The following is an 81,918-nucleotide window of genomic DNA, read 5'->3' on the forward strand; positions in this document are numbered from 1 at the left end:
CATGTCCTGCGTGTCGTCCACCCCGGACGCCGAGCCTTACTGGCGCGATGTGGGTACCATCGACGCCTTTTGGGAAGCCAACCTCGACCTCGCCTCAGTCACTCCCGAGCTGGATATTTACGACACCAACTGGCCCATCTGGACCAGCCAGCGCCAGTTGCCACCTGCCAAGTTTGTGCAGGATGCCGATGGCAAGCATGGCCAGACCATCAACACCATGGTGTCGGGCGGCTGCATTGTGTCGGGCTCCATCGTCAGCAACTCGGTGTTGTTCAGCAGCGTGCGCATCCATTCGTTCTGCGTCATTGACCAGGCAGTGCTCTTGCCCGAGGTCACCATCGGCCGTGGCTGTCGTCTTAGCCGTGTGGTCATTGACCGTGGCGTGGTGGTGCCCGACGGGCTGGTCATCGGTGAAGACCCGGTGGCGGATGCGGCACGCTTTGAGCGCACCGGCAATGGCGTGGTGCTGGTGACCAAAGACATGATCAAGAAGTTAAGCACCCCCTGAGTCTCTGCGCGTCTCCCCATTTGCAAAAGAAAGAACCTATGCGCATCCTGCAAGTCAGTGCCGAAATTTTCCCTCTGCTTAAAACCGGAGGGCTGGCTGACATTGCCGGTGCGCTGCCGGCGGCTCTGCATCAAGCCGGCTGCGATGTGCGGGTGCTGCTGCCGGGTTTTCCGGCCATCGTGGCGGGCTTGCGCAACCCCAGCCCGGTGGGCGCTTTTGTGATGCCGTGGGGCGAAATGGTGGAAGTCGTCTATGGCGACTTGCCGGCACTCGCCCGCGGCGACATGCAGCAGGGCGCTTATGTGCTGATGGCACCAGGTCTGTATGAGCGACCGGGCAACCCGTATGAAGACGCTAACAAGCAGCCCTATGGCGACAACCACCGCCGTTTTGCAGCACTCGGCCAAGCGGCAGCACATCTGGCGCATGGCATGGACAGCCTGTGGCGCGCCCAACTGGTACACAGCCACGACTGGCACGCAGGTTTGGCCAGTGCTTATCTCAAGCTCTGGGCCGACCGTGGCGCTACGCGGGTACCCTCGGTGTTTACCGTGCATAACCTGGCGTATCAGGGCGTGTTTGGCCCCCAATACTTTGGCGACCTCGGTCTGCCGGGCGAAGCTTTTCATGTGCACGGCATGGAGTTCCATGGCCAGCTCTCTTTCATGAAAGCCGGCTTGTTTTACGCCAGCCACATCACCACGGTAAGCCCGACCTATGCCCGCGAGATTCAAACGCCGGAGCAGGGCTGCGGGCTGGACGGCTTGCTGATGGCCAGGCGGGATGCCCTGAGCGGCATCCTGAACGCCGTGGACGACACGGTGTGGAACCCTGCCAGCGACGCCTTGCTGGAGCAAAATTTTGACGCCCGCCACATGGCAGGTAAAGCGATCAACAAGGCCATGCTGCAAGGCGCCATGGGCCTTGCTATTGAGCCGGATGCGCCCCTCTTCGCCGTGGTGAGCCGCCTCACCGAACAAAAAGGCCTGCCGCTGGTGCTGGCCGGGCTGGACGAAATTGTGTCCCGCGGTGGCCAACTGCTGGTGCTGGGCAGTGGCGACCATTGGCTCGAGCAAGCCTTTGCCGAGCGCGCCAAAACCCACGCCGGCCGCGTGGCGGTGAAGTTGGGCTACGACGAATCCTTTGCCCACCGGGTATTCGCCGGCAGTGACGTGACCCTGGTGCCCTCGCGCTTTGAGCCCTGCGGCCTGACCCAGATGTATGGCCTCAAATACGGCAGCTTGCCTTTGGTGCGCCGCGTAGGTGGCTTGGCCGACACCGTGGTGGACAGCGACCTGGAAACCCTGGAAGACCGCAGCGCCACCGGCTTCGTATTTGATGCGTTTGACGAAACCGCCTACCGCAAAGCGGTACGTCGCGCCTTTGCCCTGTACCACCGCAAGGCGGAATGGAACCGCGTGCGCCAAACCGGCATGAAGCTTGCCTTCGACTGGGCTACCGCCGCCGGGCACTACACCCACCTTTACCAAAGGTTGATTCAAGAATGACCACTACCACCTCTCACACCATGAGCACTCCTGTGGAATTTGAATTCGATGCGCCCGGGCGCGACCTCGAATCCCTGAAACGCTCCATCGCCAACAAACTCATGTTTGTGGTGGGCAAAGACCCCGAAGCTGCCCGCCCTGAAGACTGGCTGCACGCCGCCGCCTATGCCGTGCGCGACCAGCTGGTCGAGCGCTGGATGACCACCACCCGCGCCCAGTACGCCCAGGACGCCAAGCGGGTGTACTACCTCAGCATGGAATTTTTGATCGGCCGCACCTTCAGCAACGCCATGCTGGCCGTGGGTCTGCGCGAGCGGGTCAAACAAGCCTTGGCGGACTTCGGGGTGGATATCGACGCGGTCACCGAGCTGGAGCCTGACGCTGCCTTGGGCAACGGGGGCTTGGGCCGCTTGGCCGCTTGCTTTCTGGACTCCATGGCCACGCTGAATATTCCCGGCTTTGGTTATGGCATCCGGTACGACTACGGCATGTTCAAGCAAACCATTGTGGACGGCCGCCAGGTCGAGGTGCCCGACTACTGGCTCACCCACGGTAACCCGTGGGAGTTTACGCGTCCCGAGGTGAACTACCGCGTGCAGTTCGGCGGCCATGTGGTGAAAGAAGGTGACGCCTACAAATGGGTGGACAGTCACGACGTGCAGGCTATGGCCTATGACACCATCATCCCCGGCTACGCCACCCGCGCCACCAACACGCTGCGCTTGTGGTCCGCCAAGGCTACCCAAGAGATTGATTTGGGGGCATTTAACCGCGGCAACTACATGGCGGCGGTGGAAACTAAAAACCATTCCGAGAACGTGTCCCGCGTGCTCTACCCGGACGACTCCACGCCCTCCGGCCGCGAGCTGCGCTTGCACCAGGAATACTTTTTCTGCAGCGCCAGCGTGCAAGACTTGCTGCGCCGCTACCTGCGCACCCACGACAATTTTGAAAACCTGCCCAACAAGGTCAGCATCCACCTCAACGACACCCACCCGGTGTTGGCCATCCCCGAGCTGATGCGCTTGCTGCTCGACGAGCACCATCTCTCGTGGGCGGACGCTTGGCGCCTGTGCCAGGGCGTGTTCAGCTACACCAATCACACCCTCATGCACGAGGCGCTGGAGACTTGGCCGGTGGAGATGATGGGCCGCATCCTGCCGCGCCACCTGCAAATCATTTACGACATCAACGCCCAGTTTTTGCACCAGATTTCATTGAGCGGCGGCAGCCCCGAGCTGTTGCGCAAGGTGAGCTTGGTGGACGAGGCCGGGGAGCGCCGTGTGCGCATGGCCTACTTGGCTGTCATTACCAGCCACTCGGTCAACGGCGTATCAGCGTTGCACTCGGAGCTCATGAAGGAAAGCATCTTCTTCGACTTTGCCAATTTGTGGCCCGAGCGCTTTAACAACAAAACGAACGGCATCACCCCGCGCCGATGGCTGGCGCAGGCCAACCCCGCTTTGTCGGCGGTGTTGGATAAGCAGGTTGGCACCGGTTGGCGCCGTGACCTGACCCAGCTCAGCGGCCTGAACGCGGTGTTAACGCAGCCCAAGGTGATCGACGCTTTCCAGGGTGCCAAGCTCGCCAACAAGCAGCGCCTGGCTGCCTGGGTGCAGGCCCACATGGGCCTGACCATCCCCACCGATGCGCTGTACGACGTGCAAGTCAAGCGCATTCATGAATACAAGCGCCAGCTGCTCAATGTGTTGCACGTGGTCACCCGCTACCTGCGCATCATCAACAACCCCGGCTCGGTGACGGTGCCTCGCGTGGTGGTGTTTGCCGGCAAGGCGGCCTCGGCCTACCACATGGCCAAGCAGATCATTCACCTCATCAACAACGTGGCCAGCGTGATCAACAACGACCCGCGCGTTGGCAACCTGCTCAAGGTGGTGTTCATCCCCAACTACAGCGTGAGCCTGGCCGAGCGCATCATCCCGGCGGCTGACTTGTCGGAGCAAATCTCTACCGCGGGTACCGAAGCATCCGGCACCGGCAACATGAAGTTCGCCCTCAACGGCGCGCTCACTATCGGCACGCTGGATGGCGCCAACGTCGAAATTCTGGAGAACGTGGGTGCCGACAACATCTTCATTTTCGGCCTGACCACGCCGCAGGTGGCCGCCACCCGCGCGGCCGGCTACCAGCCACGCGCGATCGCTGAGGGCAACCCCGAGCTGAATGCTGTGCTGGAAGCCATCCGCGATGGCGCCTTCAGCCCCGACGAGCCCGGCCGCTTCCAGAGCATCTACGACCTGCTGGTGAACTGGGGCGACCACTACCTGCTGCTGGCCGATTACGCTGCCTACATCGCCGCGCAAGAGCAGGTGGACATTGCCTACCAGAACAAGGAAGCGTGGTCCGTCATGGCCCTGCGCAACGTAGCCGCCATGGGTCCGTTCTCTGCGGACCGCACGATCGGCGAATATGCCGACAAGATCTGGAAGAGCAAGCCGCTGGAGCTGGCTTCCTGATAGGTGTGCAGAGGCAGATTTGAGTCAAATCTGCCTCTAGCCGTCGTGGAATTTGGGCGAGTGAAAGACTCATCCGACTGAACCGACCCTTTCGAGGGTGGTAACACAATAGAACAAATTCACCGGCCAGTGCATCGCTTGTCCTGGGAAAACGTCTCCTATGATTCGACGCAAAACGTTAATTGCGGGAGGTATCTAATGCGAACTAAGTTTGGCTTGGCGGTATTAAAAAAACCGGAAGGCAGTTCCAGCCCTCTATACCTAGCGAGGACTTTGTTTGTATTTTGCTTACTCCCATCTGGCGCGCTAGCCGCGACTTGTAATGCTCTTGAGGGAGCGCTAAATGCTCAAGGTAAAGCGAGGTACGAATCACACGAGGTCGAAGTTAGAAGGTGCCTGTCGCTATTTCCTGATGGATACCTCTGCGGCTCTAACGCTACATATGAGGTTGAGCGGCGGGTAAGCGATGGCCAAGAGCAACGCCGCAATAAGTACTTTTACACCAACCCCCCCTCCCTTGGCGGCGCTACATTGATCTCTTTTGGCGATTGGCAGACTTGTTCAGTTGACCTGTCGAATGTGGAAGTTGAATCGACAAGCAGTCCTCAAGCCGGGATGTGCACCGCCAAACCCATCATCCCCGCCACCGGCGAAAAGCTCTACACCCACAGCGACTACACCGACACCGGCCCGCACCCCTTAAGCCTCACCCGCACCTACCGCAGCCGCTGGTCCGTCAGTGGTGCTGCAGGGTTTGCCGCCAACCCCGGCCTGGGCCAAGCTTGGGCCCACAACCACAGCAGCAGCCTGAGCGTGCAAACCAACGCTGGTGCAGCGGGCGGGAACGCCTTGCTCGCAGTCACCTCCATCCGCCTGACAGAAGGCAACGGTTCCATCCGGCTCTTCGAACCGGTGAGCGGCACCAACCAATTCAAAGACAGCACAGGCTCCAGCACCATTACCGCCACCACCACCCTGGGTGGCTCAAGCCTGCCCAGCAGCTACACCCTCAATCTCACTGACGACGACAGCACCTGGCAGTTCGACGCATCAGGCAAGCTCCAGAGCAAGACCGAACGCAACGGCTGGACCACCAGCTACAGCTACATCAATGCAGGCGTTGGCGCCGGGCAGTTGGGCAGCATCACCAACGCCTTTGGCCGCAGCATCCAACTCAGCTACAACGCTGCAGGCCAGCTGGAGACTGCCACTTTGCCCGACGGGCAAACCGTGCGCTACACATTCGATAGCAGCTCGCGCATAGTTGGCGTTGGCTACCCCGGCAATGTGTCTAAAACCTACCTCTACGAAGACACCCGCTGGCCCCAAAGTGTGACCGGCATCATCGACGAGCGCGGTACGCGCTTGGCCACCGTGGTCTACGACGCACAGGGCAGGGCAGTCGAGAGTGGCTACGCAGGCGGAGCCGACTACTACAAGGTCAGCTACCCCGCCACCAGCAACTGGAGCAGCGCCCAAATCACCGACCCCCTGGGCACCACCCGCACCTACCAGTACGGCACCACCTTGGGCAAACTCACGGTGACCGGTGCCGACAAACCCAGTGGCTCGGGTGGTAGTGACGCCGCCAGCCGCGTGCAAAACGCCAGCGGCCTGATCGACAGCGAGACCGACTTCGCCGGCGTGCTCACCCTGTACACCTGGGACAACACACGCCGCCTGCCCCTGTCCATCACCCAGGCCGCAGGCAAACCTGAGGCCCTGACCACCAGCACCCAGTGGCACCCCACGCTGCGCCTGCCCGTTAAAGTGACCGTGCCAGGCAAAACCACCGACACCAGCTATGACGCCCGTGGCAACGTGTTGAGCCAAACCGAGACAGACACCACCGGCGGCCCCAGTAACGGACAGACCCGCACCTGGGCCTGGACCTACACCCCCAGCAACCTGGTTGCCACCCACACCGACCCCTTGGGCCAAGTCTGGAGCTACGCCACCAACGCCCAAGGCCAGCGCACCAGCGCCACCGACCCCCTGGGCCAAACCACCAGCTACACCTATGACACCGCAGGCCGCCTGAGCAGCCAGACCGAACCTGGCGGCCTGGTCACCAGCTACGCCTATGATCAGCGCGGCCGCATCACCAGCGTCAGCGCGGCAGGGGAAACCACCCGCTACACCTACACGCCCGATGGCCAACTGGAGAGCGCTACCCTGCCCAATGGCTACAGCGTGAGCTACCAATACGACGCCGCCCAACGCTTGATTGCCGCCAGCGACAACCGCGGCAACCGCATCAGCTACACCCTGGACGGCATGGGCAACCGAATCCGCGAAGAACTCAAAGACCCCGGCGGCACCATCGCCTACGCCACCAGCCGCACCATCAACAGCCTGAACCGGGTAAGCAGCATCACCAGCGGGCAGGGCGCCAGCCAAGGCACCACCCAATACGGCTTTGATGCCAACGGCGAAGCCACCAGCCAAACCAACGCGCTGAACCACACCACCAGCCAAACCCTGGATGGCCTGCGCCGCCCCACGGCCACCACCCTGCCCGACAACAGCAGCACCCAAACAGCCTGGAGCGCCCTGGGCGACATCACCAGCGCCAAAGACCCCAAAGGCATCACCACCACCTACCAAAGAAACGCCTGGGGCGAAGTCTTGAGTGAAACCAGCCCGGACAGCGGCACCCAAAGCTTCGTCCGAGACGCAGCCGGCAACATCACCAGCAAAACCGACGCCTTAGGCAAAACCACCACCTACACCCGCAACGCCCTGGGCCAAGTCACCGGCATCACTCTGCAGGACGGCACCACCCAAACCCTGGCCTACAACACAGCAGGCCACCTGGTGCAAATGACAGACGCCAGCGGCAGCACCAGCTACACCCGCGACGCCTTGGGCCGCATCCTGCAAAAAACCCAAACCGTCAACGACAACCCGGCCAACCCCAGCACGTACACCACCGCGTACACCTACCACCCCGGCGGGCAAGTAGCCAGCATCCGCTACCCCAGCGGGCTCACCGTCAACTACCGCCAGGGTACCGGAGCCCAAGTGGGGCAGATCACGCAAGTGGACGTGCAAGAACCGGGCAAGAACCAACCGGTGCTGCCTTGGGTAACCAACCTGACGTACACCGCCCTGAACCAGCCCAAGAGCTGGAACTGGAACTGCCTGACCGGCAACGGTAAAACCGCCGCCAGCACCGCCAACTGCGACACAGCCAGCCGCAGCTTCGACAGTAACGGCCGCATGACGGGCAATGAGTTTGCGACCTACAGCTACGACCCCGCAGGCCGCATCACCGGTATCACCCAAAACCTCTGGGCCCTGCAAGCTGCGGTGCCGGAAGTGCCAGCTACCGCCACCACACCAGCAGTACCGGCAGTACCCGCCAGCTATTACCCCGTCCCCTTAAGCTGGACCGCTGGCTACGACAACCGCGACCGTTTAACCAGCTTCACCCGCCCCGGCAGCAGCATCAGCTACACCTATGACAAAAACAGCAACCGCTTAAGCGGCACTGAGGCCACCACCAGCGACACCGATTTGGATGGGGACTTTGATGCAGCAGACCTGCAAAGAACGACCGCCCAAACCCAAACCATCGCCAACGACAGCAACCGCCTCTTGGGCTGGAGCCAGACCAACACCACCAAGAGGCTCAACGCCAAAGGCCAACCGGTCACCAGCAGCACCAGCACCCAAGTCAACTACGGCCTGGACGCAGCCGGTAACCTGACCAGTGACGGGCTGAGAACATTCAGCTATGACGCAAGCAACCGCCTCACTCAAGTGCAAGTGGGCGATGCAGACGAAGCCAGCAAAGTCACCTACCTGCACAACGCAGCAGGCCAACGCGTCTTCAAGAGCGAACCGCAGGTAGCGCAAACCGCACCCAGCGAACAAGAACTAGGCACAGACTTCATCACCTGGCTCAAAAAGAACTTTGGCTGGCTCTTCGCCCAAGCCCAACAAAACGCCACACTGGGGCAAAGCTATGTGTACGGCGATGGACCCATCAACAGCTACCACCTGCTGGGTGAATACGGCAACGGCGGCACCACAAGCACCGGGAGACTGGAATACATCTACCTGCCCACCGAGACAGGAACAGCGCAACTCATCGGGCTCTACAAAAACAACCGCTTCTACGCAGTCCACACCGACCACCTGGGCACGCCAAGAAGCATCACCGACGACACCAACAAGGTGGTGTGGCAATGGGCCTACTCCGCATTCGGGGACAACAAGCCCACCGGCATCCTGAAAGCCACAACCAACCCCAAAGCCGCCCTCACCAACCAGCCCACACTCCTGCAAGCCACCAGCCCGAGCTTCCCCGTCAATCTGAGGTTCCCGGGGCAGTACTGGGATGATGAGGCTAAGCTGAGTTACAACTACTTCCGCAACTACCAACCGAACCAAGGGCGGTATACACAGCCGGACCCGATTGGGTTGGAGGGGGGATGGTCGCGGTTTGGGTATGTAGTTGGGAATGCGCTTTGGGCGATTGATCCTGAGGGGCTCGCAGGAGTAACTCCAAAGAATTTCGGTAAAAATAAATCGCTGCCCCCTCCTGGCCAACTTCCGAAGGACACACAAGAAAGAACTAAGCAACAACAAGAGCAACAAGAGGCTGGCGCAGAAACAACTAAAAATATGCTTTGCTATCTTGGTCTGAGAAATTGCGAGGCTGAAGATAATTTAAAAAAAGCAAGGATTTGCTTGCTGTCTCAATGCACAACATGCGACGGTCAAACGTTTACCGCTGGACCAAACGCAAATCAAAGTAGCGCTTTCGATCCAAAGACCACAACTTGCAAGTGCATTCAGTACGGTTTCGATCCGTCATATCAAGGTGGACCACCTCCTGGCCTAACCCCTCCTGGACGATAGTTATGAAAAAAATCGCAATCTTTATTTGTTTTGTAGTGATTGTTTTCTTGGCTTTTGTTGTAGGTCGGAAATCGGGATTTCAAGAAGCGATTCGAATCGGTGATTTAAAAGCTCAATCTATAAATGCCCTAAATGCTATGGGTTCTTATGATGTCCATGCCGATATAGCCAAAGCCGTTGAAGCTGGAAATGGTGCAAAAGCGCTGTGCTCAGTACAGATTTATGCAAGTGCTAACGTGATGCAGGTTAGGCAGTGCTTGGAAGATCCCAGTTGCAAATCATTAATCGAATCAGAAGTTCAAAAGGTTGCACCTGAACTACTTGGAAATGGTGCACTAAAGCTGAAATTTTTCAAACTAGGTGAAAAATGTGTCCCCTGATAAAAGGGCTGTCGAGCTGTCCCGAATCTTGTGTGCAGCGTGACCGAATCCATGTGCATGCATGGTCTCCAAAATATTCTTCATAAAAGAATTTTTTATCAAATTGGCCGATAGCCCCCATCAACGTTGCGCAAGCAGCTACGAATTCAGTAGCAGGCGTACTCGCTTAGTCAACAACACCATCGCCTGGGCCACCAGCCGCACCTTCAACAGCCTGAACCGGGTCAGCGCCATCACCAGCGGGCAGCGCTGGCTATTCTTGGAAAGTAATCTCAGGAGTAAAGAGATGATGCGTTCCTTCTTTCGCTGGTTTCTTCTTGTTCCCTTAATTTCGTTAGTTGTCGCTTGCGCCGACAGCGTTTCCCAGCGTATGCCAGCAATCAAGCAAGATTTGGCTCAGTTCCAGACTTCGCTATTTGTACCCGTGCGCCCAGCCACGAGTGAGTTAGCTAAAGATTCGGCTTTTTCATTAGCGATAGATTTTGAAGGAATTGATGCCGGGAAGATAGCTGGTCAGGCGGAGGAGGCCCTTCGGAAGTTGCGCTATGTACGTAAAGAAAATCGACTTGATGGAATTCAAGAAACTATTTTGTATTGCCACGAGGAAGAAGCTGGTAGGAGTGCAACTATCGTGAATAGCGGGCCACAACTACGAATCGCGTTTCGAGTTTCCGGCTGGTCGGAAGATAAGCAAAAGTGTCCAGGTAAGAATGTATCGAAGTAATTTAAGTCAAATCTGCCTCTGGCCCCCGTGAAATATGCGCGAGTAGCTATGAATTCAGGAGCGGTTTGATTCGGTCCCACAACACGTAGGCGCCCAGTCCAGCGAGGTGCACCCACACCGTCAGCCAGTACATCGCCTGAAAACCGGGCTTGACGGTTTTGTGTCGTAACACCTGCTGCGCCAGTCGCGCAGCGGGCCAGCCACCGACCAAGGCCAGCAAATGCAGAGTTTTTTCTTGAATGCGCCAATGGCGGGCGCGGGCAGCGCGCTTGTCCAACCAGTAAGCGCCAAAGGTAGCCGCGTTTAGCGCAAGGGCGAGCCCCAAAACCAAAGGCGGCAGGCGGTGTTGGTAGATGCCCCAACCCAGCCCTGCCGCCCAGAGTGCCGCCAGGGTGGCGGCAGTTAGCTGCTTCAACCCGCCAGCGCCACGTAGACGTTTTGCACGTCGTCGTTGCCGTCGATGGCGGCCAGGAAGGCTTCCACTTCTTCCAGCGCTTCGGCGCTCAGGCTGGTGGGGTCGACAGGGTTTTTGGCTTTGTAGCCCAGCTTCATCGACAGCACGTTGAAGCCGAAGTTGGGCAGGGCGCGGGCCACCAGGTCCAAGTCAGCCGGGTCGGTGTAGAACACGGTGTTGCCTTCTTCATCACCGGCTTCAAAGTCTTGCGCACCGGCCTCAATCGCAGCCACTTCGGCATCCGAGTCGGCGGCGGTAGGGGCCGCTTCGATCATGCCCAGGTGGTTGAAGTCCCATGCCACCGAGCCGCTGGTGCCCAGCTGGCCTTTGCGGAACAACACGCGCATTTCAGGGGCGGTGCGTTTCACGTTGTCGGTCAGGCACTCCACCATCACCGCTACCTGATGCGGGGCAAAGCCTTCGTAGATAACGTGTTCATAGTTGATGACCTCGCCTGTCAGGCCGGCACCTTTCTTGATGGCGCGCTCCAGCGTGTCTTTGGGCATGGAAACTTTGCGGGCCTGCTCCACCACCAGGCGCAACTTGGCGTTGGCAGCCGGGTCCGCGCCGCCGCGGGCGGCTACCGTAATTTCTTTCACCAGCTTGGTAAACAGCCGGCCTTTGGCATCGGCCACCAGGGCCTTGCCCTTTGCTTTCCATTGCGCGCCCATAGCGAGTCTTTCTAGATGTTGAAGGGGTAGATTTTACTTGGCGCTCTGAGGCGCTACGCCGCTGCCAGGCGCACTGCGCCAGAGGGCGATGCGTTGTTCCACCTGGGTATGAAACAAATGGCTGGTACCCAGCGCCACCAACCAGCTGGCGGCCATGAACAAGAGGGCTGCATCACCATCGTCGGAGCCGATTTCAGCCCAAGCGGCATTGGCCAGCAAGAGCACGCCGTAGTGGACCAAAAAGAGTGCATACGACGTGCGGCTGAGCAGGCTCACTGCCGCGTCGAGCCAGCGCGGCAGGCGCAGTTGCCAGGTGCCGAAGCTGGCCAGCAAGGCCGACACACTGATGGCGAGGGCAATACGCTCGCGAAAATTGATGGCCAGTGACGCCAACCCGACGCTGAGGGCCGTGGCGTACAGCGCCACCGCATACCAGCCGTGCCGTGCGCGCAAACCTGCCCACCAGGCCAAGGCGCCCAAGCCGTAGGCCCCGAAAAAGTACACCGACCAGATGTCCCAATCCGCATCGGCATTGAACCAAGTGAGGGATGCGGCACACAGCAACGCCACCAGCGCAAGGCTCAGCCAGCGCTTGCCACCGCCCAGCCACAGCACCAGGGCCAGGGTGGCGTAGAGCTGAAAGTCGATGGCCACATACCAGACACCGGCAGACAGAGACTCGACATCCAACACGCTGTGCAACAGGCTGGCATGGGCGAGCAACTGGGGCAGGGTAGGCGCAGCCGGCACCACCTCGGCCGACAGGTAAGGCCGGGCGATGGCCGCGCACACCACCGTGAGCAGCAAGGCCGCGACAAAGGGAAGGGCGAGACGCTGGTAACGCTGCCAGACCGCGCTGAACACGCTACTGGCCGGCCGCCTCGTGAGGGCGAAGCTGCGGGCTGCCAGATAGCCGGCAACCACCAGAAACACTTGCACCGCGATGCGGGCGTTGTCGTACAGCCACTCAAATACCTCGGGCAAAGCACTCGAGGCTGCTTCTGACAGCGGGCCATAGGCCGAAAAGTGGTGCAGCACGATGCATTGGGCAGCAATCACTTTCAAAATATCAATCAGCCGGAACGAGGTAAGAGCGGGTAGGCGGGCAACAGTCATCAGGTCTGGCAAAGTGGGCTGCGCCGGCCCGAGAGGCTCAAGCCAGCGTGAACAGCGGTATATCTTGGGTGTGTGCAAGCAGGTCTAGCTGCTCGCGGGTCTGGCCGGCCACAAAGGCGGCCACAGTGGCGTGGGCCTCTGGGGTCATCATCGCCAAGGGGTGCGATTGTCGCAGACCGGCCGCCGCGCCCAAGCGGCTCGAAAAATGGGGCTCCAAAGCCGCCATGGCGACTCTTCCGTCTTTGCAGGGGTAGACCCGGTATCCGGCATGGCCACCACCCACGGCGGCACCTGTTTGGGTCAGGCCCCAGCTGCGCGGCAGCGCGAGGTAGCCCGCAGCATCAGACAGCGCGATTTCAAGGAAAACCCCTTTCCCTTTGGCTTGGCTGAGGATGCGGGTTTGTAGCACCGCTTCGCTGGTCATCAGCGAGCCGCCCATGTCCGCATACAGGGTGGGGGGCATTTCCAGGCCGGTGACGAGGTCGTTTTCCGCCAGGTAGGTGAGGTCGTGCCCGGGCTCTTCTGCGCGGGCGCCCGGCGCCCCGACGATGGCGACCATCGACAGCCCGGGGTATTGTTTGCGCAGGGCTTTCCACTCCAGCCCCAGTTTTTTGAGGGCACTGGGGCGGAAGGAGGTAAGCAGCACATCCGCCTTGGTCAGCTCTTTGTGCAGGGCGCGCTGACCGGCTTCGGTCTTCAAGTCCGCGGCAACCACCCGCATGCCCTGGTGCATGACGTCGTAAGCCGTGCGGTTGTAAAGCCCCATCGGATCGCCCGAAGCGCCTGCCCGTGAGCCTGCCGGTGCGGGTGGCTCCAGCTTGATGCAGGTCGCCCCCATGTCGCGACAGCGCATCAGCGCCGCAGGGCCGGGCAGATTGAGCGCAAGGCTCAGGATGCGGGTGCCCTTGAGAGGGCGCAGGCGCTGTGCAGGGGGTGCGGCTTGAAGGGGCATGGTTTGCTATCAAAAAAGAAGCTAGAGGCGCTTATTCTGCCAGCGTTAGCAGCATATATGTTACTTAAGTGTCGCCCACTCGACCGCCCAGCCCTGGAGCCAGGCCACGGCATCGTCTTCTGGGGTCATGGTTTCCATGGCGTCTAGCACACAGGTGTCGCCCATTTTGCGGGCACCCAGGTCTTGCAACTTGGTGTCGAATTGTTTGCCGCCGCCCAAAAAGCTGTCGCCATAGCTGCTATCGCCCAGCGCAACCAGGCCATAGCGCACGTGCCCGAGGTATTTGGCTTGTGCATCTAGGCTGTTGAGCAAGCCCACTGCATTGCCCGGCACGTCACCGGCGCCCGTGGTGGAGGTGCAGATGATGAAGGTGCCGGGTGTGTCGAATACGGTGATGTCGAGGCCGTCCATCGGCAGGACATCGATGGTGGCGCCGATATCGTCGGCACAAAACTGGAGCGCCTCGGCCACGCTTTGGGCGTTGCCATTGACGGTGCCGACAAGAATAGTGATTTGCATAGCGAGATTCAGAGGGACTTCAAGAGGGTGCGGGGGATGATAGGGGCAATAATGTCGGCCTCTCCCGGCAACGGGATTCCCGTTTTTCTCAGGCGCACCGTGACCCAAGCTTTTAACCCCCAACTCGGCTTCGCTTTTTTGGCTGATCTGCCCACGTTGGACCTCGATCCACCCAAACGCGCCAGCCGCAGCCCCAAGGCTTCGGCCGCAAAAACGCCCAAAGCAGTGCCCGCCACCCAGGCCCCCTTGATGGACGCCGAGGCCATGGCCCGCGCCCTCGAGGCTCATGCCGATTACAAGGTGCAGCGCCGTCTCAAGCCTTGTCTGCAGTGGCCCGGCGAGGCGCACAGCGGCGTGAAAACCATCCTGGTGCTGGATACAGAAACCACCGGGCTGGACCAGACCAAAGAAAAAATTATCGAACTCGCGCTGCTGCGGGTTTCGGTCGATACCGAAACCGGGCTGCCGGTCGGGCCGGTGCAGGTGTATGACGGCTTGGAAGACCCGGGCAAGCCGATTCCCCCTGAGATAGTTGCCATTACCGGCATTGAGGATGCCCAGGTGCAAGGCCAGGCACTAGACGAGGCCCGCATTGCCGAGCTGATGCAGGGTGTGGATGTGGTGATCGCCCATAACGCAGGATTTGACCGCCCGTTTGTCGAGGCGCGGCTACCCGCTTTTGCCGGACTGGCGTGGGCATGCTCCTTTGCCGACATCGATTGGAAAGCCCAAGGGCGCGGTTCCGCCAAGCTGGAGAGCCTTGCAGCGGAGCTGGGCCTGTTTTACGACGCCCACCGGGCCGAGATGGATTGCCATGCGCTGTTGGCAGTGCTGGCTGCCCCGTTGCCAAAGGCCGGTGCTGACGCCACCCAGACGGGCCTTGCACACCTGCTCTATGCCGCCGGTAACCCTAGCTATCGATTGAGCGCAACCAACGCCCCTTTTGAGGCGAAAGACCTGCTCAAGGCCCGCGGCTATCGCTGGAACGGAGACCAACGTGTGTGGGCCACCCGCCTGAACGACGATGCCGCGCTGCACACCGAGTTCGACTGGCTCCGCCAGCAGGTGTATGCCGGCCGGCATGCGGCGGTGCAGGTGGAGCAAATGGACGCCAAAACCAAGTACTCCAGCCGCAGCGGCCACACGGTTTACCAACAACTCTAAAGGGCCCAGTCATGTCGCGACAGCTGCTCAGTGTTCAGGTGGGCCTCGCCCGCAAGGTGCAGATCCAGGGCCGCAGCATCCTGACGGCGATCCACAAAACCCCGGTTGACGGGCCCACCCCGGTGACGCCGCTAGGCTTGTTGGGAGATGAGCAGGCGGACCCCTCAGTGCACGGCGGGCTGGACAAGGCGGTGTATGCCTACCCCTCGGAGCACTACGGTTTTTGGCAAGAAGCGCGCCGGGCGGCTGGCGCCAGCGGTTTCGATGACAGCTTGCCCTTTGGCTCCATGGGCGAGAACCTGACGCTGGCAGGCCTCATGGAAAACGAGGTGTGGGTGGGCGATGTGCTGCGCTTTGCCGATTGCGCGCTGCGGGTGGTGCAGCCGCGGGAACCCTGTTTCAAGTTCAATGCGGCGATGGGTTTTGCAGGCGCTGTCAAAGCCATGGCGATGAGTGGTCACTGTGGCTTTTATCTGGCGGTTGATGAGCCCGGGCAGCTGCGTGCCGGTGAGCCGTTTGAGTTGGTGCCCGGCTCACGGCAGACCTCGATCGCCGAGCTGTTCAAGGCCCGGCTTTACAAGCACTTGCGCTAGCCCCTGCAGCGGTTGCGGCCCTGAAATCAGCCCCGGCTCAGCGTTGTGCTGATGGCGTCGGCCAGCTCGTGGGGCTCAAACTTGGCGACATAGGCGTCAGCGCCCACGCCAGTGGCATGGCCCTCGCTGGCGCTGCCGGTCAGGGATGAATACACGATGACTGGAATGCCCGCGAACCGGTTGTCGTTTTTAATGCTGCGGGTCAGGGTAAAGCCGTCCATTTCGGGCATTTCCAGATCGGTCAGCACCAACGCGACTTTATCGCTGGCCCGCTTGCCGTGGGCGACCGCATCGCTGTGAATCTGGGCCAGACGATCCCACGCTTCTTTGCCGTTTTTGAAGGCCACGTAAGAAACCCCCATGGACTTGAGGCTTTCCTCCACCAGCATGCGGGCGATGGCGGAGTCGTCGGCAAACAGGATGGTGGAGCCTTCGGGCAGCTTGATTTTCTGGATGTTGCTAGAGGACTCTGTTTGGCTGTTGGGGAACACGTTGCGGATGATTTGCTCCACATCGAGCACCTGTGCCAAGCGGGAGTCTGTGGCATCGCCATCGATTCGGGCAACGCCTGAGAGCAAGCCGGAGCTGTTGTTGTCAGAGGCGATCAGGTGCTTCCAGTCGAGCTGGATGATTTCGACCACTTCGTCCACCAGAAACGCCTGGGTTGTGCGGGCAAACTCGGTCACCAGCACGATTTTGGAATCGGTTTTCGGCACACAGCCTGCGAGTGCAGGCAGGTTGATCACCGGAATCAATTGCCCGCGCACATTGGCCAGTCCGAGGGCGTGTTGGGGGGCATTCACGATGCTGGTGATTTCAGGCGCCACCACGATTTCGCGCACCTTGAACACATTGATGCCGAATAGCTCGCTACGCTCGCTGCCGGTCGAGTCCCCGAGTCGGAACAGCAGGAGCTGGAATTTGCTCTCAGCTGCCTGGCTGCTGTGGGGCGGTGTTTTGGTGTTCATAGGAGCGCTCATGGTGGGGCCTCTCGAAGCAATTGGTGTTCACCTTCACTTTACCCTTTTCCGTGCGAATTGCTTTGGCTAAAAGACAAGGTTTTCGCTGCATCTCTCAGGAACTGGCGTACTTGGTCTATATCCGCTCCGATATGTCGGTCAATACGGCGGATGTAAGGGCAGGCGAAGGGCTTCGATATTGCAGTAGTTGCATACGATTGCATCCACACTTGATTGGCTTTACCGCAGCCTCTTTTTCGCATGGTGCATAGGGGATTCACCCAGCGGACGTGCCGCACCGACACCTCGGTTACGCTAAATGCTATTCAATGCAAAGGAATGACCGTGAAATTAGTTCGCTATGGATTGCCGGGCCAGGAAAAGCCCGGTGTGTTGGATGCCCAAGGCGGGGTGCGCGACCTCTCTGCGCACATCGCGAATGTGGGCGGTGCTGCCTTGTTGCCGGACAGTCTGGCCCGATTGCGTGGGATTGCGGTGGACAGTCTGCCCTTGGTGGCCGGCGTGCCCCAACAAGATTTGCGTCTTGGTGCTTGTGTCGGCAATGTCGGCAAATTCATTTGCATCGGTTTGAACTACTCTGACCACGCGGCGGAGAGCGGCATGCAAGTGCCGCCGGAGCCAGTGGTATTCAACAAATGGACCAGCGCGATCGTCGGGCCTGACGATGCCGTGGAGATTCCCCGTGGTTCGCTCAAGACGGACTGGGAAGTAGAGTTGGGCGTAGTCATCGGCAAAGGTGGCCGCTACATCGACGAAGCAGACGCCATGTCCCACGTCGCCGGCTATTGTGTGGTGAACGATGTGTCTGAGCGCGAATACCAGCTCGAACGCAGTGGCACATGGGACAAGGGCAAGGGCTGCGACACCTTCGGCCCTATAGGCCCTTGGCTGGTGACGGCGGATGAAGTACCGGATCCGCAGGCCTTGTCCATGTGGCTCGATGTGGATGGCAAGCGCTATCAAAACGGAAGCACCTCCACCATGGTTTACGGAGTGAAGTTTCTGGTAGCGTACCTGAGCCGCTTCATGAGCCTGCAACCCGGTGATGTGATCTCCACCGGTACCCCGCCCGGCGTCGGCATGGGTCAGAAACCTCCGGTTTATCTACGCGCCGGCCAGACCATGCACTTGGGCATCGAGGGCTTGGGAACCCAAACACAAGTGACCAAACAGGCCTGATATGACCCCAGCCGACGACGTGCGCTTTGTGGACGCGCTCTTTTAAATACGGCCTGGCCTCTACGATCAGCTGCGGTGCTAGCCAGCACCGCAGGCGGGATGCCTTTGCCAGCTCCCATGAATGCAACCTGATCCACTCTCAGGGGATGGCGCTCTTTGGTGTGCCCTGGCCTTGGATTAGCGGCTGATATTGCACTCGCGGCGCAACAAGGCCACCGCATCGTTGAAGGTGTAGTCGTGGTCACTCGCCAGGGTGGCGCTCGACTCTTCGATAAAGTTGTTCCACAGGCTTGCGTAGTCTTCCAGGTGTTCGGCAGGCGCGTTGGCTTCGATGAACTGCAAGGGCAGGGTGGGCTGCAATCCAGATTTCCGGATCTTCTTTACCAAGGTCGAGGCTGCCTTTTCAGTGAGCACCGTCTTGGCAGGGCTACCAGCGGCCATGCACAAGAACAGGGTGAGCAAGGAGCTTTCGTCATCATTGCCACCGGTGGCTTTGGCCCAAGCCTTGGAAACATTCTTGTCGAATTGATCCACCTCTAGGATGGCGTCCTCGAGCCAAAAATACCGGCCCATGAATGCGGGTGTCTGGTCAAACAGCTTGCGCACCGACAGGTCGGATTCCAGCCATTTGACGGAGTCTGCCCAGACCGAGTCGCGTATGGACTCCACCAGTTCTGTCCACTCGCTAGGTAGATCTGCCGGGACAATCAACGGCAACTTGCCGGGTTTGGCCAGATAGCGCTTGCGCAAGGCCAGAATCATCTTTTCGAAAGTAACCCAGTCGGGCAGGCTGCTGCGCTTGCAGGCGCGGGCCAACAAGGCAGTGCGGATGACGGCTTCTGCATCTTTGCCAGCCTCTTCGAGCTCTTCGACGTCCATGCCCATTTGCCCAGCCATCCAGATGGCCGCATCCACCACCGCGGCAGCCCGGCTCCGGCTTGCCAACTCCATCTGGTATTCGGTCAGGGTTTTAAGGCTCCATTTGGCCAGCAGGGGAATGTGCTCATCGCGAAAGCCGCTGCGCTCGTTCATCCCGAAGTGTGTCGTCTGCGGCATGGTGATCAGCGCTTTGAGCATGTCTGAGCCCGCTTTGGAGCGAGAGAGAAAGCTGTGGTCCCGCAACAGCTCGGCTGCACGGTGGAGGTCGCCCTCCGTGCTGTGGGCCAGATGCAGGCTGACCAGGTTGACGATGCGGTCTCTGGCAAGCTCCAATTCGGGCCGCAAGTACTCGGTCCCGAAATAGCGCGCGATCTGCACCATGCCCTTGGGCGCATCGGCCCGGATGGCATCGAGTTTGTCTTGCCCGATCAGGCCGTGTTCTATGCCGTGCGTGAGCGCCTTTTCAAAGAAAGGACGGCTATCAAACAGGGAAACGGAATGGGGTGCAACGGGCATGGCGCTGGAGCAATTGGATTTAAATGGCGGACTCTTCGTCGTCTTCGCGGGCAGCAGGTGTGGCTTTGCCGCGGTCGGTGTCACCGGTTTCGACTTTGCCGTCGTCTTCCTCTTCGGCCACTTCTTCTTCATCAAGGCCCAGGTCAAACGCACGGGCCTTGGCTCGCAACACAATCAACATTTCGATGAAAAGGTCGGGGAGCTCATGGCGCAGCAGCCAGGCCATTTGCATCCAGTCCTGGTCCGCCACCTCATCCAGATCGACGCGTGGGCGCACGTAGGCGGATTGGTACAGCGCCTGCTCCGACAAGATTTCGCCGTCATCTTCGACGGTGTCAAACGTGCCACTGCGGGCAAACGCCTCTACTCGGCTCCACTTTTCGGTGAAGTAATCGGCCAGCGCTTCGCTGCCACCTTCCAGATCACCAATGGCCGTCAAAAACTCAATCGCATCCACCGCGTCATCCCGGAAGATCACCGAGTTCATCATGCCGCGCAAATGGGTTCGCGTCAGGTCTTTGTATTGCTTTTCGATCACCACCGCATGCGCAAACTGCTGCGGTGTGATCAGCAAATTCACGATGGATTCTTTGGAGTCGTCGTACTCGCGGATCACCGCCAGAATGTCTTTGGCAGGCAGCTGCTCCAGCACCACCATCAGGGCGCCGTCGCCCTCAGAGTCGGCAAGCTCCGTCAACACGGACTCAGCCCCCACGATATCGCCGGCAGCGATCAGGGCTTGGGTTTTTTCAATCAGGGCTAATTGGCTCACAGGGGCGTCCTCTTGATGCGGGCTCGGGATTTATTCTTTGTGGTCGAAGCCTTGCTCGACCATCCAGGCGGCGCCTTCTTCTTCGTTCACACGGCTTTGGCGTTCGTCTTCGTCCATGCCTTCGGGGTCACGCTCGATGTCGTCGCGGTCATCCTCTTCATCATCTGATTCGTCCGCTGCAGCGAATCGGGCATCCGGCTTGTTCAGCAGGTATTCCAGTGCGGCAGCCACGCTCATAAACCAGGGGCCTGCCGGTTGTTGCAGCACCTGCTGGGCCAAGGTGTGGGCCCATGGGGCGAGCTCGACCGCGTCAGCTAGCGAGTCCCATTCCGGCAGGTCTTCCGACTCCTGGCGCACCAGTTCTTCCATCACTGCAGGGCGCTTGAAACGGAAGCCCTGATGGAACACAACTGCCACCATCTCAGGGCTCAACTCCAGCATGCTCAGCAAAAACTTCAGTTCTTTGCGGCGCTCTGCCAGTTTTTTTGCCAGGATGTTGCTGCCTTCGGAGTCCGAGGTCAGGTCGTCCAGTTCGGCTTGGTAGGCGCTGCGCAGGTGATGAAAGAAAGGGGAGAGGCTCATGCTATTTGCCTTTTCAAAGAATGCGGGAGAAATACGTGGACCAGATGTCGCGTGCGGTGTCCAAGGGGTTGTCGAGCAAGCCTCGCCGGCGATTGTCGTCATAGGCCTGACGCTTGTCTGTGTCCGAGAGCACATCGTAGGCTTCTTGGACTTCACGGAAATAAGCGCCCGCGTTGGGATCTGGATTGCGGTCGGGGTGATACTGCGCAGCCTTTTGACGGAAGGCTTTTTTGATGTCAGCCAGTGTGGCTGCACTGTTCAATCCGAGACTGGCGTAATGGTCTTTCATGCAGCACGTTTCCTGCCGGAAAAGAAAAAACCCCACTGCAATCGCAGCGGGGTTTTTAAAGACCCTTGCGGGTTAATTTGGCTCCTCAACCTGGGCTCGAACCAGGGACCTACGGATTAACAGTCCGGCGCTCTACCAACTGAGCTATTGAGGAATGAAGCCTCAAATTATAGCGTGTTTTTTGAGTGATTTTAGAAACACGCTAAATTTTTAGATTCTGTCGCTAACTTTTTTCTTGGGTTCCAACACCGAGGAGCTGATGCAATCGCGTGCTCGTGGTGGTGTACTGCAAGAGCACTTTTTTCTCTGGAGAAATAAATGCCATCGCTGCGAAGGACGCTAGTGTAGCCTCATGAAAGCCACTCAAAATCAATTTTCGCTTTCCTGGATAAAAATTTATATCGCCGACCGCAAAAATTCCTGGAATTTCGCTCTGGAAGGTCTCTGTGCTCACCGGCACCTGCTTGCGTTCAAGGGTCCAACCCCAGTCGGCAATCGGTCCCATCTTTGGTGATACTCCCAAGCGCACCAGCACATGATCAGCGGCCACAGATATCTCGGTGCCTTCCGCCGTCAATACGTGCAATGAATTCAAGCGCGAACCATCAGTCCCGCATCCGGTGACCTGCGCTGGCAATACCCGGATGGTGCCGCTCTCGCGAGCGGCATCGAGTTGCTGCAGTGTGGCGGGCTCACCCGTGAAAACATCGCGCCTGTGGATCAAGGTCACACTGGCAGGACGATGGGCATCCACTGGCGCATATGCCGCTTGCAAAGCTGCAGTAACGGCCGATTCATCCCCACCCAGCACCACGACGTGGGCACCCTGCAAACTGCCTTCCGTCAGGGCGGCGTCGTGGGGGTAATGCACCTGGAGGTTCTCGAAAGGCTCAAGCTCCGGAACAGCCGGTTTGCGCGGGACAAAAGCACCGACACCAGCGGCTACAAACAAGGCCTTGGCGATGAATGTGGTACCAGCGTCGGTAATTAGGTGCAAACGACCATCCTCCAAACGGGTGACCGATTCGACCAACTGGGAGAAATGCATCTGCGCCTGAAAAGGCGCTATCTGCTGCAGCAGACTTTGCGTGAGGCCGCGGCCGGTGGTGACCGGTGTGCCGGGGATGTCGTAGATCGGCTTGTCGGCATAAAGCTCCATGCACTGGCCGCCAGCGTAAGGCAGGGCATCAATGACATGGGCCTGCACTTCGTGCAGGCCCAGTTGGAACACTTGGAACAGGCCTACCGGGCCTGCTCCGATGACGACGGCATCGGCTTCAATCACAGGGGCAGCCATGCCGAATTTGTGATCAGCGGATCAGCTGCGACAGCTTGCCGGTCTTGTCTTTCCAGTCGTCCGCATCTGCCAATGGTGCCTTGCGCTTGGTAATGCTCTTCCAGCCGGGCAGGCGGGCGAGCTCTGCGTTCAGGGCAATCATGTGCTGCTGGTCCTTGGGTGCGTCTTCTTCCGCGTAGATCGCGTTGGCTGGGCACTCGGGAATGCAGACGGCGCAGTCGATGCATTCATCGGGGTCGATCGTCAGGAAATTGGGGCCTTCGCGGAAGCAATCCACGGGGCACACGTCCACGCAGTCGGTGTATTTGCACTTGATACAGGCTTCGGTGACGATGTGTGTCATGTTGTTTGAGAGCAGTAAATAAGAGGGCGGGCACATAAATGCCAAGCCCTTGATTTTATTGGGTTTTGCAGACGCCCCTTGTCACGGGGGCATCTCCTTTGCGTTGTATCAACTCAGCAGCAGGGCGCCGGAGGTCTTGTGCGAGGCGGTGTCCACCAGAATCAGCGAGCCCAGCACACGGCTTTGCGCGTACGGAACGGCGGTAATTGCCTCTTGCAAAGCGAGCTCGATATGGCCGATGGCGTTGGGCGCAATCTCGGTTGCATCGTGCTCTTGCAAGGTGTTGATATCCAGGCTGTGGACGATGCGCTTGACCTTGGCCTTGATCCAGCGGTGGCCATGCAGGGCCAGGTACACACGGCCGGCAACCAGAGGCTCATCGTCCATCCAGGCCACCGTGGCCTTGATTTCGCGGGTAGCTTCGGCAAAAGCGCGGGGCTTGGGGGTATCCGCGAATTCGTCGTCCGGATCTGCGGCGGGCGTGACTTGGGCCAGCAACCAGTCCCCGCGGGACACATCCACTTCGCGGTCCAGCGTGATGCCGGCGCCATGGCCTGCGGCAATGCTGCCAGGCACGCGGGCGTGGTTCACCACCTGGGCCACCACGGCGGTCTGGCCGCTGGGGTGGATGCTCACGGTGTCGCCCACATGCACGGTGCCGGTGGCCACACGGCCCCAGAACACGCGGCGGCCCTGCGAGGTGTCGGCAGAGTTATGGAACTTTTCGACCCATTGCACCGGGAAGGCGAAGGGCACATCAGTCTCAGCGGCGGTAACGGGCAGTGTCTCCAGCAGGGCCAGCAGGCTCGGGCCTTGGTAGCCGCACCAGCCGGGCGTGGATTCCACCACGTTGTGGCCCTTGAGGGCAGACATGGGGATGGTGGCCGTCACGTTAATGCCAGCTTGCTTGGCAAAGGCCTGCAGTGCTTCGCTGATCTTGGCAAACGCGGCGGTGGCGTCGTCGCCCAAGGCGTCAAGCTTGTTCACCGCAAAGATGATGCCGGGCACGCGCAACAGGTTGACCAGCAGGCTGTGGCGGCGGGTCTGGGGCAGCAGGTCTACCATGCCGTCCACATTCCACTTGAGCTTGGTGGCATCCACCAGTACCACGGCGGCATGGGCGCTGCTGGCGGCGGTGACCATGTTGCGGGTGTACTGCTCGTGGCCGGGCGCGTCACCAATGATGAACTTGCGCGTGGGCGTAGCGAAGTAGCGGTAGGCCACGTCGATGGTGATGCCTTGCTCGCGCTCGGCGCTCAAACCGTCGGTGAACAGCGCCAAGTCGGCTTCGCCGCTCTTGGAAACGTTGGCCAACTGGTCTTGCAGCACTGATCGGCTGTCTACCAACAGGCGGCCGATCAGGGTGCTCTTGCCGTCGTCCACGCTGCCGCAGGTGATGAAGCGCAGGGCGGATGAAGTGTCATTTTGGCTGCTAGTGCCCGTGGAATGTGCGGGAGTAGCTATAGAAATAGTAGCGGTCATCAGAAGTACCCGTCTTTCTTACGTTTTTCCATCGAGGCTTCGGACGTCTTGTCGTCCATGCGGGTGGCGCCGCGCTCGCTCACGTCGGCAGCCAGCGTTTCGATCACGATGTCGGCAGCGGTCGCGGCCAGGCTTTCCACCGGGCAGGTGCAGGTGATGTCGCCCACGGTGCGGAAACGTACGTCACGGCTCTCGATGGTTTCGCCTTCCTTGGGAGGCGTCAGCTCCGTCACCGGAACCAGCAGGCCTTTGCGCTCGACCACATCGCGTTTGTGCGTGTAATACAGCGATGGCAGCGCGATCTTTTCGCGTTCGATGTACTGCCACACGTCCAGCTCGGTCCAGTTGCTGATGGGGAACACGCGGAAGTGTTCGCCGGGCTGCAGGCGGGTGTTGAACAGGGTCCACAACTCGGGGCGCTGGGCCTTGGGCTGCCACTGGCCGAAGCTGTCACGATGGGAAAAAATACGCTCTTTGGCGCGGGCTTTTTCCTCATCGCGGCGTGCGCCACCGATCAGGGCGTCAAAACGGAATTCGTCGATGGCTTCGAGCAGCGTGACCGACTGGTGCACATTGCGGCTCTCGCCGGGGTGGGCCAGGCGTACGGTACCGCGGGCCATGGAGTCTTCGACGCTGCGCACGATCAGCTCGGCACCCAGTTCCTTGGCGCGGAAGTCGCGGAAGTCGGTCACTTCATGGAAGTTGTGGCCGGTGTCGATCATCAGCAGGGGGTAAGGTATGCGGCCGACGCCAAACGCCTTTTCAGCGCACTTGAGCATCACCAACGAGTCTTTGCCGCCCGAGAACAGCAGGGCGGGGCGCTCAAACGCAGCTGCCACCTCGCGCAGGATGAAGATGGTTTCTTCTTCCAGCGCATCCAGGTGCTGGTTGGAGAGGCGGTCGAAATGGGTGGGTTCAGTCATGGCGTTCATGCTTTGGCTTCTTCATGTTTCACGTGCAGGCCGCATTCTTTGGCGGCTTCGTCTTCCCACCACCAGCGGCCGGAGCGGAAGTCTTCACCCAGGCTGATGGCGCGGGTGCAAGGCTCGCAGCCAATACTCGGGAAGAACTGGTCGTGCAGGGGGTTGTAGTCCAGCTTGTTGGTTTGGATGTAATGCCACACATCACCCCAAGTCCAGTTGGCCAGGGGGTTGATCTTGATGCGGGGCTCAGAGCTGTCCACCAAAGGCACATCGGCGCGGGCGCCAGATTGCTCGCGGCGCAGGCCGGTGATCCAGGCCTCTTTGCCTTTGAGCGCGCGCTCCAGCGGTTCCATCTTGCGGATGCCGCAGCAGGCTTTGCGCAGGGCGATGCTCTTGTACATCGCGTCCTTGCCTTCGCGGTCCACAAACTGCACCACCGATTCATTCACCGGCTGGTACACCGTGACCGCAGCGCGGCTGGAAGCTTTGAAGCGCTCCAGCAGGTCCAGGGTTTCTTGGTGCAGGGCGCCGGTTTCCAGCACAAAGATGCCGATGTCCAGCTTTAGGCTGTTGATCAGGTGGCTGATGACCACGTCCTCAGCGCCCAGGCTGCAGGCTTGGGTGACGGTGGCAGCCCCACCATCTACACCCGCGTATTGGGCTGCGGCTTGGGCGAGCACGCCTTGAGCTTCGGCCAGCTTGATGATGTATTCGCCGCTGGCTTCAGCGTTGCGGGCCATGGCGCTGCCGGCGGGCTGCACTTGCACCGCAAAACGGTTGCCTAAAGAGGAAGTTTCGGCGCTCATGCCGCTTCGCCTTCACGGGCAAAGTGGGGCTTTACTGTGACCGCATCGCCTTGGTAGAAGCCGCGATATCGGTCGAACTGGCGTTGTGCAAAGTCGATGTTCTGGTCAGCGCGCAGCACGGCTACGTCGAAGCCGGTGCGCTCCATTTGCACCAGTTGGTCGATCAGCACGTCGCCGGTAGCGCGCAGCTCGCCGGTAAAGCCCATGCGGCGGCGCAGCAAAAAGGCCTGGCTGTACGCGCGGCCGTCGGTGAACTTGGGAAAGTTCAGGTCGATGCGGGTGACGCCCGCAAGGTCCAGCGCACGGGGGTCTTCGGTGTTTGCCAGTTTAATAACGTTCTGGCCTTCAGCGCCCGTGGAGTGTGCGGAAGCAGCTATCAATTTCATAGTGTTTTCTTTCTTTCGGCGTCCGGGGCTTCAGGCTTCTTAAGCGTCTTTGGCGTAGCCATCTTTTTTGGGCAGGGCGTGCAGGTCTTCGTGCTTGTCAGCCAAGCGGGCGCTGTTAGCAGCCGCCTTGAAGGGGTCCATGCCTACGCGTTTGAAACAGTCGATAAAGGTCTCGCTGCCCGCGCGGTGTTGGCGGAAGGTGTCGAGCACGGCCTCAATCACACCGGGCACTTCGAGCGCGCCGAATGAGGGGCCCACCACCTTGCCGGGGACGGCTTCGCCGCTCAGTGCCGAGCCGTCGGAGCCGCCCAGGGACACCTGGTACCACTCCTTGCCGTCCTTATCCACGCCCAGAATGCCGATGTGGCCGCTGTGGTGGTGGCCGCAGGAGTTGATGCAACCGCTGATGTGCAGGTCGATCTCGCCCAGGTCGTGCAGTTCGTCCATGTCTTGGTAGCGCTCGGTGATTTGGGCGGCAATCGGGATGGAACGGGCATTGGCCAGCGCGCAGAAATCGCCGCCGGGGCAGGCAATCATGTCGGTCAGCAGGCGCACATTGCTGCGGGCCAAACCGGCGTGGCTGGCAGCCACCCACAGGGCGGGCAGGTCTTCGGCGCGCACCCAGGGCAAGAGCAGGTTCTGGTCGTGCGTCACGCGCACTTCACCGGCGCTGAATTCATCGGCCAAAGCGGCAGCGGTATCTAGCTGGTCGGCATCCGCATCGCCGGGGGCTTGACCCAGACGCTTGTACGACAGGGTGACTGCGCGCAGTGCAGGGTTCTTGTGCGGGGCCACGTTTTGCTGCAACCAGCGCTCGTAGTCCTTCTGGCGCTCAGGTGGAATTGCTACAGTTTTAGTAGCTGCTGGCGCACGCTCTGTAAGGGCTGGAGGCACAAAACTTGCTGTAACGCGGTCCAGCTCGGCTTGGCTGATGGTGTGGGGCGCACCGTCGCGGGTGATGATTTGCTCGTACTCGGCTTCCACCTCGTCGATGTAGCGCTGGCCTTCGGCCTTGACCAAAATCTTTATACGGGCCTTGTACAGGTTGTCGCGGCGGCCCCAGCGGTTGTACACGCGCACCACCGCCTCCAGGTAATTCATGATCTGGTTCCAGGGCAGGAAGGCGCGGATCTCGGTGCTGATAACCGGGGTGCGGCCCATGCCGCCGCCCACAAACACGCGGAAGCCCAGTTCGCCCGCATCGTTCTTGATCAGGTGCAGGCCCACGTCGTGCCAGCGCACGGCGGCGCGGTCTTCGGTGGCGCCGGTGATGGCGATCTTGAACTTGCGGGGCAGGAAGGCGAACTCAGGGTGCAGCGTGCTCCATTGGCGCATGATTTCGGCAAACGGGCGGGGGTCGGCAATCTCATCCACCGCCACACCGGCCAGCTCGTCGCTGGTGATGTTGCGGATGCAGTTGCCGCTGGTCTGGATGCCGTGCATGTTCACGGTGGCCAGCAGGTCCATCACGTCGGCGCTCTTGGCCAGCGGAATCCAGTTGAACTGCACGTTCTGGCGGGTGGTGAAGTGGCCGTAGCCCACGGGCAGGTGGGTGGTGCCCCAGGTGGCCTGGGTGCCGATGGCCTTGTCAAACACCTCTTTGCTCGGGTGGTCGTATTCGCGGGCAATGCGGGCCAGCACGCGCAACTGCGCGCTGGAGAGCTCGCCGTAGGGCACGGCTACGCGCAGCATGGGCGCGTAGCGCTGGATGTACCAGCCGTTTTGCAAGCGCAGGGGGCGGAACTCTTCGTCGCTCAAGGTGCCGGCTTGGTTGCGTTCCAGTTGGTCGCGGTGCTGGGCCGCGCGGGCGCGGATGAACTGGCGGTCAAATTCGGTGTATTGGTACATAGACGTGGTGCAGCAAAGATCAGAGAGCGATGAGTTTCAAACCGGCATAAGCCAGCAGCAGGGACAACAGAGAGCGGATCACCCGCTCCGGGGTTTTGAACATCAGGTGCGAGCCCACCCAGATACCTGGGAGCGAGCCTGCCAGCAACTTGGCCAACAGAGGCCAATCCACTGAGCCGAGGGACGCGTGGCCCATGCCGGCCACCAAGGTCAGAGGCACTGCATAGGCAATGTCCGCCGCCACAATGCGGGGCAGGGGCAACAAGGGGTACAACAGCATCAACACCGTGACGCCGATGGCTCCCGCGCCGACGGAGGTGAGTGTAACCAGCGTGCCAATGAGGGCGCCGAACAACAGCGGCAGACTCCAATGGCGCGGGCGAGCAGCAGCCGCTTCATGGCCAGCTGCAATGGACTTGGGGCCTGACTTGCCGCGCACGGCCTTAAAGAGGGTGGCTGCGGCAGTCAGCAACAGGGCCACGCCCAAGGTGCTGGTCATGATCTTTTGTACTTCTCCGCTGGTGGCGCCCAGTTGGTGCAGCACGTAAAGCGTTGCCAGTGCCGCAGGGATGCTGCCGGCCGACAAATTGAGAACTACCGGCCAGTCGATATGGCCGGAGCGTGCCAGTTTGACGGTGCCGCCCATTTTGGTGAAAGCGGCAAACAGCAGGTCGGTACCGACCGCCATGTAAGGCTTGACCCCAAAGAAGAAAATCAGGATGGGCGTCATCAACGAGCCGCCGCCCACACCCGTCAGGCCCACGATCGTGCCCACAAAAAAGCCCGCCAGTACAAACGCCAAATCATGCATGGCGGCGACTGTAGGCGGGCCGGCTTAGATTGAAAACTACTTTTTAGCTATGGGGGTATGAGGTCTGGTTATATGGAGGCCGCAGGGATCGATGGGAAACGGATTCAGCAATGCTAGCTTTCGACCCAAAACGGAAATCAGTCGGTTCATACTGATTGCTTGATAGCAGTCATTCTCCTCCGGCCCATTATGGTGGATCGATTGACGGCCGGTATGGGGCGGAATTGGTAGCAGAACAAGTTGACTCTGGGCTCTCTTGGACTTCTCTTATGCGCCTGGTCCGAAGACTGCCCAGACAGCGGTATCTGACGTGTGGTTCACGAAGCAGTGTGACTCACCCTTGGCGGCAAATAGCAGATCACCAGTCGAAAACCCAACACGCACCGTCCCGCGCACGAACTCACCTTGTCCGGTCACGACAACATAGACCTCGTCGCGATCATGCGGGGATTGTGGATCCGGATTCGGTGGACGGTACCAACGCGCTTCAAGACCAGAGGTGTTCAGCACCTGTTTGCTCAATCGGCCATCTGGCACCGGAAGCGCGTCGCCCTGAGCAGTGGTCACGCGAGTGGGAATAGGCGGAGTGTTCATACTAGCTTTCGGTATTGGACAAAGCCGCTCTTGTCGGCGATCTTGTCGTAGAGGTGCATGGCATCGGTGTTGGTCTCGTGCGTAAGCCAATGCACGCGACTCGCTCCTTTCACCCTGGCTGCGGCATAAACATAATCAATCAGAGCCCGTCCCACGCCCTTACCACGCAGTTCTGGCGAAGCAAACAGGTCTTGTAGGTATACGTAATCTCCCGCTGTCCAGCAACTACGGTGAAAGATGTAATGGACCATGCCGACCAGCACACCGTCTTGCTCGGCCACGGCGCAGTGCATGGGCTCTGCGGGATCGAGGAAACGGGCCCAAGTTGTCTGAGTCACAGCCTCAGTGAGGCTCGTCTTGTAAAAGGTTTGGTAACCCTGCCACAAGGGTAGCCACTGCGCATAGTCTTTTTCTGTTGCAATACGGATGTTCATGGCTTTTTGCTCAGATTAGGTCTAGTGGACTTACTGCCGTGCTGTCGGAAGGCCAGTGGGAATGCGAGATACCAGCCTCTGGCGGATGTCTACCAATGACATGCATTGCGTGCCATCCGGCTCAAAATTGTCTTCCGAGAGCCAGGTTTCCAATGCGGCTTTGATGACGGGCCACTCACTATCAATGATGGAGAACCACGCCGTGTCGCGTGAACGGCTCTTGTAGATCACTGCTTGACGGAAGATTCCCTCAAACGTGAAACCGAGACGCAGTGCTGCGCTGCGCGAAGGTGCGTTGAAGCTGTCGCACTTCCACTCAAATCGGCGGTAGCCGAGTGTCTCGAACACATGCTTCATCAACATGTATTGCACTTCAGTGGCGGCTGGAGTCCGTTGCAACAGGGGCGAGTAATAGACGTTGCCAACTTCCACCACGCCAGAGTTTGGATCGACACGCATCAAGGTGAGGTAACCCACGGCAGTCTGGGTCTTACTGTCAACGATGGCAAAGAACAGAGGGTCTCGGCTTGTTTGTATGGATTCCAGATATGCCATTAGAGCCCCCATTGTGGCGAAGGGCTCACTGAAGAGGTACGTCCAGTCGCGATCATCAGGAGCGGTCGAGAGGGCGGCAAACAGATCGGGACCATGGCGTTTGGCGTTGATAGGCTCAAGGCGGCAGAACTGCCCTTGCAGTGTGGTGGGTGTTGGTGCCTGACGGGGCGTCCATTGGAGTATTGGATCACCGATCGACTGGTTGAATTCATTGAGGCGTGGCATGCTTTGGAAACTCTTGCGGAAGTGAGAAGAGCACACTGTAGGCACATCATGGTCTGATATAAAGTGCCAGTAGCAATGATTCTTATAGTGCCACGAACCATGAACTCTCAGCCTTCGCTGTTGGAAGCGCCGCTCGACAAAAGCAGCACAGATCCTTTGCAGCGACAACTATGTGCTCGCATCAAGAGTGCCATTGTGGACGGGCGCCTACCTGCGGGTGTGCGCTTGCCGGCCACGCGGGTCCTCGCACAAACTCTAGCCATATCTCGCAATACTGTCAGCATTGCATATGAACAGTTACTGGCTGAAGGCTATGTGTTGTCCGATCGCCAAGGCACGGTAGTTGCTACGCTACGCCCTTCTGTGTTCCCACACGCGCGTCGTCATCACCTGCCCCGCAGCGAGGCCCTACTTTCACATCCAAATCTGGCCGATCGTCTAAAGAGCCTGCGCCCCACAGCATCAGTGCCGGCCGACTTGACCGCCTTCCGCCCGGGCGTGCCTGCACTCAATCAGTTTCCGCTGGCGCAATGGCGCAAGGCTTTGGACAACGTCACTCGCACTGACACACCCTACATGCTCAATTACGGTGACCCGTTGGGGCAAAGTGCACTGCGCTCTGCGATTGCCGAACATTTGGCGCTTACTCGGGGCGTGCACTGTGAAGCAGCCCAGGTGGTCATAACCGAAGGAGCGCAAGAAGCACTGGCGTTGTGCGTGCGCTTGCTTACCAATCCGGGTGACACGGTTTGGATGGAGGACCCGGGCTATCGGGGTGCTAAGTCCGCTTTCTACGCTGGTGATGTTCGCGTACGTCCCATGCGACTGGACACTGAGGGCTTGCAGTTCACCAGCAGTGACTGGCGCAATCACACGCCGCGGGTGGTCTACACAACGCCATCGCATCAATACCCTCTGGGCAACGTGATGTCGGTGGCGCGCAGACTTGCGCTGATAGCAGCAGCGCAAGCGCACAACGCATGGATTATTGAAGACGACTACGACAGCGAGTTTCGGTTGGAGGGCGCACCCATAGGTGCCATGCAAGGTCTGGTGGATGACGCCCCAGTGCTATACGTGGGCACGTTTTCGAAAACTATGTTCCCCGCCTTGCGCTTAGGATTCTTGGTCTTACCCACGCGATTGCTCGCAAGGTTGGAATCGCCTTTGCGCGAACTGCTTCGCGGTGGCCACAACCACGAACAGTTAGCGATGGCGCAGTTCATCACATCCGGCCAATTTGCGCGCCATCTGGCCCGCATGCGCCGCTTGTACAGAGAGCGCCAGCAAGTCCTTCGGCATGCGCTTACACAACACTTGAGTGTGCCGCACAGTCTAGAGGGAGGGCGTTGCGGATTGCATCTTTGCGTACGATTTGATGCGAAGTACCCTGATACAGCTGTCGCAGAAGCCGCTCGGCGCTACGGTATGGCGCCGCAAGCTTTGTCTGCATTCGCGCTCTCAGCCACACCAGAAGACAACGGGCTGGTTTTAGGTTACGGCAACACGCCGATTGAGACCATGGGCTCGTTGGTATCTTGCTTGCGACGAATACTTCACAGTGTCGAATTGAAGCCAAATTTCACTGGCTAGAAGCACGCAACCACACGGGAATTGAGCCGTCATCGTCCTCAAACACGTCCCAGATGCTGCCGTGCGGGGCCGATTTCGCAGCGGCCATCAACGTCTTCGCGAGTTCGCGCCGGGCAATGGTTCGCTTCATGTCTAGACGGTGCGTCGCCGGGGTGACTGCGATTGCTCGTGCCTGACCCGTGGTGTCATCCGCGTTGACCAGCCTTGCCGCTCTCACGATGACGTAAGGCAGTCCACTTTGAGCCAGCGCGGCTTCGCGATCCACCACGTTTTTCTGCATTCCTCGCTTGGCAAGGTTGAGCAAATGCCAGACCCATGAAGGCTTGTCCGGTCCAATGACGGACAGCAGCACGATCTTGGGATGTTTGGTGTGTTTTTTGGCTGCATGGATTGAATTCATGAATCCGTCGAACATCAAGGATCGAACTTCCTGCCGGGATGCAAACCGTTTGTGAATGTCCGCCGTAAAGAAGACAGCATCGAAGTCTCCATCCAACGCTCGTGCTATGGCATTTGGTTCGGTCACATCGGCGCTGTACGGCTCGATCAATTCTGTTGCGGGTAGCGGCCGCCGAGAGATTGCTCGAACGTGCTGCCCACTGCTAGCAAGAAGGCGGACAATCTCCAGCCCAGTCCCACTGCTGGCGCCAATCACTGCAAATTTCTTCATTGAGATGCCTTTGTATCGGTTAGTCTCTGGGAGTGCTTAGGCAACTTGCTGTAGTACTTTGACTGCAGCAGTGTGCAAACCTGGTGCGGCGGCAACAAAATCGGAGCTGGCCAGCGTCCACGGCGCGCCATGCCAGTCCGTCACTACGCCACCGGCCTCGCGCACCAGAAGCGCTCCAGCTACCAGACCTGATAGAACGTTGCTGGATTGCCAAAAAGCGTCCAGACGTCCAGTCGCCACGTGCACCAGTTGCATGGTGGCGGGTACGGCCGTTTTGACCAATAAGGCCTGTTCCAGCATGGCTGCCATTGAACGGGCCAGACGAGCCCGTGTAGACGTATCTTCATCTGGTGTGGCTTGACCTGTGCTAACGAGCGCCGCTCGTAAATCTTGTTTGCAGGATGTTTGCAGTGGCTGGCCATTCAGAAAGGCTCCATGACCGCGCAGCGCGGTGTAGACCCTGAAGGTCAATGGCTCGTCCACCACCGTTAGTACGACTTCGTTATCACGCACCAAAGTGGCGGTCACACTCCAGTCGCCCATGCCATGGATGTGATTGACGTTGCCCTCCACCGGGTCCACTACCCACCATTCGCCAACCGGCAGAGGTCCTGTGGCTTTCTCATCCTCCAGCCAGTTGGCCTTGGGGCGGATCGCCTGCAGCAATTGACGCAAATGGCCTGTGGCCGCCTCGTCATTGGCATCGATCATCGCAAGCAGACTGGGCAAGTCTGCTGGGCGAGCACTGGTGTCAAAACGCTGGAGAAGGACCTGCCCCGTCTGGTGGACGGCTTGCGCCGTCTGCGCCAGCAGTAGAGTGTCTTCAGAATGGGAGAGAGGCTTGTTCATAAATTTGTCCTTGCGCTGTGATTGCGATACCTCAATAATATGAGCCATCGCTCATTATTGAAACTCGCATTCATGCCAAAGACCCAGCACCGGGCCGCAACTGCCTTGGCCCCTCGGAAAAAGCCATTGCAGGCGCGATCTGCGGCGACCGTGCAAGCCATCTTGGAGGCCGCCGCTCACATTCTGGAAACAGATGGCTTGACGGCTTGCTCTACTAACGCAGTGGCATTGAAGGCTGGCGTCAGCATCGGCTCTCTGTACCAATACTTCCCCTCCCGCGATGCCATCACCAAGGCGCTGATCCTGGCACAAACCACGGCGTTGCTCGAAGAGGTGGAAGCCATTGACACCCGCCGGGGTGGCCGAGCCGCATTGCAGCAGTTAGTGCGGGTTGCCATCGCACAGCAGCTCGATCGGCCGTCCCTAGCCAGAATTCTGGATGTTGAAGAGCAACGCCTCCCCATCGAACCAGACTTGCAAAGCTACGCTGCCAGGTTGCACGCTGCGATGCGCGGGATCCTGGCGCAACCAGACATGCCACCCGACGCACAGCAGCCCGAAGTCGCTGCCGACGTACTAGCCATCATCCGGGGCCTGGTGGATGCGGCTGGTGGACGTGGCGAGAGCAAATCTGAGTCATTGGCACGGCGAGTGCTGCGCGCAGTTTTTGGCTATCTGGATGCCGGTGGTGGGTGAGTGATGGCACATTCACTTGACGCATCTCCACTGAGATTCGCTTCTGTTTTAGAGCCCTGTTCGACCCCACACAGAATTCGACAACGCCCAACCGCCCACCGGTAAGCGGTAATTGGTCACAGGATTGGCGGGTGATTTCAACGCTCGCGGCGCACCGACGTGATCGTGCGCTTGGCGTGGCGGGTCGATGGATGCTCGACGAGTTGCGTCGAAACCTCGTCTCGTGATCCAACGGAACACCGGAAAGCGGCCCCTCGCGAACGCCTGCTCTTGGCCCGAAACTGCCTTTCTGAGATCCATTTCGAACGCTTATAGGCTCCATCTGCTACAAAAAAAGTAGCTGCTCGCACATATTATTAGAGCGCTAGCGGCCAATTTTTCCTAAAACAGCAGCGCCAAGCGTTGCGCTGCCAGAGTTCGCCAAGGCCGGAATTCTGATCTTCAGGGCCCGGGCGCACCTCAGGCTTTCTTGCCGCGCAACTCTTCCATACGTTCGTTGAAGTACGTTTCCACCGTGTAGCGTTCGGAGAGCACCACTTCGCGGCGAGGGTGCAAAAACAGCGGCAGCGAGATACGCGACTTGGTCGCACCTTCGCCGGTGGGGTTCAGCACCCGATGCACGGTGCTGGGGTAGTAGCCGCCGGAGGCTTCGGCCAGCATGTCGCCGATGTTGACGATCAGCAGACCGAAGTCGCAGGGCACATCGTGCCAAGCTTCATCCTTACCCAACACTTGGAGGCCGGGCTCGGTAGCGGCCGGCAGGATGGTCAAAAGGTTGATGTCACCATGGGCTGCGGCACGCACCGCGCCGGGTTCTTCATCGCCCCGCAGCGGCGGGTAGTGCAAAACGCGCAAGAGGGTGTGGTCGCTACCCTCAATCATGGCCGGCAGGGGCACCGAATACCGCGCCTTCACATCCGCTGGTGAGTTCGCTTCCACCCAGTTCAGCAGCGTGGCGGCCAAGGTGGCGCCTTCTTTGTAGTAGCGCTGGGCAGCGTCGCTCACCTCGGCCGGGTAGCGGCCCCACGGATAGATATGAAAGAACTCTTTCAAATCCTTCTTGGTGAAGTTCTTGGCTGTTTCTGACACGCTGGGCGAGAAATAGCCGTCGTGCTTGACCGGGTCGTTGGGGTATTTGGCTTTCGCCTCGGTTTTGAAAAATCCGAGCCATTCGGCGTAAATACTCTCGACCAGATCCTGGCTCAAGGGGTGGTTCTTCAGGACGCCAAAGCCGGTTTCGTGCAGGCTTTTGCAAAACTCTTGTGGAGCTGTCGGGCTGGTGAAGTCAACGACGGGTAAGTGCATGAGGGGACTCGCGCTTTCTGTGGGGCTTAGAGCCAGGAGGACATGAGGGTGGTTTCGATGAGCTGCAACGCTTCGTCGGCCTTGAGCTGCAGGCAGGCGTGGGTGTCGGGCACGTCGTCGCCCCAACCGGGCTGCGGATAGAAGATGTCCTTGCGGCGCATCATGGTCTGGCCATTGGCGGGGCCTTCAGTCGCCACGCGGATACGGCCGGTCTGGATTTCAAACAGCTCAGGGTTGGTGAGCGCCACAAAGGCCAGCACATCGTGACCGAAGCAGCCGTGAATTTTGGCCACATGCGGGTAGATGCCGCTGTAGAAGTCCGCGTAGAAGCTCACGGCGTGGTGCAGGGTGTCGGTAGCAATGTGCTTGTGGTGGTCTGCCACTTTTTTGAACAGGGCCAAGGGCACGATCAGCTGGTGGGTGACATCGAGGCCCACCATGGTGAGCTTCCAGCCGGCTGTGAACACAAAGTCTGCAGAGTGCGGGTCGTTCCAGATGTTGGCTTCGGCCACAGGGGACACGTTGCCGGGTTCCACCACGGTGCCGCCCATGATGAAGACTTCTTTCAGCAGCTTGGGCAGGTTGGGCTCGAGTTTCAGCGCGGTGGCGAGGTTGCCCAAGGGGCCGACAGCGACCAGGGTGATTTCGCCGGGGTGGGCGCGAGCCATGTCCACAATGAACTGCGCTGATGGGCGGGGGTCCAGCACACTGGTGGTCGCCACGCGGGAGGGCAGGTTGCCCAAGCCGTCGCCACCGTGGATGAAGTCAGGCGGTGTGCCAGGCGCTTTGAGCCAAGGTGTTTTTACGCCGAGGGTGACGGGGATCTTGCGGCCTGCAATTTCTGTCAGGTACAGGCCGTTGGTGGCTGCCTGCTCCACGGTCACATTGCCGAAGGTGGTGGTGATGCCCACCACATCAATGCCGGGGTGGGCCAGCGCGTAGTACAGCGCCATGGCGTCATCGACACCGGGGTCCGTGTCGTAAATCACTTTGCGGGCGGTGCTGGCAGTGGTGGCGTTGCTCATGGGGTATGTCTCGGTTAAGAATCGGGTTGAAAGGGTTTAGTTCAGGCCGCAAAAGCTGCGCAAGGCACTTTCACTGGCCGGATCGGAGATGGGCGAGGCGTCGAGCAGGGCTTGCACCTCTGCAGTATCCGGAATGCTGGACTGGGCCCCCCAGCGTGTGCAGGCCAAAGCGCTGGACGCGCTGGCAAACCGCAGGGCCGTGGGCAAGTCCTTCCCTTGGCTGAGTGCGGCCACCAGGCTGCCGCAGAAGGTGTCGCCTGCGCCAGTGGTGTCGACCGGAGTGATGGGGAATGCACTTTGCAGCACAAAACCCCCTAGGTGGCGGGCGCAGCTGCCGTGGTGGCCGAGGGTGACGACCACGGTGGGCACCGCCAAGCGCTCCAGGCAGGCCGCAATGCTGCCCTGGTGGCCGGATACCACGGCAAGCTCCCCTTCGTTGACAACCAGTACGTCAACCAGGGCCAACAATTCGGCAGGCAATGGCCGGGCAGGCGCCGCGTTCAGCACGACTTGCACACCTTTGGCTCGCGCCGCCTGTGCATAGGCAGTCACGGTGTCCAAGGGCGTTTCGAGTTGCAGAAGCAGGTGAGTGAACCCGGCCAGAGACGGCAAGTGCTCAGGGCGCAACTCGGCATTGGCGCCGGGTGCGACCGTGATGGCGTTTTCAGCATCATCGGACACGCAAATAAAGGCGGTTCCGGTCGGGTGGTCAGGGGTGCGCACGATGTGCATCGTGACCCCTGCTGATTGGAGCGAACTCTCTAAAGGCGATGCAAAGGCATCGTTCCCCAAACCCAGCAGCATGTGGGTGGGCGATCCGCCCGCTCTGGCGGATGCAACGGCCTGATTGGCTCCCTTGCCGCCGGGAAAGGTCTTGAAGTCGCGGCCGAGCACCGTCTCCCCCGGGGCAGGAATGTGAGGGGCGCGGACTACAAAGTCCAAATTGGCAGAGCCAGCCACAAGTATCATCGTTAGCACTCTCAGTTTGCGAAGCCGCTTATTTTGACGCTGAATTTGAGAGCGCCAGATAAGCCCTTCGATATAGACCTTAATGACCCCTGATCCGTCCGCTGCTTTTCTCTCGATCACCGTGGTAGGTGGCTCCAATATGGACGTGAGCGCCAAAGCGCATAGCGCAGTGACCGCCGGGGATTCCACGCCCGGGAGCATCCAATATTCACCCGGCGGAGTCGGCCGCAACTTGGCGGAGAACCTGGCTCGGCTCGGTGCGTGTGTGCAGTTGTTGTCCGTGGTGGGCGATGATGTATTCGGTCGCCAAGTAGTGACCAGCACCGCCGCAACCGGTGTGGGCGTTGACGCTGTGTTGACGATTACCGGTCAACGCACGGCGACCTATTTGTCCTTACATCAGCCCGATGGCGAGGTGGCGATGGCGGTGAATGACATGGACATTCTGGAGTCGCTCACGCCTGAGGTGTGTGCGGCTTCTCCCGCCTTGTCAGATGCCAATGCTTTGCTCCTGGTGGACTGCAATCTGGCGCAGCCAACGCTGGCCTACCTGCTGGGTCTGAAGCGCAAGGTAGTGGTCGATGGCGTGTCGGTGGCCAAGTGCCGGCGACTGGTGGGGCTCTTGGCGGGTGTGTATCTGCTCAAGCTCAACCACCTCGAGGCCAGTGCGCTCAGCGGTTTGCCGGTGGATACACCGGAGCAATGTCTGGCCGTGGTGCAGCACTTCCTGGATGGCGGCGTTGAGCGGGTGATCGTGAGTCACGGTGCATCCGGCCTTGCGTGGGGGCAACTGGGGTCAGAGCCCTTTTTCAGGCAGTCCCGCAAGGTGCAGGTGGTGAGCAGTACAGGGGCGGGCGATGCTTTGTTGGCAGGGGCAGTGGCTGCCCTGCTGGCGGGTAAAGTGCTGAAAGATGCGGTGGAGTACGGCGTTGCCTGCGCTGAGATCACGCTTTCAAGTACATTCGCCAACTCGCCGGATTTGAACGATGCCTCCGTCCGGCACCATATGAGCAAGAACGCATGACCCTGAATCCTTATCTCGATATCGCACCCGAAGTGCAAAACGCCTTGCAAAACGGCGTGCCCGTGGTGGCCTTGGAGTCCACCATCATTTCTCACGGCATGCCGTATCCGCAGAATGTGAAAACGGCCTTGATGGTCGAGGCAGAAGTCCGCGCCCATGGCGCGGTGCCCGCCACGATTGCGATTGTGAACGGGCGCCTTAAGGCGGGGCTCTCTGAGGCTGACATCGAGCAGCTCGGCCGCTCCGGCCGCGATGTTGTGAAGGTCAGTCGTCGGGATGTGCCGTTTATTGTGGCGGCGGGTGCTACCGGCGCGACCACTGTGGCGTCGACCATGATCATCGCCGCGATGGCCGGGATCCGCGTGTTTGCCACAGGTGGCATTGGCGGAGTGCATCGGGGTGCCCAAGAGAGCTTTGATGTGTCTGCAGACTTGCAAGAGCTGGCACAGACCCCGGTGGCCGTGGTGTGCGCGGGTGCCAAATCCATTCTCGACTTGCGTTTGACCCTCGAGTATCTCGAAACGCACGGTGTGCCCGTCGTGGGCTACCAGACCAAGGCATTGCCTGCATTTTTTACCCGCGACAGCGCGTTTTCGGTGGATTACCGCCTGGACACGCCGCTGGCGATCGCCGAGGTGTTGCACGCAAAGTGGGCCATGGGGCTGAGCGGTGGCATGGTTATTGCAAATCCCATCCCTGCTGAGTATGCAATGCCCAGCGAAGCGATTGATGCTGCGATTGAACAAGCATTGACGGAAGCCCAAGCCCAGAAAATCGGGGGGAAAGAATCCACTCCGTTTTTGTTGGCGAGGGTGTGCGAAATCACCGGGGGTGACAGCTTGGCATCCAATATCCAGCTGGTGCTGAACAATGCACGACTGGCCAGTGCCATCGGACAATCGTTGCAGACGCTGCGCAAGGCCTGAGAGGCAACTTCCGGGTTGCGGAGTTGAGTAAGAGGTATATAACAACCGAGTTATATACGGAGAAGCCCTGATGCGGACACTGGGGCACGCTGTGATTCTTGAACTACAGTGTGGCGTTGTCTGCTGTGGGCGGCAAATGTGTGATTTAAGTGGCATTCGTGCCATTAGTGTGTTGAATAGACCGTTTTTTAACTTGATTGAGAACTGAGAGAAGCTATGAACGTTAAATCTCCTGTGCGCATGACGCTGTTGGCCGCTACCCTGGCCGCCAGTTTCCAGGCTATCGCTGCTGACCCGGCGGTGGTGTTCGATATGGGCGGCAAGTTTGACAAGTCCTTCAACGAAGCGGCTTACAACGGCATCGAAAAGTGGAAAAAAGAGACCGGTAAGAAGTACTTGTCGTTCGAAATCACCAATGAGTCCCAGCGCGAGCAAGCGATCCGCCGTATGGCTGAGCGTGGTGCCAGCCCGATCATCGGTATCGGTTTCGGCCAAGCCTCCAGCATTGAAAAAGTGGCCAAGGAATTCCCCAAGCTGCAATTCGCCATCATTGACATGGTGGTAGATCTGCCCAACGTGCAGTCCGTGGTGTTTAAAGAGCAAGAAGGCAGCTTCTTGGTCGGCACGATTGCAGCCATGGCCAGCAAGACCGGCAAGGTTGGCTTTGTCGGCGGTATGGACATCCCCCTGATCCGCAAATTTGAGTGCGGCTACAAGCAAGGCGCTTTGTTCGCCAACCCCAAGGCAGAAGTCATCGGCAACATGACAGGCACCACCGGCGCGGCTTGGAACGACCCCGCACGCGGCGGCGAGCTGGCCAAGGCTCAGTTCTCCCAAGGCGTTGACGTCGTGTTTGCAGCAGCTGGCGGCACCGGTATCGGTGTGTACCAGGCAGCAAAAGACAGCAGCAAGCTGGCCATCGGTGTGGACAGCAACCAGAACCACCTGCACCCCGGCACGATGCTCACCTCCATGCTCAAGCGCGTGGACACTGCGGTGTACAACGTGGCCAAGGGCCACAAGGCTGGCATGACTGTATTGGGTCTGAAAGAAGGCGGCGTGGATTACGCAGTGGATGCCAACAACGCCAAGCTGATCACCCCTGAAATCAAAAAGAAGGTGGAAGCGGCTAAGGCAGACATCATCAGCGGCAAGATCAAAGTTGCTGACTTCATGGCTGACAACGCCTGCAAGTTGTAATCTGAAAGGGGCCTCCGCGTACGGAGGTTCTCTTTCCTGGTTGTAAAGCCCGCGGTGCTTGCACGTACCGTGGGCTTTTCGCTTCAGGGCAAGAGCCCGATGAGGAGCAGGATTTGAGTGTAGAGAGTACAACGCCCCCGGCGATTCACATGCAAGGCATCAACAAACGGTTTGGGGCGGTAGCCGCCAATGCCGATGTGAACTTGCGGGTGACCAGTGGCACGGTGCACGGCATCGTGGGCGAGAACGGTGCGGGTAAAAGCACTTTGATGTCCATTCTGTACGGCTTCTATCAAGCGGACAGTGGGCAGATCGCGGTGCTTGGCAAGCCGGTAACGATCCGCAATGCAGACGATGCGATTGCCCAAGGCATCGGCATGGTCCACCAGCACTTTATGCTGGTCGATACCCTGACCGCGCTGGAAAACGTCATGTTGGGTGCCGAGCCCCATTGGTTGTTGCACAAGGCCGATGCGACTGTGCGCAGCAAGCTCGAGACCTTGATGCAGGCGACTGGCCTGCAGGTGAAGCTGGATGCGGTAGTCGCCGATCTGCCGGTAGGCGATCGCCAACGCCTGGAAATCCTCAAAGCCTTGTACCGCGGCGCCAAGATTTTGATTCTGGACGAGCCCACCGCCGTTCTGACCCCGCAAGAGACCGAACACTTGTTCAAGGTGCTCCGGGTGCTGCGCGGGCAGGGCACCACGATCCTGTTGATCACTCACAAACTCAAAGAAGTCATGGGCTTGTGTGACACCGTCACGGTGATGCGGGGCGGCAAAGTCGTGCAAGAGATGCCCATTACGCAGGCTTCTGTCGAAAGCCTGGCCGAGGCCATGGTGGGTCGCAAAGTGCAAATGGGTCGGCTGGAGGCTGATGTGCGGCCGATGGGCGAGGTTTTGCTGTCGGTGCGCGATGTGGTGGTGAAAGATGCACTGCAAGTCATTCGTCTGCATGGACTCAACCTCGACTTGCGGGCCGGTGAGATTGTGGGTGTTGCAGGTGTGTCCGGAAATGGCCAGAGCGAGTTGTTGGATGTACTGTCCGGACTGCTGGCCCCCGACGCGGGCAGTTTGGCCACTGGTGGGCAAACATTCAGCGCTGCCCGTTGGCTGGATCCACAAACCGCGCGGGACCTAGGGGTTGCCCATGTACCGGAAGACCGCCACGCACGCGCCATGGTGATGGATTTTGTCGCTTGGGAGTCTGCTGTGCTCGGCTATGACGGCTTGCCCGCCTATTCGAGTGGCGGCTGGATGTCGCACGCTGCCATGCGGGAGGCGACGGCCGGTTTGATGGAGCGCTTTGATGTGCGCCCGCGCGACCCTGAGCTCAAGAGCAGCAAGTTCTCGGGCGGCAACCAGCAAAAACTCGTGTTGGCACGGGAGCTGGGGCAGTCTCCAAAAGTGCTGCTGGTGGGGCAACCGACACGTGGGGTCGATATTGGCGCTATTGAATTTATTTATTCCCAGCTGCGCGCGATGCGCGATGCTGGGTGTGCGGTGCTGGTCGTATCCAGCGAATTAGACGAGATTTTGGCGCTGTCGGATCGGGTGATCGTGATGAATCAAGGACGGGTCAGTGGCGAGTTGGCCATTGAAGATTGCACAGAGGCGGGCATCGGCTTGCTGATGACCGGAGGGTCGCAATGAACGCAAACTATGCATTGCCGCGTTGGGCAGACTTGGTTCTGTTGCCTGCGGTCTGCCTTTTGGTGGCCTTGCTTGCTGCTGCCGGTGTAGTGGCCATGGTGGGGCAGGACCCTGTAGAAGTCATTTCGGTGCTGGTGCAGGGCGCCTTTGGTAGCCAGCGCGGTATCAGTTATACGTTGTACTACGCCACTACCTTTATCTTTACCGGGCTCGCAGTGGCGGTGGCCTTTCACGGCGGGCTCTTCAACATCGGTGGTGAAGGGCAGGCCATTCTGGGCGGCTTGGGTACCGGTTTGATGGCCTTGTGGCTGTCCCATGCGTTGCCTGCTTGGATGATGCTGCCGCTGATGGTGCTCAGTGGTGCCTTGTTCGGGGCCGCCTGGGCTGCGGTACCTGCCTATTTGCAGGCGTACCGTGGCAGCCATGTGGTGATCACCACCATCATGTTTAACTTCATCGCCAGCAGCTTGTTGGTCTACTTGTTGGTGAACCACCTGCGCCCAGCCGGCTCGATGTCGGTCGAGAGTGCCGCATTTGCAGCATCGGCCAAGTTGCCGGGCATGCATGAAGCGCTGGCGGCAATTGGCATTGAGTGGGATGCATCACCCCTCAACATGAGCCTGATCTTGGCCTTGCTCGCCTCGGCCGGGGTGTACCTGTTTTTGTGGCGCACCCGGGCAGGGTATCGCTTGCGGGCGGTGGGCTCCAGCCAAAGTGCGGCGGAGTATGCGGGTATCAACGTGAGGCACCAGATCGTGATTGCGATGGCGATTTCCGGCGCTCTGGCCGGCATGGTCGGCATGAACGAAATCGCCGGCGTCAATGGCAAATTGCTACTTGAGTTTGTGAGTGGTGCCGGCTTTACCGGTATTGCAGTGGCCTTGATGGGGCGCAACCACCCGGTGGGCATCATCTTTGCCAGTGTGTTGTTTGGCGCACTGTTTCAGGGCGGTGCTGAGGTGGCATTTGAGGTGTCGGGCTTCAGCCGCGAAATGGTGGTGATGTTGCAAGGGTTTATCGTGTTGTTCTCCGGGGCAATGGTCTATGTGATTGCGCCGATGCTGGCGTGGGTCTTGTCAAAGTTTGTGAAGTCGGGGGTGCAACATGGATGACACTTTGATCGCAGCCATGCTGGCTTCGACGCTGCGTGTGTCCACGCCGCTGATTTTGTGCGCGCTTGCGGGCATGTTTTCAGAGCGCTCTGGCGTGGTGGATATCGGCTTGGAAGGCAAGATGTTGTTTGCCGCCTTCGCGGCCGGCGCTGCAGGGGCGGCTTACCAGTCGACCGCTTTGGCGCTGGGCTTGGGCGTGTTGGTGGCCGTGGCCTTGTCCTGGATGCATGGCTTGGCCTGCGTCAGCCATAAAGGGGACCAGGTGGTGTCCGGGGTGGCGATTAACATCATCGCAGCCGGCATGACGGTGGTGCTCGGTATCGCATGGTTCTCCCAAGGCGGACAGACGCCGCCGGTCGGGAGCGACGTCCGTATCCAAGCGTTGTTCCCGGGGCTGCCCGAAGCACTCTATGGCATCCCGCTGGTGGGCCGGATCGTGGGCGAGGGGCTGTTGAGCCACAACGCCATGGTCTACCTGGCGCTGGCCCTGGTGCCCGCGTGCTGGTGGGTACTATTCCGCACCCGTTTCGGACTGCGTTTGCGGGCGGTCGGCGAGAACCCGCAAATGGTGGACGCCGCGGGTGTGTCGGTGAGCCGCCTGCGTTATGCCGCACTAACGATCAACGGGGTTTTGTGCGGACTGGCGGGTGCTTATCTGGTGCTGGCGCAAAGTGCGAACTTCTCTGCCAACATGACCGCGGGCCGTGGCTTTATGGCCCTGGCTGCGTTGATTTTTGGCCGTTGGCATCCGGTGGGCGCATTCTGGGCTTGCTTGTTGTTCGGTTTTCTGGACGCAGCGGCCATCCGTTTGCAAGGAGTCCAAATCAGCGGATTCGGCGAGGTGCCCGTGCAATTTATCCAGGCATTGCCCTATGTCTTGACGGTGGTTTTGCTGGCCGGCTTTATCGGCAAGGCCGTAGCTCCCCAGGCATTGGGTCGGCCCTATTCCAAGGAGCGGTAAGCGCAACGTCGCTTGCAGATCACAATGGCAATCACCGTGTGGGTCAAAGTAGTGGGGTTCAGCGATGCCGAGCGGCATACGCTGAACACGCTGTTCCGGGTGTCCCGCACCGATGGACCGAAATACGTGCTTTGGACCCCGCTGGACGGCACTTCGCCCAACGTGGCCTTGATTGATGTGGACAGTTATGAGGCCGGGCTGGACCTGGTATCACCCGGCTTCAACCCACACCTCAAAATCATTGCGGTGGGGGAGTCGGCACCCACGGGCGCTTGGCGCAGCCTGCAACGGCCTGTGGATTGGGGTGGTCTGGTGCAGTCGCTGGATGCGCTGTTTGCCAGCTCCCAAGAGGTGGACATTGATATTTTTACGGACACCTCTGCCGCCCCATCCCCGCCACCGCCGGGAATCCGGTGTGCACTGTTGGTCGGTATACCGCCTGTTGAGACCTACTACCTGAGGGCACGCTTGGCCCTGGCAGGGGTACTGGTAGCGGACGAGGCGCAAACCCAAGAGGCCTGTGAACAGCGTTTGCAGTCCCGCCACTATGGCCTCGCCCTGGTGTTTGTGGATGCTCAAAAGCCGGATCCCTGGGAGTTTGCCAAACACGTGGGGGGCTTGGCCGCACGTCCGCCCAAGCTGATGGCAGTGATGGCATCCCCGGACTGGAGAGCCATCCGGCAGGCAGAGACCATGGGTTACTCCGATGTGTTGGAATTGCCATTCAACCCCCAACAGGTGTTTAGCGCATTCCAAAAGGTCTGAGTGGCCTAGGGCGGCGCTCAGGTGCTGTCACTCTCCACTTCCCGGACGGCACGTCGCTTGCGCAGGCGCTGTGCGTCCATAGATTTGGCCAAGGCACTTTCGACCGGCCAAGGTTCGTGACATATGCGCGCGGCGATCATTTCGGCGCCCAGTGCTGAAAATGTCAAGCCACGCGCGCCCATGCCCACATGCATCCACAGTCCGTTAAGACCGCTTGAATCGACCGGGCCGGCTAAGGGCAATCGATCGTGGGTGACGCATCGGGTTCCGGACCATCCGTTCACTTGGCCGCCCAGAAACAGGGGCGCCGTGGCTCCGGCAGCCTCAGGCAACAGGGTCTGCAGGCGTTCCAGATTCGCGCGGTGCTGTTCTACCAGCGGGGCTAAACGGTGTTGCGCAAGGCTCTCCGGGGTTGGCGTGCTGTCGGGCTCAAAGCCGGAGCCCGCGAGCCAGAAGGGGCCAGCCGGGCCCGGCACCGAGGGGATAAAACAACCATGGCCGTTATGCGGGTGGCTCCAAGCGGGGGACTCGGTGTGCTGTGGCATCGGGCCAGTGCTTGCGGTCCCGTGGACGGCTTGCAGGTCGCCCAGCGTCAAGTGCAGCGAGGGGGCACGGTGCACTTGCATGCCCTCGGCCTCCAGCAGTGTGCGGGTGGCAAATGCGGTGGCCAGGACCACCACCTTCGCTTCTGCCAGCGGGCTGCCGTCTTGGCCCCGAAGAGACCAACGGTCACCGTTTCGCTGCAGTCGGGCTACTGGTTTTGCGTAGTGCACGGTAATGTTGGGGTGCTGCAGCCAGGCTTTCACCAAGGCCGCCGGCTTGACCCACGCAGCCGCATGGTGCAGACGGTCCGGACCTTCTGAAAAACGGTGCTCCAGCACACCGCTCAGTGCCCACTCTTCGCCGCCTTGCAGCAGATCTTTGCAGTGTTGCAACATTAACTTGGCACCGACCCGCGAGAGCCTTGAGCGCGGGCTGTCATCGGCAGACACGTGGGGCACCACCAAGCCGACCGGCAGGCCAGACGCCCCGGCAGCGGCGTGTACCGCTGCCTCCAGCACCGTGACTTGCCAGCCCCGGCGGGCGAGGGCGTAAGCCACACTGGCGCCTGATATTCCGGCACCGACCACACAGCATGAGGGTGCCGTTGCCAGGACCTCCGGCGCCAAAGGGGGCTCTTTGCTGCCCAAGGGCCAGGGCGGGTCGAAAGTGGCGTTGACGGTTCCCGTCGCTAAAACGGAGCTGCAACGCACAAAACCAGCTTCCAGCAGCCACTCCACAGGCGCATCTGGAGGAAGCTGCGCCTGTAGCGTTGCACCGCGGGCGCACAGACGAGACAAAGCCTTGGCCGTCCATTTGCTCCACAGGTTGGCGCCTGCGGAAAACCAGACGGTGTTGGCAAATAGCTTGTGGTCGCCCAAAAACGTGTGGCTGTCGTCGATGGACAGTGTCAGTGACACTTGTCCCCGGTCGAGCAGTATGCGGTGGATGCTGGCGTCGCGGTCTTGCAGTTCATGCAAGAGCGATAGGTACAAGTCATCTGCATCGGATTCGGTCACCGCGAGCTCACGCCGCAGCAGATCAAGCCCGTCGGGCGAGATATGCCCCACGTAATGCAGCATGACCGGGCGCGCCGGGTCGGCGCGCCACGCACGCCAGGTGGCTACAAATCGATGGGCTTGCTGAAAGTCTGTATCCAGAATCGTCCACGCCGCGCGGTGCGCCCAGGCATCGGGCAAGCCGCTATGGGCGGAGTCTGCCGCGCAGGCGTTGGAGTCAGGCACCTCAGGCGCTGGGGGGAACGTAGCCTTGCGCTGCGTCTGCACCGTCGCCGAAGAAATGGTTTTCCATCTGGCGGGCCAGGTACTGGCGGGCCCGGGCGTCGGCCAAGTTCAGGCGATTTTCGTTGACCAGCATGGTTTGGTGCTTGAGCCAGGCAGCCCAGGCCTCTTTGCTGACGCCTTCCCAGATGCGTTTGCCCAATTCACCGGGGTAGGGCGCGAAATCTAGGCCTTCAGCCTCTTTGCCCAGCTTGATACAGTTAACGGTGCGTGCCATGGGAAAACCTCTTAATCGATGGTGTAAAAACGAAAGGCCGCATCTTATTCGCTTTGGCCTGACCTTTGCGGTTCAGGGAACTTCAGTCACGCTATGCGCATCAACCCACCACGGCGCTGGGCCGCTGTGCAACTCAATGAGGGATAGATTTTGAATTTGGTTTTTAGCTGGATGGATAAGGCGCCGCGTCGTGTGTTCAGTGCGGTCTTCCTCGCCTGTACCGCGATGTTGGCGTTTGGCATGTACCTGCAGCACGTGGTGGGCTTGGAGCCGTGCCCGATGTGCATCGTGCAGCGCTATGCTCTCATTTTGGTAGCTATCTGCGCAGCATTGGCGGCGGCTAGCGGCCGAAAAGGCTTGCAAGTGGCCGGTTCTGTATTGCTCGTGGTGTTTGCAGTGGCCGGCGCCTATGTGGCCGCGCGCCAAAGTTGGCTGCAGTGGTACCCGCCCGAGGTGGTGTCCTGCGGGCGCGATCTCTACGGGATGATTGAAACCTTCCCCCTCAAGCGCGCATTGCCCATGATCTTCCGCGGCGGTGGCGACTGCAGCAAGATCGACTGGACATTCTTGGGCGGCACCATCGCCAACTGGTCGTTTATTTGCTTCAGTGCCTTTGCGGTATTTGGCGGTCTGATGACCTGGCGCCGGCTTAAAGCCGCTTGACCAGGACCTGACTCTTACGGTCCCAGTTGTATTTGCGCTTGCGGGCCTCGGGCAACCACTCGGGGTCTACTTGCACAAAACCGCGCTTGATAAACCAATGCATGGTGCGGGTGGTCAGCACAAAAATACTGTCGAGCCCCGCCGCTTTGGCGCGCTGTTCGATGCGTTTCAAGATGCGCTCACCATCCCCTTGGCCTTGCACTTCCGGTGACACGGTGACCGCCGCCATTTCAGCGGTCTTGGCTTCTGGGTAGGGGTAGAGGGCGGCGCAGGCGAAGATCACCCCGTCGTGCTCAATGATGGTGTAGTTACCCGCGTCGCGCTCGATCTCCGTGCGGCTGCGTTTGACCAAGGTGCCATCGCGCTCAAAGGGTTCAATCAGCTGCAGAATGCCGCCCACGTCTTCCTCGGTCGCTTCGCGCAGACTTTCCAGTTTTTCGTCCACCACCATGGTGCCAATGCCGTCGTGCACATACACCTCCAGCAGGATGGCGCCATCCACCGCAAACGGGATGATGTGGCTGCGCTCCACGCCCGATTTGCAGGCCTTCACACAGTGCTGCAAATAAAAGGCGACATCGGTAGGCTGGTTGGCGGCGGGCAGCGCCTTGAGCAGTTTTTCGGCTGCCGCTAAGGGCAGCTCGGTATCAATCGGGTTGTCTTCGCTGGCGGGCAGCTCCGGATCTATGCGGATGCCGGGCACCTCGGTCAGAAAAATCAATTTGTCGGCCTGCAGCGCGGTGGCCACACTGGTAGCCACCTCTTCCATGGCGAGGTTGAACGCCTCGCCGGTGGGCGAAAAGCCGAAGGGCGAGAGCAGCACCATCGCACCCATGTCGAGCGTTTTGGTGATGCCTGCGATATCCACCTTGCGCACCAGCCCGCTATGCTGAAAGTCCACCCCGTCCACGATGCCCACCGGGCGCGCGGTGATGAAGTTGCCTGAAATCACCCGCACCGTGGAGTCGGCCATAGGCGTGTTGGGCAGGCCCTGGCTGAACGCCGCCTCAATCTCGTAGCGCAGCTGGCCGGCCGCCTCTTGGGCGCAATCCAGCGCCACCTCGTCGGTGATGCGGATGCCATGGCTGTATTTGGGGGTGTGGCCCTTGGCCTTGAGCTGCTCGTTCACTTGGGGCCGGAAGCCGTGCACGAGCACAATTTTCACCCCCATGCTCTGGATCATGGCCAGGTCTTGCGCCAGGTTGTGCAGCTTGCCGGCAGCAATCGCTTCACCTGCAATACCCACCACAAAGGTCTGGTTGCGGAACTTGTGGATATAGGGCGCAACGGACCGGAACCAGGGAACAAAGGTGAAGTTGAAGACAGAGGTCATTGAAGGGCGGGTAGGCCGGTAAGGGTTTGTCAAGGCGGGGATAATCCGTGATTCTCTACGAAGACCACGCCTTGACTGCCAGCACCTTGAAAATCGAATTCCCAGAGTCGCTCCCGGTGTCGGGCAAACGCGACGAAATCATGGATGCCATTGCGGCGCACCAAGTGGTTATCGTCTGCGGCGAAACGGGCTCGGGCAAAACCACACAGCTGCCCAAAATTGCCCTGGCCATGGGCCGCGGCAAACTCAACTATCCCGCAGGCGAGCGCGGCAAACTCATCGGCCACACCCAGCCCCGCCGGATCGCGGCCAGCAGCGTGGCCAAGCGGATTGCCGAAGAGCTGCACACGCCTCTGGGCGATGTGGTGGGTTACAAGGTGCGTTTTAACGACCGGCTGGGCAAGGATGCGTCGGTCAAGTTGATGACGGACGGCATTTTGCTGGCTGAGACGCAAACCGACCCGCTGCTCAAGGCCTACGACACGATCATCATTGACGAGGCTCACGAGCGCTCGCTCAACATCGACTTCTTGCTGGGCTACCTGCGCCAGATCCTGCCGCGCCGCCCGGACTTGAAAATCATCGTCACCTCGGCCACGATCGACGCACAGCGCTTTGCGGACCACTTCAAGTCCGCCAAGGGCCCCGCGCCGGTCATCATGGTCTCGGGGCGCATGTTCCCGGTGGAGCAGCGCTACCGCCCGTTTGAAGAAAGCCGCGAGTACGATCTGAACGACGCGATTGCCGATGGCGTGGACGAGCTCTGGCGCGACCCGCATAACCAGGGCGACATCCTCGTCTTTTTGCCCGGCGAGCGCGAAATCCGCGAAGCGGCGGACCACCTGCGCAAACACCTGAGCCACCAACCGGTGATGCGCAATGCCGAAGTGTTGCCCCTGTTTGCCCGCCTGAGCCCAGCAGAGCAGGATCGCATTTTCGACGGCCACACCGGCCGGCGCATCGTGCTGGCCACCAACGTGGCCGAGACCTCGCTCACCGTGCCAGGCACCCGATACGTGATTGACGCAGGCACTGCGCGCGTGAAGCGCTATAGTTTTCGTAGCAAGGTAGAGCAGTTACTGGTAGAGCCCGTCAGCCAGGCAGCGGCCAACCAGCGGGCCTGCCGCTGCGGTCGGGTAGCCAACGGCATTTGCATCCGGCTCTACGACGAAAAAGACTTTGCCGGCCGCGAGCGCTTCACCACCCCGGAAATTCTGCGCAGCTCGCTCGCGGGCGTGATTCTGCGGATGAAGTCGCTCCACCTCGGTATCGTGGAAGACTTCCCGTTTCTGGAGCGGCCCACAGGCCGTGCCATCGCAGACGGCTACCAACTGCTCAACGAGCTGGGCGCGGTCGATGAGGCCAACGAACTCACGCCCCTGGGCCAAGAACTCAGCCGATTGCCGCTCGACCCACGTGTCGGCCGCATGCTGCTGGAAGCCCGCAGCCGTGAAGCACTCGACGAGGCACTGGTGATCGCCAGCGCCCTGAGCGTCCAGGATGTGCGCGACCGGCCCATGGAGGCCCAGCAGCAGGCGGACACCGCCCACCAAAAGTTTGACGATGAAAAGAGCGAATTCACCGGCTACCTGAAGCTGTGGAAGTGGATCCACGATGCGCGAGGCGGAACTACGCCCGCAAAACCGGGGGTGGGGAGCGGTGGGCGTTCTGCGCAGGTAAAGGAGGAGCCCGCAAAGCGGGCGGGGGACACGGAGCAGAGCGCCCGCAGACCCCAGCTCCCAGCGAGCGCCCACGGATCAGCGCACACCGCAACCCACAAACTCACCAATCGCCAATACGAACAACTCCTTCGCCAGAACTTCGTCAACATCCGCCGCGTGCGCGAGTGGAAAGACATCTACAGCCAGCTCCATACCGTGGTGGCTGAGCACAAATGGCGCCTGAACACCCAGCCCGCCAGCTACGAACAGTTGCACCTGTCCATGCTCTCTGGCCTGCTGGGCAACATCGGCTGCAAGCTCGAAGAAGGGCAAAACGGCGAATACCTGGGCGCCCGCAGCATCAAATTCTTTGCCCACCCCGGCGCCCACCTGACCAAAAAACCGGGCAAATGGATCGTTGCCTCGGAGTTGGTGGAAACCACCCGCTTGTTCGGCCGCGGCATTGCCGCCATCGAACCCCATTGGCTGGAACAAGTGGGCGGCCATTTGCTCAAGAAACAGCTGCTGGACCCGCACTGGGAAAAGAAAGCCGCCGAGGTTGTGGCACTGGAGCGAGCCACGTTGTATGGCATCGTGGTCTACAGCGGCCGCAAAGTGAACTACGGCCGGGTCGACATGGCCGGTGCGCGCGAAATTTTTATCCGTGAAGCCCTGGTTGGCAAAGAGTGGGAAACCACCTTGCCCTTCCTGGCCGCGAACCACAAGCTCATCAAGCAGGTCGAAGAGCTGGAGCACAAGGCCCGCCGCCAAGACGTGCTGGTGGACGACGAGCTGATCTACGCCTTCTACGACCAGCAGCTGCCTGCCGACGTGTGCAGCGGCTACAGCTTCGAGCGCTGGTACCGCGAAGAGGTGAAAAAGCAGCCCGAGCTGCTCAAACTCACCCGCGAGGAGCTGATGCGCCACGAGGCGGCAGGCATTACCACCGCATCCTTCCCCAAAACCATCCGTTTGGGCGGTGTCGATTGCGCAGCGACCTACCTGCACCAACCCGGTGACGCCAGAGACGGCCTGACCGTGACCGTGCCCCTGTTTGTGCTGAACCAAGTCAACGATGAGCGCTGCGAATGGCTGGTACCCGGCATGCTCAAGGACAAAGTGCAGGCCTTGCTCAAAACCCTGCACCAGCGGCCGCGCAGCCGCCTGGTGCCGCTGCCCGACACCGCCGCCAAGTTCGCTGAGGCCTTGAACGCTCCTGAAAAATTCGGCACCGGCGGGCTGGTGGAAGCCGTGCTCAAGTTGGTGCGAGACGCCACTTCGCTGGACATTGTCAAAGCCGACATCAAAGTCGACATGCTCAGCCCGCACTTCTTCATGAACTTCCGCGTAGTGGACGAACATGGCCGCCAACTCGGCCATGGCCGTAACCTGGGTGCATTGAAGGCGGAGCTAGGCAGCCAAGCCCGCGGTGCTTTCCAAGCGCTAGCTAGCTTGAAGCTGGCCCAAAACCAGTCAGATAGCACAGATACCAGCCTACCGCCAGGAGCTGGTTTGACCGGGCGCTCTGCGCAGGTCAAGGAGGAGCCCGCAAAGCGGGCGGGGGACACGGAGCAGAGCGCCCGGTCAAATCAGCGCCCAGCGCACACCAGCTCTGCGCGGCAAGCTACAAAAAACGTAGCAAATGGCAATCCATCCAAGAATGCCGCCCCCAGCATCCTAGACGGCCGCTTCACCACCTGGACCTTCGGCGAACTCCCCGAGCTGCTGGAAATCCGCAAAGGCGGCCAGACACTCATTGGCTTCCCCGCATTGATCGATGCCGGCGACGCGGTGACGGTGGAGGTGTTCGACGAACCCGAGGTGGCCGCCGCCAAACACCGCGCCGGCTTGCGACGCCTCTTTGCACTGCAAATCAAAGACGCCCTCAAATACCTCGAGAAAAACATTCCCGACCTGCAAAAAATGGCGGTGGCCTTCATGCAGGTCGGCACCTTGGAGGGCGGCAAATCTGCCACCGGCGGCACCGTAGAAGAGTTGCGCGAACAAATCATTGCCGTGGCCCTGGACCGCGCATTTTTGCTGGATCCCTTGCCGACCGATGAGTTCGCCTTCAAACGCCGGATCGACGAAGGCCGGGGGCGCCTCACCTTGATTGCCAACGAAGTGGCCCGCTTGGCGGGCACGGTGCTGCAGGAATACGCAACAGCCGCCCGCAAAATCAAAGACACCAAAAATGCCCCGGATGCGGTGGCAGATGCAGCCCAGCAAATCACCCGGCTTATCCCTAAGCGCTTTCTGCAAGCCACGCCCTGGGACCGCCTGCAACATCTGGCACGCTACCTCAAGGCCATCACCCTGCGCCTTGAGAAATACCGTGCCGATCCGGCCCGCGATACCGCACGGTTGACCGAATTGCGCCCGCAGGAGCAGCGCTACTGGCGCTTGGTCGCAGAACGCAAAGGCGTGCAGGACGAGCGGATGCAAGAGTTCCGCTGGCTGCTCGAAGAGTTGCGGGTCAGCTTCTTTGCCCAGGAGCTGCGCACGCCCCAACCGGTAAGTGTGAAGCGCCTGGACAAGGCCTGGGCACAGCTGGGGAGCTAAGCTTTCGGGCGTGAGCGCCCGAGGGGTCAGCCTTCTGGGGGCAACAACATCGCGATGCGTTCGCTGATGGAGTCCGCCCGTTCGTGGCCTGCTATTTCTTCTACCGCGCTGATCATGTCGCGTGCGGCGGCGAGCATGGTGTCGCGGTCTTTGGCATTTCGGAGCGCTTCGCGGAATGCTTCGGCACGCGCGGGGTCGCGCCGCACAAACATGCGCTCACAGATGTCAAACAAGAACATCCGCGTGGTGGCTAGAGACCGCTTGCCCTCGAAACTATCCGCAGACGATGTAGCGGTGACAACCTCGGTCAGCACCTGCGGTGCGACCGGGTGTGAAGCAGGTGCCGGAGCAGGCGCGCTTTTGGGGGTGGCGCGAGGCGCTCTGACCGCTGACGCAGGTTCATCCTGCGGCACCAGATAGCCACTTTGCATCAGGTGGGTAGCCAGGCGCATCGCATCGCCGTGGAACAGGTGGTTGATGGCTTCGACCGTATTGCGGCCGTCCGCGAGGATCAGCATCGCCCGTTCACGCTGTCCGAGCGTGCGATTCCCGATTTGCAATTCTGTCCGCGCTTTGTCGGTTTTGAGTAGTTGCATGGTCCTTCTCCAACGAAGGCCGCATTACAACCACACCAGATGACAAGCCGGTGAAGGTGGCAGGCTTGCCGTAGTGGCTCAGCGCGGCAGAACCCGCAGCAGGCGCCCGCGCGAGGCGTCGGTCAGCAGATAGAGCCAGCCATCAGGGCCCTGGCGCACATCCCGCACCCGTTCTTTCAGGTCTTGCAAATAGGCCGTTTCGCGCAGCACCCGGCCGCCAAAGGGCTCGCTGAGCTCGAGTCGGGCCAGGTAGCCGAATTTGAGGGAGCCCACCACCAGGCTACCGTGCCAGCCGGGGCCGTAGCGTTGGCTGCTTACAAAGGCCATGCCAGAGGGGGCGATGGACGGTGTCCAGTAATGGTCTGGTTGCTCCAGCCCGGGCTGTGTGGTGATGCCCGCGCCAATTTTTCCGCCCCCATAGTTCTCGCCATAGGTAATCAGGGGCCAGCCGTAGTTGCGCCCACGTTGGACTTTGTTGATTTCGTCGCCGCCCTGGGGGCCATGCTCGAGTTCCCACAAGGTGCCATCGGGGGCTTGCACCATGCCCTGGGGATTGCGGTGGCCCAGGCTCCAGATTTCAGGCAGTGCTCCGTTGGCGCGCGCAGCGGCGGTGGCAAACGGGTTGTCTGCAGGCACGGTGCCGTCTTTGCGGATGCGAATCACCTTGCCATGGTGGTTGTTCAGGGTCTGGGCGTCGTCTTTTTTGCTGAAGCGTTCGCCGAGGGCCAGGTACAGGGTACCGTCGGGTTTGCCATCGCGCTGTCCCTCGGTGATGCGGCACCCGAAGTGCGCGCTGCTGCTGAACTTGGGTTTCTGGCTGAACAAGACCTGCAGGTCCAGCAGGCGGGTGTTGTCCGGGCTGAGTGTGGCACGCGCCATGGCAGTGCTGTTGCCGGATTCGCCCGGCTCGGCGTAACAAAAATAAAGCTGGCGATTGCTGGCAAATGCACTGTCCAGCACCAGATCGAGCAGGCCGCCCTGACCGCGGGCATCGATGGCCGGGAGGCCACTCACCGGCGGGCTGACCTGGCCTTTGGCGCTCACCACGCGCAAGCGCCCCGGCCGCTCAGTGACCAGAAAGCCGCCCTCGGGCAGAAACGCCACGGCCCATGGATGCTCCAAGCCGGTGGCCACGGTCTCGGTGCGCAACGATTCAGTTTGTGCAGCCGCAAGGCCTGCCCAGAGACCGGCGCTTGCGGCCAGACAGAGCGCTGCTTTGCGCAAGTGACGTATCACGGTGACAGTGGATGCCATACGGTATTTATGCATAAAACAGCCTCTAGCCCAGATGAAGGTTGCTGGTGTAGCTATGAAATCAATAGCAGCGTAATCACAAGGTCTTGAGGCGTTCCAGGGCGCTTTGGAGTGTGCTGTCTTGCTTGGCAAAGCAAAAGCGCACCACTCGCTGGTCAAAACCATTTCCATAAAAGGCCGAGAGCGGTATGGCGGCCACCCCGACCTCGCGGGTCAGCCATTGGCAAAAATCGGCCTCGTTCAAGTCGCTTACGTCGGAGATGTCCACGCATTGGAAATAGCTGCCTTGGCTGGGCAAGAGCTTGAACCGAGTACCTGCGAGTCCCGCGCGGAAGAGGTCGCGCTTGTGTTGGTAGAACGCGGGCAGCTCGAGGTAAGGCGCCGGGTGGGCCAGATACGCGGCCAGCGCATGCTGGACCGGGGTGTTGACGGTGAACACATTGAACTGGTGCACCTTGCGGAACTCCGCCATCAAGGCCGCAGGGGCAGCGACCGTGCCCACTTTCCAGCCGGTCACATGGAAGGTTTTGCCGAAGCTCGACACCACAAAGGCCCGAGCTGCGAGGCCGGGAAAGCGGGAAGCGCTCTCGTGGGCTTGGCCATCAAACACCATGTGTTCGTACACCTCATCGCTGATGAGCAACACGTTGGTCGGTGCCAGCAGGTCCTGGAGGGCCAGCATGTCGGCCCGGCTCCAGACCGTGGCGCTGGGGTTGTGTGGCGAGTTAATGAGCAAGGCCCGTGTTTTGGGCGTGATGGCCGCGCCGATTTTGGCGAAGTCGGGCCGGAAGGTGCCCGGAGTCAGGGGCACACGCACCACGACGCCACCGGCTAGCTCGATGTTGGGGACATAGCTGTCATAGCAGGGCTCCAGCACAATGACCTCGTCACCCGGATGCACCACAGCGAGAAGGGCGGTCAGGATCGCCTGGGTCGCACCGGCGGTAATGGTGATTTCGGTGTCGGGGTGATAGGCCTTGCCATGCAGGCCAGCGATCTTGGCTGACACGGCCTGCCGCAAAGCCGGCACACCAGCCATGGGCGGGTACTGGTTGTGTCCTGCTTGCATGGCTGCGGTCACGGCATCGACCAACTTCGGGTCGCACGCAAAGTCCGGAAAGCCTTGACCAAGATTGACCGCTTTGTGCTCAGTGGCGAGCGCCGACATGACGGTAAAGATCGTGGTGCCCACATTCGGCAGGCGGCTGGAGAGCGGGGGTGTCAATGCAGTAGTCATGGTTTCACAACTCATAATCGTTTACGTGGCCTTCCATGGCCTTGGCGATCAGCGCGCGGTTCAGGCGGCTGCTTAAAAATTCCGCAAAAGTGAACACGAAATTGCGCAAATAGGCGCTGCGCTTGAAGGCTACTCGAGTCACGTTCTGGCCGAACAGGTAGCCCGCGGGTCGCACCACCAAGCCGCCACGGGCGCCGTTTTTCTCCATGTCCTCCACCACATCGGTGACCGCCATTTCAGCCGCAATGCCGATGCCCAAGCCCAGGCGCACATAGGTCTTGATCACGTCGGAGTCAATCGCTTCGAGCGAAATCCGAGGCTCCAGCTTGCGGGCCTCAAACGCTTGGTCAATTTTGGTGCGTCCGGTAAAGGACGGGTGGTAAGTGATGAGCGGCTCGGCAGCGACGTCTTCCAGCGTGACATGCTCTTTCAGGGCCAAGGGGTGGTCGGCGGGCAATACCAGCACGTGTTGCCACTCGTAGCAGGGCAGGGTGACCAGTTCGCTGTAGTTGGACAGGGATTCGGTGGCGATCCCGATTTCGGCCACATCGTCGATCAGCATGCGGGCGACCTGGTCAGGCGCGCCTTGGTGCAGGCTCACATTGACCTTGGGAAAGGCTGCGCGGAGTTGTGCCACCTTTTCCGGCAGCACATAACGGGCTTGTGTGTGGGTGGTGGCGATCGATAGCGTGCCGCTGTCCTGCGAGCTGTATTGTTCGCCGATGCGCTTGAGGTTGTTGACCTCACGCAGGATCAACTCGATGCTTTTGAGCACATGCTGGCCTGGCTCGGTGATGCGCTTGAGGCGTTTGCCGTGGCGGGCAAAGATGTCGATGCCCAGCTCTTCTTCCAGCTCAATAATGGCTTTGGACACACCCGGCTGCGAGGTATGTAGTGCCTTCGCCGCCTCGGTCAGGTTGAGGTTGCGGCGCGCGGCTTCTTGTACGAAGCGGAATTGGTGAAGGTTCATATCGAATTCCAGCTAAAGAAGGAATTCATTATGCCTCAGGGGGATTTATGCCTCGGTCGGATCCAACGCAATAGATGCCAACATCTGCACCAGGCGATCGTCTTCCCCCACCGCCTTCTGGAGGTGGAAATGCACCGCCGGATGGTCGGCGCGCAATTGGGTTACCAATTCAGGCAAATCCTCGCGGGCATGGCGGCCTACGCCCAAAAACATGGGCACGATGGTGATGCTGCCGACGCCCGCACCAGTGAGTTGCGCCACGGTGTCGGGCAGGTCAGGCTGGCTGAGCTCTAGGTAGGCACAGGCCACTTCGACGTCTGCTGACTGGCTGCGAATGCGCGCGGCCACCGCCTCCATGGGCTTGTGCCACAGCGGGTCGCGGGAACCGTGGGCGAACAACACAATTGCGTGGCGGGGGGCGGGGCTTGTCATCGTCGGAGTACCAACCAGGTAAAGGCTGCAAGAGAAAAGAAAGAGTAGATCATGCCCGGCAGGGCCGCTGTGATCCAAGGCTGCCAACCCTGTAAGTTCCCAAGGTCATTCACTACGTTGTTCAGCAACACAAAGCTGATGCCTGCCATCACGCCACCAAAGGTGTAGCTGGCGATGCCACCCGAGCGGAAATGCAAGTAGGCAAATGGCAATGACAGCACCACCATCACCAGGCAGCTCAAGGGATAGAAGACTTTTTTCCAGAATTGGATCTCATACTTCTGGGCGCTCTGGCCGTTGGCATTGAGATGGCGGATGTACTGGAACAGGTCAATCGTGCCCATGCGCTCGGGCCGCAGTACCGCTGCGGCCACCATTTCGGCGCTGATTTGGGTGGGCCAACGGAAGGTATCGAACGCCGCGCGGTCCACTTTCGGGATCTGGTTTGGGCCGGATGTAAATTCGGTGCGCTCACCGTTGGCGAGCATCCAGGATTCATCGCTACCGAAAGTGCCTGTTTTGGCCTCGGTCAGAGAGACCACAAAGCCCTGGTTGTCGAATTCGTAGACCCTGATGTCTTTGAGGGTTGCATCCGATGCCAGGGAACCCACGTTTACCGAGTAGCTGCCGTAAGCCTGCTTTTCTTTCAGCCAGGCGCCGGTTTTACCCACACTGATCTTGCCCTGAAAGCGGGATTTGAGCAGTTGGGCTGTTTTGTCCGCCAAGGGGGCCACATAGTCGCCAACCGCAAAAGTAAACAAGACAAAGCCCAAGCCCAGCACCATCAAGGTCCGCAACGCCTTCCAAGGGCCCAAGCCACTGGTACGCAGAATCGTGAACTCCGAACTCCGGGCCAAGCGGGCCATCACAAAAATGGTGCCGATGAGTACCGTGATAGGAAACAACTCGTACACGTGGGCTGGAATCATCAGCGCGACATAAATCAGCGCCTGCGGCACTTGGTAACCACTTGCGCCCAGCCGGGTGACTTGTTGGAGTTCTTCCACCACGTCAAAGAAAAAAAACAGTGCGATGAATGCCAGCGTGACCAGCGCCACTGCGGTCACCACTTCTCCGTACAGGAGTTTGCGCAACGTCTTCATGCGGAGCCCTCCTTACGGGTGTTGCGGCGCGGCAGTCGGAGCGCCCAGTGGTTGTGTCGCTTGAACAACCACAACATGCTCAGCAAAAAAACACCGCCATGCAACTGGAGCAGCATGGGAACGAGCTCTGCTTTTCCGCTCTCGACCCAATTTTTGGCCAGCACCAAGAGATTGAAATACACCACAAAGGCCAGAAACGCGAAGATCAGATTGGTGCTCCGCCCTGCGCGGGGGTTGGCCCCTGCGGCGGCCAAGCCGATCCAAATTAAGTTGAAGGCGGCCAAGGTCAATCCGGCTCGCCAGGCGAGTTCAGCAAAGTGCTGAGGGTTTTGGGTCCGCAGCAACTCGAGGGTGGTTTTGGCATTGGACGGGGAGTAGTCGCGGCCGGAGTTGTCGTCAGCACCGACCCGGGCGCCGTAGCGCTCGAAGGTGCTGAGTGTCATGTCATTTTTGCCGGTGGTCCGCTCCAGACGTTGCCCTTCCTGGAGCACCAGAAACTTGTCCCCATTCATGACCTCGACGGTTCCAGAGCGCGCGCTGGTGATGGTTTGCTTGTTACCTTCTTGGGTAGAGATGAAAACGTTCTTGCCTGTTTGTTGGCCCCTGCTGTCTTTTTCAATAAAAAAGACCCGGTCACCATTCGCTGACTCTTGAAACTGCCCCGGCTCAATGCGCGCGATGTCGCCGCGCTTGTCGTACCGGTCGCGCAGGTCTTCAATTTTGCTGAATGACCAGGGCAAGATCACGAATGCCAACGTCAAAACCACCAGCAAAATGGGCCAGGCGAACCGGAGCAGAGGGCCGACCAAGCCCAATAACCCGCGCCCGCTGCCGAACCAGATCACCATTTCGCTGTCGCGGTACATCCGGGTGACAACCGTCAACACCGAAATAAACAGACTCATCGACAGGATGGTCGGCATATCCGAGAGCACGGTGTAGCCCATGATGATCAGCACGTCGGCTGGATTGAAGGTGCCGCGCGAGGCTTCGCCCAAGGTGCGCAGCAGCGTCATGGTCATGACGACGGTCACCAGAACGACCAGCGTCGCGCCGAAACTGCGGCCTAACTCTTTGCGAATGGAGGAATGGAATAACATTGTGCGAAACGAAAGAGCGAATTATGAACTTTGAACTGAAGCCTCTGAACCTCGTGGCCTTGGCCAATGAAAAAGCCGACCTGCTGGTCCTCCTCATTGCGCAGGATTTCAAGCCCGGCAAGGACGAACTGTCCATCTTGATTGGCAAGGCCTTGAAGCAGGGGGACTTCAGTGCCAAGCCAGGCACGGTCTTGGCACTGCACCGGCCGGTGCAAGCCAATGCCGCGAAAGTTCTGTTGGTAGCCGTGGGGGAGGGTACGGCGCGCCAAGTGCGCTCTGCAATTACCGCGTGTGCGGGAAGCCTGAAGGCGCCGGTCGTTAAAAAGGCAGTGATCGCGTTTGCAGGTCCTGCCCGGGAAGATGCGGTCCGTGTAGTGCCCCTTGCGGTTGCGGACGCCACATACGTGTACACCCACACCAAATCCAAGCCCGAAGGGCGCCAGTTGCAAAAAGTGCTGGTCGGTGCGAGCAACGCATCAGAGATCGCTGCCTCATTTGCGGTGGCGGTGGGCACTGTGGCGGGCGTCGAGTTTGCCAAAGAGTGGGCCAATCGCCCAGCCAACTACGCAACGCCAACCTTGTTGGGGCAAGCCGCTCAAAGTCTGGCGGAGTTCGCCAAAATCAGCTGCGAAGTGCTAGGCCCTAAAGAAGTTGCCAAACTGGGTATGGGCTCCTTCATGGCGGTCGCCCAGGGGTCTGATGAGCCCCTGCGCTTCATTGTGCTGAAGTACAGCGGCGCTACCAAAGCGCAGGCGCCGCTGGTGCTGGTGGGCAAGGGCATTACTTTTGATAGCGGCGGCATTTCCATCAAGCCTGCGGCGGAGATGGACGAGATGAAGTTCGACATGTCCGGTGCCGCCAGTGTGCTCGGAACCTTCAGGACGCTGGCGGAGCTGAAGCCCGCGATCAATGTGATTGGCTTGATCCCGGCTTGCGAGAACTTGCTGAATGGCAAAGCTGTGAAGCCTGGCGACGTGGTGACCAGCATGAGCGGCCAGACGATCGAAATTCTCAACACCGATGCCGAAGGTCGGCTGGTGCTGTGTGATGCACTGACCTACGCAGAGCGCTTTAAACCGACCGCAGTGGTCGATATTGCGACCTTGACCGGGGCGTGCATGGTCGCGCTTGGTGGGGTCCGAAGCGGCCTGTTTTCCAGCAAGCCGGCGCTGGCGGATGCGCTTTTCAAAGCCGGTGAGACCAGTGGTGACTTGTGCTGGCAGCTGCCCCTCGATGAAGACTATGCGGATGGCTTGAAAACCAATTTTGCGGATGTGGCCAACGTGGCGGGTCGTGCAGGTGGCGCGATCACGGCTGCCAAGTTCCTCCAGCGCTTTACCGAGAAGTTTGACTGGGCGCATTTGGACATCGCGGGCACCGCCTGGAAAGGTGGGGCCGCCAAGGGCGCTACCGGACGGCCCGTGCCGCTGCTGGTGGAGTTTGTGCTGAGTCAGGTTGCCGGTAAGTGACAGACGTTGCCTTTCATTTCGGGGCCCCGAACAAGCTGGAGTACGTAGGGCGCCTTCTGAGAAAGGCCGTCGCCCGAGGGGCGCGTTTGACGGTGCTCGCCGTTCCGGCCCAAGTGCAATATCTGGATGTCAGTTTGTGGGCAACCTCGCCGACCGATTTTTTGGTGCATGGTGTTGACAACGGTACGTCGCCTGATCTGCGTTGCCCGGTTGTGTTGACATCCAAAGTTCATCCCGCTTTGTCGAGTCACGGCGTGTTAGTCAACCTGACCCATGAAATGCCCGAGGGCTTTGATGTGTTTGACCGGGTAATCGAGGTCGTGTCTGTGGATGAGGAAGACCGCGCCACGGCCCGTCTTCGTTGGAAGCAATATGTGCAGCAGGGCTATGCGATCCAGCGGCATGACCTGAAGCTGAAAGGCACTGAGTGATGCAGGCACCCAAACACCCCCCCCGTTTTTTGCCTACCCTGACTGAGGTAGTGAAGCACCCCGCGCCAGCGACGGAGTCTGCTGAAATTCCTGTGCTGCTTGAGGAGGAGGTACTGGCTCCAGTTGTCGCTTCAACGTTCGTGGAGCCTGTGGCTTCCGTGATGACGGATGAAGATCTGATTGCCAAAGTGATGGTGCAGTTAACCCCCGTTTTGGAGCAGGTGGTGCAAGACGCTTTGCAGCAGAGTTTGCAGGCGCGTCTGCATGTATTGTTGCCCGGCGTCATGGAAGATGTTGAGGCAACCGTCAGCCGTGCGGTAGCGGATGCGTTGCAGGGCGTGCACGCGGAGCAAGAACGCCAATGACGCTCAAGTGTCGGCTGAAAGACAGTTTTTTCTAAAAAGTTTCCTAGATCAGCCGGGATGCCCGAAATAACGGGCTAGAATACGAGGCTCTGGAGCGGTGGATGAGCGGTTTAAGTCACACGCCTGGAAAGCGTGCGTGGGGTAATACCCACCGCGGGTTCGAATCCCGCCTGCTCCGCCAGAAACAGATAGCCCGTAGTGTTTTGCACTACGGGCTTTTTTGTTGCACGTTAGTTGTGTTTACTTGCTGGATTGCACCATTTTCATGGCCGTCGCAATCAGGCCAGACACTTCGCTCATATTGCCGGGGATGATCAGCGTGGTGGTTGCGTCGGCAGCCACTTTGGCGTAAGCGTCGACAGCCCGTTCAGCGACTTTGAGTTGCACCGCTTGCTCGCCGCCGGGCTGGCGAATGGCCGCGGCAATACGCTCGATGGCGTTGGCCGTTGCTTCGGCCACTGCAGTGATGGAGGCCGCTTCACCTTGGGCGCTGTTGATGGCAGCCTGCTTTTCGCCTTCTGAGCGTGCAATGAAGGCTTCGCGCTCGCCGGTTGCAATATTGATTTGCTCTTGGCGGCGGCCTTCGGAGGCGGCAATCAGCGCGCGTTTTTCACGCTCTGCGGTAATCTGGGCCTGCATCGCGTGCAAAATTTCTTTGGGTGGCGTGAGATCTTTGATTTCATAGCGCAGCACCTTTACACCCCAGTTGAGTGCCGCTTCATCGATGGCCGCAACCACTTGGGCGTTGATGATGTCGCGCTCTTCGAATGTTTTGTCCAACTCTAACTTGCCGATGACTGAGCGCAGGGATGTTTGAGCCAGTTGGGAAATGGCAATGATGTAATTGCTCGAGCCGTAACTGGCGCGCATGGCATCGGTGACTTGAAAGTACAGAATGCCGTCAACTTGCAGCTGGGTGTTGTCTTTGGTGATACAGACCTGGCTTGCGATGTCGAGCGGGATTTCTTTCAGCACATGCTTGTAGGCCACGCGATCAATGAACGGCACCAGAAAGTTCAGGCCGGGTGTCAGGGTGCCGTGGTATTTGCCGAGGCGTTCAATCACCCACGCATGCTGCTGGGGCACGACTTTGACCGACCGCGTCACAAAAATAATAGCGACGACCAGAAGAAGAATTGCGATTTCCATAAAGTTCCCTCGTTAAGCTTTATCCACTAGCAGGCGATTGCCCACCATTTCTGCTACCCGGTGCGCGCCGGGTATTGGGCTGACGCCCGTGCGATGGATTGCGGTCCACGCTGCGCCGCGGTAGTGGACTTGGGCAGTGCCGTCGTGGCTCCAGGCGCCGATCTGCACTACTTCGCCGATATCTAGGTTCACATTGGGGTTGGCCTGCGCAGGTGGCTCCGACCGGCCGCGTGAGCGGCGGAGGTGCCACACTGCCACCGCACCGCCACCCACCAAGGATGCCCAGACGAGCTGCGCAGTGACGCTGGCGCCAACATAGGCTGCTAGTGCCGCCGCGGCTGCGCCCAGCCCGAGCATCAGCAAATAAAACGTTCCGGTGAGCAGCTCCAGTGCGACCAACGCACCCACGGCCAGCCACCACAGGTTGGGTTCCGACATGACGGGGACTCCAGTTGTATTGATGACGCCACATTGTGGGCCAATTGCGGGACGCTGCCGCCGCGTTGCCACATTTAGTCCTTACACTTCGCGCCTGTTTGCCATTTTTAGCCCGCTGTTGGAGCCTGTAGATGAAGTTTCGTTTTCCCATCATCATCATTGACGAAGATTTCCGTTCGGAAAACACGTCGGGTCTTGGCATCCGTGCCTTGGCGCAGGCGATCGAATCCGAAGGATTCGAAGTACTGGGCGTCACTAGTTACGGTGATCTGAGCCAGTTCGCCCAGCAACAGAGCCGTGCGAGTGCTTTCATCTTGTCGATCGACGATGAAGAGTTCACGCCTGGCCCGGATTTGGACCCTGCGGTGCTGAATTTGCGCCACTTCATTGAAGAAGTCCGCCGCAAGAACCTCGATGTCCCGATTTATGTGTACGGCGAGACCAAAACCAGCCGCCATATCCCCAACGACATCCTGCGCGAACTGCACGGCTTCATTCACATGTTTGAAGACACGCCTGAGTTCGTGGCGCGTCACATCATCCGCGAAGCCAAAGGCTACCTAGAGGGCGTGCAGCCGCCCTTCTTTAAAGCGCTGCTCGATTACGCGGAAGACGGCTCTTACAGCTGGCACTGCCCTGGGCACTCGGGCGGTGTCGCCTTTTTGAAGAGCCCGGTGGGCCAGATGTACCACCAGTTTTATGGTGAGAATATGCTGCGCGCCGACGTGTGCAACGCGGTGGAAGAGTTGGGTCAATTGCTGGACCACAACGGGGCCATCGGTGCCTCCGAGCGCAATGCGGCGCGCATTTTTAATGCGGACCACTGCTTCTTTGTGACCAATGGCACCTCCACCTCCAACAAAATGGTGTGGCACCACACGGTGGCACCCGGTGACATCGTGATCGTGGATCGCAACTGCCACAAGTCCAACCTGCACGCCATCATCATGACCGGCGCGATTCCGGTTTTCTTGAAGCCGACGCGCAACCACTTCGGCATCATTGGCCCGATTCCGCAAAGCGAGTTTCAGCCGGCCACTATCCAGGCCAAGATCAAGGCCAATCCGTTGCTCAAGGGGGTAGATGCCAAAAAGGCAAAGCCCCGTATCCTGACACTGACGCAAAGCACCTACGACGGCGTGCTCTACAACACCGAAACCATCAAGAGCATGCTCGATGGTTATGTGGAAAACATCCACTTTGACGAGGCCTGGCTGCCCCACGCGGCATTTCACCCGTTCTATGGCACCTACCACGCCATGGGCAAGAACCGTGCGCGCCCCAAAGAGGCCGTGGTGTACAGCACGCAATCCATCCACAAGCTGCTGGCCGGTATTAGCCAAGCGAGTCACGTGCTGGTGCAAGACTCGCAGACCGTCAAGTTGGACAAGCACTTGTTCAACGAGGCCTACCTGATGCACACCTCCACCAGCCCGCAGTACAGCATCATTGCCAGCTGCGATGTGGCTGCTGCCATGATGGAGCCACCCGGTGGCACCGCATTGGTGGAAGAGAGCATTGCCGAGGCGCTGGACTTCCGCCGCGCCATGCGCAAGGTGGACGAAGAATACGGTGACGACTGGTGGTTCAAGGTCTGGGGGCCGGACAAGCTGGCCGAAGAAGGCATAGGCCGCGCCAATGACTGGATCATCAAGGGCGAAAGCAAAACCGCCAAGGCCAACTGGCACGGCTTCGGCAAATTGGCCAGCGGCTTCAACATGCTGGACCCCATCAAGTCCACTATCGTGACGCCCGGCTTGGACCTGAACGGCAAGTTCGCCAAGACTGGTATTCCGGCGTCCATCGTGACCAAGTTCTTGGCGGAGCACGGCGTGGTGGTCGAGAAGACCGGCTTGTACAGCTTCTTCATCATGTTCACCATCGGCATTACCAAGGGCCGTTGGAACAGCATGTTGACCGCGTTGCAGCAGTTCAAGGACGACTACGCCAAGAACCAGCCCATGTGGCGCGTGTTGCCTGAGTTCGTGCAGAAGTACCCGCGCTACGAGAAGATGGGCTTGGCAGACCTGTGCCACCACATCCACCAGCTGTACGCCAAGTTCGACATCGCTCGCCTGACGACCGAAGTGTATTTGAGCGATCTGGTGCCGGCCATGAAGCCTAGCGACGCCTACGCCCATATTGCCCTGCGCAAAACCGAGCGCGTGGAAATTGACCACTTGGAGGGCCGCGTGTCGGTCGGCATGGTCACGCCTTATCCACCCGGTATTCCTTTGCTGGTGCCCGGCGAAGTGTTCAACAAGAAAGTGGTGGACTACCTCAAGTTCTCCCGCGAGTTCAACGCCCAGTGCCCCGGTTTTGAGACCGATGTGCACGGTTTGGTGAGCGAAGTGGGTGAAGACGGCAAGGTCCGCTACTACGCTGACTGTGTGAAGGCTTGATTCGCCTCTGAGGGACGTGAGTCCCAAAGAAAAGAGCGCCTGCAGATCACTCTGTAGGCGCTCTTTTTTTGATAGCTACCCGCGCACATTCCATGAGCGCGAGCGGCGTATTCGGCTTAAATGTCTGTGGTTACGCCCATGGTCTGGCTGTAACCGCCGTCCACATAAGTGATCTCTGCAGTCACACCGCCCGCCAGGTCGCTCAGCAAGAACGCCGCCACATTGCCCACGTCTTCCGTCGTCACATTGCGGCGAATCGGGGACGCGCCGGCTACTGTGTTGAGCAGCTTGCTGAAGTCTTTGATGCCGCTGGCGGCCAGGGTCTTGATCGGGCCGGCGCTGATGCCGTTGACGCGGATGCCCTTGGGGCCCACGGCTTCGGCCAGGTAGCGCACGCTGGCTTCCAGCGATGCTTTGGCCAAGCCCATGGTGTTGTAGTTGGGAATGATGCGCTCAGCACCCAAGTACGACAGGGTCAGCAAAGCCGCTTTGGGCGACAGGTAGGGCAGGGCTGCCTTGGCCATCGCCGGGAAGCTGTAGGCGCTGATGTCGTGCGCGATTTTGAAATTTTCGCGGGTCAAGCCGTCCAGGAAATTGCCTGCAATCGCCTCACGGGGCGCAAAGCCGATGCTGTGCACAAAGCCGTCGAAAGTGGGCCAGTGTGCCGACAGGTCTTTGAACAACTGGTCGATTTGCTCGTCATTGCCGACATCGCAGTCGAACACCAGCGTGGAGTCGAAGTCTGCGGCGAACTCGGTGATGCGGTCCTTGAAGCGCTCGCCCACATAACTGAAGGCCAATTCGGCGCCTTGTTCTTTGCACGCTTTGGCGATGCCATAGGCGATGGAGCGGTTCGACAGCACCCCGGTAATCAACAACTTCTTGCCTGCTAAAAAGCCCATATCGTCCTCTTAAAAATGCGTGGTCTAGTGCAGAATTGTCGCATGCGGAATTGGGCACTATTACTCTGGAGTTTCACGGCGGGCAGTGCGTGGGCAGCCCATGGCTATGCGCTTTGGGGCGACTTGCAGTACCCCGCCGGTTTTGAGCACTTCAAGTATGTGAACCCGGATGCCCCCAAAGGCGGCGAACTGCGCCTGGTCAGTAACTTGCGGGTGTCTACCTTTGACAAGTACAACCCTTTCACTGTCAAAGGCTCTGCCCCGGCGTATTTGAGTAGCCTCATGTTCGACAGTTTGCTCGCAGGGGCGCTGGATGAGACCGCCGCCGGGTATGGCCTCCTTGCCAAGGACGTGTCTGTCGCGCCGGACCGCTTGAGTGCGACCTTTGTGCTCAGGGCAGAGGCTCGCTTCCACAATGGGGACCCTGTGTTGGCGCGTGATGTCAAACACAGTTTTGACATGCTCAAAAGCGCGCAGGCAGCACCGGGGTATCGCAGCCTGCTCGAAGAGGTGTTAGGGGTCGATGTGCTGGACAGCCGCACCGTGCGGTACCGGTTTGCCAAGCCGAATCGCGAATTGCCCCTCACGGTCGGTGGCCTGCCTGTGTTCAGCCACCGTTGGGGCGAGACGGCCGGCGTACCGAAACCGTTTGACCAAATCGTGATGGACGTACCGATTGGCAGCGGGCCCTACAAAATCGGGCCGGTCAATTTCGGCAAGGACATTACCTATGTGCGCGACCCACAGTACTGGGCGCGAGGCCTCCCCGTTCGGCGTGGGACCGCCAACTTTGACCGGATCACCGTGAAGATCTACAAAGACAGCACGGCGAGGCTGGAGGCATTGAAGGCCGGTGAGTTCGATCTGATGCGGTTTTTCTCCGCCGGTGACTGGGCAAGGCGGGTCAACGGTCGCAAATTCGACAGTGGTGAACTGGTCAAAGAAGAGTTTCGCCATACTTTGCCCACCGGCTTCCAGAGTTATGTGCTCAACACCCGCTCACCAAAGTTACGAGACGTGCGGGTGCGCCAAGCACTGGGCTTGGCGCTGGATTACGAGTGGATGAATCGGCAGATGTTTTACGGCGCCTACCAGCGTGTGCAAGGGCTGTTTGGCAATACGGCCTGCCAAGCCCAAGGATTGCCCACCGATGCCGAGCTGGCCCTGTTGGCGCCTTTGCGGGGACAGATACCGGAGCCTGTTTTCGGCCCCATGGCGCAAGCGCCCCGCACGGATGGCGCACGCAGTCTGCGGGACAACTTGCGTGAAGCCCAAGAGCTGCTGCAGCAAGCGGGCTGGACTTATCGTGATGGCGCATTGCGCAATGCCCAAGGGCAGGCGCTGGAGCTCGAATACCTCGATAGCAACGAAAGCGGCGTTCGGGTCGCCACACCGTGGGCACGCAACTTGGAAAAAATCGGCGTCAAGCTGAATTTCCGCCCGGTGGACTTTGCGCTGTACCAGCAGCGCCTGCAAAAATTTGAGTTTGAGGTGACCTCTATCGCCTACGCAGGAACCCAAAACCCCGGACAGGAGTTTGTGGATCTTTTCGGCAGCAAGGCCGCGCTGCAAGAGGACTCCGGCAACCTGAGCGGTGTGCAAAGCCCCGCGGTAGACACGCTGATTCAACACATGACTTCTGCCAACTCCCGGGACGCGTTGTTGCCCGCCTGCCGCGCCCTGGACCGGGTCATTGCCCATAGCTACCTGTTAGTGCCTCAATGGTCAGCCAGCACGCACCGCTTGGCCTACAACCATTGGCGCTTGGACAAGCCTGCCGCCATGCCGCCCTTTGCCGCCGGTGAGGGGTGGGCGATTGACACCTGGTGGGCCAAACAACTATGAACTTGTTGGCTTACACACTGAAGCGTTTGTTGTTGATGGTGCCGACCCTCTTCGGTGTGCTGCTGTTGACGTTTGCGGTGGTGCAGTTTGTGCCTGGCGGGCCGGTCGAGCAGTACCTTGCCGAGGCCAAGGCAGGCGGCAGCGTGGGGGCCGAAGGCGGCTTGAGTTACCGCGGAGCGCAGGGAGTGGATCCCAAGCGCCTGGAGCAAGCCAAGGCTTTGTACGGGTTTGACAAGCCGGCCCCGGAGCGTTTTTGGCAGATGCTCAAGCAGTTCGCCCGCTTCGACTTGGGAACCAGTTTTTTTCAGAACCGCAAGGTGTCTGAGCTGATTTGGGAGAAGTTGCCGGTCTCCATGAGCCTTGGGCTATGGACCTTTTTCATCAGTTACGGCATCGCGGTGCCTTTGGGTATTGCCAAAGCCGTCCGTGCAGGTACACGGTTTGATCTGGTGACCAGTACCCTCGTGTTGGTGGGGTTTGCGATCCCCGGCTTTGTCCTTGGTGTGGCTTTGTTGGTGGTGTTTGGTGGACAACTGCAATGGTTTCCACTGCGCGGACTGACCTCCTCGGATTGGGAGAGCCTGAGTTGGGGGGCGCGTATCGTGGACTACCTCTGGCATATCGCCATGCCGGTGACCGCCATGGTGATGAGCAGTTTTGCAACCATCACTATCCTGACCAAGAACTCGTTTCTCGAGGAAATCCGTAAGCAATATGTGTTGACGGCCCGGGCCAAAGGCTTGCCGGAGCGCATGGTGCTTTGGAAACATGTGATGCGTAATGCGCTGATCCCCATCGTCACCGGATTTCCTGCGGCGTTTATCGGTGCGTTCTTTACCGGATCGCTGCTGATCGAAACCCAGTTCTCGCTGGATGGTCTGGGGCTTCTCAGTTACGAGAGTGTGATCCGGCGTGACTATCCAGTCGTCATGGGCACCCTCTATTTGTTCACCCTCATAGGTTTGGTCACCAAGCTGGTGTCCGACCTCTGTTACGCCTGGGTCGATCCCCGTGTCACATTCGAATAACCCCGGACCCGCTGCACGCGCATGGCGCCGCTTCCGTCGCAATCGGCTGGGCTTTGTCAGCTTGTGGGCCTTTGTCGCGCTGGTTTTGCTGAGTCTGTGTGCAGAATTGATCTCTAATGACCGCCCTTTGGTGGTGGTGTATCAAGGCCAAACTTATTGGCCACTGGTGCGCGATTACCCGGAGACCACCTTTGGTGGAGACTTTGCCACCCCTACGGACTATCTGGATCCCTTTATCCAACAGCGCTTGTCGCAAGAAGGCAATTGGGCCTTGTTTGCCCCCAATCGCTATGGCCCCAAGACCTTAAACTATTTCGCGACAGCGCCCAACCCGGCGCCTCCCAGTCGTGCCAATTGGCTGGGCACCGATGACCGGGGCCGCGACTTGCTGGCCCAGTTGATTTACGGGTTTCGGGTGAGTGTGCTGTTTGCGTTGGCGCTGACGCTGACCGGCGTGGTTTTAGGCGTGTTGGCGGGCGCGGTACAAGGTTTTTTCGCCGGTAAAACTGATTTGGTGATGCAGCGCGCTATTGAAATCTGGGGCTCCATGCCTGAGCTGTACTTGCTCATCATCTTCAGTGCGGTGTTTGCACCCAGCGTGGGCTTGCTCCTGGTCTTGTTGAGTCTGTTTGGCTGGATGGGGCTGTCAGACTATGTGCGGGCCGAGTTTTTGCGCAACCGGCAGCTGGACTACGTGAGGGCGGCAAGGGCGTTGGGCGTTTCAGATGGGGTCATCATGACCCGCCATATCTTGCCCAACAGCTTGACGCCGGTCGTGACCTTTTTGCCATTCCGCATGAGCGGTGCCATCTTGGCGCTGACATCGCTTGATTTTCTCGGCTTGGGCGTGCCGCCGGGAACGCCTTCGTTGGGTGAATTGCTGTCCCAGGGTAAGAACAACATCGATGCCTGGTGGATCTCTCTGTCCACCTTTGCGGTGCTCGTGGTGACCTTGCTCTTGTTGACCCAAATGGGTGATGCCTTGCGTGATGCCCTGGATCCACGAAAGCAGGATCTATGAACTTATCGACAGTATTGCTGCAAGTGGAGCAGCTCAGGGTGTCTTTTGACGGCAAGGACGTGGTCCAAGGTGTTGATTTCATGATCCGGGCCGGTGAAAAGCTGGCGTTGGTGGGGGAGTCCGGGTCCGGCAAAACGATAACCGCGCTGAGCCTTTTGGGCTTGGCGCAAGGGGCTCGCACTTCAGGGGCTGCGCATTTCGCCACCGCCTCAGGGGCCGTCGATTTGTTGGCACTGTCGGAGCAACAGCTCCGCGGCATCCGCGGGCAAGATATCGCCATGGTGTTTCAAGAGCCGATGACCGCTCTGAACCCATTGTTCACCATTGGCGAGCAGATTGCTGAGGTCTTGCAAGAAAAACAGGCTGTATCCCGCGCAGAAGCTGCGCAAATGGCTATCAATTTAATAGCGGATACCGGGATCGACGATCCCGCTCGCCGTGCTGGTGCCTACCCGCACCAGCTATCGGGCGGGCAGCGCCAGCGCGCCATGATCGCAATGGCCTTGGCCTTGGCCTGCTCACCCCGCTTGTTGCTCGCTGATGAGCCGACCACCGCCCTCGACGTGAGCGTTCGCCAGCAGATTCTCGATTTGTTGGCAGAACTGCAGGTGCGCAAAGGCATGGCGATTTTGCTGATTACCCATGATTTGCACCTGGTGCGCCGATTTGCAGACCGGGTGGCGGTCATGGAGCGGGGGCATATCGTGGAGCAGGGCAGCGTAAGTGAGGTATTTGCCGCCCCCCAGCACCGCTATACCCGCGAGTTGCTGGATAGCTTGCCAGTGCGCGATGTGGCGCCGCTCCTGCCGGATGCGCCCCTGGTTTTGGAGCTGGCGGGTGTCGGCGTGGACTACCCGGTCGCCCGGCCTGGTTGGCGTGGATGGTTTTCCCGCGGCCGATTTGCTGCGGTGCAACAGGTGGGCGTTCAGCTGCGCCGCGGCGAAACTCTGGGCGTGGTCGGCGAATCCGGCTCGGGCAAATCGACATTGGCACTCGCTGCACTGGGCTTGGTACCGTATGCGGGCGATGTGCGCGTCGGTGGGGTGGCTTGGACAGGGCGCTCCAGGACAGACGTATCTCTCCGAAAAAAAGTACAAGTCGTTTTTCAAGATCCTTTTTCGTCCTTATCGCCCCGGCTGACGGTCGATGAGTTGGTGGGCGAGGGCTTGGATGTCCATTGCCCAGGTATCAGCCGGGAGCAGCGGCAGCAGCGAGTGGTCGATGCACTGGCAACCGTGGGCATCACAGAGACCCAGTTTCCTGGCATGCTCGAGCGTTACCCGCACCAGTTCTCGGGCGGACAGCGGCAACGTTTGGCTATTGCGCGGGCTTTGGTTTTGGAGCCAGAAGTTTTGGTGCTGGATGAGCCCACGAGTGCCTTGGATGTCACATTGGCACAGCAGGTACTCCGCCTGCTGCAAGGGCTGCAAAAGGCGAAGGGGCTTTCTTATCTGCTGATTACCCATGACGTAGCGGTGGTGGAGGCCATGGCGCACCGGGTGGTGGTGATGCACCAAGGGCGGGCGGTGGAGACGGGGCTCATCTCGGATGTGTTCAGTGCGCCCCAGCATCCCTACACTGCAAAATTACTCGCTGCCAGCCGGTAATTTCCTTAAGAATCAAGGGCTTTGGGGCGCTTTTCAGGTACAATCCAAGCTTCACGACCAAACGGGCGGGTAATTACCGCCCGTTTTTTTTGGTCGATCGTTTTTCATCCTTACATCAGGCAGGCATTACAGACGTGGCATTACAGGACATCGTTGAACAAACCGTAGCAGGGCTGGGATATGACTTGATTGAGATCGAGCGCTCCGCCGGTGGCTTGCTGCGCATTACCATCGATTTGCCCTGGGTTGCCCCCGTTGAAGGCCGGCCGGTTGTGGAGCAGTTCATCAATGTCGAGGACTGCGAAAAAGTCAACCGCCAGTTGCAGTTTGCGCTGGAGGTAGATGGCATTGAATACAAGCGCCTAGAAATTTCGTCTCCGGGTATCGACCGGCCCCTGCGTCATGTGCAAGATTTCGAGCGTTTTTCTGGCCAAGTGATCGACATCACCCTGAAGGCACCCATGGGTGCGGCTGCCAATGGGCAGGTCAGTGCCAATCGGAAAAAATTCCGCGGCACGTTGGAGCGGGTTCCTGCCGCTGACGGCAGCATCGGTTGGCAAATCGTGTGGAGCGATGCCCCAGAGCCCAAGCCCGGTCAAAAAGTAAGTAAAAAGCGCGTTCCGCCACCTTTGCAGGCTCTGGGCTTTGCACTGGATGAACTGCGCGAGGCCCGTTTGGCGCCGATTGTGAATTTCAAAGGCCGTAACGGTCAGGCGCAAGTGGACGAGGTCTGAGTTCCTTGCCCCGTATTCGATTTGTATTGGTTGATTAGAGTGTTCAGGAGAGTCATGGCATGAATCGCGAACTGTTGATGCTGGTTGAAGCAATTTCCCGTGAGAAAAACGTGGAGCGTGATGTGGTGCTGGGCGCCGTAGAGGCTGCTCTGGCGCAAGCCACCAAAAAGCTGTACGCCGGTGATGTGGATATCCGCGTCGCCTTGGATCGCGATAGCGGCAATTACGAGACGTTCCGCCGCTGGCACGTGGTCCCCGATGAGGCCGGTCTGCAATTGCCTGACCAGGAAATTCTGCTGTTCGAAGCCAAAGAGCAAATCGCCGACATCGAAGTTGATGAGTACATCGAAGAGCCTGTGGCGTCGGTGCCAATCGGCCGGATCGGTGCGATGGCTGCGAAGCAAGTGATTTTGCAAAAAATCCGCGATGCTGAGCGCGAGATGTTGCTCAACGACTTTATGTCGCGCGGCGAGAAGATTTTTGTGGGCACCGTCAAGCGCATGGACAAAGGCGACATCATTGTCGAATCCGGCCGTGTGGAAGGGCGCTTGCGTCGTGGCGAAATGATCCCCAAGGAAAACCTGCGTACGGGTGACCGCGTCCGCGCCATGATCATGGAAGTGGACCTGACCTTGCGTGGCGCACCGATTGTGTTGTCCCGCTCGGCGCCCGAGTTCATGATTGAGCTGTTCCGCCAGGAAGTACCTGAAATCGAGCAAGGGCTGCTGGAGATCAAGTCGTGCGCCCGTGATGCTGGCTCCCGTGCCAAGATCGCAGTCTTGTCCCATGACAAGCGCGTGGATCCGATCGGAACCTGTGTGGGTGTCCGCGGTACCCGCGTCAATGGCGTGACCAATGAATTGGCTGGTGAGCGCGTCGACATTGTGTTGTGGAGTGAAGATCCAGCGCAGTTTGTGATTGGTGCTTTGGCCCCGGCCAACGTCTCGTCTATCGTGGTGGACGAAGAACGTCACGCCATGGATGTGGTGGTCGATGAAGAAAACCTCGCGATTGCGATTGGTCGTGGCGGTCAAAACGTGCGCTTGGCGTCCGAACTGACCGGTTGGAAGATCAACATCATGGACGCTGCAGAGTCCGCCCAGAAATTGGCGAACGAAACAGACTCCGGTCGCAAGCTGTTCATGGAAAAGCTGGATGTGGACGAGGAAATCGCCGACATCCTGATTGCCGAAGGCTTTACCAGCTTGGAAGAAGTGGCCTACGTGCCGCTGCAAGAGATGCTGGAGATCGAGTCCTTCGACGAAGACACAGTGCATGAGTTGCGCAACCGTGCCAAAGACGCACTGTTGACCATGGAAATTGCACACGAAGAAAGTGTGGAAGAGGTCTCGCAAAACCTGCGTGACTTGCAGGGCTTGACCCCTGAATTGATCGGCAAATTGGCAGACGGCGGCGTGCATACCCGTGACGAACTGGCTGACCTTGCCGTTGACGAATTGACAGATATTACCGGCCAGTCTGCGGACGAGGCCAAGGCCCTGATCATGAAGGCGCGCGAGCATTGGTTTACCAATGACGGCGCTTCTCAAGAGTAACGGTCATGAAAGGTTTCACAGAATATGTCCAGTACGACCGTTGCCGAGTTTGCCAATGAACTCAAAAAATCTACCGATACCCTGCTTGAACAGCTGAAGTCCGCCGGAGTGCCTAAAGCCTCCGCCGCAGATCCGCTGACCGATGCCGACAAACACAGCTTGTTGAGCTACCTGCAGAATAGCCATGGCACTGCCAGCCCAGAGCGCAAAAAGATCACCTTGGTGAAAAAGCAAACAACCGAAATCAAGCAGGCCGATGCCACCGGCAAGGCCCGCACTATCCAGGTGGAAGTGCGTAAAAAGCGCACGTTTGTGCGCCGCGATGATGGCGTTGAATCCACGGTAGAAGTGGAAGAGCAAGACATGGCTGCCGCCAATGCTGCGCAAGCTGCTGAAGACGCCGAGTTGGCTCGCCGCGAAGAAGAAGCCAGCCGTCAGGCCGAACTGATTCGCCGTCAAGAAGAAGAGTTGGCCCAGCGTCGCCGCGAACGCGAAGAGCAGGAAGCGCGCGCCAAGGCTGCTGCAGAGCAAGCCGCTGCACAAGAGCGTGAAGCCCAAGCCGCTGCTGCCCGTAAAGCGCAAGAGCAGGTGCAGGCCACCGTGAAAGCCACGCCTGTAGCAGCCGCTCCGGCCGTGGATGCCGCCGCAGCAGCGCAAGCTGCAGAAGCCGCTGCGAAGGTCGCCGCTCAAGAGCGCGCGAATGCTGCAGCCCAAGCATCCAAGGCAGCCGCTGCCGAAGAAGCTGCGCGTGCAGCGGATTTGGGTGAGCGTCGTCGCAAGGCAGAGGCCGAGGCTGCTGCTATCCGCTCGATGATGGCTGCTCCTAAGAAGGTCATGATTGCGCCCAAGAAGGTGGAAGAGCCCAAGCCGGCTGCTGACGCCAAGGCGGGCATGAAGGGCACGCTGCACAAGCCGGCCAACGGCTCGGCAGTGGCAAAACCCGGTAAACCGGCGCCTGGCGCAGCGACCACCGCTGCACCCGCTGGGAATGGCAAAGAGGTGAAGTCCGCCAAGCTGTCGAGCAGCTGGGCTGGAGATCCTGCCAAGAAGAAAGAATTGAAAACCCGGGGTGATACGTCTGCCGGTGCTGGTCGTTCCAGCAACTGGCGCGCGGGTCCCAAAGGACGCCGTGGCAATGACCGCGACCGTGATGACCATCACAACCAGCAGGCAGCGCCTGTGGAAACACGCGTCATTGAAGTCCACGTGCCGGAAACCATCACCGTGGCCGAATTGGCGCACAAGATGGCGATCAAGGCCTCTGAAGTGATCAAGGCGCTCATGAAAATGGGCCAGATGGTCACGATCAACCAGCCACTGGACCAAGACACCGCCATGATCGTGGTGGAAGAAATGGGTCACAAGGCCATTGTGGCTGCGCTGGATGATCCGGAAGCGTTTACCGACGACGAAGTGCAGGGCCAAGAGTCTGTCTCGTTGCCGCGCGCTCCGGTGGTGACCGTGATGGGCCACGTGGACCACGGTAAGACATCTCTGCTGGACTACATCCGCCGCGCCAAGGTGGCTGCGGGCGAAGCCGGTGGCATTACCCAGCACATCGGTGCTTATCACGTGGAAACTCCGCGTGGCATGGTGTCCTTCCTGGATACCCCCGGTCACGAGGCCTTTACGGCCATGCGTGCCCGCGGTGCACAAGCGACTGACATTGTGATTTTGGTGGTGGCGGCCGATGACGGCGTGATGCCACAGACCAAAGAAGCGATCAAGCACGCCAAAGCGGCTGGCGTTCCTTTGGTGGTTGCGATCACCAAAGCGGACAAGCCCGATGCCAATTTGGAGCGCGTCAAGCAAGAGCTGGTGGTGGAAGAGGTGGTGCCGGAAGAATACGGTGGCGATTCGCCATTCGTTCCAGTGTCGTCCAAAACCGGCATGGGCATTGATGACTTGCTCGAGCAGGTGTTGTTGCAAGCTGAAGTCCTAGAGTTGAAGGCTCCGGTGGACGCCATGGCCAAGGGTCTGGTGATCGAAGCTAAGCTGGACAAGGGCCGCGGCCCGGTTGCCACCGTGTTGGTGCAGTCCGGCACTTTGAAAGCGGGCGATGTGGTGTTGGCAGGCCAGACTTATGGACGCGTGCGTGCCATGCTGGACGAAAACGGCCACAAGATCGAAACCGCCGGTCCTTCCATTCCAGTGGAAATCCAAGGCTTGACCGAAGTTCCCCAGGCTGGCGACGAGTTTATGGTGTTGTCCGACGAACGCCGGGCACGCGAGATCTCGACCTACCGTGCCGGTAAGTTCCGCAACACCAAGTTGGCCAAGCAACAAGCAGCCAAGTTGGAAAATATGTTTGCAGACATTGGTGGTGGCGACGTCAAGATGCTGCCAATCATTGTCAAGGCCGACGTGCAAGGCTCGCAAGAAGCATTGGCGCAGTCCCTGCTCAAGCTGTCGACTGACGAAGTCAAGGTGCAGATGGTCTACTCCGCCGTGGGTGGTATCAGCGAATCTGACATCAACTTGGCGATTGCTTCCAAGGCTATCGTGATTGGTTTCAACACCCGTGCCGATGCCGGCGCCCGCAAGTTGGCTGAAGGCAATGGCGTTGACATCCGTTACTACAACATCATTTACGACGCCGTGGATGAGTTGAAAGCGGCCATGTCCGGCATGTTGGCGCCCGAGAAGCGTGAGGAAGTTATCGGTACTGCCGAAATTCGCACGGTGTTCGTGGCGTCCAAGATCGGTACGGTCGCGGGTTGTATGGTGACCAACGGTTATGTGACGCGCAGCGCCCACTTCCGTCTGTTGCGCGACAACGTCGTCATCTACACCGGCGAGTTGGACTCCTTGAAGCGTATGAAAGACGATGTGCGCGAGGTCAAAGAAGGCTTCGAGTGCGGTATCAAGCTCAAGAACTACAACGACATCAAGGAAAGCGATCAGCTCGAGTTCTTTGAGATCAAAGAGATCGCCCGTACCCTGTAAGCGAGAGTCACTGCGTGCGTAAAAAGTCTTCTACCCCCAATCGGAGCTTTCAAGTAGCCGACCAGATCCAGCGTGATCTGGCGGAATTGATTGCTCGCGAATTGAAGGACCCCCGGGTCGGCATGGTCACCATTCAAGGCGTGGAAGTGACGCCGGACTATGCCCATGCCAAGGTGTTTTTCAGCCTGTTGGTGGGCGATCCGGTGGGTACGGCTGAAGGCCTGAACCAGGCGGCGGGCTTTTTGCGCGCGGGCTTGTTCAAGCGTCTTCATATCCACACGGTGCCGACACTGCATTTCATTTTTGACCAGACCACTGAACGGGCTGCAGACATGAACGCATTGATTGCCCGTGCGGTGTCTTCGCGCGCCAAAGAGGATTGACACCATGAATGCGCCGCGTGCACGGGTTGCAAGGCGCCCCGTTCACGGGGTGCTGTTACTGGACAAGCCTTTGGGTTTGTCCAGTAATCAGGCTTTGCAGAAAGCCAAGTGGTTGCTCAGGGCCGAGAAGGCAGGGCATACTGGTACCTTGGATCCATTGGCTACGGGTGTCTTGCCCTTGTGTTTTGGCGCGGCGACGAAATTCAGCCAGATGCACCTGGATGCCGACAAGGCTTACGAGACAACCGTCCGCCTAGGCATCAAAACCAGCACCGCGGATGCCGAAGGTGAAATCTTGCTTGAGCGCCCTGTGGCGTTCACCCAAGAGCAACTGGATGAAGTGCTGCTGCGGTTTACAGGCCCGATTGCACAGGTCCCGCCAATGCACAGTGCCTTGAAGAAAGATGGTAAGGCCCTGTACGAGTATGCGCGGGCCGGTATCGAGATAGAGCGTGAGGCTCGCCATGTGGTAATTCATGGGCTTAAAAGGCTTTCCGCCCTCATGGATATTGCGGAACCTGCTATCAAATTGGGAGTGGATTGCAGCAAGGGGACGTATATACGGACCTTGGGCGAAGACATTGGTGAGGCCTTGGGTTGCGGCGCGCATTTGAGCGCCTTGCGTCGTGTGCGGACGGGTGGATTTGACACCACGCACTGCATCACGCTGGAGGCACTCGAGGCCATGACCGAAGCTGAGCGCATGGCTTGCCTGCTGCCGGTGGACGCGTTGCTGGCGCAGCATGTCGCTGTCACATTGGACAGTGACAATGCGGCACGATTTTTGAGTGGAATGCGGCGGCGCGGGAGTTGGGCCGACGTAGAACAGGTCGCGGTGTACGCCGCTTCCCCCAAAGCCTTGTTGGGTACGGCGCAGGTCAAGGCCGGGGAGCTGATCCCGGTGCGGTTGTTGAGTCCGCTGGAAATCAGTGAAACCCTGGGGCAGCAAGCCGCCATGGAAACAAGTTTGAAACAGAGTAGCGAAAACTGGGCCCCTGTGGCTTAAGCAAGAAAGTGAACCATGAGTAAACAAATCCGAAACATCGCCATCATTGCGCACGTTGACCACGGTAAAACCACCATGGTGGACCAGTTGCTGCGTCAGTCCGGCACCTTCGCCGAGCACGAAAAAGTGGTCGACACCGTGATGGACAACAACGCCATCGAAAAAGAACGTGGCATCACGATTCTGGCCAAGAACTGCGCAGTGAGCTGGGAAGGCACTCACATCAACATCGTGGACACCCCCGGACACGCGGACTTCGGCGGTGAAGTAGAGCGCGCCTTGTCCATGGTTGACAGCGTGTTGTTGCTGATCGATGCCCAAGAAGGCCCCATGCCCCAGACCCGCTTCGTGACCAAGAAGGCCTTGGCCTTGGGTCTGAAGCCGATCGTGGTGGTGAACAAGGTGGACAAGCCCGGTGCGAACCCTGACAAAGTGGTGAACGCTGCTTTTGACCTGTTCGACAAATTGGGTGCGACTGACGAGCAGTTGGACTTCCCTGTGGTTTATGCCTCCGGTATCAACGGCTGGTCGTCCCTCGAGGAAGGTGCTCCCGGTGAGCAGTGGGGCCCCGACATGTCGGCCCTGTTCAACACGATTCTGAAGCACGTTCCACCAAACTCCGGTGACCCTGCTGCGCCTTTGCAGTTGCAAATCTCCGCACTGGACTTCTCCAGCTTCGTGGGCCGTATCGGTGTGGGCCGTATCAGCCAAGGCACGATCAAGCCTATGCAGGACGTGGTGGTCATGGAAGGCCCGGACGGCAAGGCTGTCAAAGGCCGTGTGAACCAGGTGCTGACCTTCCAAGGTCTGGACCGGATGCAGAGCCCCTTGGCAGGCCCGGGCGATATCGTGCTGATCAACGGTATCGAGGACATCGGTATCGGGGTGACAGTAACTGACCCTACCAACCCTCAGCCCCTGCCCATGTTGAAGGTGGACGAGCCTACCCTGACCATGAACTTCTGCGTGAACACCAGCCCATTGGCCGGTCGTGAAGGCAAGTTTGTGACCAGCCGCCAGATCTGGGACCGCCTGCAAAAAGAACTGCAGCACAACGTGGCGCTGCGCGTCAACGAAACCGACGAAGAAGGTGTGTTTGAAGTGCTGGGTCGCGGTGAACTTCACCTGACCATCCTGCTGGAAAACATGCGCCGTGAAGGCTACGAAATGGCCGTAAGCAAGCCCCGCGTGATGTTCAAAGACATCAACGGCGAGAAGCATGAGCCTATCGAGCTGGTGACAGCCGACATTGAAGAACAACACCAAGGCGGCGTGATGCAGGCCATGGGTGAGCGCAAGGGCGAGTTGATCAACATGGAACCGGACGGCCGTGGCCGTGTCCGTTTGGAATACCGTATTCCGGCCCGTGGCTTAATCGGTTTCTCCAACGAGTTCCTGAACTTGACCCGCGGTTCCGGCTTGATCTCCAACATCTTTGACAGCTACGAGCCGCACAAAGGCGACATCGGCGGCCGTAAGAACGGAGTACTGATCTCCATGGACGACGGTGAAATCTTCACCTACGCCTTGGGCAAGTTGGATGACCGCGGTCGCATGTTCGTCAAGGCGAACGATCCGGTGTACGAAGGCATGATTGTGGGTATCCACAACCGTGACAATGACTTGATCGTGAACGCCACCCGTACCAAGCAGCTGACCAACTTCCGCGTGTCCGGTAAGGAAGATGCAATCAAGATCACACCTCCGATTGAGCTGACCCTGGAATACGGCGTGGAGTTCATTGAGGACGACGAGTTGGTCGAAATCACGCCCAAGTCCGTGCGTCTGCGCAAGCGTTTCCTGAAAGAGCACGAGCGTAAGCGCGCTTCCCGCGACTGATCCTGTTACGCCGGACTTGTCCGGCGCATGTCAGGTAAGCCCAAAACGGCCGCGGCCCAGCCATGCTGGTTCCGCGGCGTTTTTACGTCTGGGCTGCCTTTTCGAAACAAAAAGGGGAGGGCGATGAAGTTAAGCCATAACCGCGCCGTGCTTTTGATGGTCATGGTGACCTTGATGTGGTCCACCGCGGGTGTTGTGACGCGGCACTTGGAATCAGCGCGCAGTTTCGAGGTGACCTTTTGGCG

The 81,918-nt window shown here is 59.5% G+C and carries 73 protein-coding genes, 2 tRNA genes and 1 pseudogene (1 of these 76 running past the window's edge); 36 read left to right on the plus strand and 40 right to left on the minus strand.

What is annotated here, in order from left to right; all coding sequences use genetic code 11:
• The 6 genes from glgC to RAE19_RS17520 all read left to right on the plus strand — a co-directional run.
• Positions 1-508: the 3' end of a glucose-1-phosphate adenylyltransferase gene (gene glgC / locus RAE19_RS17495; RefSeq protein ID WP_313876278.1), read on the plus strand. 749 nt of this gene lie to the left of the window's left edge; only the last 508 of its 1,257 coding nucleotides appear in the window; its start codon lies off the left edge, out of view; the stop codon is at positions 506-508.
• 38 nt (positions 509-546) lie between these two features.
• On the plus strand, positions 547-2,016 hold the full coding sequence (gene glgA / locus RAE19_RS17500) for a glycogen synthase GlgA (protein ID WP_313876076.1): 1,470 nt from the start codon (positions 547-549) through the stop codon (positions 2,014-2,016).
• 20 nt (positions 2,017-2,036) lie between these two features.
• Positions 2,037-4,493, plus strand: a complete 2,457-nt coding sequence (locus RAE19_RS17505; protein ID WP_313876077.1) for a glycogen/starch/alpha-glucan phosphorylase — start codon at positions 2,037-2,039, stop codon at positions 4,491-4,493.
• Between the two features lie 615 nt (positions 4,494-5,108).
• Positions 5,109-9,362, plus strand: coding sequence for an RHS repeat-associated core domain-containing protein (locus RAE19_RS17510; RefSeq protein ID WP_313876078.1), 4,254 nt, complete (start codon positions 5,109-5,111; stop codon positions 9,360-9,362).
• A 2-nt stretch (positions 9,363-9,364) separates the two neighbouring features.
• Entirely contained in the window at positions 9,365-9,742 is a 378-nt protein-coding gene (locus RAE19_RS17515; RefSeq protein ID WP_313876079.1) for a hypothetical protein, read from the plus strand.
• Positions 9,743-9,803: 61 nt separating this feature from the next.
• The gene (locus tag RAE19_RS17520; RefSeq protein ID WP_313876080.1) at positions 9,804-10,466 is read left to right on the plus strand and encodes a hypothetical protein; all 663 of its coding nucleotides are present in this window, start codon (positions 9,804-9,806) and stop codon (positions 10,464-10,466) included.
• Between the two features lie 46 nt (positions 10,467-10,512).
• On the opposite strand, the gene RAE19_RS17525 is transcribed toward RAE19_RS17520, so the two are convergent.
• From RAE19_RS17525 to RAE19_RS17545, 5 genes are read right to left on the minus strand one after another with little or no spacing between them, the layout of a single operon-like run.
• A complete protein-coding gene (locus tag RAE19_RS17525; RefSeq protein WP_313876081.1) occupies positions 10,513-10,881 on the minus strand; it encodes a DUF1294 domain-containing protein in 369 nt (122 codons plus the stop codon).
• Positions 10,878-11,591 (minus strand): YebC/PmpR family DNA-binding transcriptional regulator, encoded by a 714-nt coding sequence (locus RAE19_RS17530; RefSeq protein ID WP_313876082.1) that lies wholly within the window; start codon positions 11,589-11,591, stop codon positions 10,878-10,880. The genes RAE19_RS17525 and RAE19_RS17530 overlap by 4 nt, the downstream gene beginning before the upstream one ends.
• 33 nt (positions 11,592-11,624) lie before the next feature.
• Positions 11,625-12,707: an acyltransferase family protein gene (locus RAE19_RS17535; RefSeq protein WP_313876083.1), complete on the minus strand. Its 1,083-nt coding sequence runs from the start codon at positions 12,705-12,707 to the stop codon at positions 11,625-11,627.
• A gap of 37 nt (positions 12,708-12,744) precedes the next feature.
• The gene (locus tag RAE19_RS17540) at positions 12,745-13,659 is read right to left on the minus strand and encodes a CoA transferase (protein WP_313876084.1); all 915 of its coding nucleotides are present in this window, start codon (positions 13,657-13,659) and stop codon (positions 12,745-12,747) included.
• Positions 13,660-13,719: 60 nt separating this feature from the next.
• Positions 13,720-14,178 (minus strand): flavodoxin domain-containing protein, encoded by a 459-nt coding sequence (locus RAE19_RS17545; protein WP_313876085.1) that lies wholly within the window; start codon positions 14,176-14,178, stop codon positions 13,720-13,722.
• Between the two features lie 51 nt (positions 14,179-14,229).
• Here RAE19_RS17545 and RAE19_RS17550 point away from each other — a divergent pair, with 51 nt between their 5' ends.
• Both RAE19_RS17550 and RAE19_RS17555 read left to right on the plus strand, forming a co-directional pair.
• Entirely contained in the window at positions 14,230-15,342 is a 1,113-nt protein-coding gene (locus tag RAE19_RS17550) for a 3'-5' exonuclease (protein ID WP_313876086.1), read from the plus strand.
• An 11-nt stretch (positions 15,343-15,353) separates the two neighbouring features.
• Positions 15,354-15,935 carry an MOSC domain-containing protein gene (locus RAE19_RS17555; protein WP_313876087.1) on the plus strand — a complete coding sequence of 194 codons (582 nt, stop codon included), beginning with the start codon at positions 15,354-15,356 and terminating at the stop codon, positions 15,933-15,935.
• A gap of 26 nt (positions 15,936-15,961) precedes the next feature.
• Here RAE19_RS17555 and RAE19_RS17560 read toward each other — a convergent pair whose 3' ends face one another.
• On the minus strand, positions 15,962-16,915 hold the full coding sequence (locus RAE19_RS17560) for a chemotaxis protein (protein WP_313876088.1): 954 nt from the start codon (positions 16,913-16,915) through the stop codon (positions 15,962-15,964).
• A gap of 324 nt (positions 16,916-17,239) precedes the next feature.
• Here RAE19_RS17560 and RAE19_RS17565 point away from each other — a divergent pair, with 324 nt between their 5' ends.
• Positions 17,240-18,094 carry a fumarylacetoacetate hydrolase family protein gene (locus tag RAE19_RS17565; RefSeq protein WP_313876089.1) on the plus strand — a complete coding sequence of 285 codons (855 nt, stop codon included), beginning with the start codon at positions 17,240-17,242 and terminating at the stop codon, positions 18,092-18,094.
• Between the two features lie 177 nt (positions 18,095-18,271).
• Here the strand turns inward: RAE19_RS17565 and RAE19_RS17570 are convergent, their stop codons facing one another.
• The 16 genes from RAE19_RS17570 to RAE19_RS17645 form a co-directional block, all read right to left on the minus strand.
• A complete protein-coding gene (locus RAE19_RS17570; RefSeq protein WP_313876090.1) occupies positions 18,272-19,489 on the minus strand; it encodes a hypothetical protein in 1,218 nt (405 codons plus the stop codon).
• 19 nt (positions 19,490-19,508) lie between these two features.
• Complete coding sequence (locus tag RAE19_RS17575) at positions 19,509-20,261, minus strand: hypothetical protein (protein WP_313876091.1); 753 nt, start codon at positions 20,259-20,261, stop codon at positions 19,509-19,511.
• Positions 20,262-20,291: 30 nt separating this feature from the next.
• Positions 20,292-20,843, minus strand: a complete 552-nt coding sequence (locus tag RAE19_RS17580) for a hypothetical protein (RefSeq protein ID WP_313876092.1) — start codon at positions 20,841-20,843, stop codon at positions 20,292-20,294.
• A gap of 13 nt (positions 20,844-20,856) precedes the next feature.
• Positions 20,857-21,132, minus strand: coding sequence for a DnaJ domain-containing protein (locus tag RAE19_RS17585; RefSeq protein ID WP_313876093.1), 276 nt, complete (start codon positions 21,130-21,132; stop codon positions 20,857-20,859).
• Between the two features lie 78 nt (positions 21,133-21,210).
• Positions 21,211-21,286, minus strand: a tRNA-Asn gene (locus RAE19_RS17590).
• A 69-nt stretch (positions 21,287-21,355) separates the two neighbouring features.
• Positions 21,356-22,429 carry an NAD(P)/FAD-dependent oxidoreductase gene (locus tag RAE19_RS17595; protein ID WP_313876094.1) on the minus strand — a complete coding sequence of 358 codons (1,074 nt, stop codon included), beginning with the start codon at positions 22,427-22,429 and terminating at the stop codon, positions 21,356-21,358.
• A 13-nt stretch (positions 22,430-22,442) separates the two neighbouring features.
• Positions 22,443-22,772, minus strand: a complete 330-nt coding sequence (gene fdxA / locus RAE19_RS17600) for a ferredoxin FdxA (RefSeq protein WP_313876095.1) — start codon at positions 22,770-22,772, stop codon at positions 22,443-22,445.
• A gap of 108 nt (positions 22,773-22,880) precedes the next feature.
• Entirely contained in the window at positions 22,881-24,254 is a 1,374-nt protein-coding gene (locus RAE19_RS17605) for a sulfate adenylyltransferase subunit 1 (protein ID WP_313876096.1), read from the minus strand.
• Positions 24,254-25,186, minus strand: coding sequence for a sulfate adenylyltransferase subunit CysD (gene cysD / locus RAE19_RS17610; protein ID WP_087493768.1), 933 nt, complete (start codon positions 25,184-25,186; stop codon positions 24,254-24,256). The genes RAE19_RS17605 and cysD overlap by 1 nt, the downstream gene beginning before the upstream one ends.
• Positions 25,183-25,983, minus strand: coding sequence for a phosphoadenylyl-sulfate reductase (locus tag RAE19_RS17615; protein WP_430962557.1), 801 nt, complete (start codon positions 25,981-25,983; stop codon positions 25,183-25,185). Before RAE19_RS17615 ends, cysD begins: the two co-directional genes overlap by 4 nt.
• Positions 25,980-26,369, minus strand: coding sequence for a DUF934 domain-containing protein (locus RAE19_RS17620; RefSeq protein WP_313876097.1), 390 nt, complete (start codon positions 26,367-26,369; stop codon positions 25,980-25,982). The genes RAE19_RS17615 and RAE19_RS17620 overlap by 4 nt, the downstream gene beginning before the upstream one ends.
• Positions 26,370-26,408: 39 nt before the next feature.
• Positions 26,409-28,217: a nitrite/sulfite reductase gene (locus RAE19_RS17625; protein WP_313876098.1), complete on the minus strand. Its 1,809-nt coding sequence runs from the start codon at positions 28,215-28,217 to the stop codon at positions 26,409-26,411.
• A gap of 19 nt (positions 28,218-28,236) precedes the next feature.
• Positions 28,237-29,028, minus strand: coding sequence for a sulfite exporter TauE/SafE family protein (locus RAE19_RS17630; RefSeq protein ID WP_313876099.1), 792 nt, complete (start codon positions 29,026-29,028; stop codon positions 28,237-28,239).
• 267 nt (positions 29,029-29,295) lie between these two features.
• Positions 29,296-29,622: a cupin domain-containing protein gene (locus RAE19_RS17635; RefSeq protein WP_313876100.1), complete on the minus strand. Its 327-nt coding sequence runs from the start codon at positions 29,620-29,622 to the stop codon at positions 29,296-29,298.
• Entirely contained in the window at positions 29,619-30,056 is a 438-nt protein-coding gene (locus RAE19_RS17640; protein ID WP_313876101.1) for a GNAT family N-acetyltransferase, read from the minus strand. Before RAE19_RS17640 ends, RAE19_RS17635 begins: the two co-directional genes overlap by 4 nt.
• Before the next feature lie 30 nt (positions 30,057-30,086).
• On the minus strand, positions 30,087-30,836 hold the full coding sequence (locus RAE19_RS17645; protein ID WP_313876102.1) for a GNAT family N-acetyltransferase: 750 nt from the start codon (positions 30,834-30,836) through the stop codon (positions 30,087-30,089).
• Between the two features lie 99 nt (positions 30,837-30,935).
• Here RAE19_RS17645 and RAE19_RS17650 point away from each other — a divergent pair, with 99 nt between their 5' ends.
• Entirely contained in the window at positions 30,936-32,429 is a 1,494-nt protein-coding gene (locus RAE19_RS17650) for a PLP-dependent aminotransferase family protein (protein ID WP_313876103.1), read from the plus strand.
• Here RAE19_RS17650 and RAE19_RS17655 read toward each other — a convergent pair.
• A complete protein-coding gene (locus RAE19_RS17655) occupies positions 32,419-33,099 on the minus strand; it encodes an SDR family oxidoreductase (protein ID WP_313876104.1) in 681 nt (226 codons plus the stop codon). The two genes, RAE19_RS17650 and RAE19_RS17655, sit on opposite strands and share 11 nt — an antisense overlap.
• Before the next feature lie 36 nt (positions 33,100-33,135).
• Entirely contained in the window at positions 33,136-33,948 is an 813-nt protein-coding gene (locus RAE19_RS17660; RefSeq protein WP_313876105.1) for an inositol monophosphatase family protein, read from the minus strand.
• Between the two features lie 72 nt (positions 33,949-34,020).
• Between RAE19_RS17660 and RAE19_RS17665 the strand changes: the two genes are divergently transcribed.
• On the plus strand, positions 34,021-34,644 hold the full coding sequence (locus RAE19_RS17665; RefSeq protein WP_313876106.1) for a TetR/AcrR family transcriptional regulator: 624 nt from the start codon (positions 34,021-34,023) through the stop codon (positions 34,642-34,644).
• Positions 34,645-35,103: 459 nt separating this feature from the next.
• Here RAE19_RS17665 and RAE19_RS17670 read toward each other — a convergent pair whose 3' ends face one another.
• From RAE19_RS17670 to RAE19_RS17680, 3 genes are read right to left on the minus strand one after another with little or no spacing between them, the layout of a single operon-like run.
• On the minus strand, positions 35,104-35,949 hold the full coding sequence (locus tag RAE19_RS17670; RefSeq protein ID WP_313876107.1) for a 2OG-Fe(II) oxygenase family protein: 846 nt from the start codon (positions 35,947-35,949) through the stop codon (positions 35,104-35,106).
• 26 nt (positions 35,950-35,975) lie between these two features.
• Positions 35,976-36,974, minus strand: coding sequence for a nucleoside hydrolase (locus RAE19_RS17675; RefSeq protein ID WP_313876108.1), 999 nt, complete (start codon positions 36,972-36,974; stop codon positions 35,976-35,978).
• Positions 36,975-37,010: 36 nt separating this feature from the next.
• On the minus strand, positions 37,011-37,943 hold the full coding sequence (locus tag RAE19_RS17680) for a ribokinase (protein WP_313876109.1): 933 nt from the start codon (positions 37,941-37,943) through the stop codon (positions 37,011-37,013).
• Positions 37,944-38,025: 82 nt separating this feature from the next.
• Here RAE19_RS17680 and RAE19_RS17685 point away from each other — a divergent pair, with 82 nt between their 5' ends.
• The 7 genes from RAE19_RS17685 to RAE19_RS17715 all read left to right on the plus strand — a co-directional run bounded on the left by RAE19_RS17685 (position 38,026) and on the right by RAE19_RS17715 (position 45,583).
• Positions 38,026-38,967, plus strand: coding sequence for a PfkB family carbohydrate kinase (locus tag RAE19_RS17685; protein WP_313876110.1), 942 nt, complete (start codon positions 38,026-38,028; stop codon positions 38,965-38,967).
• Positions 38,968-38,969: 2 nt separating this feature from the next.
• Positions 38,970-39,893: a pseudouridine-5'-phosphate glycosidase gene (locus tag RAE19_RS17690; RefSeq protein ID WP_313876280.1), complete on the plus strand. Its 924-nt coding sequence runs from the start codon at positions 38,970-38,972 to the stop codon at positions 39,891-39,893.
• A 216-nt stretch (positions 39,894-40,109) separates the two neighbouring features.
• Positions 40,110-41,093, plus strand: a complete 984-nt coding sequence (locus RAE19_RS17695; protein ID WP_313876111.1) for a BMP family lipoprotein — start codon at positions 40,110-40,112, stop codon at positions 41,091-41,093.
• 149 nt (positions 41,094-41,242) lie between these two features.
• On the plus strand, positions 41,243-42,745 hold the full coding sequence (locus tag RAE19_RS17700) for an ABC transporter ATP-binding protein (RefSeq protein ID WP_313876112.1): 1,503 nt from the start codon (positions 41,243-41,245) through the stop codon (positions 42,743-42,745).
• Entirely contained in the window at positions 42,742-43,857 is a 1,116-nt protein-coding gene (locus tag RAE19_RS17705; protein WP_313876113.1) for an ABC transporter permease, read from the plus strand. The genes RAE19_RS17700 and RAE19_RS17705 overlap by 4 nt, the downstream gene beginning before the upstream one ends.
• The gene (locus RAE19_RS17710; protein WP_313876114.1) at positions 43,850-44,818 is read left to right on the plus strand and encodes an ABC transporter permease; all 969 of its coding nucleotides are present in this window, start codon (positions 43,850-43,852) and stop codon (positions 44,816-44,818) included. The genes RAE19_RS17705 and RAE19_RS17710 overlap by 8 nt, the downstream gene beginning before the upstream one ends.
• Positions 44,819-44,842: 24 nt before the next feature.
• Positions 44,843-45,583: a hypothetical protein gene (locus RAE19_RS17715; protein ID WP_313876115.1), complete on the plus strand. Its 741-nt coding sequence runs from the start codon at positions 44,843-44,845 to the stop codon at positions 45,581-45,583.
• Between the two features lie 17 nt (positions 45,584-45,600).
• Here the strand turns inward: RAE19_RS17715 and RAE19_RS17720 are convergent, their stop codons facing one another.
• The gene (locus tag RAE19_RS17720) at positions 45,601-47,367 is read right to left on the minus strand and encodes an FAD-dependent oxidoreductase (protein ID WP_313876116.1); all 1,767 of its coding nucleotides are present in this window, start codon (positions 47,365-47,367) and stop codon (positions 45,601-45,603) included.
• A gap of 1 nt (position 47,368) precedes the next feature.
• Positions 47,369-47,641, minus strand: a complete 273-nt coding sequence (locus tag RAE19_RS17725; RefSeq protein WP_296510743.1) for an oxidative damage protection protein — start codon at positions 47,639-47,641, stop codon at positions 47,369-47,371.
• Between the two features lie 171 nt (positions 47,642-47,812).
• Between RAE19_RS17725 and RAE19_RS17730 the strand changes: the two genes are divergently transcribed.
• Positions 47,813-48,304: a disulfide bond formation protein B gene (locus RAE19_RS17730; RefSeq protein ID WP_313876281.1), complete on the plus strand. Its 492-nt coding sequence runs from the start codon at positions 47,813-47,815 to the stop codon at positions 48,302-48,304.
• Here RAE19_RS17730 and argA read toward each other — a convergent pair.
• Positions 48,291-49,637 carry an amino-acid N-acetyltransferase gene (gene argA, locus RAE19_RS17735; RefSeq protein WP_313876117.1) on the minus strand — a complete coding sequence of 449 codons (1,347 nt, stop codon included), beginning with the start codon at positions 49,635-49,637 and terminating at the stop codon, positions 48,291-48,293. The genes RAE19_RS17730 and argA overlap by 14 nt on opposite strands.
• A gap of 140 nt (positions 49,638-49,777) precedes the next feature.
• Between argA and hrpA the strand changes: the two genes are divergently transcribed.
• Positions 49,778-53,860 (plus strand): ATP-dependent RNA helicase HrpA, encoded by a 4,083-nt coding sequence (hrpA, locus tag RAE19_RS17740; protein WP_430962581.1) that lies wholly within the window; start codon positions 49,778-49,780, stop codon positions 53,858-53,860.
• 26 nt (positions 53,861-53,886) lie between these two features.
• On the opposite strand, the gene RAE19_RS17745 is transcribed toward hrpA, so the two are convergent.
• From RAE19_RS17745 to lptF, 7 genes are all read right to left on the minus strand, one after another.
• Positions 53,887-54,456 (minus strand): hypothetical protein, encoded by a 570-nt coding sequence (locus RAE19_RS17745; protein ID WP_313876118.1) that lies wholly within the window; start codon positions 54,454-54,456, stop codon positions 53,887-53,889.
• Positions 54,457-54,534: 78 nt separating this feature from the next.
• On the minus strand, positions 54,535-55,710 hold the full coding sequence (locus RAE19_RS17750) for a PQQ-dependent sugar dehydrogenase (protein ID WP_313876119.1): 1,176 nt from the start codon (positions 55,708-55,710) through the stop codon (positions 54,535-54,537).
• A 76-nt stretch (positions 55,711-55,786) separates the two neighbouring features.
• Positions 55,787-56,947 (minus strand): pyridoxal phosphate-dependent aminotransferase, encoded by a 1,161-nt coding sequence (locus tag RAE19_RS17755; protein ID WP_313876120.1) that lies wholly within the window; start codon positions 56,945-56,947, stop codon positions 55,787-55,789.
• Between the two features lie 4 nt (positions 56,948-56,951).
• Positions 56,952-57,917 (minus strand): CysB family HTH-type transcriptional regulator, encoded by a 966-nt coding sequence (locus RAE19_RS17760; protein ID WP_313876121.1) that lies wholly within the window; start codon positions 57,915-57,917, stop codon positions 56,952-56,954.
• A 45-nt stretch (positions 57,918-57,962) separates the two neighbouring features.
• Entirely contained in the window at positions 57,963-58,349 is a 387-nt protein-coding gene (locus RAE19_RS17765) for a sirohydrochlorin chelatase (RefSeq protein ID WP_313876122.1), read from the minus strand.
• Positions 58,346-59,452 (minus strand): LPS export ABC transporter permease LptG, encoded by a 1,107-nt coding sequence (gene lptG, locus RAE19_RS17770; protein ID WP_313876123.1) that lies wholly within the window; start codon positions 59,450-59,452, stop codon positions 58,346-58,348. The genes RAE19_RS17765 and lptG overlap by 4 nt, the downstream gene beginning before the upstream one ends.
• Complete coding sequence (gene lptF / locus RAE19_RS17775; protein ID WP_313876124.1) at positions 59,449-60,552, minus strand: LPS export ABC transporter permease LptF; 1,104 nt, start codon at positions 60,550-60,552, stop codon at positions 59,449-59,451. The genes lptG and lptF overlap by 4 nt, the downstream gene beginning before the upstream one ends.
• 23 nt (positions 60,553-60,575) lie before the next feature.
• Here lptF and RAE19_RS17780 point away from each other — a divergent pair, with 23 nt between their 5' ends.
• The 4 genes from RAE19_RS17780 to RAE19_RS17795 all read left to right on the plus strand — a co-directional run bounded on the left by RAE19_RS17780 (position 60,576) and on the right by RAE19_RS17795 (position 62,998).
• Positions 60,576-62,021 (plus strand): leucyl aminopeptidase, encoded by a 1,446-nt coding sequence (locus RAE19_RS17780; RefSeq protein WP_313876125.1) that lies wholly within the window; start codon positions 60,576-60,578, stop codon positions 62,019-62,021.
• A complete protein-coding gene (locus RAE19_RS17785; RefSeq protein WP_313876126.1) occupies positions 62,018-62,452 on the plus strand; it encodes a DNA polymerase III subunit chi in 435 nt (144 codons plus the stop codon). Before RAE19_RS17780 ends, RAE19_RS17785 begins: the two co-directional genes overlap by 4 nt.
• Entirely contained in the window at positions 62,452-62,817 is a 366-nt protein-coding gene (locus RAE19_RS17790; protein ID WP_313876127.1) for a hypothetical protein, read from the plus strand. Before RAE19_RS17785 ends, RAE19_RS17790 begins: the two co-directional genes overlap by 1 nt.
• Positions 62,818-62,908: 91 nt before the next feature.
• A tRNA-Ser gene (locus tag RAE19_RS17795) sits at positions 62,909-62,998 on the plus strand.
• A gap of 59 nt (positions 62,999-63,057) precedes the next feature.
• On the opposite strand, the gene RAE19_RS17800 is transcribed toward RAE19_RS17795, so the two are convergent.
• Together RAE19_RS17800 and RAE19_RS17805 are read right to left on the minus strand one after the other, a co-directional pair.
• Positions 63,058-63,966 (minus strand): SPFH domain-containing protein, encoded by a 909-nt coding sequence (locus tag RAE19_RS17800; protein ID WP_313876128.1) that lies wholly within the window; start codon positions 63,964-63,966, stop codon positions 63,058-63,060.
• 12 nt (positions 63,967-63,978) lie between these two features.
• Positions 63,979-64,404 carry an NfeD family protein gene (locus tag RAE19_RS17805; protein ID WP_313876129.1) on the minus strand — a complete coding sequence of 142 codons (426 nt, stop codon included), beginning with the start codon at positions 64,402-64,404 and terminating at the stop codon, positions 63,979-63,981.
• Positions 64,405-64,535: 131 nt separating this feature from the next.
• On the opposite strand from RAE19_RS17805, the gene RAE19_RS17810 reads away from it, so the two are divergent.
• Complete coding sequence (locus RAE19_RS17810) at positions 64,536-66,806, plus strand: arginine/lysine/ornithine decarboxylase (RefSeq protein WP_313876130.1); 2,271 nt, start codon at positions 64,536-64,538, stop codon at positions 66,804-66,806.
• Positions 66,807-66,922: 116 nt separating this feature from the next.
• Here the strand turns inward: RAE19_RS17810 and fabI are convergent, their stop codons facing one another.
• A complete protein-coding gene (gene fabI / locus RAE19_RS17815; RefSeq protein ID WP_313876131.1) occupies positions 66,923-67,708 on the minus strand; it encodes an enoyl-ACP reductase FabI in 786 nt (261 codons plus the stop codon).
• 42 nt (positions 67,709-67,750) lie between these two features.
• On the opposite strand from fabI, the gene RAE19_RS17820 reads away from it, so the two are divergent.
• The 11 genes and pseudogenes from RAE19_RS17820 to RAE19_RS17870 form a co-directional block, all read left to right on the plus strand.
• On the plus strand, positions 67,751-69,553 hold the full coding sequence (locus RAE19_RS17820) for an extracellular solute-binding protein (RefSeq protein ID WP_313876132.1): 1,803 nt from the start codon (positions 67,751-67,753) through the stop codon (positions 69,551-69,553).
• A 2-nt stretch (positions 69,554-69,555) separates the two neighbouring features.
• Positions 69,556-70,581, plus strand: coding sequence for a microcin C ABC transporter permease YejB (locus RAE19_RS17825; protein WP_313876283.1), 1,026 nt, complete (start codon positions 69,556-69,558; stop codon positions 70,579-70,581).
• Positions 70,559-71,602 (plus strand): ABC transporter permease, encoded by a 1,044-nt coding sequence (locus tag RAE19_RS17830; protein WP_430962582.1) that lies wholly within the window; start codon positions 70,559-70,561, stop codon positions 71,600-71,602. Before RAE19_RS17825 ends, RAE19_RS17830 begins: the two co-directional genes overlap by 23 nt.
• Positions 71,599-73,209: an ABC transporter ATP-binding protein gene (locus RAE19_RS17835; protein ID WP_313876134.1), complete on the plus strand. Its 1,611-nt coding sequence runs from the start codon at positions 71,599-71,601 to the stop codon at positions 73,207-73,209. Before RAE19_RS17830 ends, RAE19_RS17835 begins: the two co-directional genes overlap by 4 nt.
• A 134-nt stretch (positions 73,210-73,343) precedes the next feature.
• Positions 73,344-73,943, plus strand: coding sequence for a ribosome maturation factor RimP (gene rimP / locus RAE19_RS17840; protein WP_313876135.1), 600 nt, complete (start codon positions 73,344-73,346; stop codon positions 73,941-73,943).
• A 59-nt stretch (positions 73,944-74,002) separates the two neighbouring features.
• Positions 74,003-75,499 (plus strand): transcription termination factor NusA, encoded by a 1,497-nt coding sequence (nusA, locus tag RAE19_RS17845; protein ID WP_313876136.1) that lies wholly within the window; start codon positions 74,003-74,005, stop codon positions 75,497-75,499.
• 24 nt (positions 75,500-75,523) lie between these two features.
• Positions 75,524-78,445 (plus strand): translation initiation factor IF-2, encoded by a 2,922-nt coding sequence (gene infB, locus RAE19_RS17850; protein ID WP_313876137.1) that lies wholly within the window; start codon positions 75,524-75,526, stop codon positions 78,443-78,445.
• A 14-nt stretch (positions 78,446-78,459) separates the two neighbouring features.
• Entirely contained in the window at positions 78,460-78,828 is a 369-nt protein-coding gene (gene rbfA / locus RAE19_RS17855) for a 30S ribosome-binding factor RbfA (RefSeq protein WP_293661605.1), read from the plus strand.
• 4 nt (positions 78,829-78,832) lie between these two features.
• Positions 78,833-79,834, plus strand: coding sequence for a tRNA pseudouridine(55) synthase TruB (gene truB, locus RAE19_RS17860; RefSeq protein WP_313876138.1), 1,002 nt, complete (start codon positions 78,833-78,835; stop codon positions 79,832-79,834).
• A 15-nt stretch (positions 79,835-79,849) separates the two neighbouring features.
• Entirely contained in the window at positions 79,850-81,673 is a 1,824-nt protein-coding gene (gene typA, locus RAE19_RS17865) for a translational GTPase TypA (RefSeq protein ID WP_313876139.1), read from the plus strand.
• Positions 81,674-81,796: 123 nt separating this feature from the next.
• Positions 81,797-81,918, plus strand: a pseudogene (locus tag RAE19_RS17870) (permease); the annotation flags it as partial.

Source organism: Rhodoferax potami (assembly GCF_032193805.1).
In the GTDB taxonomy this organism is placed as follows: domain Bacteria; phylum Pseudomonadota; class Gammaproteobacteria; order Burkholderiales; family Burkholderiaceae_C; genus Allorhodoferax; species Allorhodoferax potami_A.

What these genes read in the sequence shown, in the direction of transcription:
- RAE19_RS17765 (WP_313876122.1), bottom strand. Translation starts at nt 58,349, where the DNA reads ATGACAAGCCCCGCCCCCCGCCACGCAATTGTGTTGTTCGCCCACGGT.
- lptG (WP_313876123.1), bottom strand. Translation starts at nt 59,452, where the DNA reads ATGAAGACGTTGCGCAAACTCCTGTACGGAGAAGTGGTGACCGCAGTG.
- RAE19_RS17505 (WP_313876077.1), top strand. Translation starts at nt 2,037, where the DNA reads ATGAGCACTCCTGTGGAATTTGAATTCGATGCGCCCGGGCGCGACCTC.
- RAE19_RS17820 (WP_313876132.1), top strand. Translation starts at nt 67,751, where the DNA reads ATGCGGAATTGGGCACTATTACTCTGGAGTTTCACGGCGGGCAGTGCG.
- RAE19_RS17730 (WP_313876281.1), top strand. Translation starts at nt 47,813, where the DNA reads ATGGATAAGGCGCCGCGTCGTGTGTTCAGTGCGGTCTTCCTCGCCTGT.
- RAE19_RS17710 (WP_313876114.1), top strand. Translation starts at nt 43,850, where the DNA reads ATGGATGACACTTTGATCGCAGCCATGCTGGCTTCGACGCTGCGTGTG.
- truB (WP_313876138.1), top strand. Translation starts at nt 78,833, where the DNA reads ATGAATGCGCCGCGTGCACGGGTTGCAAGGCGCCCCGTTCACGGGGTG.
- RAE19_RS17580 (WP_313876092.1), bottom strand. Translation starts at nt 20,843, where the DNA reads ATGAGCCTCTCCCCTTTCTTTCATCACCTGCGCAGCGCCTACCAAGCC.
- fdxA (WP_313876095.1), bottom strand. Translation starts at nt 22,772, where the DNA reads ATGACACACATCGTCACCGAAGCCTGTATCAAGTGCAAATACACCGAC.
- RAE19_RS17520 (WP_313876080.1), top strand. Translation starts at nt 9,804, where the DNA reads ATGGTCTCCAAAATATTCTTCATAAAAGAATTTTTTATCAAATTGGCC.
- RAE19_RS17705 (WP_313876113.1), top strand. Translation starts at nt 42,742, where the DNA reads ATGAACGCAAACTATGCATTGCCGCGTTGGGCAGACTTGGTTCTGTTG.
- RAE19_RS17800 (WP_313876128.1), bottom strand. Translation starts at nt 63,966, where the DNA reads ATGGAAATCGCAATTCTTCTTCTGGTCGTCGCTATTATTTTTGTGACG.
- RAE19_RS17665 (WP_313876106.1), top strand. Translation starts at nt 34,021, where the DNA reads ATGCCAAAGACCCAGCACCGGGCCGCAACTGCCTTGGCCCCTCGGAAA.
- RAE19_RS17780 (WP_313876125.1), top strand. Translation starts at nt 60,576, where the DNA reads ATGAACTTTGAACTGAAGCCTCTGAACCTCGTGGCCTTGGCCAATGAA.
- RAE19_RS17615 (WP_430962557.1), bottom strand. Translation starts at nt 25,983, where the DNA reads ATGAGCGCCGAAACTTCCTCTTTAGGCAACCGTTTTGCGGTGCAAGTG.
- RAE19_RS17790 (WP_313876127.1), top strand. Translation starts at nt 62,452, where the DNA reads ATGCAGGCACCCAAACACCCCCCCCGTTTTTTGCCTACCCTGACTGAG.
- hrpA (WP_430962581.1), top strand. Translation starts at nt 49,778, where the DNA reads ATGGATGCCATTGCGGCGCACCAAGTGGTTATCGTCTGCGGCGAAACG.
- RAE19_RS17535 (WP_313876083.1), bottom strand. Translation starts at nt 12,707, where the DNA reads ATGACTGTTGCCCGCCTACCCGCTCTTACCTCGTTCCGGCTGATTGAT.
- RAE19_RS17660 (WP_313876105.1), bottom strand. Translation starts at nt 33,948, where the DNA reads ATGAACAAGCCTCTCTCCCATTCTGAAGACACTCTACTGCTGGCGCAG.
- RAE19_RS17560 (WP_313876088.1), bottom strand. Translation starts at nt 16,915, where the DNA reads ATGAGCGCTCCTATGAACACCAAAACACCGCCCCACAGCAGCCAGGCA.
- typA (WP_313876139.1), top strand. Translation starts at nt 79,850, where the DNA reads ATGAGTAAACAAATCCGAAACATCGCCATCATTGCGCACGTTGACCAC.
- RAE19_RS17680 (WP_313876109.1), bottom strand. Translation starts at nt 37,943, where the DNA reads ATGATACTTGTGGCTGGCTCTGCCAATTTGGACTTTGTAGTCCGCGCC.
- RAE19_RS17700 (WP_313876112.1), top strand. Translation starts at nt 41,243, where the DNA reads ATGCAAGGCATCAACAAACGGTTTGGGGCGGTAGCCGCCAATGCCGAT.
- RAE19_RS17605 (WP_313876096.1), bottom strand. Translation starts at nt 24,254, where the DNA reads ATGACCGCTACTATTTCTATAGCTACTCCCGCACATTCCACGGGCACT.
- RAE19_RS17655 (WP_313876104.1), bottom strand. Translation starts at nt 33,099, where the DNA reads ATGAAGAAATTTGCAGTGATTGGCGCCAGCAGTGGGACTGGGCTGGAG.
- RAE19_RS17585 (WP_313876093.1), bottom strand. Translation starts at nt 21,132, where the DNA reads ATGAAAGACCATTACGCCAGTCTCGGATTGAACAGTGCAGCCACACTG.
- RAE19_RS17745 (WP_313876118.1), bottom strand. Translation starts at nt 54,456, where the DNA reads ATGCAACTACTCAAAACCGACAAAGCGCGGACAGAATTGCAAATCGGG.
- RAE19_RS17725 (WP_296510743.1), bottom strand. Translation starts at nt 47,641, where the DNA reads ATGGCACGCACCGTTAACTGTATCAAGCTGGGCAAAGAGGCTGAAGGC.
- RAE19_RS17670 (WP_313876107.1), bottom strand. Translation starts at nt 35,949, where the DNA reads ATGCACTTACCCGTCGTTGACTTCACCAGCCCGACAGCTCCACAAGAG.
- RAE19_RS17805 (WP_313876129.1), bottom strand. Translation starts at nt 64,404, where the DNA reads ATGTCGGAACCCAACCTGTGGTGGCTGGCCGTGGGTGCGTTGGTCGCA.
- RAE19_RS17510 (WP_313876078.1), top strand. Translation starts at nt 5,109, where the DNA reads ATGTGCACCGCCAAACCCATCATCCCCGCCACCGGCGAAAAGCTCTAC.
- nusA (WP_313876136.1), top strand. Translation starts at nt 74,003, where the DNA reads ATGAATCGCGAACTGTTGATGCTGGTTGAAGCAATTTCCCGTGAGAAA.
- fabI (WP_313876131.1), bottom strand. Translation starts at nt 67,708, where the DNA reads ATGGGCTTTTTAGCAGGCAAGAAGTTGTTGATTACCGGGGTGCTGTCG.
- RAE19_RS17685 (WP_313876110.1), top strand. Translation starts at nt 38,026, where the DNA reads ATGACCCCTGATCCGTCCGCTGCTTTTCTCTCGATCACCGTGGTAGGT.
- RAE19_RS17625 (WP_313876098.1), bottom strand. Translation starts at nt 28,217, where the DNA reads ATGTACCAATACACCGAATTTGACCGCCAGTTCATCCGCGCCCGCGCG.
- RAE19_RS17545 (WP_313876085.1), bottom strand. Translation starts at nt 14,178, where the DNA reads ATGCAAATCACTATTCTTGTCGGCACCGTCAATGGCAACGCCCAAAGC.
- RAE19_RS17540 (WP_313876084.1), bottom strand. Translation starts at nt 13,659, where the DNA reads ATGCCCCTTCAAGCCGCACCCCCTGCACAGCGCCTGCGCCCTCTCAAG.
- RAE19_RS17695 (WP_313876111.1), top strand. Translation starts at nt 40,110, where the DNA reads ATGAACGTTAAATCTCCTGTGCGCATGACGCTGTTGGCCGCTACCCTG.
- glgA (WP_313876076.1), top strand. Translation starts at nt 547, where the DNA reads ATGCGCATCCTGCAAGTCAGTGCCGAAATTTTCCCTCTGCTTAAAACC.
- RAE19_RS17835 (WP_313876134.1), top strand. Translation starts at nt 71,599, where the DNA reads ATGAACTTATCGACAGTATTGCTGCAAGTGGAGCAGCTCAGGGTGTCT.
- RAE19_RS17650 (WP_313876103.1), top strand. Translation starts at nt 30,936, where the DNA reads ATGAACTCTCAGCCTTCGCTGTTGGAAGCGCCGCTCGACAAAAGCAGC.
- RAE19_RS17760 (WP_313876121.1), bottom strand. Translation starts at nt 57,917, where the DNA reads ATGAACCTTCACCAATTCCGCTTCGTACAAGAAGCCGCGCGCCGCAAC.
- RAE19_RS17750 (WP_313876119.1), bottom strand. Translation starts at nt 55,710, where the DNA reads ATGGCATCCACTGTCACCGTGATACGTCACTTGCGCAAAGCAGCGCTC.
- RAE19_RS17810 (WP_313876130.1), top strand. Translation starts at nt 64,536, where the DNA reads ATGAAGTTTCGTTTTCCCATCATCATCATTGACGAAGATTTCCGTTCG.
- RAE19_RS17550 (WP_313876086.1), top strand. Translation starts at nt 14,230, where the DNA reads ATGTCGGCCTCTCCCGGCAACGGGATTCCCGTTTTTCTCAGGCGCACC.
- RAE19_RS17595 (WP_313876094.1), bottom strand. Translation starts at nt 22,429, where the DNA reads ATGGCTGCCCCTGTGATTGAAGCCGATGCCGTCGTCATCGGAGCAGGC.
- RAE19_RS17630 (WP_313876099.1), bottom strand. Translation starts at nt 29,028, where the DNA reads ATGCATGATTTGGCGTTTGTACTGGCGGGCTTTTTTGTGGGCACGATC.
- RAE19_RS17640 (WP_313876101.1), bottom strand. Translation starts at nt 30,056, where the DNA reads ATGAACATCCGTATTGCAACAGAAAAAGACTATGCGCAGTGGCTACCC.
- RAE19_RS17675 (WP_313876108.1), bottom strand. Translation starts at nt 36,974, where the DNA reads ATGAGCAACGCCACCACTGCCAGCACCGCCCGCAAAGTGATTTACGAC.
- infB (WP_313876137.1), top strand. Translation starts at nt 75,524, where the DNA reads ATGTCCAGTACGACCGTTGCCGAGTTTGCCAATGAACTCAAAAAATCT.
- RAE19_RS17715 (WP_313876115.1), top strand. Translation starts at nt 44,843, where the DNA reads ATGGCAATCACCGTGTGGGTCAAAGTAGTGGGGTTCAGCGATGCCGAG.
- RAE19_RS17620 (WP_313876097.1), bottom strand. Translation starts at nt 26,369, where the DNA reads ATGAAATTGATAGCTGCTTCCGCACACTCCACGGGCGCTGAAGGCCAG.
- cysD (WP_087493768.1), bottom strand. Translation starts at nt 25,186, where the DNA reads ATGAACGCCATGACTGAACCCACCCATTTCGACCGCCTCTCCAACCAG.
- lptF (WP_313876124.1), bottom strand. Translation starts at nt 60,552, where the DNA reads ATGTTATTCCATTCCTCCATTCGCAAAGAGTTAGGCCGCAGTTTCGGC.
- RAE19_RS17755 (WP_313876120.1), bottom strand. Translation starts at nt 56,947, where the DNA reads ATGACTACTGCATTGACACCCCCGCTCTCCAGCCGCCTGCCGAATGTG.
- RAE19_RS17635 (WP_313876100.1), bottom strand. Translation starts at nt 29,622, where the DNA reads ATGAACACTCCGCCTATTCCCACTCGCGTGACCACTGCTCAGGGCGAC.
- RAE19_RS17530 (WP_313876082.1), bottom strand. Translation starts at nt 11,591, where the DNA reads ATGGGCGCGCAATGGAAAGCAAAGGGCAAGGCCCTGGTGGCCGATGCC.
- RAE19_RS17555 (WP_313876087.1), top strand. Translation starts at nt 15,354, where the DNA reads ATGTCGCGACAGCTGCTCAGTGTTCAGGTGGGCCTCGCCCGCAAGGTG.
- RAE19_RS17645 (WP_313876102.1), bottom strand. Translation starts at nt 30,836, where the DNA reads ATGCCACGCCTCAATGAATTCAACCAGTCGATCGGTGATCCAATACTC.
- RAE19_RS17570 (WP_313876090.1), bottom strand. Translation starts at nt 19,489, where the DNA reads ATGCCCGTTGCACCCCATTCCGTTTCCCTGTTTGATAGCCGTCCTTTC.
- argA (WP_313876117.1), bottom strand. Translation starts at nt 49,637, where the DNA reads ATGACCTCTGTCTTCAACTTCACCTTTGTTCCCTGGTTCCGGTCCGTT.
- RAE19_RS17515 (WP_313876079.1), top strand. Translation starts at nt 9,365, where the DNA reads ATGAAAAAAATCGCAATCTTTATTTGTTTTGTAGTGATTGTTTTCTTG.